Annotated in this window: 101 protein-coding genes, 2 tRNA genes, 1 pseudogene and 1 riboswitch (2 of these 105 running past the window's edge); of the genes and pseudogenes, 33 read left to right on the top strand and 71 right to left on the bottom strand. The window is 61.4% G+C overall.

Translation table 11 applies throughout. From position 1 onward, the window contains the following. Nucleotides 1-113: the end of a TetR family transcriptional regulator gene (locus tag HU773_RS03535; RefSeq protein ID WP_057958175.1), read on the top strand. It extends 520 nt beyond the left edge of the window; 113 of the gene's 633 nt are visible here — the last part of the coding sequence; the start codon falls outside the window, past its left edge; its stop codon occupies nucleotides 111-113. A 5-nt stretch (nucleotides 114-118) separates the two neighbouring features. Here the strand turns inward: HU773_RS03535 and HU773_RS03530 are convergent, their stop codons facing one another. After that, entirely contained in the window at nucleotides 119-637 is a 519-nt protein-coding gene (locus HU773_RS03530) for a C40 family peptidase (protein ID WP_128593132.1), read from the bottom strand. A 342-nt stretch (nucleotides 638-979) separates the two neighbouring features. Between HU773_RS03530 and ureE the strand changes: the two genes are divergently transcribed. The 6 genes from ureE (at nucleotide 980) to HU773_RS03500 (ending at nucleotide 5831) form a co-directional block, all read left to right on the top strand. Then, on the top strand, nucleotides 980-1480 hold the full coding sequence (gene ureE / locus HU773_RS03525) for an urease accessory protein UreE (RefSeq protein ID WP_057437471.1): 501 nt from the start codon (nucleotides 980-982) through the stop codon (nucleotides 1478-1480). After that, the gene (locus HU773_RS03520; RefSeq protein ID WP_186625847.1) at nucleotides 1477-2151 is read left to right on the top strand and encodes an urease accessory protein UreF; all 675 of its coding nucleotides are present in this window, start codon (nucleotides 1477-1479) and stop codon (nucleotides 2149-2151) included. The genes ureE and HU773_RS03520 overlap by 4 nt, the downstream gene beginning before the upstream one ends. 9 nt (nucleotides 2152-2160) lie before the next feature. Beyond that, nucleotides 2161-2775, top strand: a complete 615-nt coding sequence (gene ureG / locus HU773_RS03515; RefSeq protein ID WP_003217431.1) for an urease accessory protein UreG — start codon at nucleotides 2161-2163, stop codon at nucleotides 2773-2775. Nucleotides 2776-2796: 21 nt separating this feature from the next. Further along, entirely contained in the window at nucleotides 2797-3369 is a 573-nt protein-coding gene (locus tag HU773_RS03510) for a HupE/UreJ family protein (protein WP_057437463.1), read from the top strand. A gap of 241 nt (nucleotides 3370-3610) precedes the next feature. Further along, on the top strand, nucleotides 3611-4573 hold the full coding sequence (locus HU773_RS03505; RefSeq protein ID WP_217883916.1) for an IS110 family RNA-guided transposase: 963 nt from the start codon (nucleotides 3611-3613) through the stop codon (nucleotides 4571-4573). 136 nt (nucleotides 4574-4709) lie between these two features. Further along, the gene (locus HU773_RS03500) at nucleotides 4710-5831 is read left to right on the top strand and encodes an AGE family epimerase/isomerase (protein WP_057437461.1); all 1122 of its coding nucleotides are present in this window, start codon (nucleotides 4710-4712) and stop codon (nucleotides 5829-5831) included. Nucleotides 5832-5951: 120 nt separating this feature from the next. Here HU773_RS03500 and HU773_RS03495 read toward each other — a convergent pair whose 3' ends face one another. The 9 genes from HU773_RS03495 to amaB form a co-directional block, all read right to left on the bottom strand. Next, a complete protein-coding gene (locus HU773_RS03495) occupies nucleotides 5952-6857 on the bottom strand; it encodes a cation diffusion facilitator family transporter (RefSeq protein WP_057437459.1) in 906 nt (301 codons plus the stop codon). 196 nt (nucleotides 6858-7053) lie between these two features. Further along, nucleotides 7054-7818 carry an SDR family oxidoreductase gene (locus HU773_RS03490; RefSeq protein ID WP_057437457.1) on the bottom strand — a complete coding sequence of 255 codons (765 nt, stop codon included), beginning with the start codon at nucleotides 7816-7818 and terminating at the stop codon, nucleotides 7054-7056. A gap of 800 nt (nucleotides 7819-8618) precedes the next feature. Continuing rightward, nucleotides 8619-9335: an ABC transporter ATP-binding protein gene (locus tag HU773_RS03485; RefSeq protein WP_057437450.1), complete on the bottom strand. Its 717-nt coding sequence runs from the start codon at nucleotides 9333-9335 to the stop codon at nucleotides 8619-8621. Continuing rightward, complete coding sequence (locus tag HU773_RS03480; protein ID WP_057958172.1) at nucleotides 9332-10207, bottom strand: ABC transporter ATP-binding protein; 876 nt, start codon at nucleotides 10205-10207, stop codon at nucleotides 9332-9334. Before HU773_RS03480 ends, HU773_RS03485 begins: the two co-directional genes overlap by 4 nt. Next, on the bottom strand, nucleotides 10204-11481 hold the full coding sequence (livM, locus tag HU773_RS03475) for a high-affinity branched-chain amino acid ABC transporter permease LivM (protein ID WP_057958171.1): 1278 nt from the start codon (nucleotides 11479-11481) through the stop codon (nucleotides 10204-10206). The genes HU773_RS03480 and livM overlap by 4 nt, the downstream gene beginning before the upstream one ends. A 2-nt stretch (nucleotides 11482-11483) precedes the next feature. Continuing rightward, nucleotides 11484-12398, bottom strand: coding sequence for an ABC transporter permease subunit (locus HU773_RS03470; protein WP_057437447.1), 915 nt, complete (start codon nucleotides 12396-12398; stop codon nucleotides 11484-11486). Between the two features lie 222 nt (nucleotides 12399-12620). Next, nucleotides 12621-13757: a branched-chain amino acid ABC transporter substrate-binding protein gene (locus tag HU773_RS03465; RefSeq protein WP_057437446.1), complete on the bottom strand. Its 1137-nt coding sequence runs from the start codon at nucleotides 13755-13757 to the stop codon at nucleotides 12621-12623. A 389-nt stretch (nucleotides 13758-14146) separates the two neighbouring features. After that, a complete protein-coding gene (amaA, locus tag HU773_RS03460) occupies nucleotides 14147-15430 on the bottom strand; it encodes an L-pipecolate oxidase (RefSeq protein ID WP_057958170.1) in 1284 nt (427 codons plus the stop codon). A gap of 144 nt (nucleotides 15431-15574) precedes the next feature. Continuing rightward, nucleotides 15575-17065 (bottom strand): L-piperidine-6-carboxylate dehydrogenase, encoded by a 1491-nt coding sequence (gene amaB, locus HU773_RS03455; RefSeq protein ID WP_057958169.1) that lies wholly within the window; start codon nucleotides 17063-17065, stop codon nucleotides 15575-15577. A gap of 154 nt (nucleotides 17066-17219) precedes the next feature. Here amaB and HU773_RS03450 point away from each other — a divergent pair, with 154 nt between their 5' ends. The 3 genes from HU773_RS03450 (at nucleotide 17220) to nadE (ending at nucleotide 20325) form a co-directional block, all read left to right on the top strand. Beyond that, nucleotides 17220-18110, top strand: coding sequence for a LysR family transcriptional regulator (locus HU773_RS03450; protein ID WP_057437442.1), 891 nt, complete (start codon nucleotides 17220-17222; stop codon nucleotides 18108-18110). A 169-nt stretch (nucleotides 18111-18279) separates the two neighbouring features. After that, a complete protein-coding gene (gene pncB / locus HU773_RS03445; protein ID WP_057958168.1) occupies nucleotides 18280-19494 on the top strand; it encodes a nicotinate phosphoribosyltransferase in 1215 nt (404 codons plus the stop codon). A gap of 3 nt (nucleotides 19495-19497) precedes the next feature. Beyond that, the gene (gene nadE, locus HU773_RS03440) at nucleotides 19498-20325 is read left to right on the top strand and encodes an NAD(+) synthase (RefSeq protein ID WP_057437440.1); all 828 of its coding nucleotides are present in this window, start codon (nucleotides 19498-19500) and stop codon (nucleotides 20323-20325) included. A gap of 133 nt (nucleotides 20326-20458) precedes the next feature. Here nadE and azu read toward each other — a convergent pair whose 3' ends face one another. Next, nucleotides 20459-20905, bottom strand: coding sequence for an azurin (azu, locus tag HU773_RS03435; protein ID WP_057958167.1), 447 nt, complete (start codon nucleotides 20903-20905; stop codon nucleotides 20459-20461). A gap of 382 nt (nucleotides 20906-21287) precedes the next feature. On the opposite strand from azu, the gene HU773_RS03430 reads away from it, so the two are divergent. Beyond that, entirely contained in the window at nucleotides 21288-21476 is a 189-nt protein-coding gene (locus HU773_RS03430) for a hypothetical protein (RefSeq protein ID WP_057437435.1), read from the top strand. A gap of 193 nt (nucleotides 21477-21669) precedes the next feature. Here HU773_RS03430 and HU773_RS03425 read toward each other — a convergent pair whose 3' ends face one another. The 16 genes and pseudogenes from HU773_RS03425 to rnr all read right to left on the bottom strand — a co-directional run bounded on the left by HU773_RS03425 (nucleotide 21670) and on the right by rnr (nucleotide 41209). Further along, on the bottom strand, nucleotides 21670-22560 hold the full coding sequence (locus HU773_RS03425; RefSeq protein WP_115127263.1) for a transglutaminase family protein: 891 nt from the start codon (nucleotides 22558-22560) through the stop codon (nucleotides 21670-21672). Further along, nucleotides 22560-25046, bottom strand: a complete 2487-nt coding sequence (locus HU773_RS03420) for a circularly permuted type 2 ATP-grasp protein (protein WP_057437433.1) — start codon at nucleotides 25044-25046, stop codon at nucleotides 22560-22562. The genes HU773_RS03425 and HU773_RS03420 overlap by 1 nt, the downstream gene beginning before the upstream one ends. A gap of 194 nt (nucleotides 25047-25240) precedes the next feature. Continuing rightward, nucleotides 25241-28525, bottom strand: a complete 3285-nt coding sequence (locus tag HU773_RS03415; RefSeq protein WP_120731413.1) for a transglutaminase family protein — start codon at nucleotides 28523-28525, stop codon at nucleotides 25241-25243. A 237-nt stretch (nucleotides 28526-28762) separates the two neighbouring features. After that, the gene (locus HU773_RS03410; RefSeq protein ID WP_057437428.1) at nucleotides 28763-29221 is read right to left on the bottom strand and encodes a hypothetical protein; all 459 of its coding nucleotides are present in this window, start codon (nucleotides 29219-29221) and stop codon (nucleotides 28763-28765) included. A gap of 12 nt (nucleotides 29222-29233) precedes the next feature. Further along, nucleotides 29234-29683 carry a hypothetical protein gene (locus HU773_RS03405; RefSeq protein WP_057958161.1) on the bottom strand — a complete coding sequence of 150 codons (450 nt, stop codon included), beginning with the start codon at nucleotides 29681-29683 and terminating at the stop codon, nucleotides 29234-29236. Then, nucleotides 29680-29841: pseudogene (locus HU773_RS27345) on the bottom strand (NAD synthetase); the annotation flags it as partial. The gene HU773_RS03405 and the pseudogene HU773_RS27345, both read right to left, overlap by 4 nt. Before the next feature lie 15 nt (nucleotides 29842-29856). Then, complete coding sequence (locus tag HU773_RS03400) at nucleotides 29857-30300, bottom strand: hypothetical protein (RefSeq protein WP_057958160.1); 444 nt, start codon at nucleotides 30298-30300, stop codon at nucleotides 29857-29859. Then, nucleotides 30300-31217 carry an Ssp4 family T6SS effector gene (ssp4, locus tag HU773_RS03395; RefSeq protein WP_057958159.1) on the bottom strand — a complete coding sequence of 306 codons (918 nt, stop codon included), beginning with the start codon at nucleotides 31215-31217 and terminating at the stop codon, nucleotides 30300-30302. The genes HU773_RS03400 and ssp4 overlap by 1 nt, the downstream gene beginning before the upstream one ends. Nucleotides 31218-31437: 220 nt before the next feature. Next, nucleotides 31438-33741 (bottom strand): YgiQ family radical SAM protein, encoded by a 2304-nt coding sequence (locus tag HU773_RS03390; RefSeq protein WP_057958158.1) that lies wholly within the window; start codon nucleotides 33739-33741, stop codon nucleotides 31438-31440. A gap of 190 nt (nucleotides 33742-33931) precedes the next feature. Continuing rightward, nucleotides 33932-35329, bottom strand: a complete 1398-nt coding sequence (gene dnaB, locus HU773_RS03385) for a replicative DNA helicase (RefSeq protein WP_017138451.1) — start codon at nucleotides 35327-35329, stop codon at nucleotides 33932-33934. A 110-nt stretch (nucleotides 35330-35439) separates the two neighbouring features. After that, on the bottom strand, nucleotides 35440-35886 hold the full coding sequence (rplI, locus tag HU773_RS03380; RefSeq protein WP_003171376.1) for a 50S ribosomal protein L9: 447 nt from the start codon (nucleotides 35884-35886) through the stop codon (nucleotides 35440-35442). An 18-nt stretch (nucleotides 35887-35904) separates the two neighbouring features. Beyond that, nucleotides 35905-36798, bottom strand: coding sequence for a YybS family protein (locus HU773_RS03375; protein ID WP_057437422.1), 894 nt, complete (start codon nucleotides 36796-36798; stop codon nucleotides 35905-35907). Nucleotides 36799-36834: 36 nt separating this feature from the next. Beyond that, a complete protein-coding gene (gene rpsR / locus HU773_RS03370) occupies nucleotides 36835-37065 on the bottom strand; it encodes a 30S ribosomal protein S18 (protein WP_003171373.1) in 231 nt (76 codons plus the stop codon). Between the two features lie 29 nt (nucleotides 37066-37094). Then, complete coding sequence (gene rpsF / locus HU773_RS03365) at nucleotides 37095-37517, bottom strand: 30S ribosomal protein S6 (RefSeq protein ID WP_003217491.1); 423 nt, start codon at nucleotides 37515-37517, stop codon at nucleotides 37095-37097. 306 nt (nucleotides 37518-37823) lie between these two features. Further along, complete coding sequence (gene rlmB, locus HU773_RS03360; protein WP_057444490.1) at nucleotides 37824-38579, bottom strand: 23S rRNA (guanosine(2251)-2'-O)-methyltransferase RlmB; 756 nt, start codon at nucleotides 38577-38579, stop codon at nucleotides 37824-37826. Then, the gene (gene rnr, locus HU773_RS03355) at nucleotides 38576-41209 is read right to left on the bottom strand and encodes a ribonuclease R (protein WP_057958157.1); all 2634 of its coding nucleotides are present in this window, start codon (nucleotides 41207-41209) and stop codon (nucleotides 38576-38578) included. The genes rlmB and rnr overlap by 4 nt, the downstream gene beginning before the upstream one ends. 224 nt (nucleotides 41210-41433) lie before the next feature. On the opposite strand from rnr, the gene HU773_RS03350 reads away from it, so the two are divergent. The 4 genes from HU773_RS03350 (at nucleotide 41434) to HU773_RS03335 (ending at nucleotide 44521) form a co-directional block, all read left to right on the top strand. After that, nucleotides 41434-41520 (top strand) — tRNA-Leu (locus tag HU773_RS03350). A 179-nt stretch (nucleotides 41521-41699) separates the two neighbouring features. Then, nucleotides 41700-41786, top strand: a tRNA-Leu gene (locus HU773_RS03345). A 144-nt stretch (nucleotides 41787-41930) separates the two neighbouring features. After that, nucleotides 41931-42956 (top strand): extracellular solute-binding protein, encoded by a 1026-nt coding sequence (locus HU773_RS03340; protein WP_057958156.1) that lies wholly within the window; start codon nucleotides 41931-41933, stop codon nucleotides 42954-42956. Continuing rightward, nucleotides 42956-44521, top strand: a complete 1566-nt coding sequence (locus HU773_RS03335) for an ABC transporter permease (protein WP_186625913.1) — start codon at nucleotides 42956-42958, stop codon at nucleotides 44519-44521. Before HU773_RS03340 ends, HU773_RS03335 begins: the two co-directional genes overlap by 1 nt. Before the next feature lie 72 nt (nucleotides 44522-44593). On the opposite strand, the gene HU773_RS03330 is transcribed toward HU773_RS03335, so the two are convergent. The 12 genes from HU773_RS03330 to HU773_RS03275 form a co-directional block, all read right to left on the bottom strand. Continuing rightward, nucleotides 44594-46528, bottom strand: a complete 1935-nt coding sequence (locus HU773_RS03330; RefSeq protein ID WP_186625914.1) for a methyl-accepting chemotaxis protein — start codon at nucleotides 46526-46528, stop codon at nucleotides 44594-44596. A 139-nt stretch (nucleotides 46529-46667) separates the two neighbouring features. Continuing rightward, complete coding sequence (locus tag HU773_RS03325) at nucleotides 46668-47957, bottom strand: adenylosuccinate synthase (protein WP_057437412.1); 1290 nt, start codon at nucleotides 47955-47957, stop codon at nucleotides 46668-46670. Nucleotides 47958-48011: 54 nt separating this feature from the next. Further along, nucleotides 48012-49199 carry an ATP phosphoribosyltransferase regulatory subunit gene (locus HU773_RS03320; RefSeq protein ID WP_057958153.1) on the bottom strand — a complete coding sequence of 396 codons (1188 nt, stop codon included), beginning with the start codon at nucleotides 49197-49199 and terminating at the stop codon, nucleotides 48012-48014. Between the two features lie 296 nt (nucleotides 49200-49495). Further along, nucleotides 49496-50362, bottom strand: a complete 867-nt coding sequence (gene hflC, locus HU773_RS03315) for a protease modulator HflC (protein WP_017849753.1) — start codon at nucleotides 50360-50362, stop codon at nucleotides 49496-49498. Continuing rightward, nucleotides 50362-51540, bottom strand: a complete 1179-nt coding sequence (gene hflK, locus HU773_RS03310) for an FtsH protease activity modulator HflK (protein ID WP_057958152.1) — start codon at nucleotides 51538-51540, stop codon at nucleotides 50362-50364. The genes hflC and hflK overlap by 1 nt, the downstream gene beginning before the upstream one ends. Before the next feature lie 96 nt (nucleotides 51541-51636). After that, nucleotides 51637-52938: a ribosome rescue GTPase HflX gene (gene hflX / locus HU773_RS03305; RefSeq protein WP_029299582.1), complete on the bottom strand. Its 1302-nt coding sequence runs from the start codon at nucleotides 52936-52938 to the stop codon at nucleotides 51637-51639. 12 nt (nucleotides 52939-52950) lie between these two features. Next, a complete protein-coding gene (hfq, locus tag HU773_RS03300) occupies nucleotides 52951-53211 on the bottom strand; it encodes an RNA chaperone Hfq (protein WP_010221594.1) in 261 nt (86 codons plus the stop codon). A gap of 95 nt (nucleotides 53212-53306) precedes the next feature. After that, nucleotides 53307-54278, bottom strand: coding sequence for a tRNA (adenosine(37)-N6)-dimethylallyltransferase MiaA (gene miaA / locus HU773_RS03295; RefSeq protein WP_057958151.1), 972 nt, complete (start codon nucleotides 54276-54278; stop codon nucleotides 53307-53309). Beyond that, nucleotides 54278-56176, bottom strand: coding sequence for a DNA mismatch repair endonuclease MutL (gene mutL, locus HU773_RS03290; RefSeq protein ID WP_186625919.1), 1899 nt, complete (start codon nucleotides 56174-56176; stop codon nucleotides 54278-54280). The genes miaA and mutL overlap by 1 nt, the downstream gene beginning before the upstream one ends. A 14-nt stretch (nucleotides 56177-56190) precedes the next feature. Beyond that, the gene (locus HU773_RS03285; protein ID WP_057958187.1) at nucleotides 56191-57612 is read right to left on the bottom strand and encodes an N-acetylmuramoyl-L-alanine amidase; all 1422 of its coding nucleotides are present in this window, start codon (nucleotides 57610-57612) and stop codon (nucleotides 56191-56193) included. A gap of 17 nt (nucleotides 57613-57629) precedes the next feature. Then, on the bottom strand, nucleotides 57630-58097 hold the full coding sequence (tsaE, locus tag HU773_RS03280; protein ID WP_057437400.1) for a tRNA (adenosine(37)-N6)-threonylcarbamoyltransferase complex ATPase subunit type 1 TsaE: 468 nt from the start codon (nucleotides 58095-58097) through the stop codon (nucleotides 57630-57632). Beyond that, nucleotides 58085-58945 carry an NAD(P)H-hydrate dehydratase gene (locus tag HU773_RS03275; RefSeq protein ID WP_057437392.1) on the bottom strand — a complete coding sequence of 287 codons (861 nt, stop codon included), beginning with the start codon at nucleotides 58943-58945 and terminating at the stop codon, nucleotides 58085-58087. Before HU773_RS03275 ends, tsaE begins: the two co-directional genes overlap by 13 nt. Before the next feature lie 63 nt (nucleotides 58946-59008). On the opposite strand from HU773_RS03275, the gene queG reads away from it, so the two are divergent. After that, entirely contained in the window at nucleotides 59009-60088 is a 1080-nt protein-coding gene (queG, locus tag HU773_RS03270) for a tRNA epoxyqueuosine(34) reductase QueG (protein WP_057958149.1), read from the top strand. On the opposite strand, the gene HU773_RS03265 is transcribed toward queG, so the two are convergent. Beyond that, nucleotides 60070-60684, bottom strand: coding sequence for a trimeric intracellular cation channel family protein (locus HU773_RS03265; protein WP_169851492.1), 615 nt, complete (start codon nucleotides 60682-60684; stop codon nucleotides 60070-60072). The two genes, queG and HU773_RS03265, sit on opposite strands and share 19 nt — an antisense overlap. Before the next feature lie 282 nt (nucleotides 60685-60966). Continuing rightward, a complete protein-coding gene (gene orn / locus HU773_RS03260; protein WP_003188046.1) occupies nucleotides 60967-61509 on the bottom strand; it encodes an oligoribonuclease in 543 nt (180 codons plus the stop codon). Between the two features lie 106 nt (nucleotides 61510-61615). Here orn and rsgA point away from each other — a divergent pair, with 106 nt between their 5' ends. Both rsgA and HU773_RS03250 read left to right on the top strand, forming a co-directional pair. Further along, on the top strand, nucleotides 61616-62647 hold the full coding sequence (gene rsgA / locus HU773_RS03255; protein WP_057437388.1) for a small ribosomal subunit biogenesis GTPase RsgA: 1032 nt from the start codon (nucleotides 61616-61618) through the stop codon (nucleotides 62645-62647). Nucleotides 62648-62930: 283 nt separating this feature from the next. Then, nucleotides 62931-63326, top strand: coding sequence for a type II toxin-antitoxin system PemK/MazF family toxin (locus HU773_RS03250; RefSeq protein WP_186625915.1), 396 nt, complete (start codon nucleotides 62931-62933; stop codon nucleotides 63324-63326). Nucleotides 63327-63379: 53 nt separating this feature from the next. On the opposite strand, the gene motB is transcribed toward HU773_RS03250, so the two are convergent. After that, the gene (gene motB / locus HU773_RS03245) at nucleotides 63380-64402 is read right to left on the bottom strand and encodes a flagellar motor protein MotB (RefSeq protein WP_186625916.1); all 1023 of its coding nucleotides are present in this window, start codon (nucleotides 64400-64402) and stop codon (nucleotides 63380-63382) included. Nucleotides 64403-64405: 3 nt separating this feature from the next. Then, entirely contained in the window at nucleotides 64406-65257 is an 852-nt protein-coding gene (motA, locus tag HU773_RS03240) for a flagellar motor stator protein MotA (protein ID WP_120731393.1), read from the bottom strand. A gap of 166 nt (nucleotides 65258-65423) precedes the next feature. Here motA and HU773_RS03235 point away from each other — a divergent pair, with 166 nt between their 5' ends. From HU773_RS03235 to asd, 3 genes are read left to right on the top strand one after another with little or no spacing between them, the layout of a single operon-like run. Then, entirely contained in the window at nucleotides 65424-66959 is a 1536-nt protein-coding gene (locus tag HU773_RS03235) for an HDOD domain-containing protein (protein ID WP_120731391.1), read from the top strand. A 57-nt stretch (nucleotides 66960-67016) separates the two neighbouring features. Further along, nucleotides 67017-67832 carry a rhodanese-like domain-containing protein gene (locus tag HU773_RS03230; RefSeq protein ID WP_057958145.1) on the top strand — a complete coding sequence of 272 codons (816 nt, stop codon included), beginning with the start codon at nucleotides 67017-67019 and terminating at the stop codon, nucleotides 67830-67832. 16 nt (nucleotides 67833-67848) lie between these two features. Beyond that, nucleotides 67849-68709: an archaetidylserine decarboxylase gene (gene asd, locus HU773_RS03225; protein WP_057958144.1), complete on the top strand. Its 861-nt coding sequence runs from the start codon at nucleotides 67849-67851 to the stop codon at nucleotides 68707-68709. A gap of 126 nt (nucleotides 68710-68835) precedes the next feature. Here asd and serB read toward each other — a convergent pair whose 3' ends face one another. Then, a complete protein-coding gene (gene serB / locus HU773_RS03220) occupies nucleotides 68836-70047 on the bottom strand; it encodes a phosphoserine phosphatase SerB (protein WP_115127251.1) in 1212 nt (403 codons plus the stop codon). A gap of 133 nt (nucleotides 70048-70180) precedes the next feature. On the opposite strand from serB, the gene HU773_RS03215 reads away from it, so the two are divergent. Continuing rightward, nucleotides 70181-71710: an AhpA/YtjB family protein gene (locus tag HU773_RS03215; protein ID WP_186625917.1), complete on the top strand. Its 1530-nt coding sequence runs from the start codon at nucleotides 70181-70183 to the stop codon at nucleotides 71708-71710. A gap of 163 nt (nucleotides 71711-71873) precedes the next feature. Here HU773_RS03215 and HU773_RS03210 read toward each other — a convergent pair whose 3' ends face one another. From HU773_RS03210 to HU773_RS03185, 6 genes are all read right to left on the bottom strand, one after another. Continuing rightward, nucleotides 71874-72581, bottom strand: coding sequence for a PqiC family protein (locus HU773_RS03210; protein ID WP_057444497.1), 708 nt, complete (start codon nucleotides 72579-72581; stop codon nucleotides 71874-71876). Nucleotides 72582-72757: 176 nt separating this feature from the next. Then, complete coding sequence (gene parC / locus HU773_RS03205) at nucleotides 72758-75022, bottom strand: DNA topoisomerase IV subunit A (protein WP_057437367.1); 2265 nt, start codon at nucleotides 75020-75022, stop codon at nucleotides 72758-72760. Between the two features lie 10 nt (nucleotides 75023-75032). Continuing rightward, a complete protein-coding gene (locus HU773_RS03200; RefSeq protein WP_057437365.1) occupies nucleotides 75033-75554 on the bottom strand; it encodes a retropepsin-like aspartic protease family protein in 522 nt (173 codons plus the stop codon). After that, the gene (locus HU773_RS03195) at nucleotides 75551-76546 is read right to left on the bottom strand and encodes an esterase-like activity of phytase family protein (RefSeq protein ID WP_057958140.1); all 996 of its coding nucleotides are present in this window, start codon (nucleotides 76544-76546) and stop codon (nucleotides 75551-75553) included. Before HU773_RS03195 ends, HU773_RS03200 begins: the two co-directional genes overlap by 4 nt. Continuing rightward, nucleotides 76546-78450 carry a DNA topoisomerase IV subunit B gene (gene parE, locus HU773_RS03190; RefSeq protein ID WP_057437361.1) on the bottom strand — a complete coding sequence of 635 codons (1905 nt, stop codon included), beginning with the start codon at nucleotides 78448-78450 and terminating at the stop codon, nucleotides 76546-76548. Before parE ends, HU773_RS03195 begins: the two co-directional genes overlap by 1 nt. 44 nt (nucleotides 78451-78494) lie before the next feature. Beyond that, a complete protein-coding gene (locus HU773_RS03185; RefSeq protein ID WP_115127248.1) occupies nucleotides 78495-79103 on the bottom strand; it encodes a YqiA/YcfP family alpha/beta fold hydrolase in 609 nt (202 codons plus the stop codon). A 133-nt stretch (nucleotides 79104-79236) separates the two neighbouring features. Between HU773_RS03185 and HU773_RS03180 the strand changes: the two genes are divergently transcribed. The 3 genes from HU773_RS03180 to HU773_RS03170 all read left to right on the top strand — a co-directional run bounded on the left by HU773_RS03180 (nucleotide 79237) and on the right by HU773_RS03170 (nucleotide 82758). Further along, the gene (locus HU773_RS03180; RefSeq protein WP_057437349.1) at nucleotides 79237-80127 is read left to right on the top strand and encodes a LysR family transcriptional regulator; all 891 of its coding nucleotides are present in this window, start codon (nucleotides 79237-79239) and stop codon (nucleotides 80125-80127) included. Between the two features lie 226 nt (nucleotides 80128-80353). Further along, nucleotides 80354-81703 carry an MFS transporter gene (locus HU773_RS03175; protein WP_325166529.1) on the top strand — a complete coding sequence of 450 codons (1350 nt, stop codon included), beginning with the start codon at nucleotides 80354-80356 and terminating at the stop codon, nucleotides 81701-81703. Nucleotides 81704-81774: 71 nt separating this feature from the next. Beyond that, a complete protein-coding gene (locus HU773_RS03170) occupies nucleotides 81775-82758 on the top strand; it encodes a M14 family metallopeptidase (RefSeq protein WP_120731380.1) in 984 nt (327 codons plus the stop codon). 1 nt (nucleotide 82759) lies between these two features. On the opposite strand, the gene cpdA is transcribed toward HU773_RS03170, so the two are convergent. From cpdA to HU773_RS03155, 3 genes are all read right to left on the bottom strand, one after another. Further along, nucleotides 82760-83575, bottom strand: coding sequence for a 3',5'-cyclic-AMP phosphodiesterase (gene cpdA / locus HU773_RS03165; RefSeq protein WP_057958135.1), 816 nt, complete (start codon nucleotides 83573-83575; stop codon nucleotides 82760-82762). Nucleotides 83576-83673: 98 nt separating this feature from the next. After that, a complete protein-coding gene (locus HU773_RS03160; RefSeq protein ID WP_057437343.1) occupies nucleotides 83674-84123 on the bottom strand; it encodes a DUF1249 domain-containing protein in 450 nt (149 codons plus the stop codon). Beyond that, entirely contained in the window at nucleotides 84114-84731 is a 618-nt protein-coding gene (locus tag HU773_RS03155; RefSeq protein ID WP_057437341.1) for an NUDIX domain-containing protein, read from the bottom strand. Before HU773_RS03155 ends, HU773_RS03160 begins: the two co-directional genes overlap by 10 nt. A 202-nt stretch (nucleotides 84732-84933) precedes the next feature. Between HU773_RS03155 and HU773_RS03150 the strand changes: the two genes are divergently transcribed. Then, nucleotides 84934-85680, top strand: coding sequence for an RsiV family protein (locus HU773_RS03150; protein WP_057437337.1), 747 nt, complete (start codon nucleotides 84934-84936; stop codon nucleotides 85678-85680). On the opposite strand, the gene cytX is transcribed toward HU773_RS03150, so the two are convergent. Together cytX and thiC are read right to left on the bottom strand one after the other, a co-directional pair. Next, nucleotides 85649-86938 (bottom strand): putative hydroxymethylpyrimidine transporter CytX, encoded by a 1290-nt coding sequence (gene cytX / locus HU773_RS03145; RefSeq protein ID WP_186625918.1) that lies wholly within the window; start codon nucleotides 86936-86938, stop codon nucleotides 85649-85651. The genes HU773_RS03150 and cytX overlap by 32 nt on opposite strands. A 135-nt stretch (nucleotides 86939-87073) precedes the next feature. Then, entirely contained in the window at nucleotides 87074-88963 is a 1890-nt protein-coding gene (gene thiC, locus HU773_RS03140; protein ID WP_057437335.1) for a phosphomethylpyrimidine synthase ThiC, read from the bottom strand. A gap of 150 nt (nucleotides 88964-89113) precedes the next feature. Further along, nucleotides 89114-89219, bottom strand: a riboswitch (TPP riboswitch). 196 nt (nucleotides 89220-89415) lie between these two features. Between thiC and HU773_RS03135 the strand changes: the two genes are divergently transcribed. Then, a complete protein-coding gene (locus HU773_RS03135; RefSeq protein WP_120731374.1) occupies nucleotides 89416-90855 on the top strand; it encodes a TolC family outer membrane protein in 1440 nt (479 codons plus the stop codon). A gap of 332 nt (nucleotides 90856-91187) precedes the next feature. Here HU773_RS03135 and waaA read toward each other — a convergent pair whose 3' ends face one another. Together waaA and HU773_RS03125 are read right to left on the bottom strand one after the other, a co-directional pair. Continuing rightward, complete coding sequence (gene waaA / locus HU773_RS03130; protein WP_120731372.1) at nucleotides 91188-92465, bottom strand: lipid IV(A) 3-deoxy-D-manno-octulosonic acid transferase; 1278 nt, start codon at nucleotides 92463-92465, stop codon at nucleotides 91188-91190. A 23-nt stretch (nucleotides 92466-92488) separates the two neighbouring features. Further along, on the bottom strand, nucleotides 92489-93379 hold the full coding sequence (locus tag HU773_RS03125) for a LysR family transcriptional regulator (RefSeq protein ID WP_057958130.1): 891 nt from the start codon (nucleotides 93377-93379) through the stop codon (nucleotides 92489-92491). Between the two features lie 103 nt (nucleotides 93380-93482). Between HU773_RS03125 and HU773_RS03120 the strand changes: the two genes are divergently transcribed. From HU773_RS03120 to HU773_RS03105, 4 genes are all read left to right on the top strand, one after another. Beyond that, the gene (locus HU773_RS03120; RefSeq protein WP_057437331.1) at nucleotides 93483-93818 is read left to right on the top strand and encodes a DMT family transporter; all 336 of its coding nucleotides are present in this window, start codon (nucleotides 93483-93485) and stop codon (nucleotides 93816-93818) included. A gap of 85 nt (nucleotides 93819-93903) precedes the next feature. After that, the gene (locus HU773_RS03115) at nucleotides 93904-95079 is read left to right on the top strand and encodes an NAD(P)/FAD-dependent oxidoreductase (protein WP_057958129.1); all 1176 of its coding nucleotides are present in this window, start codon (nucleotides 93904-93906) and stop codon (nucleotides 95077-95079) included. Beyond that, nucleotides 95076-95888, top strand: a complete 813-nt coding sequence (locus tag HU773_RS03110) for an aldo/keto reductase (protein ID WP_057958128.1) — start codon at nucleotides 95076-95078, stop codon at nucleotides 95886-95888. Before HU773_RS03115 ends, HU773_RS03110 begins: the two co-directional genes overlap by 4 nt. Nucleotides 95889-95929: 41 nt before the next feature. Continuing rightward, nucleotides 95930-96895: a hypothetical protein gene (locus HU773_RS03105; protein ID WP_057437325.1), complete on the top strand. Its 966-nt coding sequence runs from the start codon at nucleotides 95930-95932 to the stop codon at nucleotides 96893-96895. A 27-nt stretch (nucleotides 96896-96922) separates the two neighbouring features. Here HU773_RS03105 and HU773_RS03100 read toward each other — a convergent pair whose 3' ends face one another. From HU773_RS03100 to msbA, 3 genes are all read right to left on the bottom strand, one after another. Continuing rightward, the gene (locus tag HU773_RS03100) at nucleotides 96923-97852 is read right to left on the bottom strand and encodes an NAD-dependent epimerase/dehydratase family protein (protein ID WP_057958127.1); all 930 of its coding nucleotides are present in this window, start codon (nucleotides 97850-97852) and stop codon (nucleotides 96923-96925) included. Between the two features lie 10 nt (nucleotides 97853-97862). Continuing rightward, nucleotides 97863-99299, bottom strand: coding sequence for a bifunctional D-glycero-beta-D-manno-heptose-7-phosphate kinase/D-glycero-beta-D-manno-heptose 1-phosphate adenylyltransferase HldE (gene hldE, locus HU773_RS03095; RefSeq protein ID WP_057958126.1), 1437 nt, complete (start codon nucleotides 99297-99299; stop codon nucleotides 97863-97865). A 105-nt stretch (nucleotides 99300-99404) separates the two neighbouring features. Next, the gene (msbA, locus tag HU773_RS03090) at nucleotides 99405-101225 is read right to left on the bottom strand and encodes a lipid A export permease/ATP-binding protein MsbA (RefSeq protein ID WP_120731370.1); all 1821 of its coding nucleotides are present in this window, start codon (nucleotides 101223-101225) and stop codon (nucleotides 99405-99407) included. A 124-nt stretch (nucleotides 101226-101349) separates the two neighbouring features. Here msbA and HU773_RS03085 point away from each other — a divergent pair, with 124 nt between their 5' ends. After that, entirely contained in the window at nucleotides 101350-102006 is a 657-nt protein-coding gene (locus HU773_RS03085; protein WP_186625801.1) for a phosphotransferase, read from the top strand. A gap of 2 nt (nucleotides 102007-102008) precedes the next feature. On the opposite strand, the gene HU773_RS03080 is transcribed toward HU773_RS03085, so the two are convergent. The 4 genes from HU773_RS03080 to HU773_RS03065 form a co-directional block, all read right to left on the bottom strand. Continuing rightward, on the bottom strand, nucleotides 102009-103373 hold the full coding sequence (locus tag HU773_RS03080) for a hypothetical protein (RefSeq protein WP_225923835.1): 1365 nt from the start codon (nucleotides 103371-103373) through the stop codon (nucleotides 102009-102011). A gap of 268 nt (nucleotides 103374-103641) precedes the next feature. Then, complete coding sequence (locus HU773_RS03075) at nucleotides 103642-104547, bottom strand: glycosyltransferase family 2 protein (RefSeq protein WP_225923834.1); 906 nt, start codon at nucleotides 104545-104547, stop codon at nucleotides 103642-103644. Further along, nucleotides 104540-106294 carry a carbamoyltransferase family protein gene (locus HU773_RS03070; RefSeq protein ID WP_057437314.1) on the bottom strand — a complete coding sequence of 585 codons (1755 nt, stop codon included), beginning with the start codon at nucleotides 106292-106294 and terminating at the stop codon, nucleotides 104540-104542. The genes HU773_RS03075 and HU773_RS03070 overlap by 8 nt, the downstream gene beginning before the upstream one ends. A 150-nt stretch (nucleotides 106295-106444) precedes the next feature. Further along, nucleotides 106445-106786 carry a YceK/YidQ family lipoprotein gene (locus HU773_RS03065; RefSeq protein WP_057437310.1) on the bottom strand — a complete coding sequence of 114 codons (342 nt, stop codon included), beginning with the start codon at nucleotides 106784-106786 and terminating at the stop codon, nucleotides 106445-106447. A gap of 163 nt (nucleotides 106787-106949) precedes the next feature. Between HU773_RS03065 and HU773_RS03060 the strand changes: the two genes are divergently transcribed. After that, nucleotides 106950-109043, top strand: a complete 2094-nt coding sequence (locus tag HU773_RS03060) for a TonB-dependent receptor family protein (protein WP_186625798.1) — start codon at nucleotides 106950-106952, stop codon at nucleotides 109041-109043. Nucleotides 109044-109193: 150 nt separating this feature from the next. Here the strand turns inward: HU773_RS03060 and HU773_RS03055 are convergent, their stop codons facing one another. From HU773_RS03055 to waaC, 7 genes are all read right to left on the bottom strand, one after another. Further along, entirely contained in the window at nucleotides 109194-109505 is a 312-nt protein-coding gene (locus HU773_RS03055; protein ID WP_128593001.1) for a hypothetical protein, read from the bottom strand. A gap of 209 nt (nucleotides 109506-109714) precedes the next feature. Further along, nucleotides 109715-111166 (bottom strand): lipopolysaccharide kinase InaA family protein, encoded by a 1452-nt coding sequence (locus HU773_RS03050; RefSeq protein WP_170059411.1) that lies wholly within the window; start codon nucleotides 111164-111166, stop codon nucleotides 109715-109717. Next, complete coding sequence (locus tag HU773_RS03045) at nucleotides 111166-111918, bottom strand: lipopolysaccharide kinase InaA family protein (RefSeq protein ID WP_057958120.1); 753 nt, start codon at nucleotides 111916-111918, stop codon at nucleotides 111166-111168. The genes HU773_RS03050 and HU773_RS03045 overlap by 1 nt, the downstream gene beginning before the upstream one ends. Beyond that, nucleotides 111915-112649, bottom strand: a complete 735-nt coding sequence (locus tag HU773_RS03040; RefSeq protein ID WP_057958119.1) for a lipopolysaccharide kinase InaA family protein — start codon at nucleotides 112647-112649, stop codon at nucleotides 111915-111917. Before HU773_RS03040 ends, HU773_RS03045 begins: the two co-directional genes overlap by 4 nt. After that, on the bottom strand, nucleotides 112649-113455 hold the full coding sequence (gene rfaP, locus HU773_RS03035) for a lipopolysaccharide core heptose(I) kinase RfaP (protein ID WP_186625797.1): 807 nt from the start codon (nucleotides 113453-113455) through the stop codon (nucleotides 112649-112651). The genes HU773_RS03040 and rfaP overlap by 1 nt, the downstream gene beginning before the upstream one ends. Next, nucleotides 113455-114576 (bottom strand): glycosyltransferase family 4 protein, encoded by a 1122-nt coding sequence (locus HU773_RS03030; RefSeq protein WP_115127231.1) that lies wholly within the window; start codon nucleotides 114574-114576, stop codon nucleotides 113455-113457. Before HU773_RS03030 ends, rfaP begins: the two co-directional genes overlap by 1 nt. Next, nucleotides 114576-115343 carry the 3' portion of a lipopolysaccharide heptosyltransferase I gene (gene waaC / locus HU773_RS03025; protein ID WP_057437702.1) on the bottom strand. Its footprint extends 294 nt past the window's final position, so the window shows 768 of its 1062 coding nt (coding positions 295-1062); its start codon lies beyond the right edge, outside the window — the gene reads right to left on this strand; its stop codon occupies nucleotides 114576-114578. The genes HU773_RS03030 and waaC overlap by 1 nt, the downstream gene beginning before the upstream one ends.

The raw sequence follows: 115343 nt of genomic DNA, 5'->3' as shown, positions 1-115343 counted from the left end.
CGCCCGCCGCCGCCCTGCCTCCGCATCTCACGCCCCAGGCCAAGATCACCCAGCAACTGCGCTTTATCTTTATCGGCCTCAAGCACTGGCAAGGCCTGGGCAGCACCGAGTAGCGCGGTCAACGCACCGTGTGAAAACGCTTGGCGGTGGTGTAGTTCTTCTTCCAGTAGTTGTTGGCCAGGGAGTCGATGCGGATGCTCTTGCCCTTGCGCGGCGAATGAATGAACTTGCCCTCACCCACATAAAGGCCGACATGGCCGACCTGGCTGCTGCCATTGGCCTTGAAAAACACCGCATCGCCGGGCTGCAGCGCATCACGCTTGATCGTCGCCGCCGTTGACCGGTGCATCGCCGCCGTGGTGCGCGGGATGACAATATTGGCCTCGGTCTTGAACAGATAGACCAGCAACCCGCTGCAATCGAACCCCTGCTCCTGGGAGCTGCCGCCCCACTTGTACGCGGTGCCCAGCAACTCATGGGCGCGGTCGACCACACTCTCGATGGTGGGTTGCGGCACGGCCTGCAACGATGAACTGAAAGGGGCCAGGGAAGTGGTGCGCTTATTGAAGTTGGCCGAAGCCGATGAGGTGATGCCAAACAGACCGACCATGACTACACATAAAAATGACTTAAACATGAGGAACGTCGCAATGGATTAAACACGGGGGCGAAATCCTAGTGAAACGACGCGTAGAAATATGAGCGAGGAATCCCCTATGCGCGTAGGAGCAATCCCAAATCAACCCTGGGACAAGTAGCTGAAGGAAACGCCCTGCAAAACAGCTGGCGGGGCCCGCCAAAACCGCCCAATTCGGGTGCTTGCGCAGCCCATGACGCACCACAATGAATCACTCCCTCACCACCCCCTCGCCCCGTTTAGTGGCGCAACGCCCCAGACCTACGGCGTTTTCCTACGTCCAGCAGGGTTGGCAAGCCCCTTGCTCTAGCCTGTTTATCGCTCATAGCTGGAAGCTTCCTGATGCTGGTGATCCACCGCCGAATCGCCCCCCAACCCACCTGGGCCGCAGAGTTGCTGCTGAACTTCGAAGCCCGCAGCAAAAGCCGCCTGCGCTGTTTCAGTGCCGAGGGAGAAGACGTCGGCCTGTTTCTGGAGCGCGGTCAGCCGCCGCTGCACGATGGGGAATTCCTACAGGCTGAAGACGGACGTGTCGTACGTGTCTGCGCGCGCCCTGAACAACTGCTGCACGTAACCTGCAGCAGCGCCTTCGAGCTGACCCGCGCGGCCTATCACTTGGGCAACCGCCATGTGGCCCTGCAAGTGGGTGACGGCTGGCTGCGCCTGCTTGATGACTACGTGCTCAAGGCCATGCTCGAGCAATTGGGGGCCCATGCCGAAACCCTCGAAGCACCGTTCCAGCCCGAGCACGGCGCCTACGGTGGCGGTCATCATCACTCACGCCACGGTGACGAAGACTTCAACTACCCGCCCAAACTGCATCAGTTCGGCGTGCGCCTGTGAACCCGGCCTGGGCGCTGTTGCGTCTGGCCAGTCCGCAATTGCCGATTGGCGGCTACAGCTATTCCCAGGGCCTGGAAATGGCCGTGGACAATGCCCGTGTCAGCGATGCCGACAGCGCCCGACGCTGGATCAGCGACCAACTGCTACTCAACCTCGCACGCTTCGAAGCGCCGCTGTTGCTTGCCCAGTGCCAGGCCGCCGCCGACCAGGACTGGGCGCGCCTGCGCCAGCTCTGCGAAGAGCATCGTGCCAGCCGCGAAACCCGCGAGCTGTTCCAGGAGAGCCGGCAAATGGGCTACTCCCTGCAACAACTGCTCAACGGTCTGCCGGAACTGGATGACGCAGCGCGCCGCTTTCTCGACGCCACCCCCGAACCCCACCTGGCCCTGGGCTGGGCACTTGCCGCGCGCGCCTGGGCGATCAGCCCCGAGGATGCCCTGGCCGCCTGGCTGTGGAGCTGGCTGGAAAACCAGTTGGCGGTGCTGATGAAGACCCTGCCCCTGGGCCAGCAGGCCGCCCAACGCCTGACCAGCGAGCTGCTGCCGTTGCTGCAACAAGCCCAGCAGGACGCCCGCCAGTGCGATCCCCATCACGTTGGCAGCGCCGCGTTCGGCCTGTCCCTGGCATGCATGGCCCACGAGCGCCAGTACAGCCGCCTGTTCCGTTCCTAGGAGAAACCCATGAACACACAACCTCTGCGCGTCGGTATCGGCGGCCCCGTTGGCTCCGGCAAGACCGCCCTGACCCTGGCGCTGTGCCTGGCCCTGCGTGATCGCTACAACCTGGCGGTGGTCACCAACGACATCTATACCCGCGAAGACGCCGACTTCCTGGTGCGCAACCAGGCCCTGGCACCCGAGCGCATCATCGGCGTAGAAACCGGCGGCTGCCCGCACACGGCGATTCGCGAAGACGCGTCGATCAACCTCGAAGCCGTGGATCAACTGAACCGGCGCTTCCCAGGCCTGGACCTGATCCTGGTGGAGTCGGGCGGCGACAACCTGTCGGCCACCTTCAGCCCCGAGCTGTCGGACCTGACCATCTATGTGATCGATGTGTCGGCCGGCGACAAGCTGCCACGCAAGGGCGGGCCGGGGATCTGCAAGTCGGACCTGTTGGTGATCAACAAGATCGACCTGGCGCCGCTGGTCGGCGCCTCGCTGGAACTGATGAACAGCGACACCCAGCGCATGCGCGGCGGCAAGCCGTTTGTGTTCAGCAACCAGAAAACCGGCGTCGGCCTGGAAGAAATCGTCGCCTTTATCGAACGCCAGGGCCTGCTGACCGCAGCCTGATCCCTTACCAAGGAGCTGTTTATGAGCCTCAACAAACTGTTTGCCGCCGCCACCCTGCTACTGGTCCCAGCCCTGGCCTTTGCCCATCCGGGCCACGGCGACAATGGCCTGGTGGCCGGCATCAGCCATCCCCTCGGCGGGCTGGACCATTTGCTGGCGATGCTGGCCGTCGGCCTATGGGCAGCGCAGCAACAAGGGGCGGCGCGTTGGGCGCTACCGTGTACGTTTGTCGGCACCATGCTGCTCGGCGGCGTGCTGGGGTTTGAAGGGTTGGCCTTGCCGGCCCTGGAAAGCGGGATTGCCGCGTCGGTACTGGCCCTGGGCCTGGCGGTGGCCTTGGCGATTCGCCCGCCGGTGGCGCTGGCCGTGGCCGCAACAGCGGTGTTTGCCCTGTTCCATGGCGTGGCCCATGGCCTGGAGCTGCCGGACATGACCAGCCCTTGGGCGTATGCAGCCGGGTTTGTCGGGGCGACGGCGGTGCTGCACGCGGCCGGGTATGCGCTGGTGCGCTTCTTGCCGGCTGCGGCGGCGCCGCTGGTGCGGCTGGCGGGCGCGGCTTCGGCGGCGACCGGGGTCTGGTTGCTGGCGGGCTGAGCCTTGCGGTGCCTGTAAGGGATCCATCGCAGGCAAGCCAGCTTGTATGGTTAGACTTGTAGGGGTGGTGGGACTAAAAGCCAGCATCTGACTCTAGCCAGTACAGACCGTGGGAGACTTCGTCCCACCCCTTCACCAAAGCGCCGATAAGGAATGCATCGGCCATGACCGACGATAGAAGCAAGCCAGCGCAACGGTGAAGCCCCGACAAGCCCGTAAACCCTAACCCGGAGCTTTTCTCATGGCAATGACTGTCTCGCAATCAATCATTGGAGTGGATGTCGCTAAAGCCGAAGTAGTTGTTTATCAAAGTGAAACTGCTGAAACAAAGATCGTATCGAACAAGAAAAGCGAGCTGAAGGCATGGCTGAAGTCTTTGCCTGCGGGCAGCGCCATCGCAATTGAAGCCACCAATATCTATCACGTGGATACCGTCAACTTGGCTCATTCGATGGGCCATATCGTTTACGTGATTGATGGATATCGCCTTAGCCATTACCGCAAAGGCACAGGTGGTCGCGCTAAAACAGACTTCAGTGATGCGCAGTTGCTGGCTCGCTACTTGAAGAATGAACAGGCTGATTTACGCGCCTGGAATCCGCCGCCGAAGATTTATACCAAGCTTCAAAGCTTGCTGCGTCGACGCGCAGCGCTGGTGAAAATGCGTGTTGCACTGAATCAGAGCTGGGCGGGCGAGCCATCACTCAAGGCCTCGTCCAAGAGCATTTCAGCGTGTCTTGATAGGCATGAGGGGCTCATTGAGAAAAGGATATTAGATGCTGTTACTGAGGCGGGGCTTTTGCATCAGGTCAAGCGCTGCCAAGCCGTCGAGGGCATTGGGTTTCTGACAGCAGTTGCCCTGGTAATGGCGTTTCAGCGAGGAGAATTTGAAAGTGCTGACGCTTACATCGCGTTCTTGGGAATGGACTTGAGAGTATCCGATTCTGGGCAAATGAGCGGACGCCGCTCATTGAGCAAGAAGGGAGATTCAGAGATACGCAGATTGCTGCATAACGCGGCGTCAGCAGGTATCAGGTCAGAAGCCTGGAAACCTTTATACGAGGGTTATCTGGCCAGGGGCCTGAAAACGACTCAAGCCCTGGTCATCATTGGCCGCAAGCTGGCGCGCATCGCCTTTTCGCTCATGAAAAACCTGAGCGAATACCAGTCAAAAGCGGTTTGGGGGGCTTCCCCAAAACCATAGAATCTCCCACATTTGAAGGGGTTCACAACTCAAAAATGGGGAGCGGGCTTGCCCGCGATAACGCTCGCACAGACACCACTGTTCTCAAGCCTGCTACCATGCGCGGCAAACACCCCTGCCGTGACGACGCCAGCCGATGCCCATCGCTCCAAGCTCCGCCCACAAGCCTCAATTGAACGCCGTGCTCACGCACTTCAACGACCTGATCGTGCCGCTCTGGCAGGGTCCGGGCTGGAATGCCGAGCTGGCGTTGCCCTATGAGGCGCTGGACGCCGACCATCGCCCCTTGCCCCCGCAACGCTACCGCGCCATGGCCTGTGCCCGGCAGTTGTATGTGTTTGCCAGCCTGATCGGCGAGCCAGGCAAAGCGTTTGCGCAAGAGCGCGCTGCGGCGTTGTTTCGCTCGCTGCAACGGCACTTCCATGACGCCGAGCACGGCGGCTGGTTCTACAGCATCGACCCCCACGGCAATCCGCTGGACCAGCGCAAAGACCTCTACACCCACGCGTTTATCATCTTCGCCTGCGCCCATTACTGGGCCAAGGTCCGCGAGCCGTTGGTGGAGTCGGTGCTCAATGCCGCCCTGGAAGTAGTCGCCGAGCGCTTTGCCACGGGCGACGGCCTGTATGAGGCGGTCCTGGAGCGTAACTGGTCGTCCCTCAAGTCCGGCCCGCTACAGAACCCGCTGATGCACCTGGCTGAAGGCTTCCTCGCCACCCTCGCGGTGCGTGAAGACGCGGCGGTGCAACAGGCCCTGCTGGCACTGGCGACGGCCATGCAGCAGCGCTTTATCGAGCGCCAGCATGGCGTGATGATGGAAAAACCCCTGGGCGCTGTGGATAACTGGTTCGAGCCGGGGCATCAGTTTGAATGGTTCTTCCTGCTGGAGTCCTCGCCCCTGCTGCGCGGCACTGCGCTGCATGCCTCGTTGAGCCGGGCATTTGCCTATGCCGAGCAAACCGGTGTGGATAACCTCACTGGCGCCGTCAGCGGCATGTTGGCGCTGGACGGCAGCGTGCGTGACGCCACCCAGCGCATCTGGGCCCAGGCCGAGTACCTGCGGGCACTGACCTTGCGCCCGGGCAGCGCGGCGGTGCTGGAGCGCCAGTTGCTGGCGTTGCAGCAGCATTTCCTGCATGCCAGGGGCTGGAATGAGTGCCTGGATGCCAAGGGTGAGGTGAGCCGGCGGGATATGCCGTCGACTACGCCTTACCATTTGGCTACCTGCTATCAGGGGTTGAGCGAGTTTCTCGGCTGATTTTCCCGGCCCCATCGCAGGCAAGCCAGCTCCCACACTTGAACGGTTTCCATCGTTGGAACGCAGTCGAATGTGGGAGCTGGCTTGCCTGCCAGAGCCTCACCTCGGTCTAACGGCCGATCACGCAATCCACTTGCGATCCCCAGTAAAACTGATCGTCAGCCACCGCGCCTTGTCCGGCGCGCCCAGCCCTGTGGATATCTCTTCACGTAGCCCGTCGAGCGTCGCAACCTTATCCACCGGGTAATCGGCCGGCAACACCACATGGATCTCGATAAACCGCGCCCGCCCGTGTTTCTGCACGTAGGACACGTAATCCTCGAAACCATGCCGGGCCTGAGCCGCATCCATCACTTCCCGCACCTTGTCGTCCAACTGGTCCGGGGCAATCCCCAGCACGTCGCGCAAGGCCGGGCGCAGGATCTTCAAGGCCGGCGCCAGCATGCTCAGGGCCAGCAGGATCAGGATCAAGGGGTCGACATACACCGCCCACTCGCCGTAGCCCTGGGACTTGAGCAACAACGCGGCCAGGAAGCTCACCAGCAGGCCCACGGAGAGCATCGCGTCCACCAGCCAACTGATATTGTCGAACTGGATCAGCGACGACTGCAGCTTGCGGTTGCGGTGGCGCACATAGAAGAAGTAGGCGAACTCGACCACGGTAAACACCGCGGCGTAGATGATCACCAGCCCCAACTCGATCTCGCGCCCGCCATTGATAATGCCGAACACCCCGTTGAGAAACGCGTAGATGGCGATCAACAGCAGGAAACTGCCCTCGATCAGCAGCACCATGGGTTCCAGGTGCCAGTAGCCGAACTGGAAGCGGTCATTGCTTTTCTTGGCGATCAGCTTGGCCGTGATCAGCATCAGCACCTTGATAAAGGTCGCGATCAGCGAGAAAAAGCCATCGAATAAAATGGATTGGGCGCCTGATATCACACCCGTGACAATCCCGGCGATCGCCACGGCGAACATCAGGATGGTCGATTGTTTGAGCAGTGCCTGCTCACCTCGGTTACTCACATATCCTCCTGTCAAAACCTTTAAACCGCTGGTTGCGGTGGGGTTTTCAGGAGTGGAGTGTACCTTATGTCGCCTTTTGGCCGATTTGCCGCCTTCGCCGGCAACCCCGGCTCCCCCATTTGATTGCATTTCAGAAGAGGGAGCCGCGCTGCGACGATTCGACTTGCCCGCGCTGCAGGCGGCGCGGTGCTAAGCCTTATTTAGCCCCACGCTCAATCGCAAACCCAGCCCAGGTCTGGCTGACCGGCATCAGCTCCAGGCGGTTGATGTTCACATGCGCCGGGGTGTTCATCACCCAGAAGATGGTGTCGGCAATATCTTGCGGCTGGATCGGCTCGGCGCCCGCATAGGTGGCGTCGTAACGCGCCTGGTCACCGCCGAAGCGCACCAGGGAGAACTCGCTCTCGCACAGGCCCGGCTCGATGTTGGTCACGCGTACGCCGGTGCCTTGCAGGTCGCAGCGCAGGTTCAGGGAGAACTGTTTGACGAACGCCTTGGAGCCGCCATACACGTGGCTGCCCGGGTACGGGTAGTTACCGGCGATGGAGCCCAGGTTGATGATCCCGGCGCCACGACCATGGGCGATCAGGCGCGGCAGCAGCAGGCTGGTAGTGGTCAGCAGGCCCTTGATGTTGGTGTCGACCATGGTTTCCCAATCGTCGAGGCTGCACTTGGGCGCCGGGTCGGTGCCCACGGCCAGGCCGGCATTGTTGATCAGCCCACGCAGTTTGCTGAACGATGGCGGCAGGTTGGCAATTGCCTCCTCCATGCCCTTGCGATCACGCACGTCCACCACCAGGCCATGCACCTCGGTCTGCTTGGAAAGCTCTTCGACCAGGGCATTCAAGCGCTCGGCGCGCCGACCGGTGAGCACCAGTTTCCAGCCAGCCTCGGCAAAGCGACGGGCACAGGCTTCGCCGAAACCTGAAGTTGCGCCAGTAATAAACAGCGTGTTGGACATGGTGTTCTCCTTGCGGGCATCGGGAAAAAATCAGCCAGCAGAATGCCCTTACGCCGCCGTTGCGGCAACCGCTATGCACATAACTTCATGCACACCTGATCACTTTTTAACCACCCCAGGTAAAGCCTTGTAAACCGTGGCCTGCAGCCATATGCGCGCAGGTTATCCACAGCTGCGCCCACAGTCTTTGGGGGCAAGTACAAAACCCTCCAGGCCCCTATGTACAAGGCTTTCAGGGCGATTCAAAAAGTTTTTTGCTTGACCTTGGGCGGGCCATATGTAGGCCCCTGCGGGAGGATGAGTCGGGATGCATGGCTCCAGGCCAGTAAATCCGGCCTCTACACCAGTCTTTCCAGAGTTTAACCACAGACTTATCCACAGGCTTGAAGGTCATGTTTCGGTCATATACCTGTGTCTATGAACAGGTTGACAAAACCTGCGACACTCCACAAAAAAGCCCCTGATCAAAAAACAACCATAGCGCTACAGGCCGCGTAGATAAAGGCTTGTAGCCAGCTACTCCCATGTTACCCACAGCCGGTTCCACAGTGGATGGGGACAAGTCATTTGTGTGACAAAACAGGGATTTGCGGCGGCTATATGTCGCGCTTGAGGAGGTGTGTGGATTTGTTTTCCACAATTTGCCGGAGGGCCTGTGGACGAACGAAAAATGCAGGCACCCGCTGATCGTTCCCACACTTCGCGTGGGAATGCCGCCAAGGACGCTCTGCGTCCCAAAGCGTGACGCGGAGCGTCACAGGATGCGCTCCCACGCGGAGCGTGGGAGCGATCAGGCCGGGTTAGTGCCCGCCGAGGTAGGCGTTGCGCACTTCCTCGTTCACCAGCAACTCCTTGCCGGTGCCGGTCAAACGGATTTCGCCGTTGACCATCACATACGCCCGGTCAGACAGGCGCAACGCATGGTTGGCGTTCTGCTCCACCAGGAAGATGGTCATCCCCGTGGCGGCCAGCTCGCGCAAGGTGGCGAAGATCTGCTTCACCACAATCGGCGCCAGCCCCAGGCTCGGCTCATCGAGCAGCAACAGCTTCGGCCGGCTCATCAATGCCCGGGCAATGGCGAGCATTTGCTGTTCGCCACCGGACATGGTCATCGCCCGCTGGTTACGCCGCTCCTTGAGCCGTGGAAACAGCTCGAACATGCGCTGCATATCTTCGCTGGCGTGCTTGTCGCCAATGGGGATGGTGCCCATCAGCAGGTTTTCCTCGACGGTCATGTCCGGGAACACACGCCGCCCTTCCGGGGACTGGGCGATGCCGTTGGAGGCGATGTAGTGGGACGACTTGTGGGTGATGTCCACGCCCTGGTAGAGGATCTGCCCGGACTCGGCGCGCGGCTGGCCGAAGATCGACATCAGCAGCGTGGACTTGCCCGCGCCGTTGGAGCCGATCAGGCTCACCGTTTCACCTTCGTCGATGTGCAGCGAGACTTTTTTCAGGGCCTGGATCGGGCCGTAAAACACGTCCAGGTCCTTCATTTCGAGGATAGGCGTACTCATACCAACTCCTCTTCATCGGCGCCCAGGTAGGCCGCAATCACTTTCGGGTCGTTACGGATCGCTTCCGGCCCGCCCTCGGCGATGACGTTGCCGTGGTCCAGCACCACGATGTGGTCGGAAATACTCATCACCATGCCCATGTCGTGTTCAATCAGCACCACTGTGAGGTCGTGTTCGTCGCGCAGCAGGCGAATCATCGCGCTGAGGGCTTCGGTTTCCTGGGGGTTGAGGCCCGCTGCCGGTTCGTCCAGGCAGATGATCTGCGGCCGGGTGCACATGGCACGGGCGATTTCCAGGCGGCGCTGCTGGCCGTAGGAAAGCTCGCCGGCCAGGCGGTTGGCACAGTCCACCAGGTCCACCACTTCCAGCCAGTAGAAGGCGTGGTCCAGTGCATCGCTTTCTGCCTTGCGGTAGCCCTTGGTGTTGAGAATGCCCGCCAGCATGTTGCGGTTGACCCACATGTGCTGGGCCACCAGCAGGTTTTCCACCACCGACATTTCCTTGAACAGGCGAATGTTCTGGAACGTACGCGCCAGGCCGGCACGGTTCACCAGGTGGGTGCCGCCGAACATCTTGTAGTACACCCGGCTGAAAAAACTCTTGGGCGACACGAAGTCGGTGGGCTTGAAGCGTTCGCCGAGCAACTGGATCACGTTGGTCTGCTTGCCACGGATATTGAGTTCGATCTTGCCGCCGCTGGCCGTATAGAAGCCGGTCAGGCAGTTGAACACCGTGGTCTTGCCAGCGCCGTTGGGGCCGATCAGGGAGAAGATCGAGTTGCGTTCGACCTTGAGGCTCACATCGCTCAAGGCCTTGATGCCACCGAAGTGCATCATCAGGTGTTCCACGTTGAGGACCACTTCCTTGCTCATGGCGCTACCCCCTTGCGTGGTGTCACGCCGCTACGGCTGATCCGGATCAGGCCACGCGGTCGCCAGATCATCATCACCACCATCAACACGCCAAACAGCAGCACACGGTACTCGGAGAAGCTACGCAGCAGTTCAGGCGCCACGGTCAGCACGAACGCGGCAATCACCACGCCCACCGTCGAGCCCATGCCGCCCAGTACCACGATGGCGAGGATCAATGCCGACTCGAAGAAGGTGAACGAAGACGGGTTGACGAAGCCCTGGTAGCTGGCAAAGAACACCCCGGCCAGACCGGCCGTGGAGGCGCCGATGGTGAAGGCCGAGAGTTTGACCAGCACATGGTTCAGGCCCATGGAGCGGCAAGCGATCTCATCTTCACGCAGGGCTTCCCAGGCGCGACCCACTGGCATGCGGGTCAGGCGGTGCTTGATGTACAGCACGGCCAGCACCACCAGGAACAGCACGATGTAAATGAACAGAAATTTCACGTTGGGGTTGTAGGCGATGCCAAAGAACTCATGGAACGGCACCCCGCCTTCCTTGGCGCGCCGGCCGAACTCCAGGCCGAGGAAGGTCGGCGATGGCACCGGCATACCGTTCGGCCCGCCGGTAAACGACAGCCAGTTGTTGAGCACCAGGCGGATGATTTCACCGAAGCCCAGGGTCACGATGGCCAGGTAGTCACCGTGCATTCGTAACACCGGGAAGCCGAGTATGCACCCCGCCAACGCGGCCGCAATGGCCGCCAGCGGCAACACCGTCCAAAACCCCAGCCCGAGGTATTGGTACCCCAGGGCCAGGCCATAGGCGCCGATGGCGTAGAACGCCACGTAACCCAGGTCGAGCAACCCGGCCAGGCCCACCACGATGTTCAGGCCCAGGCCCAGCAACACGTAGATCAGCCCGAGGATCACCACGGTCAGCAGGTATTTGTTGGCAAAAAACGGAAAGACAATGGCGATCACGATCAGCGCCGGGATGATCCAGCGCAGCCGCGATTTGTAGTCCGGCGCCAGCACATGCACCCCGGAGCCCGAGCTTTCAAAACCCTGGAGGATCTTCAAGCCCTTGGGCGTTTGCAGGAACAGGCTCATGACCAGCCGCCCGGCCATGACGATGGCGACCAGCAAGCCCACGCGGGCTGGCTCCAGGTTGAAGCTGTAGCCGTCCAGGACCACGCCGACGATAGGGCCGAACACGATCAGGGAAATCAGCCCGGCGAGGACCGCATCAACCACACTTTTCTTGATATCAATAGATTTGGCAGCAGACATGTTTACACCTTCGCCACGAGAGGGCGACCAAGCAGGCCCTGGGGACGGAAAATCAGAATCACCACCAGCAGGGAGAAACTGAACACGTCTTTGTAGTCAGAGTTGATCAACCCCGAGAACAGCGACTCGGAAATCCCCAGGATGATCCCGCCCAGCATCGCCCCAGGCAGGGAGCCGATGCCGCCGAGTACCGCTGCGGTAAATGCCTTGATGCCGATGATAAAGCCGGCATAGAAGTCGAACGTGCCGTAGTTCAGGGTAATCAGCACACCGGCCAGGGCCGCCATGGCGGCACCGATGACAAACACGTAGGAAATCACGCGGTCAGTGTTGATCCCCAGGATCGAGGCCATCTTGCGGTCTTGCTGGGTCGCACGGCACATGCGGCCGAGCTTGGTGTACTTGATGATGTAGGTCAGCAGCGCCATACCGGCAAAGGCTGCGACCAGGATAAACACCTTGGTGTAGGTCAACTGGACGAACCCGGTGCCGATATCGACGCGCCAGGCGCCGGCCAGCAGGGTGGGAATGCCTTGTTGCTTGGCGCCCTGGGCGATCTGCGCGTAGTTCTGCAGGATCAGCGAAATCCCGATGGCGCTGATCAGCGGGGCCAGGCGCGTGGAGTTACGCAACGGTTTGTAGGCGACACGCTCGATGACCCAACCGTAGACGCCCGTGACGACAACGGTGAACACCAGGGTGCCAAGAATGAGCAGCGGGAAGGATTCGAGGCCGAAGTAAGCCAGCAGTGCCAGACTGATCGCCGCGAGGTAAGCGGAAATCATATAAACCTCGCCGTGGGCGAAGTTGATCATGCCAATGATGCCATAGACCATTGTGTAGCCGATGGCGATCAGGCCATAGACCGACCCGAGGGTCAGACCGTTGACCAGTTGCTGCAGGAAAATACCATCCATAACGCAATCTCACGCGGTGAGAACCTGCACACCGTGGGGTGTGCGGTCCTTCTGGAGGAAAAGACAGATCTGGTGCCGGACGCAATGGCCCGGGCAACCGCGATCCAGTGTGGGAGCTGGCTTGCCGGCGATAGCGGTCTCACATTCAACACAGGTGCTGGCTGTCAGTCCGTCATCGCGGGCAAGCCCGATTCCCACAAGGGGTCGGTGGTGGCTGGTTGATTACTTCTGCTTTTCCAACTGGTGGTATTTGCCGTCCTTATCCCACTGGTACACCACGTAGTCGGAGACTTTCAGGTCACCCTTGGTATCCCATTCTTTCTTGCCCATCACGGTTTGCACCGGGTTGGCCTTGAGCCACTTGGCTGCATCTTCGCCCTTGTTGGACTTGGCGCCGTTGAAGCCGGCGGCCAGGGCCTGGATCGAGGCGTAGGCGTACAGGGTGTAGCCTTCAGGCTCGGTGCCATTTTTGCGGAACTCTTCCACCACGGCCTTGCTGTCTGGCAGCAGGCGCGGGTCGGCGCCGAAGGTCATGTAGACGCCATTGACGTACTGCGCACCACCGGCGGTCGCCACCAGTTCGTCGGTCACGACACCGTCGTCGGACATGAACTTGACGTCGTTGAGGCCGGCTTCACGGATCTGGCGTACCAGTGGACCGGCTTCCGGGTGCAGGCCGCCGAAGTACACAACGTCGGCACCCAGCGAGCGGATCTTGGTGACCAGGGCGCTGAAGTCTTTTTCGCCACGGGTCAGGCCTTCTTCCAGCACCGGCTTGACGCCGCGCTTGGTCAACTGGGCGGCGGTGGCATCGGCCAGGCCTTTGCCGTAGGTGTCCTTGTCGTTGATGACCGCGACTTTCTTGCCCTTGAGCACGTCGACGATGTAGTCGCCGGCCACGATGCCTTGCTGGTCGTCACGCCCGCACATACGGAACATGGCCGCCAGGCCACGCTCGGTCACTTGTGGGTTGGTGGAGCCTGGAGTGATAGCGATGATGCCCGCTTCGTCGTACACCTCGGAGGCTGGAATGGTGTTGGACGAGCAGAAGTGGCCGACCACGCCGATCACTTTGTCCTGGTCGGCCAGGCGGTTGGCCACGGCCACGGCCTGCTTGGGTTCGCACGCATCGTCACCGGCCACCAGCTTGATCTGTTCGCCGTTGATCCCGCCCGCCTTGTTGATCACATCGGCTGCCGCCTGGGCACCTTTCATGTACTGCTCACCGAAGGCTGCGTTGGCGCCCGTCATCGGCCCCGCCACGCCAATCTTCACATCAGCTTGAACAAACGTAGAAACACCCAGCGCGGCAGCTACCGCGAGGGCCAGGAAACCTTTCTTGTAAAACGTCTGGGACATGAGTGGTGCTCCGAGTTTTTTGTTGAATGGGCACTGCAATTTCACTTCAAACTTTCACTTGAAACCTTCACCGGAAAGCTGAGAGCAAGCGGCGTGCCATTGCGTTTTTATATTTCAAAAAGACACGGTGTCATTGTTATTACAGGCGTTTCGGTGCCTTTTTGCCGGGACGTGCAACCCTCTGGAACGCAGAGGTGCAACCAAAGGCCCGAAAGAGTGAAACCCGCCGATTGGACTGATGTCAGCCAGCCATCAAGCGCCCCTTCGGACATCTGTAACCACGCGCGTAACGGAAGTGCACATTTACAGTGCGTCACTGCTACGACTCGCACCAATACAGATTAGTAGCCGGCTAAGAAAACGCCGGCTTTTGGGCGGTATTTCGCTGATCAGATGACAATTCGCAGGCATTGGCCGGCGTGATACAACGAAAACCCGGCTTCATACAGGCAACTGCGCAGGCCCACCCCGGCCAGAGGCTGCATCGGTGCAAACGGAATCGGCAGAGCCTGGGGATCCTGGTGACACAGGTAGTCGGCAAATGCCTTACCCACCACCGTCCCGGTGGTCACGCCACGCCCGTTGTAGCCAGTGACGGCCACCAACCCGGGCGCGGGCTCGAACAGCCGCATCAGATGGTCCGGGGTAAAGGCGATACAGCCGGTCCAGGTGTATTCCCAGTCCACCGCCTTGAGGTACGGGAAATAGTGCTGCTGCACACGGTCGGCCCAGGCCTTGAGGAACCAGGCGGGCTTCTGGTTACCGTTGCCCAGGCTGCCCAGCAACAGACGCCCGTCGGCATCACGCCGGATACTGCTCAGCACCTGACGGGTATCCCAGGAACCCTGGCCGCCCGGCAGGATTTGTTGCGCGGCGGCATCGGTCAACGGCGCGGAGGCTACCTGATAGTAATAACCGGGGAAAAAGTTGCGCCGCAGCTCGGTCCATTCACCTTCGGTGTAGGCGTTGGAGGCGATCACCACTTGTGCAGCCTGCACCGCGCCCTGGGCAGTTTGCACAGACCAGTGCTGCCCCTGGCGCTCCAGTTGGGTCACCGAGGAATGATCGAACAATTGCCCACCCAGGCCCACGGCTGTATGGGCCAGGCCGCTGGTGTAGGCCATCGGGTTCAAGGTACCGGCACGCCGGTCGAGCAAGGCGGCGGCGATCTTTCGGGTGCCGGTGGCCTCCTCGCACGCGGCCCCCGTCAACAGTTCGACCGGTGCACCACGGCGCTTCCACTGCTCCTCGCGGCTACGCAGGTCCGCTTCGCCACGGGCGTTGTGCGCCATGTGCAACGTGCCCTCGCGGCGCAGCTGGCAATCAATGTTGTATTTGTCGATCAGGCTGAACACCAGGGACGGTGCCGCACCGAGCATGCGGTTGAGCTGGCTGCCCACCGCCGTGCCGAAACCGGCCTCGATCTCGTCCGGAGGAATCCACATCCCGGCGTTGACCAGCCCCACGTTGCGCCCCGAACCGCCATGGCCGGTGCGATGGGCCTCCAGCACGCAGACACTTTTGCCTTGCTCCAGCAGGTGAATGGCCGCCGACAAACCGGTGATACCGGCGCCGATCACGCACACATCCACCTTGACCTCACCCTTGAGGGCGGCGCGATCCGGCCGGCCAGGGGTCAGTTGTTCCCACAAACACGCTTCGCGTAATGGCATTGCCAGACTCCGGGATCTAACCAACAACGCTTATTCTGAATTGCGAACCCAATCGGCTGTGGGAGCTGGCTTGCCGGCGATGACGATGGTGAATCCAATACCGCTATCGCCGGCAAACCAGCTCCCACATTGACCGCACCTGATTCAGTCGAAGGTAATGCCCTGGGCCAACGGCAGTTCCAGCGAATAGTTCACGGTGTTGGTCTGCCGGCGCATATACCCGCGCCACGCGTCCGAACCCGACTCACGCCCGCCACCGGTCTCTTTCTCGCCGCCAAACGCGCCGCCGATCTCCGCGCCACTCGGGCCGATATTGACGTTGGCGATCCCACAATCACTGCCCACTGCCGACATGAACTGCTCGGCCTCGCGCACATCGGTGGTGAAGATGCACGACGACAAGCCCTGCGGCACCGCGTTATTCAGGCGCAATGCCTCGCTGAAGTCCTTGTAGCCGACCACATACAGAATCGGCGCGAAGGTTTCACTGCACACCACATCGCTCTGCTCGGGCATTTCGACGATGGCCGGCGACACGTAGTAAGCGTTGGGGAACTGGTCCTGCAACTGACGCTTGCCGCCAAACACCTTGCCGCCTTCGCTCAAGGCCTGCTCCAGGGCGTCCTGCATGTTTTCAAAGCTGTGTTTGTCGATCAGCGGGCCGACCAGGTTGCCTTGCAGCGGGTGACCGATGCGCACCTTGGAATAGGCGGCCTTGAGGCGCGTGACGATTTCGTCCTTCACCGACTCGTGGGCGATCAGCCGGCGCAGGCTGGTGCAGCGCTGGCCTGCGGTACCGACCGCACTGAACAGGATGGCACGCACGGCCATGTCCAGGTCGGCGCTGGGACCGAGGATCATCGCGTTGTTGCCGCCCAGTTCCAGAATGCTGCGAGCAAACCGTGCGGCGACTTTCGGCGCCACTTCGCGGCCCATGCGCGTGCTGCCGGTGGCGCTGATCAGCGCCACACGCGGGTCGTCCACCAGGGCGGCGCCGGCATCGCGCCCGCCGATGACCACCTGGCAGAGATACGGCGGCGCGTCGCTGAAGTTTTTCGCGACACGTTCAAACAGTGCCTGACAGGCCAGGGCGGTGAGTGGGGTCTTTTCCGAGGGTTTCCAGATCACCGCGTTGCCGCACACCAGCGCCAGCGCCGTGTTCCACGCCCACACCGCCACCGGGAAGTTGAAGGCGCTGATCACACCCACCACGCCCAACGGGTGCCAGGTTTCACGCATATGGTGGCCAGGGCGCTCGGAGGCGATGGTCAAGCCGTACAGCTGACGCGACAGGCCCACGGCGAAGTCGCAGATGTCGATCATTTCCTGCACTTCACCCAGGCCTTCCTGGGTGATCTTGCCGGCTTCCCAGGACACCAGTTCGCCCAGGTCGGCCTTGTACTCACGCAGCAGGTCGCCGAACTGGCGCACCAGCTCACCGCGACGAGGCGCCGGCACCTTGCGCCAGGCGTCGAATGCATGCTCGGCGCGACTGACCTGCTGCTCGACCTCGGCCGCCCCTTCCCAGTGCACACTGGCGATGCGGCTGCCATCTATAGGTGAATGCACAGGCTGCTTCCCCGCCTGGTACAACGCCGGGTCTACACCGAGACGATCAAGCAATGCGGCAACCATGGGTCACTCCTTCAATCCACCAACAGAAAAATTGCGCCGTGGCCCGCACGACGATCCAGGCCTTATTTGTAGCTGGCCCAGGACTTGCCAACAAACGACGATTAGGCGAGATATCATTCCGTTTATTCATGCAAAACAAAAAAAGAGGCGTGCCGTGCTCAATAAAAGACATTTGCCCTCGATCACCGCCCTGCAGTGCTTCGAGGCCGTGACCCGCCACCTGAGCTTCACCCGCGCCGCCGAGGAACTGAACCTCACCCAGAGCGCCGTCAGCAAGCAGGTCGCACAATTGGAGGAGTTGCTGCAGCACCTGTTGTTTCGCCGGGTCCGCCGACGCTTGCAGATGACGCCGGCGGGCGACCTGTACCTGGTGGAAGTGCGCAAGATCTTGAGCCAGGTGGAGATGTCGACCCACTACCTGCGCTCCTACGGCGGCGAAACCGAAGTGCTGCGCGTATCGACGCCCTATACCTTTGGCGCGCGCTGGCTGGTGCCACGGCTCAAGGGCTGGCGCCTGCGCCACCCGCAGATCCACCTGGACCTGTGCAACGAGCAGACGCCGGACGAGTTGCTGCAAGGCAAGGCCGACCTGGCCTTCTACTTCGGCACAGGCGCAAGGCCTGGCACCGAAAGCCTCAAGCTGTTCAGCGAGGAACTGGTGCCGGTGTGCGCCCCCGACAGCCTGCCGGCCCAGCCCTTCAGCGACCCCACGCAACTGAGCGAGTTGGTGCTGCTGCAAAATGCCTCGCGCCCCCAGGGCTGGCATGACTGGTTCGCCAGCCTCGGCTACCAGACCGAGCACAGCTACCACGGGCCGCGCTTTGACACCTTCTATATGTGCATCCGCGCCGCGCAGGTAGGTTGTGGCGTGGCGCTTCTACCGCGTTTTTTGGTGGAAGAAGAGTTGGCAGACGGCAAGTTGGTGATCCCCTGGCAGCACGCAATGCCCAGCCAGGATGCGTACTACCTGGCGTATCCGGAGCATTCGGCAGAGGTGCCCAAGGTGCGGGATTTTGTGAAGTGGATGATGGAGCAGGTTGTTTAGCCCCTGGAATACCGCCATCGCAGGCAAGCCAGCGCCCACATTTGGAATGCATTCTCCTGTGGGAGCTGGCTTGCCTGCGATGACGCCAGAGGCCACGACAAAAAAACCTCTGGCAAAACAACACAGGTCTATGCGCCACTAGCGCCATTCTTGTCTGGAGATTCCCGTTATGAGCGAGAGTGTGTTTGCCGATCGCATCGTGCAGAACCTGCTCGACACCGACTTCTACAAGCTGACCATGATGCAGGCGGTGCTGCACAACTACCCCAACGTGGAAGTTGAATGGGAATTCCGTTGCCGTAACAGCGAGGACCTGCGCCCCTATCTGGCAGAAATCCGCTACCAGATCGAGCGCCTCGCCGAGTTGAGCCTGAGCCCGGACCAGTTGGGTTTCCTGGAACGCATCAGCTTTATGAAGCCGGACTTCCTGCGCTTCCTGGGTTTGTTCCGCTTCAACCTGCGCTATGTGCAGACCGGCATCGAGAATGGCGAGCTGTTTATCCGCCTGCGCGGCCCCTGGCTGCATGTGATCCTGTTTGAAGTGCCGCTACTGGCGATTGTCAGCGAAGTGCGCAACCGCTATCGCTACCCGACCATCATCCTGGAGCAGGCCCGCGAGCAGCTGTATCGCAAGTTCGACTGGTTGACCGCCAATGCCAGCAGCGACGAGCTGGCCGAGTTGCAGGTCGCGGACTTCGGTACCCGCCGGCGCTTCTCCTACCGCGTGCAGGAGGAAGTGGTGAATGTGCTCAAGCACGACTTCCCCGGCCGTTTCGTCGGCACCAGTAACGTGCACCTGGCCCGCGAACTGGACATGAAGCCCCTGGGCACCATGGCCCACGAATGGATCATGGCCCACCAGCAACTGGGCCCGCGCCTGATCGACAGCCAGATCGCCGCCCTCGATTGCTGGGTCCGCGAGTACCGTGGCCTGCTGGGGATCGCCCTGACCGATTGCATCACCACCGATGCCTTCCTCAGCGATTTCGATCTGTACTTCGCCAAGCTGTTCGACGGCCTGCGCCATGACTCCGGCGACCCGGTGCAGTGGGCCGAAAAAGCCATCGCCCATTACCACAAGCTGGGCATCGAGCCGATGAGCAAGACCCTGGTGTTCTCCGACAGCCTGACGCTGCCCAAGGCCCTGGAGATTTTCCGCGCGCTGCGCGGTCGGATCAATGTCAGCTTTGGCATCGGTACCAACCTGACCTGTGACATTCCAGGTGTGGAACCGATGAGCATCGTGCTTAAAATGACCGCCTGCAATGGCCAGCCCGTGGCGAAGATCTCCGATGAAGCGGGCAAGACCCACTGCACGGATCCGAACTTCGTCGCCTACTTGCGCCACGTTTTCAAAGTACCTGCCATCTCTAGCGAGGAGTGAATCATGCAAGCCGTACAGCGTGAGATTGCTGAACAGCTCAAGGTCCAACCACCGTTCCAGGACCACGCCGCCCTCGAAGCGGAAGTGGCCCGGCGGATTACCTTTATCCAGGACTGCCTGCTCAATTCGGGGCTCAAGACCCTGGTGCTGGGCATCAGCGGCGGCGTCGACTCCCTGACCGCCGGCCTGCTGGCCCAGCGGGCGATGAAAGAGCTGCGCGCGCTCAAAGGCGATGACGCTTACCGCTTTATCGCGGTGCGTCTGCCTTACGAGACCCAGTTCGACGAACACGATGCCCAGGCCAGCGTTGACTTCATCAACCCCGACGAACGCCACACGGTCAACATCGGCCCGGCGGTCAAGGCCCTGGCCAATGAAGTGGCGGCCTTCGAGGGCAAGGCGGCGGTGTCCCGCGATTTTGTACTGGGCAATACCAAGGCGCGGATGCGCATGGTCGCGCAATACACTATCGCCGGCGCGGCAAGTGGCCTGGTGATCGGCACCGACCATGCGGCGGAAGCGGTGATGGGTTTTTTTACCAAGTTTGGTGATGGCGCCTGCGACCTGGCGCCGTTGAGCGGGCTGGTGAAAAACCAGGTACGGGCGATTGCCCGGTACTTTGGTGCGCCCGAGTCGCTGGTGGAGAAGATCCCGACAGCCGACCTGGAAGACCTCTCACCGGGCAAGCCGGATGAAGCGTCCCATGGCGTGACCTATACCGAAATCGATGCGTTCCTGCACGGCCAGCCGGTGCGTGAGGAAGCGTTCAGGATTATCTGCGAGACCTATCGCAAGACTGAGCACAAGCGGGTGATGCCGTTTGCGCCTTGAGGTGAGGCGGGTGGTTGTGTATTGATTGTCAGGCCGCTATCGCGGGCAAGCCCGCCCCCACAGTTGAATGTATTCATACATCAAAATGTGGGGGCGGGCTTGCCGGTGAGGAACGATAACGCGGTCTGTGGCCTTACTTCAGGGTCACAGTGCCTTTCATCATCGCGACGTGGCCAGGGAACGAGCAGAAGAACATGTACTTGCCGTCAGCCTTGAGCTTGGACACATCGAAGGTCACCGAGTCGGTCTCGCCAGCGCCGATGATCTTGGTGTGGGCGATGATGCGGGTGTCGTCTTTTTTCAGGTAGTTGTTGTCGATACCGGCGGCCATGCCCTCGGTTGCAACCGGCTGCATATCAGCCTCAGTGGTCAGCACCCAGTTATGGCCCATGACGTTCTTCGGCAGGTTGCCCGAGTGCTTCAGCTCAACGGTGAACGTCTTGCAGCTCTTGTCGATTTCAATGGCCTTGGTATCGAAGGACATTTGGTCGGTGGAGTCGACAGTGACCTTGCACTCTGCAGCGAGCAACTGACCGCTGGCCAGAGTCAGCAGGGAAACAGCAACGATTTTGGCGAACATGTGAATCTCCAAGGCAGGGTTTAAAAAACGCATATGCGACAAGGGTGCCTGAGGCAGGCAGATGTTCCAATGATCTGAATCAACAGATTGTATACAACTTTAGGCTATCAGACTGATCGACAGAATCAACCAGCCAAAGTGCCGCACGCTGCCTATGATCGGCTCATCTTTCCTTCCTGGAGTCCGAGCCATGCACCTCAATAGCCTGTTATGCAGCCTGCTTGCCGCTTACGCCTGTGGCGCCAGCGGTACTTACGAAACGGTTAATGTCGACTAACGTTTAGTCAGCAGAGACGATTCTGAAACCCGATTACCCCTTGGAGCCCGTTTAAAGGCAGAATACCCGCCGCTCAACCTCACCTTCGACCCCAGAGGATCGCCCATGGCAAAACCTAATTACTCCTTCGCCAAACGTCAGAGAGACTTGGCCAAGGAACAGAAGAAAGAGGAAAAGCTGCAACGTAAGAAAGCTGCGGCCGACGAAGAAGCAGGCGCACTGAACCCGGATGCTGAAGGGGAAGTGATTGCTGACGAAACTGAAACCCCGAAAGACCCGGCACCCGAGGCCTGAACCCCCGCCTCAATGAATGCCTGACCTGTGGCGAGCAGGCTTTATGTGGCGAGCGGGCTTGCCCGCGTTGGGGCGCGAAGTGGTCCCAGAACTGGGACGGCTACGCAGTCCAGCGGGAGCAAGCGCCCTCGCCACAGCACACGCTCGCCACAGCGGCCTGCTCTCCACGGGAGCATTGGCCACACCGCATCGGTTATTCCAGCGGCATCACCGTCACCCGTACTTCCGGGTCATGGCTGCCCCCTCCCAGAATCACCCCGCGCAACGGCGAGACATCGGAAAAATCCCGGCCCCAGGCCAGGGTGATGTGCTCCAGTGCCGGCTGCACATTGTTCGTCGGATCAAAATCCACCCAGCCCGACAACGGGCAAAACACCGACACCCACGCGTGCGACGCATCAGCGCCGATCAGCCGTGGCTGGCCGGGCGGGGGCTGGGTCAGCAGGTAGCCACTGATGTAACGCGCCGCCAGGCCCCGTGAGCGCAGGCAGGCAAGCATCAGGTGGGCAAAGTCCTGGCACACCCCCCGTCGACGCTCCAGCACCTCCACCAGCGGCGTGGCGACCTGGGTGGCTTCGGCATCGAAGGTAAACTCGCTGAAAATCTTCTCCATCAACGCCTGCACGCCCAGCAACAGCGGCCGGCCAGCCGGAAAGCAGCTCTCGGAAAAATCGACGAAGTTTTTCTTCAAATGCACGTAGGGCGATTCGAAACGATAGCGGCACGCCTCGATCGCCTCTGCCGACAACGGCTGGCCACTGTAGGTCAGGCGGTTGCGGGTCTGGTCCCAGGGCGGTGACTGGTTGAAATCCAGCACAGGCCGGGCCAAAACCTCCACGGTCAGGCCGGCGTTGACCAGCAATTCGTCATGGGGCCGCTCGAACGCCAGCCGGGTGATCGGATTGCCAAACACATCCAGCTCATCACGGCGCGCCGTCGGCTCGGGGCTGATCTCCAGTTGCCGCGAAGTGCAGCGCTGCCACGCACACGGGCGCGGCCATAAGTGCGCCAGTTGCTGGGCCAGGGACACCGGGCTGTCGTAGTGATAATGGGTATCGTGGAAAATCTGATAGCGCGCGCTCATTACACAGACACCGTTTGCTGGCTGACATCATCCACATGGGCAAAATGGCGCAGGGCCAGGCGATCAGAGACTTGCCCGCTTTCATCGGCGACCGCCTGCAACAGGTCCGCCAGGCCGTCGAGGGCCGCGCGCACGCTGGCGTCACCAAACAACGGGTTCTCCAGGCAACCCAGGTCAAAGCGCGACAGGCGCTCCACCAGCGGCGCCAGCCCAGTCTCCCGAGGCACGCCGAAGTCATCGTTGAGGCGACGCAGGGTGCGACTCACCAGCTTGAGCTGGAACACCACCGCGTGGGGGTTCTGTTCATCCAGCAGCAACAGGTCCAGCACCGGAATCAATTGCGGCACTGCCAGGTAACGCGAGCGGTAGGTGATGCTGCTGTTGCCCAACTCCAGCAACCACTCCAGCCCGGCCTGGTCGAACACCGCCACGCCACGCAGGAAGGCCGCGAGGCTGCTGCTGAGAAACTGCAGGCGCTCGATGCGCCGGCCCATCATCAAAAAGCGCCAGCCTTCGTCGCGGGTCATGTCGTCGAGGGCAAAGCCGGACAAGGCCGCCAGCGACATCACCAGGCGATTGAGAAAATCCAGCAGCTCGCCAAAATCCGGCGTCTCGCGCTCCAGCTCCAGGGCTTCGCGCTGCAACTCCACCAGAGCCTGCCAGTTCTCCCGGGACAGCTTGCCGCGCACCTGGGATGCCGCCCACTGCAAGCGCTGCAAGTTGGCGCGCAGGCTCGACGGCCAGTCATCACCGAGCAGGGCCTGCAGCAGGCGCTCGGGCAACTCGCCCTCCTCCGGCAGCAGGCGCAGGCTCTCACCGAGTTCTACGGCGGCCTGCAGGGCCAGCGGGTCGTCACCATCGACATAGCGCGCGAGCACCACACGCAGCCAGCGCGCACTGTTATCGCAGCGCTCGCAGTAACGGCCGAACCAGAACAGGTTTTCCACCACCCGCGAAGGCAGGTAGGGGTCGCGACGCACCAGGTCATGGGTGCCGATCACCCGCTGCGCACGCCATTGCTCGCCACCGGGGGCCCGCTCGCCCAGCACCCAGGTGTCCTTGCTCGCCCCGCCACGTTGCATAGACACCACTTCGGCGTCCGCGTGGGCTGCCACGCGGGTCAGGCCGCCCGGCAGCACCCGGTAACCATCCTCACCGGCCACCGCGTACACGCGCATGCCAATGGCGCGATGTTGCAGATGATCATCCACGGTGTGCCAGACCGGCGCCTGGGACAGCTGCGCCAGCTCCTGGGCCACGTAGGCGTATGGGCGCGCCTGCATGCGTTCGGCCAGGGCCTGGCGTTGTTCGTTGTTCAAGTCGCGGCCAAACACCGGGGCAAAACTTTGCGAAGGAAACGCCGGCTTGATCAGCAACTCCGGCAGTTTTTCCAGGGCTTCGGCCAGTACCGGGGCCTCGCCGCACCACCAGGTGGCGATGGACGGCAGGATCAGTTCTTCGCCAAACAGAAATTGATTGATCTTCGGCAGGAAACCCAACAGTCCAGGGGACTCCAGCACGCCGGCGCCCAGGGCATTGGCCACCAGCACATTGCCCTGGCGTACCGCATCCAGCAGGCCGGGCACGCCCAGGGCCGAGTCGGTGCGCAGTTCCAGGGGGTCGCAGAAATCATCGTCCAGGCGGCGCATGATCGCGTGCACGCGGCGCAGGCCGCTGAGGGTCTTGAGGTACACCGTGCTGTCGCGCACGGTCAGGTCGCCGCCTTCTACCAAGGGGTAGCCAAGCTGGCGGGCCAGGTACAGGTGTTCGAAATAGCTTTCATTGAAGCGCCCCGGGGTCAGCAGCACGATCAGCGGCGGCTGGTCATCACCGGGCGCCTGGCGGGCCAGGGTTTCCTGCAGGGTGCGGAAGAACCCGGTGAGGTGCTGCACCTGCAAGTCGCGATACAAATCCGGGAAGGCACGGGAGACGATGGTGCGGTTTTCCAGGGCATAACCGGCGCCGGAGGGCGCCTGGGTGCGGTCTGCCGTGACCCACCAGCGGCCATCCGGGGTGCGCGCCAGGTCCACCGCGTACAGGTGCAGGAACACTCCATCGGGCGGCTGGATGCCCTGGCACGGCCAGAGGAAGTTGTTATGCCCAAACACCAGTTCTGCCGGCAGCAAGCCTTCGGCAATCAGGCGTTGCGGGCCATACAGGTCGGCCAGCACCGCATTGAGCAAGCGCGCACGCTGGGCAATGCCTGCCGACAAGTGCGCCCACTCATCCGCCGCCAATACGTGGGGCAGCAGGTCCAGCTCCCATGGGCGGTCGGCGCCCTTGGGGTCGGCATAGACGTTGTAGGTCACGCCGTTTTCCTGGATCTGCCGCGTCAGCAACGCCTGGCGCTGGGCCAGTTGCGCCGGGGTGCTGCGCTGCAGGTGGTCGAGCAGGCGCTGCCAATGGGCGCGCACCGCGCCGCTGCCATCCAGCAGTTCGTGATAGGTGCCCGCAGTCAGCGGGTAACGGTCGAGCAAGTCGGACATGGAACGCTCGGCAGGGGCAAGGGAAGCCAGATTAACCTAACAAACACTGCAAATCCTCTGTGGAAACTGGCCGTGCGGGGAAGCGGGCTTGCTCGCGATAGCAGTGCGTCAGCCAATGCATGTCCTGGCTGATACTCGGTCATCGCGGGCAAGCCCGCTCCCACATAAGCCCGCGCCTACAGGTGGGGTTGTGTTTAGTCATTTTTATTGGGGAACCGCCGCAGATCCAGGGTCATGGGCAGTTCATCGTTGATCACCATCGCCGGCACCGGCAATTTGCCCGGGCTGTGACCCAGGCGGAAAAACCGCGCCATGCGCCGGCTTTCCGCTTCGTTGGCATTCACCGGCAAGCTGTCGTAATTGCGCCCACCCGGATGGGCCACGTGGTATTGGCAGCCGCCCAGGGAGCGTTGCATCCAGGTATCCAGCAAATCGAACACCAGCGGTGCATGCACTGCGATGGTCGGCTGCAGGCAATTGGCCGGTTGCCAGGCGCGATAACGCACGCCCGCGACGAACTCCCCCACCCGGCCGGTGGCGTGCAGTGGCACCGCCACCCCGTTGCAGGTCAGCACATAGCGCTGCGGCGCCAGGCCGCTGAGTTTTACCTGCAAGCGCTCCAGGGATGAATCCACGTAGCGCACCGTACCGCCCGCCGCGCCCTCTTCGCCCAGCACATGCCAGGGCTCCAGGGCCTGGCGCAGTTCCAACTCGATACCGCTGACGGCATAGTCGCCGACTTTGGGAAAACGGAATTCCAGGTGTGCCGCGAACCACTCGGCGCGCAGTGGATAACCGGCGGCGTTGAGCTCGACGATCACGTCGGCAAAGTCCTGCTCGATAAAGTGCGGCAGCAGGAAGCGGTCGTGTAGCTCCGTGCCCCAGCGCGCCAGCTTCGGCGGCGCGTAGGGCTCACGCCAGAAGCGCGCCACCAGGGCGCGCAGCAGCAGCTGTTGGGTCAGGCTCATGCGTGCATGGGGCGGCATCTCAAAGGCGCGCAGCTCCAGCAGGCCCAGGCGCCCGGTAGCACCGTCCGGCGAGTAGAGCTTGTCGATGCAGAATTCGGCGCGGTGGGTATTGCCGGTGACGTCGATCAGCAAGTTGCGCAGCAAGCGGTCCACCCGCCACGGCGGGCATTCCTCGCCTGGCGCGGGCATCTGCGCAAAGGCGATTTCCAATTCGTACAACGCGTCATTGCGCGCCTCATCCACCCGTGGCGCCTGGGAGGTCGGGCCGATAAACAGCCCGGAAAACAGGTACGACAACGACGGATGGTTATGCCAGTAACTGATCAGGCTGCGCAGCAGGTCCGGGCGGCGCAGGAACGGCGAATCCTTGGGCGTGGCCCCACCCAGCACAAAGTGGTTGCCTCCGCCGGTGCCGGTGTGGCGCCCGTCGATCATGAACTTTTCGGTGGTCAGGCGGGTTTGCCGGGCCTCTTCATAGAGGAACTCGGTGCGCTCCACCAGTTCGTCCCAGGTGGCGGACGGCTGCACGTTGACCTCGATCACGCCAGGGTCTGGCGTCACGCGGAAGTTGCTCAGACGCGGGTCGCTCGGCGGCTCGTAGCCTTCCAGCAATACCGGGCAATGCAGTTCCTGGGCGGTGGCCTCGATGGCGGTCACCAACTCCAGGTAATCCTCGACCCGCTCCAGGGGCGGCATAAACAGGTAGAGCCGCCCTCCCCGCGCTTCGGCGCACAAGGCGGTGCGGGTCAGCCAGTCGGCAGACTCGTCGACCTTGGGTACACGCTCGTCGCTGGGGGCCGGCTCGCCCGGGGCTGACGCGCTGATGGCCAGCGCCGGCAGATCTTGATTGGGATCGGTGGGGTGCACAAAGGGGTAATCTGCCGCCGTCACCCAGGGCTGCGAGGCCAGGGGCAAGCGATAGCCCAGCGGCGAATCCCCCGGCACTAGCCGGCAATGGGTGTCGCGCAGGTACCAGCGGCCGCTCTGCCAGCGATCATTGGCTGCGGTGCGCGCCAGGGGCAGCACATGACCGATGACTTTATCCAGGCCCTGGCTGAACACCTTGCGCAGGCGTTCGCGCTCCAGCTCATCCTCCAGGCGTGAATCCTGAGCGCTGACGTTCTGTGGCAAGGCACCTTCGCGCCACAGGTAGTAAAAATTGTCCTCGAAGGCCGGGAATACAAAGCGCGCAGGGAGCTTCAGGCGCTCGGCAATGCTCGCCAGGAAGCGCCCGGCCATGACCTCATCCGCGCCGTAGTCTTGCTGCTCGTCGGCGATCAGCGCGTCGTTGTGCCAGACCGGCACGCCGTCCCGACGCCAATGACAATTGAGCGACCAACGCGGCAGTTGCTCGCCGGGGTACCACTTGCCCTGGCCGAAGTGCACCAGACCCTTGGGCGCGTAGTGCTTGCGCATGCGCTGGAACAGCTCGGCGGACAGTCGGCGCTTGTCCGGGCCCAGGGCAGCGGTGTTCCACTCGGCACCGTCGGGGTCGTCGATGGACACAAAGGTCGGTTCGCCGCCCATGGTCAGGCGCACATCGTCCTTGAGCAGGTCGCTATCAATCTGCCGGCCCAGGGCCTGGATCGCCAGCCATTGTTCTTCGGTGTAGGGCTTGGTCACCCGAGGGGCTTCCCAAATGCGCTCCACCGACATTTCGTGGGTGAACTCACACTCGCACGGCTCCACCAGCCCACTGATCGGGGCGGCAGACGATGGATCGGGACTACAGGCCAATGGGATATGCCCTTCACCGGCGAATAGACCGGAGGTAGCATCCAGGCCGATCCAGCCGGCGCCGGGCAAATACACCTCGCACCAGGCGTGCAAGTCGGTGAAGTCCACCTCGGTGCCGGAGGGCCCGTCGAGGGCTTTGACGTCGGCGGTCAACTGGATCAGGTAACCGGAGACAAACCGCGCCGCCAAACCCAGGTTGCGCAGCAGCTGCACCAGCAGCCAGGCCGAGTCGCGGCACGAGCCGGAGGCGTTTTCCAGGGTGAATTCCGGGGTTTGCACGCCCGGTTCCATGCGGATCAGGTAGCCGATATCCGCCGCCAGGCGCTGGTTGAGGCCGACCAGGAAATCCACGGCCGGCAGCGGCGTGCGGTCAATACCGGCCAGGTACGCAGCAAACTTCGGCGTCAGCGGCAGAGTTTCCAGATACGGCGCCAGCTCTCGCTGCTCGTCGGCGGCGTAGCTGAAGGGAATTTTTTCGGCGTAGGGCTCAAGGAAAAAGTCGAACGGATTGAACACCGCCATCTCGGCGACCAAGTCGACCTCGATACGCAGCTCATCGGTCTTTTCCGGGAACACCAGGCGCGCCAGGTAATTGCCCTGGGGGTCTTGCTGCCAATTGATGAAATGCTGCTCGGGCAGCACCTTCAGCGCGTAGGACAGGATCCGCGTACGGCTATGGGCCGCCGGTCGCAGACGCACAATCTGCGGGCCAAGCTCCACAGCGCGGTCGTAACGGTAATGCGTAACATGGTGCAACGCGACATGAATCGACACGGCGGCCTCCTGCGAGCCAGAGCATGAACACAAAGCGCGCAAGACTTATGCCAGAGCGGCGGTCATTGCGCTTTATCGAGGGAGCCGGTGCAGTACAGCACCAAAACGGCGCGAGAGCGGCCGTCGTGGTGCGAGGGTTGCACATATTTGTGGCGCAAGTGCGGGGCGCAGTGGTGAATCTACCCAATCAGCGCTTTTTGCGCGTTGCGTTGAAACCGGTTATCGAAGGCAACGCCTTCACATGCGACTACTCGATCTAGCGGTTGATTTGACAGACTGCCGAATGCGACGGATTCCAACGAGTTTTGTACGCATCTCTCGTTGAACCTTGCTGTTAAGTGTCAACAATCCAAGGAATGGGAATAACAGCGCCAACCCATAGAGAACTTTATGAGGCTGGTACTGAACCATTGGAACTACAAACACTAGACAGGCGAGGTAGATACCGACCATCACCCACACCCAGGAGGGTCGGCCCCGCAAAATCATAAAGTTGCTATGGACCGTCAACAGAATGAGCAGCGCCCCGACCAACATGATCTTGAGCCCCACTTGAGCCAGCGGCACATCACGAAAATAAGTGACGAACGCCAGCGCAACAGCCAATGCCAACGAAAAATACGCAGCGAATACACCACCCAGAAACGTCAGAAAGTATTGCCTGAAAAAGTCGCGTAGCGTCATTAACTCGTTCATTCGCTTACCCCATCAACGCTTTTTGCGCGTTGCGATTACGGCTTGGCGCAGGTGGCGTATTTCGAGCAGCCGCTGGCGCATTTCGCGATGGCGCTGACTATTGAGCAACAGCAAGCCCAGCAGTGGGAACAATAAGCTCAAGCTATAGATCAACGGATGCTGCTGATCACGGATGGCGGGCAACACACCTAGGAAGCACAACCCCAGGAGCACCGCCAGCGGCCGCACCCATTGCGGACGCCCGCGAGCAATCATGAAATTGCAGTGCACCACCACCAAAGTGAGCGCGATGCCACCCAGGAACGAATACTTTGCATTGTCCTCCATGGGAAGGTCCTGAAAATAGCTGTCGAAAAACAACGGAACTGCAAATACCAACGTAAAAATGGACGCGAATATCCCCCCCATAAAGACCGGAAAATACTGCGACAGAAAACTACGAATGCTGGGAATCTCATTCATTGCTCAATCTCTTCGTACAGGCCTACAGCAACAGTCCGAACATTCCCCGAAATCGCACTGCCGGTAAAACCGACCGCAGCACCCAAGGCATCCTTAATTTGCGTGACTGTTGCATGCTTGACTTCGGTAGGCGCGAAACGCTTGGGGAGTTCACGGCTAGTGAATCTGCACAATCACCGTTTTTTGTACTTTGCGGTCGCAGCCTGGCGCAGATGGCGCAGCTCGACGAGTTTCTGTCGCATTTCCCGATGACGCTGACTATTGAGCAACAGCAACCCCGCCAACGGAAACAGCAGCCCCATTACATACGCTGCCATATGTGGCCGATAGCTATAGGTTGGCAACACGACCAGCAAACATACAACGTAGAAGGCTGCGATAGCCCAAGCCCCCCATTCTCGCCCTCTGATCATGACGAAATGGCTGAACGCCAAGAGCAAGCCCAAGAAAACTGCCGCCAGAAAAGAGTAACGCGCCCGCTCTGGGTCACTGCGAAAAAATGTACTTGATGCCAATGAAATAGCGGCAGAGAGAGAGAAGCAGGCAAGGAAGAACGCGCATATAAACGCTGGAAAATATTGCGCCAAAAAAGCTCTTAATGAACCAGGACGATCCATCACTCAACCTCCTCATAGAGGCCAACTGCAATCGTTCGAATGTTGCCTGATATAGCGCTCCCGGTAAGACCAACGGCAGCCCCGAGGGAGTCTCTGATCTGCGTCACAGTAGCGTGATTGATCTCGCTAGCTGAATAGCGCTTGGCCAGCAGACCGGAGCGCTGGCGCAGTTTCAAGAGTTTATTGCTCAGTCTTGGATCTTTCAGGCTCAGCAACTCTTTGGTGAGCGCCTTGCGTTGCTGGCGGGTCAACCCCTTGGACAACTCGTACCAACTTCTGCCAGTGGTCACCTTTCGAGCCTGCAGCAGCCGAAGAGTGGTCAGAGTAGAGGCGCCGGCACCCAGCAGTGAAGCGGCGTCCAATACCGGCATTGCATAGCGATACCAGTCCTCGCTATCCATATCGTCGTTGGCTGCCGGGTCATTGAGTTCGTTGATAGTTCTCACCCCCCCGACGACACATTGCGCAGTACTGGCCGCTGCAGCCGTCGCACCGATGCCCGCCACCACCAGGCTCGCGCCACCCGTGAAAGGCACGGCGACTGTACCGCTGAACACAACAATCCAACCGAGGATTGCGCCCGCACAAGACAGGGTCGTATTGACTGCTTCGCCCACCAACCGGGACTCACGCGGGTTGTTAGCCACCTGATTGGCAAACTGCGCCGGCGAAATGTACCTCTGCGCCTCACGCAAAATGATGCGCTTGGGCTTGATGCTGCAGATCGGCTTGAACTCGCGCAGGGTAATGACATTGAAGTCAGCGTCGATATACACCACCCCTGCGCCGACGATGCCGGGGTCGGCGTCGATGGCCGCGAACAGCCGTGGCAGGTTGATCTGGCTTTCGATGCGCTGGCGCGCCATGAACTGGGAGCGGTTGGAGTCCATGCCGATGTTGAGCAAGGGGTTGCTCATGGGGTGTTCTTCCTTGAAATAGGTGGTGTCTGAACTGGCGCCTTCGCGAGCAAGCCCGCTCCCACAGTTGACCGAGTTCCAGCATGAGAATGCGGTCGAATGTGGGAGCGGGCTTGCTCGCGAAGGCGATTCAATGGGCGCCACCTTAACAAACAGGTTTCCCACCCGCTAGAAAGCAAAACGCCAGCACGAGGCTGGCGTTTTGCATTTCAGGCTGCGATCAACGCGGTACGACCGGCTTACGCGCAGGCTTCTTGCCTTTGCCCTTGGCCGCGTCGGTGCGCTCTTTAGCCGCCTGCTTGTTGCGGGCCATGGCCGCGGCCTTGGCTTGTTCGCGCTTGTCCCACGGGTTGCTGCCGTCGCTGCCACGAGGCGGCAGGCCGGTGTGCTGGGTGAGGATCCTGGTGGTGGTTTCCTTGGCGACCTTATGGCTGCCCACCGGCGTCGAGTTCTTGCGACGGGCGCTCTGGTAGCTGTCGGTGGACGGCTGATGCAGCGGAATCAACTGATCCTTGCCCGGCCCGATCAGGTCGGCGCGGCCCATGCGGGTCAGCGCTTCACGCAGCATCGGCCAGCCTTTGGGGTCGTGGTAGCGCAGGAACGCCTTGTGCAGACGGCGCTGTTCTTCGCTCTTGACGATGGTCACCGCGTCGCTCTTATAGGTGACCTTGCGCAGCGGGTTCTTGCCCGAGTGGTACATCGCGGTGGCGGTGGCCATTGGCGACGGGTAGAACGCCTGCACCTGGTCGGCGCGGAAGCCATTGCCCTTGAGCCACAGGGCCAGGTTCATCATGTCTTCATCGGTGGTGCCGGGGTGGGCGGCGATGAAGTACGGGATCAGGTACTGCTCCTTGCCCGCTTCCTTGGTGTACTTCTCGAACATGCGCTTGAACTTGTCATAGCTGCCAATGCCCGGTTTCATCATCTGGTTGAGCGGACCTTCCTCGGTGTGTTCCGGGGCGATCTTCAGGTAGCCACCGACGTGGTGGGTCACCAGCTCTTTGACATATTCCGGCGACTCCACGGCCAGGTCGTAACGCAGGCCGGAAGCGATCAAAATCTTCTTCACACCCGGCAAGGCACGGGCGCTGCGGTACAGCTGGATCAGCGACGAGTGGTCGGTGTTCAGGTTCGGGCAGATGCCCGGGAACACGCAGGACGGCTTGCGGCACGCGGATTCGATTTCCGGGCTCTTGCAGGCGATGCGGTACATGTTCGCGGTCGGCCCGCCAAGGTCGGAAATCACCCCGGTGAAGCCTGGGACCTTGTCGCGGATCTCTTCGATCTCGCGGATGATCGACTCTTCGGAACGGTTCTGGATGATCCGGCCTTCGTGCTCGGTGATCGAGCAGAAGGTGCAGCCGCCGAAGCAGCCACGCATGATGTTCACCGAGAAGCGGATCATGTCGTAGGCCGGGATTTTTTCCTTGCCGTACACAGGATGCGGGACACGGGCGTAAGGCATGCCAAACACGTAGTCCATTTCTTCGGTGGTCATGGGAATGGGCGGTGGGTTGAACCACACGTCCACTTCGCCGTGCTTCTGCACCAGGGCGCGGGCGTTGCCTGGGTTGGTTTCCAGGTGCAACACGCGGTTGGCGTGGGCATACAGCACTGCGTCGCCACGGACCTTTTCCACCGATGGCAGGCGGATCACGGTCTTGTCGCGGGTCATGCGCGGGCTGGCGAGGATCTGTACGACCTTGGCTTCTTCCGGGTCTTCAACCGGGCCCTTTTCCTGCTCGATGGCGCAGGCCTGGGTGTCCTGGGTATTCACGTACGGGTTGATGATCTTGTCGACCTTGCCCGGGCGGTCGATACGGGTGGAGTCCACTTCGTACCAGCCCGCTGGCGTGTCACGGCGAATGAACGCGGTGCCACGCACGTCGGTGATGTCTTCGATCTTGTGGCCCCACGACAGGCGCTGGGCAACTTCGACAATCGCCCGCTCGGCGTTGCCGTACAACAGGATGTCGGCGGTGGCGTCGATCAGGATCGAGTTGCGCACCCGGTCCTGCCAGTAGTCGTAGTGGGCGATGCGGCGCAGGGAAGCTTCGATGCCACCGAGCACGATCGGCACGTTCTTGTAGGCTTCCTTGCAACGCTGGCTGTACACCAGGCTCGCACGGTCCGGACGTTTACCGGCCATGCCGCCAGGGGTGTAGGCGTCGTCGGAGCGGATTTTCTTGTCGGCGGTGTAGCGGTTGATCATCGAGTCCATGTTGCCGGCCGCGACGCCGAAGAACAGGTTCGGCTCGCCGAGCTTCATGAAGTCGTCTTTGGACTGCCAGTTGGGCTGGGCAATGATCCCGACGCGGAAGCCCTGGGACTCCAGCAGCCGGCCAATGATCGCCATGCCGAACGAAGGATGGTCCACGTAGGCATCACCGGTGACGATGATGATGTCGCATGAATCCCAGCCAAGCTGATCCATCTCCTCCCTGCTCATGGGCAGGAATGGCGCTGGACCGAAACATTCGGCCCAGTACTTGGGATAGTCAAATAACGGCTTGGCTGTTTGCATGACGGTGACCGGTGTTGAGATGAAAAATCGCGGGCGCGGAATATAGCACAAAATTTGACCAATTCCGACGGTAATGGTCGGAATTGTGCTGACTCCATCGCGGGCTAGCCCGCCCCCACACTTGAATGGTGAATGCTTTCAAATGTGCGGGCGGGCTTGCCTGCGACAGGGCCCTTATAGACGCTGGAAACTATTCGTCGTCGTCGAAGTTATAACTGCCCGGCGCCAGGTTCTCGAAGCGCGTGTACTTACCGATGAACGCCAGGCGGATAAAGCCGATCGGCCCGTTCCGCTGCTTTCCGATGATGATTTCGGCAATGCCCTTGTGCTCGGTTTCCGGGTGATACACCTCGTCGCGGTACACGAACATGATCACGTCGGCGTCCTGCTCGATCGCTCCGGATTCACGCAAGTCGGAGTTCACCGGGCGCTTGTTGGGACGCTGCTCCAGGGAACGGTTGAGCTGGGACAGCGCCACCACCGGGCAGTTGAATTCCTTGGCCAGGGCTTTGAGGGACCGGGAAATTTCGGAAATCTCGTTGGTCCGGTTGTCGCCGCTGGAGCCGGGGATCTGCATCAACTGCAGGTAGTCGATCATGATCAGGGCGATATCGCCGTGCTCACGCACCAGGCGCCGGGTACGCGCACGCATCTCGGACGGGCTGATACCGGCGGTGTCGTCGATAAACAGCTTGCGGTCGTTGAGCAGGTTGACCGCCGAGGTCAGGCGCGGCCAGTCGTCGTCTTCCAGGCGACCGGCACGCACTTTGGTCTGGTCGATCCGGCCCAGGGACGAGAGCATACGCATGATCAGCGATTCGCCTGGCATCTCCAGGGAGTACACCAGCACGGCCTTGTCGCTGCGCAGCACGGCGTTTTCCACCAGGTTCATCGCAAAGGTCGTCTTACCCATGGATGGACGGCCGGCGACGATGATCAGGTCGGACGGCTGCAGGCCGCTGGTCTTCTCGTCGAGGTCGGTGTAGCCGGTGGAAATACCAGTGATGGCGTTGTCAGTGTTGAACAAGGTGTCGATACGGTCGATGGCCTTGGTCAACAGGTCGTTGACGCTGACCGGGCCGCCGGTTTTCGGGCGGGCCTCGGCGATCTGGAAGATCTGCCGTTCGGCTTCGTCGAGGATCTCGGCGGCGGTGCGGCCTTCAGGGTTAAAGGCACTGTCGGCGATTTCGGTGCTGATGCCGATCAACTGGCGCAGGGTCGCCCGCTCGCGCACGATCTGGGCATAGGCCTTGATGTTGGCGACGGACGGGGTGTTTTTTGCCAGCTCACCGAGGTAGCCGAGGCCACCGACTTGCGAGGTCTGGCCTTCCTTGTCCAGTTGCTCGGCCAGGGTCACCACGTCAATCGGTGAGTTCTGGTCGGCCAGCTTGGCAATGGCGCGGAAGATCAGGCGGTGGTCATGCCGATAGAAATCACCGTCCGAGACTTGATCGAGCACACGTTCCCAGGCGTTGTTATCCAGCATCAAGCCACCGAGCACGGCCTGTTCGGCCTCGATGGAATGCGGCGGCACCTTCAGGGCAGCGGTTTGCAGATCGTATTGCTCAGGAGCTGAAATATCGTTCATGGCCACTTGGAATTAGGGGGTGTGAAAAAAACAAAAGGCACGACCTGTAAACAGGATCGTGCCCGATGTTAACCGCCTGGCACGCGAGGTGCCAGTCAGTTAGGTGCTACTTAAGCTGCTACCACGACAACGCGTACGGTGGCTTCAACTTCAGCGTGCAGGTGCACGGCTACGTCGAATTCGCCTACGTTGCGGATGGTGCCGTTCGGCAGACGAACTTCGCTCTTCTGCACTTCAACGCCGGAGGCGGTCAGTGCATCAGCGATGTCGTGGGTGCCGATCGAACCGAACAGCTTGCCTTCGTCACCGGCGGTGGCAGTGATAGTCACTTCCAGCTCGGCCAGTTGGGCAGCACGGGTTTCAGCCGAAGCTTTCTTGTCTGCTGCGGCTTTTTCCAGCTCAGCGCGACGCTCTTCAAACGCGGCCAGGTTGGCAGCGGTTGCAGCGGTGGCTTTGCCGTATGGCAGCAGGTAGTTACGACCGTAGCCGGCCTTAACGTTTACTTTGTCGCCCAGGTTGCCCAGGTTGGCGACTTTTTCCAGAAGGATCAGTTGCATGTGAAAATCCTCTAACTTTTAACCTTCACCGTTCGCGTTATCGGCGTCTTTCGGCGCCAGACGACCGCGAAAATCAATCAGGCCGTCGACAATGGCCAAGACCACGAGTAACGGATAGATCAGTTGCATAAACAGCAACAGCGTCACGTACAACCCCACCAGCCAGAACTTGGCCAGGCGCTTTTGCGCCACCAGCCCGTGCATCAGGGCCAGCCCGGCAATCACCAGCGGTACGCTGCACAACGGCGTCAACATGGCCATTTGCGGACCAAAGTTCGGCCCTACAAGCATGCACGCCAGCAGCAACATCGCTGGTCCTGCGGGGATTCTGATACTGCGAAACTCGCGACCAAAACCACCCGGGTTATACAACAACGCCTGCCAGTAGCGCCCAAGAATCAGGCTCAGCACACTGACGATCTGCAACAGTGCCGCTATCAGGCCGGTAAGGACCGGAGCAATCAGTGTGGCCATGCGCGCTCGCTCATCTACCGACAATTGCTGGTAGAGATCCCCGAGGGCCAGTGGCAGGATTTTTACCAACTCCTGCGACAGCGCCTCGATTTGCGGGCGGAAAGCCGCGCCAAGCACCACTGAATACACCACTCCCAATGCCACGCTGACCAGCAGCGTACGGACCCAGGACTCACTTGCGCGTAAAACCAACGCAAGGCTCGAAGACCCCAGCAGTACCAGAAGTACCCGTGGGTCGTCGAATTGCAGCCACCAGATCAAGGCCGGCAGCAACCCCAGGGCAAGAACGCCCAGGGCGTCCTTCAAACCGCGCCGCAGCAGCACAAGGCTTCCTGCGGCAGCACCCAACCAATACAACAACGGCAATGCAGCACATCCAGCCACTACCAGAGTGGCCTGCACACGACCGCGCATGATGAACTCAGCTAAGGCGCGCATGCATTCAATCCCCTACTACTTGTCGACTGCCCGGTCTCAGCGGCCGTGGCTGTCGGTGTAGGCCAGCAGGGCCAGGAAGCGGGCGCGCTTGATAGCGGTGGCCAGCTGACGCTGATAACGAGCTTTGGTACCGGTGATACGGCTTGGAACAATTTTGCCGGTCTCGGATACGTAGGCTTTCAGAGTGTTGAGATCTTTGTAGTCGATCTCCTTCACTTCTTCAGCGGTGAAGCGGCAAAACTTACGACGACGGAAGAAACGTGCCATTTGATAGGCTCCTTAATAAGGTCCGTGGATTACTCGTCAGCGTTATCGCTGTTGTCGCTGTCATCACTATCAGCGCTTTCAGCGCCTTCGTGCTCAGGACGGTCGCGACGCTCACGGCGCTCACTGCGGTTTTCTTCAGCCTTGAGCATCTCGGATTGGCCGGTAACGGCTTCTTCGCGACGGATGACCAGGTTACGGATCACTGCATCGTTGTAGCGGAAGTTGTCTTCCAGCTCGGCCAGGGCCTTGCCAGTGCACTCAACGTTCAGCATCACGTAGTGAGCCTTGTGAACATTGTTGATTGCGTAGGCCAGTTGACGACGGCCCCAATCTTCCAGACGGTGGATTTTGCCGCCGTCTTCTTCGATCAGCTTGGTGTAACGCTCTACCATGCCGCCGACTTGCTCGCTTTGATCCGGGTGGACCAAAAAGATGATTTCGTAATGACGCATGAATGCTCCTTACGGGTTGTAGCCTGCCGCTCAAAAACGGTCAGACAAGGAGTGAATGACACTTAGGAATCTTGCCACTGGGAGGCACATGCGTGCCCGCCGGGAAGGCAAGGGGCGCAATTGTAGAGAAGGGGGAGAAAGGGCGCAAGGCAATTGGTGATTATTTGTACAACCTTCCAAACCCTGCAAACCAGTGTGGGAGCGGGCTTGCTCGCGAATACGTTAGGCCAGCCAACATCTATGGCGACTGACACTGCGCATTCGCGAGCAAGCCCGCTCCCACATTTGGACCTGCGCCAGACCTGATTACTTCTTGGACTTGGCCTTGGCGCCACGCTGACGCTGGGCTTCGAACAGGCAGACGCCCGTCGCGACTGAAACGTTGAGGCTGCTGACGCTACCGGCCATCGGCAAGTGCACCAGGTAGTCGCAATGCTCTCGGGTCAGGCGCCGCATGCCCTTGCCTTCAGCACCCATGATCAGGATGGTCGGGCCGGTGAGGTCCTGGTCATAGATGCTGACCTCGGCCTCACCCGCCGTACCCACGACCCACAAGCCGCGCTGCTGGAGTTTTTCCAGGGTGCGCGCCAGGTTGGTCACGGCCACCAACGGAATCACTTCCGCTGCGCCGCAGGCGACTTTACGCACGACCGGGGTCAAGGTAGCCGACTTGTCTTTCGGCACGATCACCGCCAGCGCGCCGGCAGCGTCCGCCGAACGCAGGCAGGCGCCGAGGTTGTGCGGGTCGGTCACGCCGTCCAGCACCAGCAACAGCGGCGCACCTTCGGTGCGGTCGAGCAGCTCGTCGAGCATGGCCTCGCCCCAGACCTGGCTCGGACTCACGTCCGCCACCACGCCCTGGTGTACGCCTTCGACCCAGACGTCCATTTCGCGCCGCTCGGCCTGACCGATGGCAACTTTATTCTGGTTGGCCAGCTCGACCAACGCTTGAACGCGCGGCTCGCTACGACCCTCGGCCAACCACACTTGCTTGACGCGCTTGGGGTGGTGACGCAGCAACGCTTCTACGGCGTGTACGCCGTAGATTTTTTCCAGACTCATGACTTGGCCTTAGGTTTGCGCGACCCGCCGCTCTTGGCAGGGGCCGAACCCGCTTTTGGCGGGCCTTTACGGTGTTTACTCGGTTTGCTCGACGGCTTGTCGGCGGCCTGGGACTTTCCCCCAGACGCCGCTTTACCACCGCTTTTGGCTTCGTTGAGCAACTGCTGCTTCAACTCGCGACTCTTGCGCAACTCGGCGTTTTTCGCCGCCGCATCACTGGGGCGGTACGCGTCGCTGACCTTTTCCTTGGCCGAGGAGCGGCGCGCAGGCTTGGCCGGCGCAGGCTCGGCAGCCGCTGCAGCTTTCGCAGGAGCGCCTTTTTTCGCCGGCGCTGTGGTTTCGGCACCCCGCTTTTTTCGGCCAATCGGCGCTTCGAGGGTTTTTTCAGCCATCTCGAAGTCGATCTTGCGTTCGTCGAGATCGACGCGCATGACCCGTACTTCTACGGTATCGCCCAAACGGAAGCTGCGACCGGTGCGCTCGCCCGCCAGGCGGTGATGCACAGGATCGAAGTGATAGTAGTCACCCGGCAAGGCGGTGACGTGCACCAGGCCTTCGACGTAGATGTCGGTCAGCTCGACGAACAGACCAAAACCGGTCACGGCGGTGATCACGCCTGGGAACGACTCACCTACGCGATCCTTCATGAACTCGCACTTGAGCCAGTTCACTACGTCACGGGTGGCTTCGTCGGCACGGCGCTCGCTCATGGAGCACTGCTCGCCCAACTGTTCCAGGGCCGCTTCGTCGTACGGATAGATCCGTGCCTTCGGAATAGTCATGGCACCGGCGCGCTTGACGTGCGGGGTGTTCTGCTTGGAATGGATCACGCTGCGGATGGCGCGGTGCGTGAGCAAGTCCGGGTAACGGCGGATCGGCGAGGTGAAGTGGGTATACGCCTCGTAATTCAGGCCGAAGTGGCCCTGGTTGTCGGCGCTGTACACCGCCTGGCTGAGGGAGCGCAGCATCACGGTCTGGATCAGGTGGAAGTCCGGACGGTCCTTGATGCTGGCCAACAGAGCCTGGTAATCCTTCGGCGACGGGCCATCCTTGCCTTTGTGCAGGGACAGGCCAAGCTCGCCCAGGAAGGCGCGCAGTTTTTCCAGGCGCTCCGGTGGCGGACCATCGTGCACCCGGTACAGCGCAGGAATCTCGTGCTTCTTCAGGAATTCGGCGGTGGCCACGTTGGCCGCCAGCATGCATTCCTCGATCAGCTTGTGCGCGTCATTGCGGGTGGTCGGCGTGATTTCCGCGATTTTGCGCTCGGAACCGAAGATGATCCGGGTTTCCTGGGTTTCAAAATCTATCGCGCCACGGACATGACGTGCGCCCAGCAACACCTTGTACAGCGAGTAGAGCTGCTTGAGGTGTGGAACTACGTCAGAGTACTGGCTGCGCAAAGCCTTGGCTTCGCTGGTTTTCGGCGTTTCCAGGATGGTGCTGACCTTGTTGTAGGTCAGGCGGGCCTGGGAGTGGATCACCGCTTCGTAGAACTGGTAGTCGGTCATTTCGCCGGTTTTCGAGATGGTCATCTCGCACACCATGGCCAAACGGTCGACTTTCGGGTTCAGGGAGCACAGGCCGTTGGACAGCTGCTCAGGCAGCATCGGGATCACGCGCTCAGGGAAGTACACGGAGTTGCCGCGCACCTGGGCTTCGTTATCCAGGGCCGAACCGATCTTCACGTAGCTGGATACGTCGGCAATCGCGACGAACAACTTCCAGCCGCCGGAGAACAGGCGCAGCTTGCCGGGCTTGGCTTCGCAGTAGACCGCATCGTCGAAGTCGCGGGCATCTTCGCCGTCAATGGTGACGAACGGCAGATGACGCAGATCTATGCGTTTCTCTTTGTCTTTTTCTTCGACTTCCGGCTTGAGCTTGGCGGCTTCTTTGAGCACAGCCTCAGGCCAGACGTGAGGAATATCGTAGGTGCGCAGCGCAACATCGATTTCCATGCCCGGCGCCATGTAGTTGCCGACCACTTCGACGATATCGCCCTGTGGCTGGAAGCGCGGGGTTGGCCAGTGGGTGATTTTCACCTCGACGAACTGACCGACCTTGGCGGCGCCATTGCGGCCCGGGGTCACCAGCACTTCCTGCTGGACCTTCGGGTTGTCCGGAATCACGAAGCCGATGCCGCCTTCCTCGAAGTAGCGACCGACGATGGATTCGTGGGCACGGGACACCACTTCGACGATCACGCCTTCGCGTCGACCGCGACGGTCCAGGCCGGACACGCGCGCCAGGGCGCGGTCGCCATCGAACACCAGGCGCATTTGCGCCGGGCTCATGAACAGGTCGTCACTGCCGTCATCAGGGATCAGGAAGCCGAAGCCATCACGGTGACCGGCAATGCGGCCAAGGATCAGGTCGAGCTTGTCCACCGGCGCGTAAGTGCCGCGACGGGTGTAGATCAACTGTGCATCGCGCTCCATGGCGCGCAGGCGGCGGCGCAGTGCTTCGAGTTGGTCTTCGGTGGTCAGACCGAATTCTTCAACCAGCTGCTCGCGGCTAGCAGGCGAACCCCGATCGGCGAGATGCGCCAGGATCAGTTCGCGGCTAGGAATAGGGTTTTCATATTTTTCCGCTTCACGAGCGGCCTCGGGATCGAGGGACTGCCAATCGGCCATTAGAGAGTTTTCACCTTGTCTATATGTGGGTTAGTTTGGCATACGCGTATTGAAACGGGAAATTTCAAGCAATAACTAGCCCGCAAATGCGTTTTATAGCCGCGCAAAACCACCTTGCGTGACCGCCTGCGAAATTTTCCAGGCTTTTTTGATGACGGGGGTTTACAGCTCAAAAGCCACTCCGTATAGTGCGCGCCATCGACGACGGCAACGTTGAAGATACTGCCCAGATGGTGAAATTGGTAGACACGCCAGCTTCAGGTGCTGGTGACCGCAAGGTCGTGGAAGTTCGAGTCTTCTTCTGGGCACCAATTCAAAACTTGAGGTTTGCGCCTTGAGTCTCACAAAAACCCGCGAAAGCGGGTTTTTGCGTTATAGCCCTTTGATTTTTAACCCAAAAGTTGATTTATAAAATCAAATCAGGGGTTTACAGATCAAAAAGCCCGCCGTATAGTTCGCCCCATCAACAGCGGCAACGTTGCTTGATAATGCCCAGGTGGTGAAATTGGTAGACACGCCAGCTTCAGGTGCTGGTGATCGCAAGGTCGTGGAAGTTCGAGTCTTCTCCTGGGCACCAAATTCAGATCAAACCCGCGAAAGCGGGTTTTTTCGTTTCCGGGGTTTAAAAACTCCACCCGCAATTCCCGCTGCGCCCGCACTTGAGAAGTTTTATCGTTTATCCTTGCAATGATTTGTTGCACTCAAGTGAGGAACACCCCGGATGATGATCCGCGATATCCGTCTCAAGACATCCCTTCTGCGTGGCCTGACCATCACTCTGCTCGGCCTGACCCTGCTCTCTCCCACCGCCTACTCGGCCGACAAGGTTGAACTGACCCTGTACAACGGCCAGCACAAGGAAGTCGGCGATGAACTCGCCAAGGCCTTCGAAGCCAAGACCGGCATTCATGTGAATGTACGCAAGGGCAGCAGCAACCAACTGGCCAGCCAGGTCGTCGAAGAGGGTGAGCGCTCCCCCGCCGACGTGATCTACACCGAAGAATCCCCACCACTGAACAAACTTGGCGAACAAGGCCTGCTGGCCACTATCGACGCCAGTACCCTGGATGTCCTGCCCAAGGAATACGTGGCCGCCAATGGCGCCTGGATGGGCGTCACCGCACGTACCCGGGTAGTGGCCTTCAATCCGAAATTGATCAAGGAAGAAGAGCTACCCAAGTCGGTACTGGATTTCGCCAACCCCGAGTGGCAGGGCAAAGTGGGCTTCGTCCCCACCAGCGGCGCCTTCCAGGAACAGGCCGTGGCCATCATCAAACTGCATGGTCGCGATGCCGCCGAAGAATGGCTGACCGGGCTGCGCGCGTTCGGCAAGGTCTACAGCAATAACATGGTCGCCCTCAAAGCCGTGGAAAACGGCGAAGTAGCGACGGTGCTGGTGAATAACTACTACTGGTTTGCCCTGAAAAAGGAAAAAACCAACCTGGATTCGCAACTGCACTACTTCACCGATGGCGATGCTGGCGGCCTGATCACCGTATCGGCAGCAGCGGCATTGAAATCCAGCAAGCACCCCAAGCAAGCCCAGCAACTGCTGGCGTTCATGGCCAGCGAAGAAGGCCAGCGGGTTATCACCAACACCTCCGCCGAGTACCCGCTGCGCAAGGGCATGCAGTCCAACCGCGGCCTCAAGCCATTCAGCGAACTGCAACCGCCCAAAGTCACTCCCGCCGACCTGGGCAACGCCGAAGAAGCCCTGGAGCTGGAACGTGACGTTGGCTTGAACTGATGACCCCATCGCAATCTGCCCCCGCCTTGCGCGGCGGCTTTAGCCCCCGGCGCAAACGCCCGTCAATCTGGCTGCTGCTGCCGGTCTTTTTACTGGTGGGCTTGAGCCTGCTGCCGTTGGTGTATGTGGGCCTCAAGGCCTGGCAAGCCGGCTGGGCCGAGGCTGTGCATCTGCTGTGGCGCCCGTATGTGTTCGGGCTACTGCGCAACACCTTGGCATTAATGGTCGGCGTGACCGTCGCCTGCGCGGTGATCGGCCTGTCCCTGGCCTGGCTGCTGGAGCGCAGCAACCTGCCGGGCCGGCGGATCTGGGGCGTAATCCTGTGCCTGCCGTTTGCCGTGCCGGCGTTTGTCAGCAGCTTTACCTGGGTATCCCTGAGCGCCCAGTTCGAAGGCCTGGGCGGCGCCATCCTGGTCATGACCCTGTCCAAATACCCCCTGGTGTTCCTGCCGGTGGCGGCCACCCTGCGCAACCTGGACCCGTCCCTGGAAGAGTCGGCCCGCACCCTGGGGCTCAATCGCTGGAGCGTGTTTTTTCGCATCACCCTGCCGTTGCTGTGGCCGTCGCTGCTGGCCGGCGCCCTGTTGATCGCCTTGCATATGCTGGTGGAGTTCGGCGCCCTGTCGATCATCGGCCTGCAGACCTTCACCACGGCGATCTACCAACAGTTCGAATTGGAGTTCAGCAACGCCAATGCGGCGATGCTGTCTGCGGTGCTGCTGGTCATGTGCCTGACCCTGCTGTGGCTGGAACTGCGCGTGCGCGGCAAGGGCCGGCATGTGCGCACCGGACAAGGCGCGGCGCGGCATGCCGAACAGGTTCGACTGGGCAGATGGGCGCCATTGGGCCAGCTGTACTGCCTGATGCTGGCGATCATTGGCAGTGGCATTCCGTTGGGGATGCTCGGCTACTGGCTGGCCGTGGGTTCTTCAGCAGCCTTCCCGATAGCCGAGATCAGCGAGGCGCTGCTGTCCTCCCTGGCGCTGTCCCTGGGCGGCGCGGCACTCTGCCTGGCGCTGGCCTTACCGGTGGGTCTTCTGGTGGTGCGCTACAAAGGCCAACTGGCGCTGTGGGCCGAACGCCTGCCCTACTTGCTGCACGCCCTGCCCGGCCTGGTGATTGCCCTGACCCTGGTGTATTTCGCCCTGCATTACGTGCCGGCGCTGTATCAGACCTCGGCGTTGCTGCTGATCGCCTACGCGCTGCTGTTCCTGCCACTGGCCCAGGCGCCGATCCGTACCGCCCTGAACAAGGCTGCACCGCAACTGGAAGAGGCCGCCCGCACCCTCGGCGCATCGTCGTTCAGCGCGTTTTGTCGGGTGACCCTGCCGATTATCTTTCCGGCATTGGGCGCGGCGTTTGCGCTGGTGTTCCTCGATGCGATGAAGGAGTTGACCGCGACTTTGCTGCTCAGTCCAACCGGGTTGAATACCCTGGCCACGGCGGTGTGGGCGCACACCTCGAATGTGGAGTTTGCGGCGGCGGCGCCTTATGCGGCGCTGTTGATTCTGGTGTCGGGGCTGCCCGTCTACCTGCTCACGACACGGATGTATCTGAGCCGCTGAGAGCGCTATCGCAGGCAAGCCAGCTCCTACATTGGAGTGGGTTTGCCCGCGATAAGGCCCGAGCCGCCAACCTCAGGCCCGGAACTGCCCCAGGCTGGCCTTCAACTGCGCCGCCAAGCCATCCAGCACCTTGCCGCTGGCCGTGGTTTCCACCACCGCCTGCGCTGCGCGCTCGGCCTGAGCATGGATCACCTCGACCCGCCCCCGCACCGCATGCGCGCCCTGGGCCTGATGTTCGGCAGCCCGGGTCGCCAGGCCAATCGCCGCATGCACCTGCTCCACTGAGTCTTGCACCGTTTGCTGCAAGCGCACACTTTCGCGCAGCACCAGCAGACCCTCGCTGGCCTGGCGCCCGGCCTTGCCGATGGTCTCCACCGCCTCGCGCGCGCCTTGCTGCAACGCCACGATATGCGCCTGGATATCACCGGTAGAGCTTTGGGTTTTACTGGCCAACGCCCGCACTTCGTCTGCCACCACCGCAAAACCCCGCCCGGTTTCACCGGCACGCGCCGCCTCAATGGCGGCATTCAGGGCCAGCAGGTTGGTTTGCTCGGCAATGCCGTGGATCACCGTCAACACCACTTCAATCTGCTCGCTTTGCTGGGCCAGGCGCTCGATCACCTTGGAACCGGCCTGCACCTGCCCGGCCAAGGCCTCGATCAAACTGCCGACCTCGGCCGAAGTACGGGAGTTTTCATCCGTGGCCTGACGGATATCCACCACCTGCTGCAACGCGGCCTGCATGGCATGGCTTTCAGCCTGGGCCTCGTCAGCCATTTGCGACAGCGCCCGCAGGCTCTCGGCCACTTCATCACGCTGCAAACCTGCTGCGGCATCGGCGCCGGCATTGCGCAGGGTCATCGCGCCGATTTCCACGCCGGTACGCTGGGCCACATCGCCCGCCTCACGCACGATGGGCTGCAACTTATCCACAAACCGATTGACCGCCGAAGCCATGGCGCCGATTTCATCCTTGCTGTTGATCTGCACACGCTTGGTCAGGTCACCGTCACCGGCCGCCAAATCATCCATGGCCGCGATCAGCAGCTTGAGGCGATTGACCACCCGCCGCCCCAGCACCACGGCAATCAGCAACAGCACACCCAGGCCCACCACCGCCAGACCCAGACCGATACGCCAGCGCAGGGCCTGCGCGGCCTCTTGTACGGCGCTGGAGGTATTGGCGGTCATTTGCGTGGCCGTGGCCTGCGCCGACTGCAGACGGGCACCCATGGCCGCCGCACTGTCCGCCGCCGCGCCTTTGAGGCTGTCGCCCACCAATTGACCGCCATTGGCGATCAGCGCGGCAAAACGCTGGTCCAGCGCCGCCAGGTCCGCCTCGACCGCAGCGGTGGAAACCCCCATCAGCACCTTGCCGATCTCTACACCATTGGGGCTGATGGACGCTTCGACGTAGTACACCGAAGGGTCGCTTTTCGCAGCACTCAACACTTTGTCCAACGCACGGTCGCCCTGGCCTTTTTCCAGGAGCGCCTTGTTGATCGGGTTTGCCCGGTTCAAATAACGAGTCAGGTGCTGGCCTGTGGCGTCGTCATACACCACAAACAGTACATTGGGATTGCGCTGGGCACGCCGAGCGAACTCCGACAACGCAGGAACATCGCTGTCCCACATTGCACGGGGCGCAACCGAGGCCAGCAACTGCGCCATATCATTGGCAGAGTCCCTCAGGTCCTTTTCCAGGGTCGTACGCAGTTGCTGCTGCTCTTGCTTCAATCGCGCAGAAAGCCCGGCCGTGAGGCGGTCGCTGGTGCTGGACGACAAGCTATCCAGGCTGGACGTCACTTCCTTGCCGGCCTGGGTCAATTCGCCCGACAGTTTCTGGCTGTCCACACCCAGGCGTTTGCCCAAATCGGCTTCCAGGGCCGTGACTGTGCTCCGGGTCAGGGCGACCGCCACCAGCACTTGCACCAAAAGAGCGATACCAAGGGTAACGAACACCGGCCGCAACAGCCGGCTTTGTAACAATGAGAGAACGGCAGACATCGGGAATCCCTCCACCACGGGTGCCATTAAATTGATAGCACCGCGAAAGAGAGAAACATAGCAAGGGTCGTGCCGTGCGCACCGCAGAAACGACAAAGGGCCCCCGAAGGGACCCTTTGCTTTTTACATCAACAGCTTATTAAGCGAACGGATGACGCAAAACGATGGTCTCGTTGCGGTCCGGGCCCGTCGAAATAATGTCGATCGGCGCGCCAATCAGCTCTTCAACGCGCTTGATGTAGGCGCGGGCGTTAGCTGGCAGTTCTTCCAGGGTCTTGGCACCCACGGTCGATTCGCTCCAGCCCGGCACTTCTTCGTACACAGGCTGCAGGCCCACGTAGCTGTCAGCGTCGGTCGGGGCAACATCATTACCTTCGGCGTCTTTGTAACCAACGCAGATGTTGATGGTTTCCAGGCCGTCGAGTACGTCCAGCTTGGTCAGGCAGATACCCGAGATGCTGTTCACGTCGATAGCGCGACGCAGGATGACAGCATCGAACCAGCCACAACGACGGGCACGACCGGTCGTCGCGCCGAACTCGTGGCCTTGTTTGGCCAGGTGCGCACCGACGTCGTCGAACAGCTCAGTCGGGAACGGACCCGAACCTACGCGCGTGGTGTAGGCCTTGGTGATGCCCAGGATGTAGTCCAGGAACATCGGACCAACGCCCGAACCCGTCGCAACGCCGCCAGCGGTGGTGTTGGAGCTGGTCACGTACGGGTAGGTACCGTGGTCGATGTCCAGCAACGAGCCCTGGGCACCTTCGAACATGATGTCTTTGCCGGCGCGACGCAGGTCGTGCAGTTCGGCAGTCACGTCCAGCATCAGCGGCTTGAGCAGCTCGGCGTATTCCTTGCACTCGGCCAGGGTCTTGTCGAACTCAATGGCTGGCTCTTTGTAGTAACCGACCAGCATGAAGTTGTGGTAATCCACCAGTTCACGCAGCTTGTCTTCAAAGCGCGGCATGTTGAGCAGGTCGCCCACACGCAGGCCACGACGTGCAACCTTGTCTTCGTAGGCCGGGCCGATACCGCGACCGGTGGTGCCGATCTTCAGCTCGCCACGGGCCTTTTCACGGGCCTGGTCCAGCGCAACGTGGAAGGACAGGATCAGCGGGCAGGACGGGCTGATACGCAGGCGCTCGCGCACCGGTACGCCTTTCTCTTCCAGCTTGGTGATCTCGCGCAGCAGGGCGTCAGGTGCAACCACCACGCCGTTGCCGATCAGGCACTGCACGCCTTCGCGCAGTACGCCCGACGGGATCAGGTGCAAGACGGTTTTTTCGCCATCGATGACCAGGGTGTGGCCAGCGTTGTGGCCACCTTGGTAGCGCACTACGGCGGCAGCATGTTCGGTCAGCAGATCAACGATCTTGCCTTTGCCCTCATCACCCCATTGGGTGCCCAGGACTACGACATTCTTACCCATAACACTTGTCCTCATTCGCGCAAACTTGGTGCCGGCGTTGGCCGGCAGGAAAACTCAAGAAGCCAGTGGCGATACTTGCCAAAGCCCGTTCTGCTGAATCAATTGCCGGTCGCAGTCCGCTTCACGGGCGGCGGCCAATGGCTGCCCAGGCAAGGCCTGGACGACACGCTGACCCTCACTGCGCAACTGGCAGACCTGCTGCCAGAGTGCCGCGTCCGTACTGTCTGGCATCCAGATACCGCCAGACGGTAGCTCGACTTCAGCACGCCCCAGGGTCACCAGGGTTTTCAAATCGGTGGAAAAGCCAGTCGCCGGACGGGCACGACCGAAGTCGGCGCCGATATCGTCATAACGACCGCCCTGGGCGATGGCTTGGCCAACGCCCGGAACAAACACCGCGAACACCACACCGGTGTGGTAGTGGTAGCCGCGCAACTCACCCAGGTCAAAATACAACGGCAGTTGCGGGAAGCGCGCCGACAACTGCTCGGCAATCGCCAGCACGTCGTCCAGGGCCGCCAGCACCGGGGCCGGCGCGTTGGCCAGGCGATCACGGGCAGCGGTCAGCACTTCGCGACCACCACACAGGTCCACCAGCGCACGCAGCATGCCAGCCAGGTCGGCAGGCACGCCTTCGGTCAGGGCGATCACTTCGTCGATGGCCTTGCGCTGCAGGGCATCGAACAACTGCTGCTCCACTTCGCCGGACAAACCGGCCGCACGGGCCAGGCCACGGTAGATACCGACATGCCCCAGGTCCATGTGGACATCCGGCACATCGGCCAGTTGCAGCATCGCCAGCATCAGGCTGATGACTTCAACGTCGCTGCTCGGGCTCGCATCGCCATACAACTCGGCGCCCAACTGGATCGGGCTACGGGACGATGACAAGGCGCGCGGTTGCGCATGCAGCACGCTGCCGGCGTAGCACAGGCGGCTCGGCCCTTCACGACGCAAGGTATGCGCATCAATGCGCGCCACTTGCGGCGTGATGTCGGCGCGAAAGCCCATTTGCCGGCCCGATTGCGGGTCGATGACCTTGAAGGTGCGCAGATCCAGGTCCTGGCCCGCGCCGGTCAGCAGGGATTCCAGGTACTCGATATGGGGAGTCACGACAAACTCGTAACCCCAGCTCTGGAACAGATCCAACACCTGGCGACGCGCGATTTCAATACGCGCAGCCTCTGGTGGCAGTACTTCTTCGATGCCATCTGGCAGCAGCCAGCGGTCTACCGTTGCCATTACGCCATTCCCCTATGACCCGGCCTGCCCTTGGGCGAGCCTTGAGTGAAGCAGAAAATACCCGGCCCCTGCATAAACCACGCGCAAGAGCGACGTGACGAATGGCCTGTAGACGGCCTCGTCGGGCACTTTCCTCGAAAAACCTGTCACGCCTGCAACGCACAACAACAATCAAACATGCAGACGCAAAAAAGCCGGGAATTTCCCGGCTGCCGCATCATACACCCGTTTTCCGAAAGGATCACCCCGCCGAGCGTTTTAGCCGCCCGACGGAGTGGAACCAGCCAGTCAGCGGGTTACTTGGACTTTTCCAGGTAGCGGAAGAAATCGCTACTTGGGTCCAGCACCATGACATCGGTTTTGTTCGCAAAGCTTTCACGGTAGGCACGCAGGCTACGGTAGAACGCGTAGAACTCCTGGTCCTGGCCATAAGCCTTGGCGTAGATCGACGCGGCTTGGGCATCACCATCACCACGAGCCTCTTCGGACTCACGATAGGCCTCTGCCAACAGTACGCGACGCTGACGGTCGGCATCCGCACGGATACCTTCAGCCAGTTCGTTACCCTTGGCACGGTGCTCACGCGCCTCACGCTCACGCTCGGTGCTCATACGCTCGAACACGCTGCGGTTCACTTCCTTGGGCAGGTCAATGGCCTTGACCCGAACATCGACCACTTCGATACCCAGCTCTTTTTCCGCCATGGTGTTCAGCGAACGGGTGATGTCAGCCATCAGCGCATCACGCTCACCGGATACCACCTCGTGCAGGGTGCGCTTACCAAACTGGTCGCGCAGGCCCGATTCCAGACGACGGGACAAACGCTCGTCGGCAATCTGCTTGAGGCCGGAAGTCGCGGTGTAGAAGCGCTCGGCATCCTTGACGCGCCACTTGGCGTAGGCGTCAACCATCACGGCTTTCTTTTCCAGGGTCAGGAAACGCTGTGTCGGTGCATCCAGGGTCATCAGGCGGGCGTCAAACTTGCGCACCTGGTTGACGTAGGGGACTTTCACATGCAGGCCCGGCTGGACATCCGCCTGAACCACACGCCCGAATTGCAGCAACACCGCACGCTCGGTCTGAGCCACGATGTAGAAGCAGTTCCAGGCAGCGATGACCACGACGACGCCCACAATCAGGGCGGTCAGCGATTTATTGCTCATCAACGACTCTCCCGGGAACGTGTTTGCTGTTGCTGCAAGTCAGCGGCCGCACGGGCGCTCGCTTCGTTGGCAGCGGCAGTCGAACTGGCGGAAGACGAAGTACTGCCGGCACTACGACCACCTTCGATCATCTTGTCCAGCGGCAGGTACAGCAGGTTGTTCTGCCCACCCTTGTTGCCGGTCACGAGAACCTTGCTGGTGTTGGTGAAGACTTCCTGCATGGTGTCCAGGTACAGACGCTCGCGGGTGACTTCCGGTGCCTTGCGGTACTCGGCCACCAGCTTGGTGAAGCGGTCAGCCTCACCCTTGGCGCGGGACACGACTTCGTCGCGGTAACCGTTGGCATCTTCAATGATGCGCTGGGCCTGACCACGGGCTTCCGGCACCACGCCGTTGGCGTAGGTTTCAGCCTGGTTGCGCGAACGCTGCTCGTCTTCACGGGCACGGATCACGTCATCGAAGGCTTCCTGCACTTCACGCGGTGCCGCTGCGCTCTGTACGTTGACCTGGGTAACGGTGATACCGGTGCGATAGGTATCGAGGAACCGTTGCAGGCGCTCCTTGATCTCGCTGGCCATCAGTTCACGGCCTTCGGTCAGCACCTGGTCCATCGCAGTGGAACCCACTACGTGGCGCAGGGCGCTTTCGGTCGCGTGCTGCAAGCTGATTTCCGGCTGGTCGACGTTAAGCACGAAGTCCTGCAGATTGCTGATCTTGTACTGCACGGTCAGCGGCACTTCGACGATGTTCTCGTCTTCGGTCAGCATCTGGCCCTGCTTGGTGTAGGCACGCTCACGCGTGACGTTCTCCATGTACTTCTTGTCGATCGGCGGGAAGTAGATATTCAGGCCGGGGCCGACAGTCTCGTAGTACTTGCCGAAGCGCAGCACCACGGCTTGCTCCTGCTCGTCCACCACATAGACCGCGCTGTACAGCCAGACAGCCGCCAGCGCCACGAGGCCCAGGCCAAGCAGGCCGTAGCCGCCGCCCTTGCCTGTGCGACCGCCGTCGTCACCACCACGTTTTTTTCCACCACCGAACAACCCATTCAGGCTTTCCTGCAGCTTTCGGAAGGCCTCGTCGAGATCTGGTGGCCCCTTGCGGTCGCCATTATTGCGGCGTTTACCACCCCAAGGATCCTGATTATTCGAGTTGCCACCCGGCTCATTCCAAGCCATAGCGCTCTCCATCTGATAAAGCAAAGACGCACCCACGGCGCGCCGACCAATGCTACAGAATGCCTGCCACAGCGGCACAACCGCTTTCTCAGGCTTTTATTGCAAAGTGTGTTGTTCGAGGAACTCCGTCGGTACAACGCCCTCACGACTCACCAGCCGATTGAGCTCCGAACGAGGCAAACGAACAGCCAGCAGGCTGACACCCTCTTCGTCGTGTTCTTCTTTCTGTACGGCACCCAGTTCAAAGAACTGAGCACGCAGTCGAGCAAAACGCTGAGGCAAGCGCAAGGTGCCGACGAACAAATCGCCACCGAGCAACTCGGCAATCGCCTGCTCAAGCAATTCCAGACCACTACCGTCCCGCGCCGACAGCCAGACCCGCTGGGGCCTGCCGTTTTCGTCGCGCTGGATTTGCGGCTCCACACCTTCAAGCAAATCGAGTTTGTTATAGACCTCGAGGATCGGCAAGTCCTGGGCGCCAATCTCACCCAGTACTACCATGACCTGCTCGATCTGCAACATCCGGTCAGGCTCGGCCGCATCAATGACGTGCAGCAGCAGGTCGGAGTTGCTCGACTCTTCGAGCGTAGACCGGAATGCCTCGACCAGCTTGTGCGGCAAGTGGCGGATGAAGCCCACAGTGTCGGCCAGCACAATCGGCCCCAGGTCGTCGAGTTCCAGACGGCGCAAGGTCGGGTCAAGGGTGGCGAACAATTGGTCTGCCGCGTACACGTCCGATTTGGTCACGTTGTTGAACAGCGTGGATTTACCGGCGTTGGTGTAGCCCACCAGGGACACGGTAGGGATATCCGCACGGGTACGGCCGCGTCGCGATTGCTCGCGCTGACTGCGCACCTTCTCCAGCCGGCCCTTGATCTGGCGCAGGCGCACCCGCAGCAGACGCCGGTCGGTTTCGAGTTGGGTTTCACCCGGCCCACGCATGCCGATACCGCCACCCTGACGCTCAAGGTGCGTCCAGCCGCGAACCAGGCGGGTGCTCATGTGGTCAAGCTGGGCCAGTTCGACCTGGAGCTTGCCTTCATGGGTACGGGCGCGTTGGGCGAAGATATCGAGAATCAGGCCGGTACGGTCAATCACGCGACACTCGAAAACACGTTCGAGGTTACGTTCCTGACTGGGCGTGAGGATGTGATTGAAGATAACCAGATCGGCTTCTTCGGCATGGACCAGGTCGCGCAGTTCCTCGACCTTGCCGCTGCCAATCAGAAATTTGGCGGTTGGCCGATGACGCGGCACGTTAAAAAACGCGACGGTCTCGGCGCCGGCCGAATTTGCCAGCTCCTGAAACTCCTGCGGATCTTCGCGCGCCTCAGGGTCCTGTCCATCCAAGTGAACGAGGATTACTCGCTCACCACCACCGTGGCGCTCAAAGAACAAAGGAGACTCCTATCAGGCGTTACCTGGCTCAGCGTCACCCTGTTCGGATTCGGTTGCGCTAGGCAGACGAATTGGACGAACCGGCACTACTGTCGAGATAGCGTGTTTGTAGACCATCTGGCTGACGGTGTTTTTCAGCAGGATCACGAACTGGTCGAAAGACTCGATCGTACCTTGCAGCTTGATGCCGTTGACCAGATAGATGGAAACCCCAACTTTCTCTTTACGTAAAGTATTCAAGTAAGGGTCTTGTAGCGAATGCCCTTTTGACATGTGCCGCACTCCTTTAAGGATCAATAATAAAAAATCGGAAAAATAGATAGCTTGTGACCGTCACACCCCCAAGGATAGACGGCAATTGCAAGGACTCAGCTCAATATGGAGACCGTTCCCAAGTATTTCAAGGCGCGTGACAGATTGTCGCAATCCAGACTGTCCAGCCAATGCAGGTCAGTCCAACTGCGCAGCCAAGTGAACTGGCGTTTTGCCAATTGGCGCGTGGCAATAATGCCGCGCTCCTGCATTTCGGCTGACGTCAGCTTGCCATCCAGATGATCCCAGACTTGGCGGTAGCCTACAGCACGTATCGAAGGCAATCCCGGATGCAGATCACCTCTTGAACGCAGTGCTACGACCTCCTCCACGAACCCCTGTTCCAACATAATTGTGAATCTTTGTGCAATTCGTTCATGCAGCACCTGCCGATTCGCCGGAGCGATAGCCAGATTGGCGACAGTATAGGGCAATTGTCCCGGTCCAGAGGTGCCTGCGTCAGTACTTTGCGCAGATTGTCTGAGGCGATGGGCCGTCATTGTCTGGCCACTCACGCGCCAGACTTCCAGAGCCCGGCTCAGGCGCTGGGGGTCGTTGGGGTGAATGCGCGCGGCAGATACCGGGTCAATCGCCGCCAATTGCTCGTGCAGGGCCTGCCAACCAAGGCGTGCAGCCTCTTCTTCGATTTCGGCGCGCACCTGCGGATCGGCGGGCGGCATGTCGGCCAAGCCTTCCTGCAGCGCCTTGTAATAGAGCATCGTGCCGCCCACCAGCAGCGGGATATTGCCCCGCGCGGTGATTTCAGCCATGGCCGCCAGGGCATCGGTACGAAAATCCGCCGCCGAGTAGCTTTGCGATGGATCAATAATGTCGATCAGTCGATGGGGATGGGCGGCCAACAGCTCCTTGGACGGCTTGGCGGTACCAATGTCCATGTCCCGGTAAACCAGGGCTGAATCGACACTGATCAGCTCACAGGGCAAAACCTTGGTCAGCTCGATCGCAAGGTCTGTCTTGCCGGCGGCCGTCGGGCCCATCAGGAAGATGGCAGGAGGTAGAGAGCTCATCAGCGGCCGCGCAGGAATAGTTTGTCCAGATCATCCAGGCCCATTTGGGTCCAGGTCGGTCGGCCATGGTTGCACTGGCCACTGCGCTCGGTGTTTTCCATGTCCCGCAGCAAGCCGTTCATTTCCGGCAGGGCAAGGCGCCGGTTGGCGCGGATCGCGCCGTGGCAGGCCATGGTGCCGAGCAGTTCGTTGATATGCGCCTGGATCCGGTCACTGGTGCCGTATTCCATCAGGTCCGCCAGCACGTCGGCCACCAGCCGATTGGCCTCGGCCTGCTTGAGCAGGGCGGGAATCTGCCGGATGGCCAGGGTTTCCGGGCCCAGGCGCTGCAACTCAAAACCCAGTTTCTGGAACACCGCGTGGTGCTCCTCGGCGCAATCGGCTTCCCGCTGGCTCACCGCCAGGGACTCCGGCACCAGCAATGGCTGGCCGCTCAGGCCTTCACTGGCCATGGCGATCTTCAGGCGCTCGTACATGATCCGTTCGTGGGCCGCGTGCATGTCCACCAGCACCAGGCCGTGGGCGTTTTCCGCGAGGATATAGATACCCTTGAGCTGGGCCAGGGCATAACCCAGGGGCGGGATATCACCGCCGCCTTCCGGCAGGGCCACTGCGCCCGACTCGGCATCGGGCAGCGGCGCGAAGAATTCGCGATAGGCCGCCTGGGCCTCGGCCACCGGCACCGCCGATTGCGGACGCGGGGTGTATTGATACTGATAGCCCGCCCCCGCGCCGGAACCCGGCGCCGGGTAACTTGGCTGGGCTTGCGGCGATTGCAGCAGGTTGGCCGCCAGGCTCATTTCGCCCTGGGGCCCGAATTCACCGGCCTCCGGCCCTGTCGGGCGGACGACGGCGGTGACAATCGGCGCCGCCAGTTGATCGTCCGGGCGCACATCGCCCAAGGCACGGTGCAAGGTGCCATAGAGGAAGTCATGGACCATGCGCCCGTCACGGAAGCGCACCTCGTGCTTGGTCGGGTGCACGTTGACGTCGACCACCGCGGGGTCCACTTCAAAAAACAGCACAAAGGTTGGGTGCCGGCCATTGAACAGCACGTCGCGATAGGCCTGGCGCACCGCATGGGCCACCAGCTTGTCGCGTACGGCACGGCCATTCACAAAGAAATACTGCAAGTCTGCCTGGCTGCGGGAGAACGTCGGCAGGCCGACCCAACCCCACAAATGCAGGCCGTTACGCTCGATCTCAATCGGCAGCGCCTGTTCCAGGAAGCCTGCGCCGCAGATTGCCGACACGCGTCGGGCGCGGGCGGCATCGTCATTGGCCTCATGCAGGCTGAGGATGGTCTTGCCGTTGTGGCGCAGGTGGAAGGCCACATCAAAGCGCGCCAGGGCCAGGCGCTTGATGACTTCTTGCAGGTGATCGAATTCGGTTTTTTCGGCCTTGAGGAATTTGCGCCGCGCCGGGGTATTGAAGAACAGGTCGCGCACTTCCACCGAGGTGCCCACTGGATGGGCTGCCGGCTGGACCCGAGGGGCCATGTCACGGCCTTCGGTTTCCACCTGCCAGGCCTGTTCGGCGCCACGGGTGCGGGAGGTCAAGGTCAGGCGCGCCACGGAGCTGATTGATGCCAGCGCCTCACCACGAAAGCCCAGGCTCATCACCCGCTCAAGGTCTTCCAGGTCACGGATTTTGCTGGTGGCATGGCGTGCCAGTGCCAGCGGCAGGTCGTCCGAGGAAATCCCGCTACCGTCGTCGCGCACCCGCAGCAGCTTGACGCCGCCCTGCTCGACATCCACGTCGATGCGCTTGGCGCCGGAGTCGAGGCTGTTTTCCAGCAGCTCCTTGATCACCGACGCCGGGCGCTCAACCACCTCGCCCGCAGCGATCTGGTTAGCCAGCCGCGGGCTGAGCAGTTCGATGCGCGAAGCGCTGTTCAATACCGATTCGCTCATTACTGTGCTGCCAACTTAGTGCTGGGGATGGTCAACACCTGGCCGACTTTCAGCTCATCGGTTTTCAGGTTATTGGCGCTGCGCAAGGTGGCGGCCGAAACCTGGAAACGCACGGCCAGCATGGCCAAGGTGTCGCCGGGCTGCACCCGGTGATCACGCGGGCCCTGGGCGATTTTCCCGGAGTCCCGTAGCCAGGCGATATAGGTGCCCGGCGGCGGGTTCTGCTGGAAGAACTGACGCACGCCGGAACTGATGGAGCGCGCCAGCGCCTGCTGGTGGCTGGCGCTGGCCAGCTTGTTGGCTTCGTTGGCGTTGGAGATAAAGCCGGTTTCGACCAGGATCGACGGGATATCCGGCGACTTGAGCACCATAAACCCGGCCTGCTCCACCCGCTGCTTGTGCAACGGGGTCACCCGGCCCATGTTGGTCAGGACTTTCTGCCCGACGTTCAGGCTGGAGGTCAGCGAGGCAGTCATCGACAGATCCAGCAATACACCCGCGAGCATGCGGTCCTTGTCATCCAGGGACACGTTGCCGGCACCGCCGATCAAGTCGGAACGGTTTTCGCTGTCGGCCAGCCAGCGTGCGGTCTCGGATGTGGCGCCACGATCCGACAGGGCAAACACCGAGGCGCCAAAGGCGGCCTTCGACGGGGCGGCGTCGGCGTGGATCGACACGAACAGGTCGGCGCCCTTCTTGCGGGCGATTTCGGTACGCCCGCGCAGCGGGATGAAGTAGTCGCCGGTACGGGTCAATTCGGCGCGGTAGCCTTTCATCCCGTTGATCTGGCGCTGCAATTCGCGGGCGATGGCCAGGACCACGTCTTTTTCGTGCTGGCCACGGGAGCCCGAGGCGCCCGGGTCTTCACCGCCGTGGCCGGCGTCGATCACCACGATGACGTCACGTTTGCCGGCCGGGGCTGGCGGCAGCGGTGGCAACTTGACCTGGGGCTGCGCGGGGCTGACCGGCACGGCTGGCGTGGTGGCGACAGAAGGCGCAGGTGCAGGGGCTGGTGCCGCATCGGCAGGGTTATCGAACAGATCGACCACCAGGCGGTTGCCATACTGGGCGTTCGGCGCGAGGGAAAAACTCTTCGGCGTCACGACCTTTTTCAGGTCGATGACCACCCGCAGGTCGGTCGGCGTGCGCTGGGCCGAGCGCATCGCGGTAATCGGCGTGTTCGCAGTGGAGACCTTCAGGGGCGCGGCCAGGGTCGCACCGTTGATGTCAATCACCAGGCGATCAGGCGCCGTCAGGGTAAAGACACTGTGCTGGACCGGGCCAGACAGGTCGAACACCAGTCGCGTGTTATCCGGAGCTCGCCACAGGCGCACACTTTTCACCTGTGAAGCAGCCAGAGCATTGACAGTCATTGCCGCAAGCAACACCCCCACGACAGCAACCAACGCGCGAAAGCGCATACCTAACCCACCCATTATTAGAATTTCAAAGCCAAAGCGGCACACCAGGACTCACTGCGCGCGCTCTGGGACAACAATTTCAACTGACGCCCATGGTTATGCGCAGTAATGGTAATGGTCAGGTCGGGCTTTGGCAAAAAGCCTGTGCCCTTGTCCGGCCACTCGATCAGACACAAGGCGTCGCCATCGAAGTAATCGCGGATGCCCATGTACTCCAATTCCTCGGGATCCACCAGGCGATACAGGTCGAAATGGAACGCCCGCACCTCACCGATCTCGTAAGGTTCTACCAGGGTGAACGTCGGACTTTTCACTGCACCACTATGCCCAAGCCCGCGAATGATGCCGCGCGACAGCGTGGTTTTGCCGGCGCCCAGATCACCTTGCAGAAAAATCAGGCCCACACCCCCGGTGATCTCGGCAATGCTTTTGCCGAGAGCCACCATGGCCTCTTCATCCGCTATAAACAGCGTTACTTCAGACACGGTGACTGCTCCTCCAACAACTGACGAATGGCGGGAATCAGGTCACTGGCCACCAGGCCGCGACCCAAGGTGCCCTGACGATCGCCCGCCGTGGCGTGCAACCACACTGCCAGGCTGGCGGCCTCGAACGCTGGCATGCCTTGGGCCAGCAGCGCGCCGGTCAAGCCGGCGAGCACATCCCCCAGGCCCGCCGATGCCATGGCCGGATGCCCCTGGTCACAGCGCGCCACCCGCCCATCCGGGCTGGCGATCAGGCTGCCCGCGCCCTTGAGCACCGTGACTGCATTGAATTTCTGGCTCAGCGCGCGCGCCACCTTAAGCCGGTCGGCCTGAACCTCGGCTGTCGAGATCCCCATCAGCCGCGCCGCCTCCCCTGGGTGCGGAGTGATCACGCAATCGGCCGGCAAGGTTACATGGCCTGCGGCCAGCAGGTTCAGCGCATCGGCATCCCAGACCTGGGGTTGCCGGGCATTGGCGGCCACCGACAGCAGGCTTTTGCCCCACGCCATGTCGCCCAGGCCAGGGCCGACAACCATCACCGAGACTTTTTCCAGCAAGCCCATCAACTGATTGGCCGAATGCACCCCGCGCACCATGACTTCCGGCAAGCGGGTCAAAGCGGCGGGGACATGTTCACTGCGGGTCGCCAGGGACACCAGGCCAGCGCCGCTGCGCAAAGCGCTTTCGGCACTCAGTAGCGCCGCGCCGCCAAAACCATGGTCGCCACCAATCACCAGGACGTGGCCAAACTGCCCCTTGTGGGCCTCTGGGGAACGCGCAGCCAGTTGCGGCAATTGGCCGGGCAACAGGGGCTGCACGTCGGTTATTTCGTGTTTTGTCTGCGGCATGCGTCTTCAAGCTCCGATGTCTGGCAGAATTATACGCATCTAACCTGCGGTTTCTCTCGTCTCATGCCTGCTATTACCACCGATCTGCCCGCCCTCGCCCAATCGATCAAAGACTGGGGTCGCGAGCTGGGCTTTCAACAAGTCGGCATCAGCGGCCTGGACCTGGCTGAGCATGAACAGCACCTGCAGCGCTGGCTCGACGCGGGCTACCACGGCGAGATGGACTACATGGGCGCCCATGGCAGCAAACGCTCGCACCCGGACGAGTTGGTACCCGGCACCTTGCGCGTGGTGTCCCTGCGCATGGATTACCTGCCCGGCGATACGCAAATGGCGCAGCTGCTGGCCCAACCCGAAAAAGCCTATATCTCCCGCTACGCCCTGGGCCGCGACTACCACAAGCTGATCCGCAAGCGCGTGCAGCAACTGGCCGACCGCATCCAGGCACAGATCGGACCGTTTGGTTTTCGCGCCTTCGTCGACAGCGCCCCAGTGCTGGAAAAAGCCATCGCCGAACAAGCCGGCCTGGGCTGGATCGGCAAAAACACCCTGGTCCTCAACCGCAAGGCCGGTAGCTACTTCTTCCTCAGCGAACTGTTCGTCGACCTGCCACTGCCCGTCGACCCGCCCCACAGCACCGAACACTGCGGCCGCTGCACCGCCTGCCTGGACATCTGCCCCACCAATGCCTTCGTCGGGCCCTATGTGCTGGACGCCCGGCGCTGCATTTCCTACTTGACCATCGAACTCAAGAGCGCAATCCCCGAGGATCTGCGGCCACTGATTGGCAACCGCGTGTTCGGCTGCGATGACTGTCAGATCGTTTGCCCGTGGAATCGTTTCGCCCGACCTTCAGGAGAAAGCGATTTCAAGCCGCGCCACAACCTGGATAACGCCGAACTGGCCGAGTTATTTATGTGGGATGAGGATAAATTCCTCAGCAGTACCGAAGGCTCGCCGCTACGCCGCGCCGGTTATGAGCGTTGGCTGCGTAACCTGGCCGTGGGCCTGGGCAACGCGCCTTCCAGCATTCCGGTGCTGGAAGCCTTGAAGGCGCGCCGGGACTACCCCTCCGAACTGGTCCGCGAACATGTCGAATGGGCGCTGAACCAGCACGCGACGCGTCAATGTTCGTCGTTGTAGACGAACTTGGGCATTTCCCAGTGAAAGCGGATGGCCAGCAGTCGCAGTAGAAAACCGCTGAACAGGGTGAGCAGAATCGCTTGCTCGCTGGGCAGTTCGAGGTAGATGCACAGCATGTAGCACCAGGCGGCGAGGAACGACACGCTGGCATACAACTCGCGGCGGAAGATCAACGGAATATCGTTACAGAAAATATCCCGCAGGATCCCGCCGAAGACTCCGGTGATCACCCCGCTGACCGAGGCCACCAGCATGCCGTGCCCCATTTCCAGGGCCGTCATGCAGCCGATCAGGGTGAAAGCCACCAGCCCTACGGCGTCCAGCGCCAAAAACAGTGAGCGCAAGTGGCGCATCAGCGGGGCGATAAAGATCGTCACCAATGCCGCTACCGAGGTCAGCACCAGGTATTCCGGGTGTTTGACCCAGGTCAGCGGGTAATGGCCGAGCAACACATCGCGCACCGAACCGCCACCCAGCGCCGTCACGCAGGCGATCAACACCACGCCAAACCAGTCCATGCCACGACGGCCGGCGGACAAGGCGCCGGTCATGGCTTCGGCGGTGATGGCGATGAGGTAGAGCATCAGCAGCATGATGGCGATCCTTGCAAAGAGGCGCGCAGTCTAATCATTTGGCGAGGGCACCAAAAGGGGGCGCTCGGCGAAAGACCGAGCATGCCCACACGTGGAATGCGATCAAATGTGTGGCTTGCCTGCGATAGCGGTAGGTCAGTCGATACATCCTTACTTGTCCCACCGCCATCGCGGGCAAGCCCGCTCCCACAGGGGATCTGGGCAGGGCACAGAACTTTGCACACACCACACAGCAACTGTGGGAGCGGGCTTGCCCGCGATGGCGCCAGCCCTGGCGCCACGAACTCAAGCCTTGATGAAATGCTTGCGGTAATGCTGCAACTCGGCAATCGACTCGCGGATATCATCCAGGGCCAGGTGGGTGCTGCCCTTATGGAAGCTGTCCTTGACCTCTGGCGCCCAACGCGCGGCCAGTTCTTTCAAGGTCGACACATCGAGGTTGCGGTAGTGGAAGTAGCTTTCCAGCCCCTTCATATGGGTATAAAGGAAGCGGCGGTCCTGGCAGATGCTGTTGCCACAGATCGGCGACTTGCCCTTGGGCACCCACTTTTCCAGGAAGGCAATCGTCTGGGCCTCAGCCTCGGCCATGCTGATGCGGCTGTCGCGCACGCGCTGGGTCAGGCCCGAGTTGCCGTGGGTGCGGGTGTTCCACTCGTCCATGGTGGCCAGCACTGCGTCGCTGTGGTGGATGGCGATCACCGGACCTTCGGCCAAGGTGTTGAGGTTGCTGTCGGTGACAATGGTCGCCATCTCGATGATGACGTCGGTGTCAGGGTTCAGACCGGTCATTTCCAGATCGATCCAAATCAGGTTCTGTGGGTTTTGCATGTCGTGGTTCCTTGGCACCTTGGCGTAGCTGCGCAGTTTAGCAGGCGGGGCGTGCTAGACTCGCGACCGTTTTATCCAACCTTTGCATTATCGACACGGAACACCAATGGCCAAACGCCAGCTCAACCGTCGCCAAAACTGGCGCATCGAAAAAATCCAGGGTGAACGCGCTGCCCGCGCCGCCAAACGTGAATCTTCCGCCGTGGAAGCGCTGGAGGGTGGCGACCTGGGCCCCGAACAAACGGGCCTGGTGATTGCGCACTTTGGGGTGCAGGTCGAAGTCGAGGCCCTGGAGGGCGAGCTGGCCGGCGAAGTGTTCCGCTGCCACCTGCGCGCCAACCTGCCGGCCCTGGTAACCGGCGACAAAGTGGTGTGGCGTGCCGGCAACCAAGGCATCGGGGTGATCGTCGCGCAACTGCCGCGCAGCACCGAACTGCGCCGCCCGGACAGCCGTGGCCAACTCAAGCCGGTGGCGGCCAACGTCGACATGATTGTCATCGTCTTCGCCCCGCTGCCCGAGCCACACGCCAACCTGATCGACCGCTACCTGGTGGCGGCCGAGCACGCTGGCATCCGCCCGCTGTTGCTGCTGAACAAATTCGACCTGATCGACGACCAGAACGCCCCGGCGCTGAATGCGTTGCTTGCGGTGTATCGGCAGTTGGGCTACCCGGTGCTGGAAGTCTCGGCACACCATGGCAACGGCATGGAACAGCTGCAACAGCAGTTGGACGGGCGCATCAGCGTGTTCGTCGGCCAGTCGGGCGTGGGTAAGTCGTCGCTGGTCAACAGCCTGCTACCGGAAGTCGAGACCCGCGTCGGCCCGCTGTCGGAGCTGTCCGGCCAGGGTACGCACACCACCACCACCGCACGCCTGTTCCACTTCCCGGGCGGCGGCGAGCTGATCGACTCCCCCGGCATCCGTGAATTCGGCCTGGGCCACGTCAGCCGCGCAGATGTAGAAGCGGGTTTCATCGAGTTCAACGACTTGATCGGCACGTGCCGCTTCCGCGACTGCAAGCACGACCGCGAGCCGGGTTGTGCGTTGCTCAAGGCCCTGGAAGACGGGCGCGTGCAGCAACAACGCATGAACAGCTATCGCTCGATCATCGCGAGTTTGCCGGAAAGCAGTTACTGAGTGGCCATGCCTCGATACACTTTAAGTGCAGCCTGCAACCCCCTACTCCATTGATTTAATAGGGGCCGGCATCAAGAATTCAGGACAACTGGGTGGCTCGTTGACACAAGCCAGCTTGAATTCGGAATTCCTGATGCCCATAATCACTCCGTTACCGGCGAAAGTCGGCAGGAGTCTGGATCCTTCCCGGAGTTGATCCAGCGGCGCAGAAGGGGCGAAGCAAGCTCCACTGCGTGTCGAATGAAGCCGCCTTCGGGCGGCTTTGCTTTTGCGGGACATTCGATTGACTCTCTACTATCACCCCAAACAAGGCGATGTTCTTCTCTGCGATTTCACACGAGGCTGTGTCGCCCCTGAAATGCTGAAGATCCGTAAAGTCGTGGTGATATCCCCTACCTCCAGCCACAATCGCAGGCTGTGCACTGTAGTCCCGATCGCCTCTACTGCCCCCGAAGTCCAGCATGCCTGGCACCACCTGTTACACATCAACCCCCTTCAGTCCGATGGCTACAAAGAGCTGTGGGTGAAGTGCGACATGATCTATACCGTGAGTTTCGAGCGCCTCGACAAGCTGCATAGAAAGACCCGCTCCAAAGGTCGGGAGTACTTCGTACCGCGGCTGAATACCGATGATATGCAAGGCGTGATCAGTGGCGTCAAAGCCTACCTCCCACTTTGAGCACAAGTAAAAACGCCCCGACTGATCGGGGCGCTTTCATTTAGACGGTACGCCTACGAGCCTGGCGCAGGCACCGTAGGAGCCTTTACCCCGCCCTCATCAAACAGATTCAGCTTCTGCCGCAACTCATGGGCCGGCAACGGCTGCTGCTCGGGTGGCAGGGCATTCGGGTCTAACGGCACTTCACCCGGTGCGCCCTCGCCCTGGGTCGGTACCGGCGCAGGGGCACCCTGCTCGCCTTCGATGGCACGCTGGGCCTTTTTGGTCAGCACCACAATATCAATGCGCCGGTTGATCGGGTTGAACGGGTCCTGGACATCAAACAGCTGGGATGAAGCAAAGCCCACGACGCGCGCCACCTGGGTATCCGGATAGCTGCCGGCCACCAGGACACGGCGGGCGGCGTTGGCACGGTTGGCCGACAACTCCCAATTACCGAAATCGCCCAGGCCCGAATACGGCTTGGCATCGGTGTGGCCGCTGACGCTGATCTTGTTCGGCACCGCCTTGATGGTGTCGGCCATGGCCAGCAGGATGTCTTCGAAGTAAGACTTCAAGCGCGCACTGCCAGAGTCGAACATCGGTCGATTGGCCGCATCCATGATCTGGATACGCAGGCCGTCCTGGGTGATATCGAAGTGGATCTGATCCTTGAATTTTTGCAGTTGCGGGTTTTCATCGACCTTGTTCTGCAACTCTTGCAGTAACAGCTCCAGGCGTTCCTGCTCGACCTGTTCGGCCATGCTCTCGACGGTCTGGCGCTCGATCGGGATATTTTCCTGGGGCGCTTCGGTCTGCACCTCCGGGTTGATGGTGCGTTCAGGGGCCAATTCGGGCGAGCCGCCCAAGTCGATCACAAACGGCGTGCCGCTCTCGGAAAACCCAATGGGGTCCTTGAAGTAACCGGCGATGGCGATCTTCTGTTCCGGCGTCGCGGTGGACATCAGCCACAACACCAAAAAGAACGCCATCATCGCCGTCGCAAAGTCAGCGAAGGCAATTTTCCAGGCACCACCGTGGTGCCCAGCAGCGAAGCGCTTGACGCGCTTGATGATAATCGGCTGGTTGTTTTCCATGGCTTAGCGACCGCGAACTGCTTGTTCCAGCTCGGCAAAGCTTGGACGGTGCTTCGGATACAGCACCTTGCGCCCGAACTCCACCGCCAGGGATGGCGGCATACCGGAAGCCGAAGCCACCAGGGACGCCTTGATCGCTTCGTAGATATTCAGCTCTTCCTTGGCGTCGTGGGCCAGGGAGGTGGCCAGCGGGCCAAAGAAACCATAGGCTGCGAGAATACCGAAGAAGGTCCCCACCAGCGCCGCGCCGACGTGCATACCGATGGCCGCCTGGTCGCCTTCGCCCAGGGACGCCATGGTCACCACGATCCCCAGTACTGCCGCGACAATACCGAAACCGGGCATGCCGTCGGCGATACCGGTCACGGCGTGGGATGGGTGCTCGAGTTCTTCCTTGAGGCTGAACAGCTCCATGTCGAACAGGCCTTCCAGCTCGTGGGGGGCCATGTTGCCGGAGGACATGATGCGCAGGTAGTCGCAGACATAGGCGGTCATGCGGTCATCCTTGAGCACGGCCGGGTACTTGGCGAAGATCGGGCTCGCTGCGGCGTCCTCGATATCCGCCTCGATGGCCATCATGCCTTCGCGGCGGCTCTTGTTCAGGATCTCGTAGACCAGGCCCAGCACTTCCAGATAGAACGTGTGGGAAAAGCGCGAGCTGAACATGCCCAGCGACTTTTTGATCACGTGCATGGTCATGTAGCTAGGGTTGGCCTGCAGGAAAGCGCCAAACGCCGCACCGCCGATGATCAGCACTTCGAAGGGCTGGATCAGCGCAGCAATTTTACCGTGGGACAGAACGTATCCGCCGAGCACGCTTGCGATGACGACGATGATGCCGATAATTTTAGCCATAGGGGATGAGTACTTGCGCCGTCGGGTTCATGGACATATTCGGAAGATCTAAAAACTCTTCTTCTACTTATCGGCAAAACTGCGCCAGACTATAGCCCGTTAAGGCGAAAAGCCAGTTCGGCCCACTCCGGGCGTGTTGACCGCAAGTGATGATCGCGCCCCAATCATGGCAAACGAAACGACAGTCCCAACTACAAAACCCAACTCTCTGGCTGGCTGGATCAAGCGTCTGGACGAGGTTCTCCTGCCCGTCCCGCAGGCGAGCCACATTGCCGTGTGCAAGGCCATCGGCGACAGTCGCCGTTCGTTGCGAGATATTGCAGAGCTGATGCAAGACAGCCCGGCACTGGTCCTGAGCGTCATGCGTGAAGCCAACAACCAGGCCCACGGCAGCCTGGCAGAGCCCGCAGAAAACCTTGAAGTGGCGATCAACCGCCTCGGCCTCAAGCGCACCGAAGAACTGCTCGCGCGCCTGCCGTCGGTGCCGCTCAATGAAATCCCCGTGGCCCTGCGCCAATTGCAGCTGATCAGCCAGCATGCCTCGCAGCAAGCCAGCGGCCTGTTTGCCAGCCGCCTGGCGCGCCTGTGGCAGGATATTCATTGGGGCAGCCTGCTGTTTCTTTCACCGCTGTGGCCGATGGCCGTTGCCTACCCCAAGCTCCTGGAGGAATGGGAGCTGCGGGTGATCCACAAGGGTCAATCGGCACGCAAGGTCGAACAGGAATTGTTTGGCGTGCCCCTGCTGGCACTGTGCCTGGAGCTGACCGAGGCCTGGCGCTTGCCGATCTGGGTATCCCAGGGCTACCAACTGCTGCTCAAGGAACAACGCTTACTGGTCAAGGCCCTGCACATCGCCCGCGATGAAGTGCCGTTGAGCCAGCAGCAAAAACTCGATGCCGACCCGGCGCTGCGGCGCTGGCTGAACCAACCGGCCAATACCGTGCTACTGGCCAATGGCATGGCACTGGCGGCCCAGGAATCCTGGGCCTGCCCCCATACCCAGCGCTGGCAGTACCTCACCGCGTTGTACCTGCAACAACCACTGGCCGACGTGCAGCAACAGGTGCACCAACAGGCGGTCATCAGCGCGCGCCATACCCTGACCGCCGGTCTCTGGCATCCGGCACTGGCGTTGATCTGGCCCTGGCATGTGCAACGAGTGCATCGCGGCCTGCTGCCCGCACCGCCGCCGACCGCCGAAGCCCTGGCGGTGTGGCGCAAGCGTTGTACTGAGCTGCTGGTGGAGCCCAGCCGCTTCGCCAATGCGATGCACTTGACCACCTGCGCCAAGGAGGCCCTGGTTGCCAGTGGCATGCAGCGCGTGATGTTGCTGATGGCCGACAAGGCCTTGGCCACTTTGCGCGTGCATCAGGTCGACGGCCTGCCCAAGGACGCTGCCAACCTGAGCCTTGAGTCCGCACAAAGCACGCTGCTGCAACGCTTGCTGGAGAAGCCTGCGCAAGTGCGCCTCAACCCGGAAAATCACGCACAATTCGCGGTGCTGCTGCCTGCTTCATTGCGGCGCCTGTTCGTCGGCGAGCATTTGCTGCTGCGCTCCCTGAGCTGTAACGGCCGGGTGGTGATGCTGATGATTGCCGACCAGGGGGGCGGGCCGTTCTCCGAAACCACCGTGCAGGCCTTCGGCAAAACCGCCCAATGCATCGAGAAAGCCCTGCACTGCTTTACCAACCGCACCGCTTGATGCTTGCGTTACAATCGCCCTCTTTTATCACCCAACCTAGCGCCCGGGAGACCTCACATGCCTGACTTTTCTGGCTTGCCGCTGGTGATCGAACCCAGCGACCTGCTTAGTCGCCTCGCCGCCGAGCCGTTGATTCTGGTGGACCTCACGAGCGCCGCCCGTTATGCCCAGGGGCATATCCCCGGCGCGCACTTTGTCGATCCCAAGCGCACCCAGTTGGGCCAGCCACCGGCCCCAGGGCTGCTGCCGGCCAAGGCCGACCTGGAGAAACTGTTCGGCGAACTGGGCCACACCCCGGATGCCACCTACGTGGTGTATGACGACGAAGGCGGCGGCTGGGCCGGGCGGTTTATCTGGTTGCTCGACGTGATCGGCCACAAGAAATATCACTACCTTGATGGCGGCCTGCTGGCATGGCTGGATGAACAGCACCCCGTGTCCACCGAGGCCACCGTTGCCGTCGGCGGCCCGGTCAGCCTGACCCTGCACGACGAGCCCACGGCCACCCGCGAATACCTGCAAAGCCGCCTCGGTGCTGCCGACCTGGGCATCTGGGATGCCCGTGGCCCGCTGGAATACAGCGGCGAAAAAGTCCTCGCGGCCAAGGGCGGGCATATTCCCGGCGCAGTCAACTTCGAATGGACGGCGGGCATGGACAAGGCACGCAACCTGCGGATCCGCCGCGACATGCCGCAGATCCTCGAAGGCCTGGGCCTGACCAAAGACAAAGAAATCATCACCCACTGCCAGACTCACCACCGTTCTGGCTTCACCTACCTGGTGGCCAAGGCGCTCGGTTATCCGCGAGTCAAAGGTTATGCCGGTTCCTGGGGCGAATGGGGCAACCACCCCGACACCCCCGTCGAGATTTAAGGTTTAAGGACAGTTCATGAAAAAGCGTTTGTTTATCCTCAGCCAGTACCTGCTGCCCCACCACCTGCTGTCGCGCCTGGCCGGCTGCATTGCCGAATGCCGTGTGCGCTGGTTCAAAAATGCCTTCACCACCTGGTTCGCCAAGCGCTACCAGGTGGATATGTCCCAGGCCCAGGTAGAAGACGTGACCGCTTACGAGCACTTCAACGCCTTCTTCACCCGCGCCCTGAAAGACGGCGCCCGCCCCCTGGACTCAACCCCGGGCGCGGTGCTGAGCCCGGCAGACGGCGCAGTCAGCCAGCTCGGCCCGATCGAGCACGGCCGCGTGTTCCAGGCCAAGGGCCACAGTTTCAGCGTGCTGGAACTGCTCGGTGGCGACGCCGCCGTTGCCGCACCGTTCATGGGCGGCGACTTTGCCACCATTTACCTGTCGCCGAAGGACTACCACCGCGTGCACATGCCACTGGCCGGCACCCTGCGGGAAATGGTCTACGTGCCTGGGCGGATTTTCTCGGTCAACCAGACCACGGCCGAAAACGTGCCGGAGTTGTTTGCGCGTAACGAGCGTGTGGTTTGCCTGTTCGACACCGAACGCGGCCCGATGGCCGTGGTATTGGTGGGCGCGATGATTGTCGCGTCGATTGAAACCGTATGGGCCGGCCTGGTAACGCCGCCCAAGCGCGAGCTGAAAACCGTGCGCTACGACGAAGCCGCCCGTGCGCCGATCCACCTGGAAAAAGGTGCGGAACTGGGGCGTTTCAAGCTGGGTTCGACCGCTATCGTGCTGTTTGGGCCGGATCAGGTGAAGTGGGCTGAAGAACTGGTGGCGGGAACGCCGGTGCAGATGGGCCAGGGTATCGCGCTGCCAAAAGCCTGATCCGAATACAGCGAAAATCAAATGTGGGAGCGGGCTTGCTCGCGAAAGCGGTGTGACACCTTAGTTGACTGACACACCGCCTTCGCGAGCAAGCCCGCTCACACATTTTTGACCGCGTTCCTGTCGTTATTGACCGTCGCGGTCACGCAGCCCCAACAGATACAACACACCATCCAACCCCAAGGTCGAAATCGCCTGCTTGGCCGATTGCTTGACCAGCGGCTTGGCCCGGAACGCCACGCCCAACCCCGCAATAGCCAGCATCGGCAGGTCGTTGGCGCCGTCGCCGACCGCAATGGTCTGCTCCAGACGCAAACCTTCCTTGTGTGCCAGCTCCTTGAGCAAGTCAGCCTTGCGTTGCGCATCGACAATCGGTTCGACCGCCACGCCCGTCACCTTGCCATCCACCACTTCCAGCTCGTTGGCGAACACGTAGTCGATGCCCAGCTTGGCCTGCAATTGCTTGGCGAAGTAGGTAAAGCCACCCGAGAGGATCGCGGTCTTGTAGCCCAGGCGCTTGAGTTCGGCGAACAGGGTTTCGGCACCTTCGGTCAAGCGCAGGGAGGCGCCGATGGAATCGAGGACGCTGACGTCCAGGCCCTTGAGCAATGCCAGACGCTCCTTGAAGCTGGCGCGAAAATCCAGCTCGCCGGCCATGGCGCGCTCGGTGATCGCCGAGACTTGCTCGCCCACACCTGCGGCCTTGGCCAACTCGTCGATAACTTCGGCTTCGATCAGAGTCGAGTCCATGTCGAACACCGCCAGGCGCCGGTTACGACGGAACAGCGAATCTTCCTGGAAGGCGATATCCACGTTCAGTTCCTGGGCCACGCTGAGGAACTCGGCGCGCAAGGCTTGCGGGTCAGCCGGCTCACCGCGTACGGAGAACTCGATGCAGCCCTTGCCCTGGTCCGCCGGGGTGTCCAGGGGCATGCGACCCGACAGACGGTCGATATGGTCGATATTCAAGCCATATTGCGCAGTGATCGAGCTGACCCGCTGCAATTGTTCAGCGGTGACCTTGCGCGTCAGCAGGGTGACGATGTGGCGTTTCTTGCCTTGGCCGGCCACCCAGTGCTGGTAATCCGCTTCGGATACCGGGGTGAAACGCACCTGCTGGTCCAGCTTATAGGCGGTAAACAGGATGTCCTTGAGCACAGACGACGCCTGTTCGGTATCTGGAATCTCCACCAGGATGCCGAACGACAGGGTGTCGTGGATCACGGCCTGGCCGATGTCGAGAATGGTCACGCCACCCTGGGCCAGAACACCGGTAATGGCTGCGGTAAGACCCGGACGGTCAACACCGGTGATGTTAATCAGGACAATTTCGCGCAAAGCGCACCCCCGAGCTGGAAAAAAACCGCATTCTACCCACTTTCAGTGACCATCGGGCACAGCCAGCGCTTTGCCGGTCTTGGGCCTGTCGCTATACTGCGCGTCAACTTCACGGACCAAGAGCCGAGCGCAAGTGAACCGGCCCACGCCAGTAAAAACCGATAACTTCTTCCTGCTGATCTTCCGGGCACTGCGCCACCGCCGTGTACCGATCGCATTACGCATCGCCAGCCATAACGTGATCCTGGTCGCCCTGGCCCTGGTGATCTACGCCTGCGTGATGGGTTTGCAGTTCAAACAGGCCATGCACGAGCAAGCCGACGCCCTGGGCGAGAGCTTGACGACCCAGACCGCCACCTCGGCGACCGAGCTGTTGGTGTCCAACGACATCCTCAGCCTCAACGTGCTGCTCAACAACCTGACCAAGAACCCGCTGGTGGCCCACGCGGCCATCTACAGCGTGGACAACCGGATCATGGCCGAAGCCGGGCAACGCCCGAAAAACGGCCTGCTGGGTGAGGCCGAAGGCCTGTACCAGAGCAATATCACGTTTCAGGATGTGAAAGCCGGCCAATTGCGCATCAGCCTGGACATGCAACAGTTCCAGCAGCCGATGACCATCAGCCTGCAAAGCATGGGCATCCTCAGCGCGATCCTGCTGGCCTTGGCCCTGGCCTTGAGCCTGCGCCTGGGCCGGCATATCTCCACGCCGCTGATGCAATTGCGCATCTGGCTGCGCGACATCGACGAACACACCCCGGCCACCGACCGCCAGGATGAGATCGGCGACCTTGCCCGCCAGTTGCACACCAGCTTTGCCCCGGAGCCGGTCATACCTGAAGCCAAGCCCGAGCCGGAGTTCGACGACACCGACTATGACGACGAACCCGAGTTCGAAGTGCGCAACCTGCGCGATCCGAGCTTCGACGAGTCGACGCCGATGGCTGGCCTCAAGCCGGCACCGCGTACGGCCATCAAGGCCGAAGAAGACCGCCTGGACGATGACGATCCGTTTGCCGACCTGCGTGACGAGTCGGCGCCAAGCCCGGTGGTCGCGCCTCGGCCTGCGAGCAGCCAGCCCCAGCACAGCGCGGTATTGGCCGTGCAACTGGGCGCCCAGGAGCAATTGCGCCGCCTGCCACGGGCACGCCTGACCGAGTTGCTGGAACGCTACCGCGATTGCCTGGACCAGGCAGCCTCGCTGTACCAGAGCGAACTGCACACCTTGAACGACGGCAGCACGTTGATGCTGTTCCACAGCGAAGACAGCGGCGAAGACTACCTGACCAATGCCATCTGCTGCGGTGAACTGCTGCGCGCCCTGGGCCATGCCTTGCAGATCGAAGTCGCCGACAGCGGCATCACCCTGCAACTGCAACTGGGCCTGACATTGGGCGATGATCTGTATGGCATGAGCCAGATTGATCTGCTGCTGACCGAAAACGCCCAGGACGCCCTGGCCTTGTCGCAACACAGCCGCAACCTGCTGCTGGTGGAGCGCAAGATCAGCGACGACGCCTTGATCCGCCAACGCGCACGTATCCGGCCGATTGCCAGCCCTGAAGGCGCGTGCTGTGTAGAGCGCTTGATGGAGCCTTACCCGTCGATGCTGGAACGTCAGCTGGCACGGATGCATGAGACCCGCAACAAGCCAGCAATGTGACACAGGCTTGTGTGGGAGCGGGCTTGCCCGCGATAGCGCTGGATCAGTCATCAAGTGTCGACTGACACTGCGCTATCGCGGGCAAGCCCGCTCCCACATTTGATCTGCGCCAAACAAAAAGGCCCGCTTACTCAGCGGGCCTTTTATTTGGCTGCGATTCAGGTCAGAACCTGAACACTTCCATATCCGTACGAATCGGCGATGCCATCGGGATCTTCGGCTTTTCCGGGGCTGCCGGCTTGGCCGGCGCCGGGGCCTGCTTGCGCGGGGCCTCGGCAATCGGTGGCTGGTTGGCCAATGGCTTGAGGGCAACCGACAACTGCTCAGCCAAACGCTGCAACAACACGCCCTGGGCCTGGACCTGGGAAGCGGTGCTGCCGGCATGCTGCTCCTGCAGATGCACAATGCGGTTGTCCCGCACCTGGCCACGGCGGTCGATCAGGCGCCATTGCGCGTCAAGGATGGCCGGCTGCGAAGCCCCGGAGTCCAGGCGCGTGATAGTCAGCAACACCTGCACATCCGGCGTGAAGCTGGTGGGCGCCGGCGACAGCACCACACGCTGGCTGTCCAGATGGCCGGCCACCTGGCGCAGCATCAACTGGTTGATATCCGAAGACAGGCTACCGGCCCAACGGCCGTCGATGGAGCCTTGCAGGCTGCCATCGTCCTGGCGTTGCAGCAGGGTTTCACGTTGCAGGTAATCGGCAACCACGACCGGCCCGAGCAAGACCGCCATGCCAGCACTTTGCGCAGGTTGCGCCGGATTTCCGCTATCCAGCTGGTACAGCGACACCGGTTGGTGCGTAGTGCAACCCGCCAACCCCAAAAGGCCAGCGAGCATCAAAAATAAAGGAAGGCGTGGAGCAGTCATCATCCCATCCAGGTGGCTGCCACAAGGCAAACCACAATGTAATACTAAAAATAACCTATACGCGCTCAGCCACGCCGGCGCTGGAAAGGCCATATCATCCGTGAATATGCGCCATGACTCCAGCGCGAAAGCGCCGATCTACGCGTTAAATCGTAGATCGGGTGCTCTATATCGCTTTAAGCAGGTGTTTCTACCAGCAAAGCATCCACCCGCTGGAAGCCACGGGGCAATTTGTTCCCGCGGCGTCCACGTTCACCCTTGTAATGCTCAAGGTCATCAGGGCGCAGGGACAGCGTACGTTTACCGGCCTGCAGCACCAGGGTAGAGCCTTCCGGGATCACCGCGATGTCGGTCACGTACTCTTCGCGACTGGCCACCCGCTCCCCTGGGATACCAATGATCTTGTTGCCCTTGCCCTTGCCCAACTGCGGCAGGTCGCTGATCTTGAACACCAGCAAACGCCCCTCGGTGGTCACCGAGGCCAGCCAATTGCCTTCACGGTCCTCGACCGGACGCGGCAGGATCACCTTGGCGTTGTTCGGCAGGCTCAACAGCGCCTTGCCCGCCTTGTTCTTGGCCTGCAAATCCTCGCCCTTGACCACGAAACCGTAGCCGGCGTCAGAGGCGATGACGTACAGCGAGTCATCATCGGGCAGCAATACACATTCAAAACTTGCCCCTGGCGGCGGCGCCAGGCGGCCGGTCAACGGCTCGCCCTGGCCCCGTGCAGATGGCAGGGTATGGGCCGGCACCGAATAACTGCGCCCGGTGGAGTCGATAAACACCGCGAACTGGTTGGAACGCCCGGCTGCGGCGGTCTTGAACCCATCGCCGGCTTTGTACGACAAACCGGTGGCATCAATATCATGCCCCTTGGCGGAACGAACCCAACCCTTTTCCGACAGAACGACGGTAATTTTCTCGTTGGGCAACAGCTCGGTTTCGGTCAGGGCCTTGGCTTCGGCACGCTCGACAATCGGCGAGCGGCGGTCGTCGCCATAGGTTTCGGCATCTTTGATCAATTCGCTGCGCACCAGCTTCTTGAGCTTGGCTTCGCTGCCCAGCAGGGCTTGCAGCTTGGCTTGTTCCTTGAGCAGCGCGTCCTGTTCGTCGCGCAGCTTCATCTCTTCCAGGCGCGCCAACTGACGCAGGCGGGTGTCGAGGATGTAGTCGGCCTGGATCTCGCTCAGCTCGAAACGCGCGATCAGCTCGGCTTTCGGGTGCTCGGCGGTGCGGATAATGTGGATCACTTCATCCAGGTTGAGATAGGCGATCAGCAAGCCGTCCAACAGGTGCAGGCGACGCTCGACCTTGTCCAGGCGGAACTGCAGGCGGCGGCGCACGGTATTGACCCGGAACTCCAGCCACTCCACCAGCAGGTTGCGCAGGTTTTTCAGCTGCGGCTTGCCGTCCAGGCCAATGATGTTGACGTTGACCCGGTAGCTGGATTCCAGCTCGGTGCTGGCAAACAGATGCTGCATCAGCACTTCGTGATCGACCCGGCTATTGGTCGGGATGATCACGATGCGGCAAGGGTTCTCGTGGTCGGACTCGTCACGCAGGTCCGCCACTTGCGGCAGCTTCGACGGCTTGGCCTGCATCAGCGCGGCAATCTGTTCCAGCACCTTGGCGCCGGAGACCTGGTGCGGCAAGGCGGTGACGATGATGTCGCCATCTTCGATGTGGTACACCGCACGCATGCGCACCGAGCCCTTGCCGGTCTCGTACATTTTCAGCAGGTCGGCACGCGGCGTGATGATTTCCGCTTCGGTCGGGTAATCCGGGCCCTGGATATGCTCACACAGTTGCTCAACCGTGGCCTTGGGCTCATCGAGCAGGCGCACGCAGGCCGTGGCGACTTCACGCAGGTTGTGCGGTGGCACATCAGTGGCCATGCCCACGGCGATGCCGGTGGTGCCGTTGAGCAGGATATTGGGCAGGCGCGCCGGCAATACCAATGGCTCGTCGAGGGTGCCGTCGAAGTTCGGGCCCCAGTCTGCCGTGCCTTGGCCCAGCTCGCTGAGCAGCACTTCGGAGTAGCGCGACAGGCGCGCCTCGGTATAACGCATGGCAGCGAACGACTTGGGATCATCCGGCGCCCCCCAGTTGCCCTGGCCATCGACCAGGGTGTAGCGGTAGCTGAACGGCTGGGCCATCAGCACCATGGCTTCGTAGCACGCCGAGTCGCCGTGGGGGTGGAACTTGCCGAGCACGTCACCGACGGTACGCGCCGACTTCTTGTGCTTGGAGTCCGCGTCCAGGCCCAACTCACTCATGGCGTAGATAATGCGCCGCTGTACCGGTTTCAGGCCGTCGCCGATGTGCGGCAAGGCACGGTCCATGATCACGTACATGGAGTAGTTGAGGTAGGCATTTTCGGTGAAGTCAGCCAGCGACCGGCGTTCTACGCCGTCTAAGCTGTCTGCAAGGATGTCACTCATGCGGGCCTCATCATTGTCTGGTCTGGCGTAGCAGCAAGGTGCCGCCACGCTGGGTAAATTCAAGTTGTTTCAATGCGCTCATGCCCAACAGCACTTGCTCGCCACCCAGCCCCGGCGCCACCAGGGCGCGCACGTCCTGCAGGACGATATCGCCCAACTGCAGGCGGTCGAGGTGGGTGCGATAGCCCTGGCTGCGGCCGTTGGCGGTGCTCAAGGTCACCGGCAAACCGCGCTTGAGCCCCAGGCGTTCGGCCAACTCGGCCGGCACCGCCACATCGGTGGCGCCGGTATCGAGCATGAAATCCACCGGCTGGCCGTTGATCTGGCCAGTGGCGACGAAATGCCCTTGGCCGTTACCGACCAGTTTCACTTCGATATAACCCTCGTGTTGCTGTGAGGTGACCACGGCATTGGGGTTTTCCTGCCGCGCCTCCCATTGCCCGAAAAACCGCGTGGCCAGAAACAGTCCGGCACCCCAGGCCACGAACATCAACACCCGCCCGGCACGCTTGCCCGGTGGTTGCGCACTCAAGGCTGGGCGCTCCAGCCACCGGCCGGGGCGGCAAAACGATAGACCATCGGGCGTTTTTCAGCATCGGCCCGAGCGCCGAAATTATTGTCGATGCCAATCCAGGCGCCGTCGGCGTCAATCAACAGGGCTTCCGCCAGGCCGTAGTTCTGGGGGTAACGTCGATTTGGCACCAGGGCCTCATCGGCATACGACCAGCACAACTCGACCTTGGCCGTCACGCTGTCGCGCCGGCAGATCTGGAACGCGTTGCGCTCCAGGGTAAACAGCTTGCCGTTGAACAACGCCAGGTCAGCAAAGTCCTTGGACACCGCCCTGGCCCCCGGAAACTGCGCCGGTTGCATTTCCTGGCCGGCTTCGCTCAACAGTACGCACGGGCCATCACAATCCCAAACGCTTTGCCCGCGCTTGATCGAGATCAGCCCGCGCCGCTCACGCTCGGCTGCCAGCCAGATCTGGTTGCCCTCGGGGTTGACCGCCAAGCCCTCAAACAGGGCATTGAAGTGCAACAACAGGCCACTGGCCCGCGCCTCGCGGACCATGCCAGGGGCAATCTTCAGCCACTCGGGATCACCGCTTGCCGGCACCTGCAGCACGGCCGCATGGGCTTCGCTGACGATATAGCGATTACCCGCGGCGTCACAGCTGATGCCTTCAAAATCCAGGTCGCCGCCGCGAATTACCGACGCCGCCGTGGTGCGTGCGCGCAAGCCCCAGGGCAGGCCAGACTCGGGCACCGGCGGCACGTTGATCGTTACCGTCTCGGCCTGCCAGGTGTCGGCGCGGGTATCGAGGCGGTAGATCTGGTCGTCGTCGCGGTCAGAGACCGTCCACAAGTCCTTGCCACACAAGGCCAGGCCCGACAGGTTGCCGCCGCGCATGCCGTCTACAGGGTGTTCGGACAACAACTTGAGCTCGGCCGCAGGCTGGGCAACCACTGGGGTAGCAGCCAACCCGCTCAACAACAGTATCGCCAGGGCGAAACCGCTGCGCATCAGCCCAATACCTCGGCCAGGTTGCCTTTGGACTCCAGCCAGGCCTTGCGGTCGCCGGCGCGCTTCTTGGCCAGCAACATGTCCATCATTTCCGAAGTGGCGGCATAGTCTTCGAGGGTCAACTGCACCAGGCGCCGGGTGTTCGGGTCCATGGTGGTTTCGCGCAGTTGCGGCGGGTTCATTTCACCCAGGCCCTTGAATCGGGTGACTTGTGGCTTGCCGCGCTTCTTCTCGGCCACCAGGCGGTCGAGGATGCCGTCGCGTTCGGCCTCGTCCAGGGCGTAGAAGATTTCTTTGCCCAGGTCGATGCGGTACAGCGGCGGCATGGCCACGTAGACGTGACCGGCATCCACCAGCGGGCGGAAATGCTGGACGAACAGTGCGCAGAGCAACGTGGCAATGTGCAGACCATCGGAGTCGGCGTCGGCCAGGATGCAGATCTTGCCGTAGCGCAACTGGCTCATGTCCTCGGCGCCTGGATCGACGCCAATGGCCACGGCGATGTTGTGCACTTCCTGGCTGGCCAGGACTTCGCTGCCATCGACTTCCCAGGTGTTGAGGATCTTGCCGCGCAGCGGCAGGATCGCCTGGAATTCCTTGTCCCGCGCCTGTTTGGCCGAACCACCGGCGGAATCACCTTCGACCAGGAACAGTTCGGAGCGCATCGGGTCCTGGCCGGCGCAGTCCGCCAGCTTGCCGGGCAACGCCGGGCCCTGGGTAATGCGCTTGCGCTCGACCTTTTTGCTGGCCTTGAGGCGACGGCCGGCGTTGTTGATCGCCAGCTCCGCCAGGGCCAGGCCCAGTTCCGGGTGCTCGTTGAGCCACAGGCTGAACGCATCCTTGACCACGCCCGAGACAAACGCCGCGGCCTCGCGGGACGACAGGCGTTCCTTGGTCTGGCCGGAGAATTGCGGCTCCTGCATTTTCATCGACAGCACAAAGGCGATGCGTTCCCAGACGTCTTCCGGCGCCAGCTTCACGCCGCGCGGCAACAGGCTGCGGTATTCGCAGAATTCGCGCATGGCATCCAGCAAGCCCTGGCGCAGACCGTTGACGTGGGTACCGCCCTGGGCGGTGGGGATCAGGTTGACGTAGCTTTCCTGGACGCTGTCGCCCCCTTCGGGCAGCCACAGCAAGGCCCAGTCCACGGCCTCCTTGTTACCTGCCAGGCTGCCGCAGAACGGCTCGTTGGGCAGGCGTTCGAACTCGCTGACCGAGTCTTCGAGGTAGGAGCGCAAGCCGTCTTCGTAGTGCCACTCGACCTTTTCGCCGGTGCCTTTGTCTTCAAAACTGACCAGCAAGCCCGGGCACAGCACGGCCTTGGCCTTGAGTACGTGCTTGAGGCGGCTGATGGAGAATTTCGGGGAATCGAAGTACTTCGGGTCCGGCGCGAAGTACACGCTGGTCCCGGTATTGCGCTTGCCGACCGTGCCGACCACTTCCAGCTCGGTGGCCTTGTAGCCATCGGCGAAGGTCATCTGGTATTCGTTGCCGTCGCGCTTGACCTTGACCCGCACCTGCGTGGACAAGGCGTTGACCACGGAAATACCCACACCGTGCAAGCCGCCGGAAAACTGGTAGTTCTTGTTGGAGAACTTGCCGCCCGCGTGCAGCTTGGTGAGGATCAGCTCGACACCCGACACGCCCTCTTCCGGGTGGATGTCCACCGGCATGCCGCGCCCGTCGTCGGACACTTCCAGGGAATGGTCGGCGTGCAGGATGACCTGGACCGACTTGGCATGCCCGGCCAAGGCTTCGTCGACGCTGTTGTCGATGACTTCCTGGGCAAGGTGGTTCGGCCGACTGGTGTCGGTGTACATGCCGGGGCGTTTGCGCACCGGGTCGAGGCCCGAGAGGACTTCGATGGCGTCGGCGTTATAAGAGCTAGCGCTGGGAGTGGCCATGGGGTCTCGTCGTGAGTCGTTCGATTAAAAAGTAACCTGCGGTTTCACAATGCGGTGAAATCGAAGGATTGGTACTGATCTGCGCCAATGCCGGCAAAACTCAACAACGCCGGCAACTGTCGGCCAAAGCCCTGGTAACCGTGGTCGCCGCCAGCCTGGATACGCAAGGCACAGGCCCGGTAATACTGCTCGGCGAGGCGATAATCCAGTGTTTCGTCCCCGGTCTGCAACCACACCTGATAGCGCTGGGCATCCTGGGGCGCTGCAACCTCAAGCTCAGCCAGGGCCGCGACGTGATCGTGGGTCAGTTCCCAGGTTTCATCGGTGTAGAGGTTCTTCTGGGTGCCCAGGTAACCGTCGAACATGCGATGGGGGCTGACCGCCGGGTTGACCAACAGCGCCTTGAGGCCATGGCGTTCGGCAAGATGGGTTGCATAGTAGCCGCCGAGTGAGCTGCCGACCAGCAGCGGCCGCCCCAGCTCGCCGATCGCCTGCTCCAGCTGGGCCATCGCCTGGCGTGGGTGGTGATGCAAGGCCGGCACCCGCAGTTGGTCGGCCAGACCGAGACTGTCCATCACGCCCATCAGCAAGCTGGCCTTGGTCGAGGCCGGCGCACTGTTGAAACCGTGGATATACAAGATCGAAGCGGACATGCCGGGCTCTCCGTGCGTTTACAGCCAAAGGGGCGCAGTTTACAGGGAACGCGGGGGTTGTGGGTGCAGCCCATCGCCGCTGGCGGTACTATCGCTGACGCCGCGTTGATGAGCCGCCAGGCAGGAAAACCGCATGCAACTAGAATGGCTTGAGGATTTTATCGAACTGGCCCGCACCCGCAGCCTGTCGCGGGCCGCCGAAAATCGCTGTGTCACGCACCCGGCGTTCGGCCGACGTATCCGCGCCCTGGAAGAATGGGTCGGTACACCCTTGATCGAGCGCAAACAGCCCCTGTCACTGACGCCTTGCGGCGTGCTGTTCCTGGACGCCGCGACACAATCATTGCAACTGCTGACCACTGTCAGGGCGCAATTCAAAGGCACCACCCTGAGCCGCGACGAACCCGTGCGCATCGCCACCGGCCGGACCCTGGCCAGCGATTTTTTCCCGGACTGGTACGAGTCATTGCACCAGCGCCTGGGCAATTTTGCGGTGTCATTGGTCACCAGCGGGGCGCAAGAAGCGATCAGCAAGTTATCCGCCGGTGAGGTCGACCTGCTGTTGAGCTTTTCCAGCCCATTGACCCAGACACTGCTGGGCGCGGAGCGTTGCGACTCCCGGGTACTGGCCAATGAGGAACTGTTGCCGGTCAGTGCGCCGGACGCCAATGGCCTGCCGCGCCAGCAGATCTGCACCGCGCCCTGCGCCATGAGCATCCCCTGGCTGGCCTTTTCTCCGTCCCTGGCACTGCGCGGCGTGCTGGCCCAGCACCTTGAGCGGCTGCCACAGCACCTGGCGCTGCGCATGGTCTACCAGGCGGACTCTTATGACGCCATCCTGGAAATGGCCAAGCGTGGCAGAGGCCTGGCATGGCTGCCGCGCATGGTGGTCAAGGATGCGCTGGCCTCGGGCGAGTTGCTGATTGCAGGCGGCCCCGAGTTTCACGTCGCCTTCGACGTCTCGCTGCATCGCCTGCACGCCAACCAGAGCGAAATGGTCATGAAGATCTGGGAAGGTCTGTGAACCTGTCGTTGCGCCAACAGCGTTTGCGCTCATAGCTTCTGGCATTGCATCAACTCCAAGATGCGTAAAACCCAATGCCTGTCGGCCCCGTGCCAAAACAGCTCAAACCTGTGCCGAAACGGCAATTGCTGTTCGTGCGCACTTGATTCAATTTCACCCGGGCTTTCACCCATAACAATTAATGCCTTCGATCTCGTCAGGCCGCGCTGCGGTTCGGCGAATCCGAATGCCAACTGTGAAACAGACCCGGTGCACACCCATGACAGTCCCATCATCCGTCTTATCATCGGCACAGGCTCCAACCCAGCGAGGTCCATGGAAGGAGATCGTCGCTGCCAGTGTCGGTAACGCCTTGGAGTTTTATGATTTGCTGATCTACGGCTATTTCGCGGTAGTGATCAGCAAACAGTTTTTCCCATCCGATAACGAAACCACCTCACTGCTGCTGGCCGTAGGCTCGTTTGGCATTTCCTTCCTGATGCGCCCCCTGGGCGCCATCGTGCTCGGTTCCTACACCGACAGGGCCGGGCGAAAGGCATCGTTAACGATGTCGATCATGATCATGCTGATCGGCACCGCAATGATTACCTTCGCCCCGACCTATGAGCAGATCGGCTTGGCAGCGCCGCTGTTGATCATCGTTGCGCGCATGCTCCAGGGCTTTTCTACGGGCGGTGAGTTTGGTGCGGCGACCGCATTCATGGTCGAGCACGCCGATGCCAAACGCCGTGGCTTCTTTGCCAGTTGGCAATTGTCGACCCAGGGCCTGGCGACCATACTGGCCGCGGGGGTCAGTGCAATCCTCAGCTATGTGCTGTCGGATGTGCAGTTGAACGACTGGGGTTGGCGTGTGGCCTTCGGCTTCGGCCTGCTGATCGGGCCGGTGGGTTTCTATATTCGCACGCAAATCGATGAAACCCCGGACTTCAAGAAAACCGCCGCCAGCACAAAGTTGAAGACGCCGCTGCGCGATGTGTTGGTCAAAGGGCACGTCAGCCTGTTGCTGGCTATCGGCGTGGTGGCCGGGGCCACAGCATTCAACTATGTGCACAAGCTGTACATGCCCATTTATGCCCTTAAACAACTGAACATCACCGCCACCTCTTCGTATCTCGGGGCGCTGATGACTGGCGTGACCCTGATGTTGATGGCCCCGGTATTTGGCGGCTTATCCGATCGCTACGGACGCTTTCGGGTACTGACAATCGCCTTGCTGCTTACCGGGTTTTCGTCCTATCCGATGTTCGCCCTGCTCAACGCCTTCCCCAGCTTTTCTACGCTGCTGACCGTGCAGGCGATTGTCGGGTTGTTGATCGCTGCCTGCCTGGGGCCCATCCCGGCGATGCTTGCCGATATTTTCCCAACCAGCATTCGCGGGACCGGCCTGGCGCTGAGCTACAACTTTTCCGTCACCCTGTTTGGTGGTTTTGCGCCCTTGATCGTGACGTGGATGATCGACGCCAGCGGCAGCAAGCTGGCCCCCAGCTTTTATGTCATGGCGACCATTCTGATCAGCGTACTGGCGATTATCTGCCTGGGCCGACGCATGCGCGGCACCCACCCCGCTGCCCATTAAACAAACCCTTCTTGCTTGTCGCGCGCCAAGCCCGCGCGGCAAGTGCACACCTCGGTCAGTCGGAGACTGAAATGAAAACCCTTGAGCAGGTTCGTGCAGCACTCAAACCCTACCCCGTGGAGGTCCAGTTCCCTGATCTGAGCCAATGGAAAACCGGTAACTGCGGGATCGACTACATACACAGCTTCGACAGCGGCACGCCAGGGCCCCATGTGCTGATCATGGCACTGACCCATGGCAATGAAGTCAGCGGCGCAATCGCGGTGGACGCCCTGTTGCGTAGCGGGGTGCGCCCGCGCCAGGGGCGATTGTCACTGGGCTTTGCCAACATACAGGCCTATCAACGCTTCGACCCACAGGACATTGATGCGACCCGCTTTATTGACGAGGACATGAACCGCGTCTGGCTGCCATCAACCCTCGACGGCCCGCGCGACTCCGCCGAATTGCGCCGCGCCCGGGAGCTGCGCCCGCTGATCGACAGTGTGGATTTGCTGCTCGATATCCACTCAATGCACGAAGAATCACCGCCGCTGATGATGTGCGGTGCATGCGCCAAAGGCCTGGCGTTCGCCCAATCATTAGGCGTACCGGCAACCATCGTCGCAGACGCCGGCCACGCCAACGGCCGGCGCATGCGTGACTACGGCGGATTCGGCGATGCCGCCAGCCCCAAGAATGCGCTGCTGATCGAGACCGGCCAGCACTTTTCGAAAACCAGTGAACGGGTCGCCCTCGACGTCGCGGCCCGCTTCCTGATTGCGACTCAGGCAGTCGTCGAGGCGGATGTATCGACGTTTCTCAGCCAGGAAAAACCTGCAGCCCAGCAATGTTTGCAAGTCACCGACCCAGTGATCGCCCACAGCATGGACTTCAGTTTCACCGATGACTTTCGTGGCCTGGAGCGGATCAGCCACGCTGGCACGGTGATCGCCCGGGATGCCCAGCGCGAAATCGTCACGCCGTATGACAACTGCGTGTTGATCCAGCCTTCACTGCGGCATCTGGGGCAAGGCGTTACGGTGGTGCGGTTAGCGCGGGACTACCGTCAATAGATCAGTAGCCATTGCTACCGTAATCGACGGTGAAGGCAAACCCCTGGACCCGCTCTACGCCTGTTTCCAAGCGTCCATCGGCATGCAAACGCAGCCAGCGATAGCCAGGGGCCTGTTCGCTGACGTTGAAATCCTCACTGCCCGGGGCGAACTGGATACAGGTCGACGGCGACGCCAGCAGGCGCACGCCATGGCGTTCGCGGTCGATTTCCTGGTGCACATGCCCCCACAGCACCGCCCGTACCTGGGGAAACCGGTCGAGGACGGCGAACAGCGCCTCAGGGTTACGCAGGCCAATCGGCTCCATCCAGGCACAGCCGATAGGCACGGGGTGATGATGGAAGCACACCAGGTGATGGCGGCCCGGTGCTTCGCTCAACGCCTGGGCCAAGAGCTGCAGTTGCACATCCGCCAGATAACCCGGCACAGAGCCCGGCACGGCGGAGTCCAGCATAATGACCCGCCAGTTGCCCACATCCACCACCGGCTCCAGCAACGCACTGCCCATGGTGGCCTCGGCCATGACCTGCGGCTCATCGTGGTTGCCCGGGATCCAGCGCGCCGGGGCGCCGACCTGCTGGCTCAGTTCACGAAACAGCTGGTAGGACGCAAGCGTGCCGTCCTGGGACAGGTCGCCGGTGGCCAGCAGCAAATCAATCTGCGGCTGCTGGGCGCGGACCAGGTCAATCACCCGCTGCAGGCTGTCACGGGTGTTCATGCCCAGCAGCGTGCCGTCGGCCTCGGCAAACAGGTGGCTGTCAGACAGTTGCACCAGCAACGCCGGCGCATCAGGGTTCACGATGGATACGCTCGGCAAGGCGTTCTCCCAGGGCGATCACGAAAAATGGACAATGGGCGCAATTATGCTGGGGCAGGATACAAAGAGGAAACCCGTGAAGCAGACGCAGTTCACATCTACCGCACGACTTCAAACTCATGGCCCAACGCCAGGCAATGGCTCAACCACTCGCCGAGGAACACATTGAGCTGGGCTTTCTCATCGGGCTGGTGCATGAACACATTGGGGTAAGGATAGATGCTGCGAAAGCGCCGTGCATGTTCGGCGCTGACTACTTCGGCCATCTGTGCATCGTGATACACCTGCACTTCCAACTGCGGCACCGGCAGCCACGGCAGGCTGTGCTCCTGGCGCACCCGCAGGGTGCTGGTGTAGGGGCAGGTGAGGATCACTTCCAGGTTCAACACGCCGAGCATCTGGTCGCCGTGGGTCACGGCGATCCGGCGCGCTTCGGGCGCGTGGCGCATGTCCGGCAACAGGCGCATCAGCCGCGCGTAGTTAGCCTCGCAAGCGGCTTGCAAGCCGATCAGATCAACCCGGTAGCGTTCCCGTACCTTTACTGCCATAGCCCCCTCACTTCCGCGCGATTAAGCGCAAGCCATTGCAGGGCGATAATGCTGGCTGCGTTGGAAATTTTACCGTCGCGTACCGCTTGCAGGGCATCTTCAAAAGCCCAGACGGTGACACGGATATCTTCTGCCTCCTCGGCCAGGCCATGGATACCGCCGGCACCGGCACTGTCGCAACGCCCCAAAAACAGGTGGACGAATTCGGTGCTGCCACCCGGCGAGGGGAAATATTTGGTGATCGGCCACAGCGCGGAGAAGGTCAGCCCAGCTTCCTCTTCGGCTTCGCGGTGTGCAACCTCCTCCGGTTGCTCGTCCTTGTCGATCAGGCCGGCCACCATTTCCACCAGCCAGGGGTTGTCGGTGCGACCCATGGCGCCCACACGAAATTGCTCGATCAACACCACTTCATCGCGCTGCGGGTCGTAGGGCAGTACACACACGGCATCGTGGCGTACAAAAATCTCACGGTTGATAACCGGGCTCATGCCGCCATCGAACAACTCGTGACGCAGTTGCACGCGATCGAGCTTGTAGAAGCCGCTGTAGGCATTGTCGCGCTGAACCTCTTCGAATCTGGTCGGCGTCGATTTCGCACTGTCGGTCATATCAACCCTCGTTTAATCCGGTGTGTGTCTTAGCATCGCGCCATCCTACAGCGCTCGCGCGCCTCGGTGCAGCCCCTTTGCGGTTGCCGGGACGGGCGGCGGCGGTCACACTCACTGTAATCAGCTTAGTGGCGAACTGACTGGGATGCCGATAGTCGAAGCCCCATATCTTTCGCTCTTCTCCGCTTTATGAAGGACGCCCATGTCGCTGTTAAAAGTCGCCTCCGTGGCCTGTATTGCCCTGACGCTCGGTGCTTGCCAGAGCCTGTTCCAACCCAGCTACCGTGCGCCGCTGGAAGCCACTCGCGATGCCTCCGAGGTGGTGCAACCCGGCTGCACCACTGCCGATTGCCCGCTGGTGAACATCGATACGGTGCATTTCGCCAGCGAGCCCAAGCTCGATGCGTTGATCGAGCAACGCCTGCTGGAAATGACCCGCACCACCCCCGGCGCCCCGGTGCCGGCGACCTTGAATGCCTATCGGGAAAAATTCCTGCGTGAGTCCGGCCCGCGCAACAGCATGTATTTGCAGGCCAAGGTACGGGAGCAGCATGACGGCTTGGTGATCATCGAGCTGTCCAGCTACCTGGACACCGGCGGTGCCCACGGCGAACCCGGCCGTGGCTTCATCAACTACTCGCGCCAACAGCAAAAAAACCTGACCCTGGCGGACATGCTGCGCCCGGGCAAGGAAGACGCGTTCTGGAAAGCCGCCCAAGTGGCCCACAACAGCTGGCTGATCAGCACTCGCCTGAGCCTGGAGCCGGAGTACGTGAAAAGCTGGCCCTTCCAGAAAACCCCGAACGTGGCGCTGACCTACGGTGCCGTGGTGCTCAAGTACCCTACGACCACCATTGCGCCTTACGCCATGGGCCACGTCGAGTTGCAGATTCCTTACGCTCGCCTCGACGGCATCATCAAGCCTGAGCTGGTGCCCGTGCGCCGCTGAAAGCGCGCCCAAGGATAAATTGCAACAGCCCTGCCAGCGTCAGTGCCGGCAGGGTCGCGCCAATATCCGGGTACAGATTGGCCAGCAGATGATAGGTACTGACTCCTCCCAGCCAGGCCAGCAATGCCGGCCAGCGCAGGCTTGTAGCCAGGGCCTGGCCACGCCGGCGCAGAATGAAGTGGTCCACCAGCACCACGCCAAACAGCGGCGCGAATACCGAGCCGATCAACAGCAGGAAGTTCTGATACTGGGCCAAGGGCGCAAAGCAGGCGATCAGCGTGCACACAAGCCCAATCGCCAGCGCCAGGTGCTCGACTTTCAGGCGCAATAGCATGCCGCTGGACACCGCCGCCGAGTGAATATCAGCGAAGGCGTTTTCTGATTCATCCAACAGAATCAGCAACAGCGGAATCCCCAGGCCAGCCCCGGCCAACGCCAGCAACAGCGCATTGACTTCGCCACTGGGCGCAAACGCCAGGGTGTAGGCCACGCCCAGGCTCATCAGCCAGAAACTACCGATAAAAAAGCCCAGGGCGGTGCCGCCGAACACACGGGTGGCGCGCTGGCCGAAGCGTGAGTAATCGGCAATCAGCGGCAGCCAGGACAACGGCATGGCAATGGCGATGTCAAACCCGACGGCAAACGGCAGCGAACCATCGCCGGCCTGGGCCCACAGCGCGGCCAGGTCGGCCTTGGCGAACAGGTTCCAGGTCAGCCACAGGCACGCCGCCAGCAACAGCCAGATCCCCCACTTGCGCAGGATCTGCCGCACGAAGGTCAACGGGCCGCTGACCGCGAGCAACGTGGCGAGGCCGCCGAAGAACACGGTCCAGAGCAACGGGCTGGCCCACAGGCTGCCGGCGCTGAAAGCCCGGGTACCCAGCAGGCTGGCGGCATCGCGCATGACAATAATCTCGAACGAGCCCCAGCCGATCAGTTGCAACAGGTTCAACAGCGCCGGCAGGCTCGCCCCCTTGGCGCCGAGGCTGAGCTTGAGGGCGGCCATGGACGACAGGCCGGTGTCACTGCCGATCACCCCGACGGCAGCCAGCAACAGCACGCCCACCAGGGTACCGAGCAAGATCGCCAGCAACGACCCCGACAGGCCCAGCCCCGGCGCCAACAGTGCACCGGTTTGCAGGACCATCAGGCCGATGCCGAGGGAGAACCATAGGGAAAACAGATCGCGGGCGCCGAAGACTCTTTTATCGGCAGGCACCGCGATGTCAGGGGAATAGGTGCTGGGTTGAATGCTCAAGGGGGTTATCTCAGAGGGACATGATCGTTCCCACGCTCTGCGTGGGAATGCCGCTTTGGACGCTCCGCGTCCGCTTTGTGACGCGCAGCGTCACGGGATGCATTCCCACGCGGAGCGTGGGAACGATCATTGGGGTCAGACCTTTTTGTAGAGCTGACTGCCTTCCTGCTTGAACCGCTCCGCCTGCTCGGCCAAGCCCTTGGCCACATCCACGTCCACCGCCTCGATGCGCTGGTTGGCCGCGTACTCGCGCACTTCCTGGGTGATTTTCATCGAGCAGAATTTCGGCCCGCACATCGAGCAGAAATGCGCGACCTTGGCCGAGTCCTTGGGCAGGGTTTCATCGTGATAGGAACGTGCGGTGTCCGGGTCCAGGCCGAGGTTGAACTGATCTTCCCAGCGGAACTCGAACCGCGCCTTGCTCAAGGCGTTGTCGCGGATCTGCGCGCCCGGATGACCTTTTGCCAAGTCGGCCGCGTGGGCCGCAATCTTGTAGGTGATGATCCCGGTCTTCACGTCATCCTTGTTCGGCAGGCCCAGGTGTTCCTTGGGCGTGACGTAGCAGAGCATGGCGCAACCGAACCAGCCGATCATCGCCGCGCCGATGCCCGAGGTGATGTGGTCGTAGCCCGGTGCAATATCGGTGGTCAGCGGGCCCAAGGTGTAGAACGGCGCTTCGTCACAGCACTCCAGCTGCTTGTCCATGTTCTCCTTGATCAACTGCATCGGCACATGGCCAGGGCCTTCGATCATGGTTTGCACATCGTGTTTCCAGGCGATCTTCGTCAACTCGCCGAGGGTTTCCAGCTCACCGAACTGCGCCGCATCGTTGGCGTCGGCAATCGAGCCTGGGCGCAGGCCATCGCCGAGGGAGAAACTGACATCGTAGGCCTTCATGATTTCGCAGATTTCGTCGAAATGCGTGTAGGTGAAGTTCTCTTTATGGTGCGCCAGGCACCACTTGGCCATGATCGAGCCGCCCCGGGACACAATGCCGGTGACGCGCTTGGCGGTCAGCGGTACATAGCGCAGCAACACGCCGGCGTGGATGGTGAAGTAGTCGACGCCCTGCTCGGCCTGTTCGATCAAGGTGTCGCGGAACAGCTCCCAGGTCAGGTCTTCGGCGGCGCCGCCGACTTTTTCCAGGGCCTGGTAGATCGGCACGGTACCGATCGGCACCGGCGAGTTGCGGATGATCCACTCGCGGGTTTCGTGGATGTGCTTGCCGGTGGACAGGTCCATCACCGTGTCCGAGCCCCAGCGAATACCCCAGGTGAGTTTCGCCACTTCTTCTTCGATGGACGAACCCAGGGCGCTGTTGCCGATATTGCCGTTGACCTTCACCAGGAAGTTACGGCCGATGATCATCGGCTCCAGTTCGGTGTGGTTGATGTTGGCCGGAATGATGGCGCGGCCACGGGCGATTTCTTCGCGCACAAACTCCGGGGTGATGATTTTCGGCACGCTGGCCCCGAAGCTGTGCCCGGCGTGTTGCTGGTCGAGCAGGCCAGTGGCGCGAGCCTCTTCGAGCTTCATGTTTTCGCGGATGGCGACGTATTCCATCTCGGCGGTGATGATGCCTTTGCGCGCGTAATGCATCTGGGTCACGTTGGCCCCGGCCTTGGCGCGGCGCGGGTTTTTCACGTGGGCAAAACGCAGGGCGGTCAGCTCGGCGTCGCTCAGGCGCTGCTGGCCGAAGTGCGAACTGAGGCCCGCCAGGCGCTCGGTGTCGCCACGGGATTCGATCCACGGCGAGCGCACATCGCCCAGGCCTTTGCGCACGTCGATGATGATATTCGGGTCGGTATACGGCCCGGAGGTGTCGTAGACCACCACTGGCGCATTGATTTCGCCGCCGAAGTCGGTGGGGGTCACGTCCAGGCTGACTTCACGCATCGGCACGCGGATATCCGGGCGAGTGCCCTGCACATAGACTTTTTGCGAGCGGGTAAACGGCTGCACGGATCCGGAATCGACCTTGGCCGACTCACTCAAATGCACGGTGTTTTTTAGTTTTGTACTCATCACGGGCTCTCCAGACACATCCAGGCAGTGGATTTTTGTCGGAGTGAACCTGTGGCGGACGGACGCACTGGAACCAGTGCTGTGCTTGGCGCACGAGGGCTGTTCGATTGTCGAACAACATCCCGGACGAAGCACAAGAGGACTCGCCGGGTGACGAGAAATCTTGTTCCCTACGCAGGCGCTAACCTGATCAGGTTCAACGGGATCCGGTATTTACCGATCTCAGCCTCATAGCAAGGCACCCCGACAAGAACGAGGCCAGTCTAGACCATGGAGCAGGCAAATTGCCAATAGCGGTGCATTCAGCGTGATGAATGGCGCAATTACAGGATTGTTGTGCCGGGGTACGGCCACTACACTCGGCTCCTGCCTCAGCGGCTTGACGCTATGGATTGCTCGTCGTAGCCTTGAACGCTAAATTATTGTCGTAATATTTATCTAGGGATCGCCTCATGCTGCGCAAACTTTCACTGGCTCTTGCCGTGTCTTGTGCGACCAATGGAATGGTCTGGGCAGCAGAAGCGCCCTTGTCGACCAAAACCGATCTGGTCAGCGTCTACCAGGAAGCGGTGGACAACAACGCCGACCTGGCCGCCGCCCGCGCCCAATATGGCGCGCAAAAAGAAGTGGTGCCCCAGGCCCGTGCCGGCTTGCTGCCCAACCTTTCGGCCGGCGCCGACGTGAACAACGTACGCACCCAGATCGACACCCCGTCAGCCACCGCCAATCGCGATGCCCACACCTGGCGTGCGACCCTGAGCCAGCCACTGTTCCGTGCCGACCGCTGGTTCCAGTTGCAGGCGGCCGAAGCGGTCAATGAACAGGCCGCACTGCAGCTGTCGGCCACCGAGCAGGAACTGATCCTGCAAAGCGCGGAAAACTACTTTGCGGTGCTGCGCGCCCAGGACAACCTGGCCTCGACCAAGGCCGAAGAAGCCGCTTTCAAGCGCCAGCTGGACCAGTCCAACGAGCGTTTCGACGTGGGCCTGTCGGACAAGACCGACGTGCTGCAATCCCAGGCCAGCTACGACACCGCGCGGGCCAACCGGATCCTCGCCCAGCGCCAGGTGGATGACGCGTTTGAAGCGCTGATCACTCTGACCAACCGCCAGTACAACGCGATCCAGGGCATTGTCCACACCCTGCCCGTTTTGCCGCCAGCGCCGAATGACGCCAAGGCCTGGGTCGACACCGCCGGACGGCAGAACCTGAACCTGCTGGCCAGCAACTATGCGGTCACCGCTGCCGAAGAAACCCTCAAGCAACGCAAGGCCGGCCACGCGCCGACCCTGGACGCGGTGGCGCAATACGAAAAAGGCGACAACGACGCCCTCGGTTTCAGCAACCCCAACGCGTTCGGCCAGCCCTATCGTGGTGATGTCGAGCAACGCACCATCGGCCTGCGCCTGAATATCCCGCTGTACAGCGGCGGCCTCACCAGCTCCCAGGTACGTGAATCCTATTCGCGCCTGGGCCAGACCGAACAGCAACGCGAAGGCCTGCGCCGCCAGGTGGTGGAAAACACCCGCAACCTGCACCGCGCGGTGAACACCGATGTGGAACAGGTACAGGCACGCCGCCAGTCGATCATCTCCAACCAGAGCGCAGTGGAAGCCACGGAAATCGGTTACCAGGTGGGCACACGCAATATCGTCGACGTGCTCGACGCCCAGCGCCAGCTGTACACCTCGGTGCGCAACTACAACAACAGCCGTTATGACTACATCCTCGACAACCTGCGCTTGAAGCAGGCGGCAGGGACGTTGAACCCAGGGGATCTGCAGGATCTGGCGCGGTACCTGAAGGCTGACTACAACCCGGACAAGGATTTCCTGCCGCCGGATCTGGCCAAGGCCGCGTCCGAACAACTGAAGGCCCGCCCCAACAATTGAGCCACACCACAACAGCCGTGTGAGAGTTGGCTGGTGTGGGAGCCGGGCTTGCCCGCGATACAGGCACCTCGGTTTATCTACACGTCTCTTTAGTGATTCTTAGGTTTGTGTACATATCCGTTGCTGCGGTCATGGCCACTTAGGGTTCCGCCCTTACGGCGGCTCACTTTGGGGCTTTCCAAAGTGAGCCGCCGTAAGGGCGGAACCAATAGCCGCCGTAACCGCAGCAACGGAAATGTACACAACCCCAATAAGCACTAGATAAAAGAGTTATGTAGATACCTATGGCTATCGCAAGCAAGCCAGCTCCCACATTTTTGACCGAGCGGGGGTCAGGGTTTGATTAGTCTGTCCAAGCCATCGAGCAAACGCTTCAACGCGCCCTGATTAGCCTGCATCACCTTAAGCCCCGCCAGCGCCCGCTTGCGCGCATCCTGCGGTAGCTCGAACAGCTGCCGCACCACCTCGGCCAACCCCTCGGCCTCATCCACTTCCTGCAACGCTCCGGCCTCGCGCATCATCGCGGCGATTTCGAGGAAGTTGAACAGGTGCGGGCCACTGATCACCGGTTTGGCCAGCGCCGCCGGCTCCAGCAGGTTGTGCCCGCCATTGGGCACCAGGCTGCCGCCGACAAAGGCGCTATCGGCCAAGGCGTAGAGAAACAGCAGCTCGCCCATGGTGTCGCCGAGCAATACCGAGGTGTCGGCACCGACCGGCGCGCCGCTGGAGCGCTGCACCGTAGCAAAACCCTGCTGTTGGCAAAGCTCCAGCACTGCGTTGAACCGCTCCGGGTGACGGGGCACCAGGATCAGCAGCGCGTTGGGGTAACTGGCCAGTAGTTGTCGATGGGCAGCCAGCACCACTTCATCTTCGCCCTCGTGGGTACTGGCGGCGATCCATACCGGGCGCTCGCTGGCCTGCCATTGCTCGCGCAACGCAGCGGCGCGCGCCAGCAGTTCGGGGTTGATGGTCAGGTCAAACTTGATCGAGCCGGTGACTTCGACTGTTTCCGGGCGCGCGCCCAGGCTGCGGAAGCGCTCGGCCTCGGTGGCGGTCTGCACGGCAAACAGGCTCATTTCTGCCAGCATTGGCGCAGTCAGCTTGGCGAAACGCCCGTAACCCTTGGCCGAACGTGCCGACAGCCGCGCATTGGCCAAGGCCACGGGGATCCCGCGCTTGGCACATTGATGAATATGGTTGGGCCACAATTCGGTTTCCATGATGACCGCAAGCCTGGGCTGCACCCGGTCCAGAAAACGCTTGGCGGCACACGGTAAATCGTAAGGCAGGTAGCAATGCTGGATGCGCGGTTCATCGGCGAACAGCGCCTGGATCCGCTCCGAACCGGTGGGCGTCATGCAGGTAACGGTGATCGGCAACTGTGGATGCCGCTCCAGCAAACCGCGGATCATCGGCGCGGCGGCGATGCTCTCGCCCACCGACACCGCGTGCACCCAGATCCCGCCGGGCTTGAGTACCGGCAAGCCGTAGGAAAAGCGCTCGCTGACGCGCTTGGCGTAGGCCGGCGCCTTGCGGGCCCGCAGCCATAGACGTAAGGCCACCAACGGCAGCGCCAGGTAAAACAGACAGCTATAGAGAGTTCTATTCATGGCGGCGGAGTTTATCGGCTTTTTCAGCCGATCGCCTGCAAACACGCGGTAAAACGTTCGGCCAGAAAGCGCGCCGCCGGGCCCAGGGGCTCATCGCGCCGCCACACCAATTCCACCACCAGGGCCGGCGGCGTCCACTCGCTGTCCAACTCGACCATCTGCCCCTGATACGTCGGGTACTGCACCACATGCCGGGGCAACCAGGCCCAGCCCAGGCCGCGCACCAACCATTCGGCCAGCACGTAGAAACTGTCGGCGCGCCATACCTGGGGGCTGGCCGCCTCGCTGCCGGGGTAAACGCTGGTCTGGGTCGACATCAGCAATTGGCGAAACTGCGCCAGACGCTGGCAATCGACAAACCCACCCCTGGCCAGCGGGTGCCCGACGCCACACACCGTGACCATTTCCACACTGCCGACCACCCGCCGTTCAAGGGCCTCAGGGATCTGATCGTGGTAGAACAGCAACCCCAGGTCGGCCTTGCGCTCCACCAACTTGCGAGCGACATCGCCCTGGGCCGTGCTGGACAACTGCACCTCCAGGCTGGGAAATTTCCCGGCCAGCGCCTCAAGACTGTCGAGTACCGGCTGATACAGCATGGCTTCGTCCTGGGCCAGACGCAGCCGCGCTTCTTCGCCGCGCATCAGGGACAGGGCGCGGCCGTTGAGGCGCTCACACTGGCGCAGCACTTCCCGGGCTTCCTCCAGCAATACCGTGCCGGCCTCGGTCAGGCGTGGCTGACGACCGCTGCTGCGATCAAACAGGCTCACGCCCAGGTCGGCCTCGAGCAGAGCAATGCCATTGCTCACCGCCGATTGCGCCTTGCGCTGGTCCCGTGCCACCGCCGAGAACGAACGCTGCTCGGCGACGCTGACAAACAGGCGCATCTGCTCCAGATTCCACTGCACGCTCATCGGCTCAACCCATCTTGAATTCGGATAGGTAATGACTTTACCCCATCTGCGGATTCTCTAGAATGCCGGCCTTATTACACGCCCCAATTCCGAGGAACACCCCATGAACGCCGCCTACTACTACCTGGCCATTGCCATCTGCTCGGAAGTGATCGCCACCGTTTCCATGAAAGCGATCAAGGGCTGGAGCACGCCAATCCCCCTGCTGCTGGTGATCGTCGGCTATGGCGTCGCATTCTGGATGCTGACCCTGGTGGTGCGCACCGTGCCCGTGGGCGTGGCCTACGCAGTGTGGGCGGGGCTGGGGATCGTCATGGTCAGCATCGCGGCGCTGTTTATCTACGGGCAAAAACTCGATCTGCCGGCGATGCTGGGGATGGGCATGATTGTGCTGGGGGTGGTGGTGATTCAGTTGTTTTCGAAAACCGCGGGCCACTGACCTTCTACAGTTGTTGATCCTGGGCAAAGATCCCGCTGTCGAGTCTGTATACTTGGCCTCTTGTTCCGAACACTGAGGTCGCCCCATGCCATCCGTTATTTCCACCGACGTCCTGATTGTCGGCGCCGGGGTTGCCGGCCTCTGGCTCAATGCGCGCCTGCGCAGCCAGGGGTTCTCCACGATTGTGGTGGAGAACGCGACCTTGGGTGGCGGGCAGAGCGTGAAGTCCCAGGGGATCATTCACGGCGGTGCGAAGTACGCCCTGCATGGCGCCCTGACCGGCGCCTCCGAAGCCATTGCCGATATGCCGCGACGCTGGCGGGAAGCGCTGGCGGGCAGTGGCGAGCTGGACCTGACGGGCGTGCGCCTGTTGTCCCAGGCTCATTACCTGTGGTCGCCGGGCACCCTGGCCGGCAACCTCACCAGCTTCTTCGCCAGCAAGGCGGTGCGTGGCCGCGTCGATCAGGTCAAGGGTGACGATTTGCCGCCGGCCCTGCAAGACCGCCGCTTCAAGGGCAAGGTCTATCGCCTGGCCGAACTGGTGGTGGACGTGCCGAGCCTGATCGAGCGCCTGGCACAACTGGCCGGCGACGGCCTGCTCGCCGGGCAACAGATCGAACCGCTGCTGGAAGATGACATCCTCGTCGGCCTGAAAGTCGACGGCCGGGCGATCCGCGCCCAGCGCATCGTGCTGAGTGCCGGCGGCGGCACCGCCGAGCTGCTGACGGCCCTGGGCCTGAGCCAGCCGGCCATGCAAAAACGCCCGCTGCATATGATCATCGCCAAGGGCCCCGGCCTCAAACCTCTGTACGCGCACTGCCTGGGTGGCGGCACCAAGCCTCGGATCACCATCACCACGCACCCGGCCGCCGATGGCCGTTGGGTGTGGTACATGGGCGGTGATATTGCCGAGACCGAAGGCGTGCACCGCACGCCCGCCGAGCAGATCGCCACGGCGCAAAAGGAACTGGCGCACCTGCTGCCATGGATCGACATGAGCCAGACCCAATGGGCGACCCTGCGAGTAGACCGCGCCGAACCCCTGCAAACGGGCCTGACCCGGCCGGACAACGCGTTCCTCGCCGAACAGGGCCGCTTGCTGGTGGGTTGGCCGACCAAGCTGGCCCTGGCGCCGGACTTCGCCGACCGGGTGCTCAGCGCCCTACAACGTGACGGCATCCAGCCAACGCCAAGCACACCGCTGCCCGAACTGCCGCGCCCGGCCATCGCCCAACCTGCCTGGGAGCAATTGTTGCCATGAGCCTACCGACCCTGCATGACCTCCATCGCCCCCTGGGCAGCACCGGCCTGCTGGTGTCGCCACTGGGCCTGGGCACCGTGAAGCTGGGGCGCGACCAGGGGGTGAAGTACCCCAATGGTTTCCAGATCCCCAATGATGAAGAAGCGCGCATGTTGCTGCGCCAGGCCCGCGAGCTGGGGATCAACCTGATCGACACCGCCCCCGCCTACGGCCATAGCGAAGAGCGCCTGGGGCCGTTGCTGCGAGGCCAGCGCCAGGACTGGGTGATCGTCAGCAAGGTCGGCGAAGAGTTTGCCGACGGTGTGTCCCATCACGATTTCAGTGCCGCCCACACCCGGTTGTCCGTGGAGCGCAGCTTGAAACGCCTGGAAACGGATTTTATCGACCTGGTGCTGGTGCATTCCGACGGTAATGACTTGCATATCCTCAACAACTGCGAGGTGTACCAGACTCTGGCGGAGCTTAAGCGCGAGGGCAAGATTCGCGGTTTCGGCTTCTCCGGCAAAACCGTCGAAGGCGGGGTGAAGGCTCTGGAACAAGGCGATTGCGCCATGGTCACCTACAATCTGAGCGAGCAAAACGAAAAAGCCGTGATTGATTACGCTGCCGCCCATGGCAAAGGCATCCTGGTGAAAAAGGCCCTGGCCAGTGGCCATGCCTGCCTTGAACCGGGAGTGGATCCAATTCACGCCAGTTTCACCTTGTTGTTTGCGCAAACGGGCGTGGCCAGTGCTATTGTCGGGACCATCAACCCGCTGCACCTTGCCCATAATGTGGCAACCGCTGCCAAGATCATTCGCCAATCCTGATGCCGCCGACGCGGCCGACCCCGACGCAAGAAGGAGCCGACATGCCGCGAACGCTCATAAGAAAAAACCCCAGTAATTTCAAAACACTGCCGCTGTACGTCGAAGCCACCCCCGAAGGCCTGAGCTACCAGAGCGTGGGCATGCCGCTCAACTTTGCCCAGACCCTGCAGCGGCGCAAGCCAGTGGACGTAGCAGACGCCGAACGCTTTGCCCTGGAACTGGCCAACCTCGGGGTGTCGGTGCGCCTGACGCTGCACTGGCAAAACCGCGATTACTGGGTGTTGGTGCGCCAGCGCCGGCAGGACCGTGGCGATGTGGTGCTCAAGCTGATTTCCGGCTACGTGCCAGCCCATGAACTGAACCTGCCGCTGCACACCGCTATTCAGGAAATCGCCGAGGAATGCCTGCTGGAAACCCCGGAGGGCTGGCTCGGCGGACGTTTCAATGACACTTGGCTGCCGGCGCCCTACTCCAGCGCCCTGCACTACCGCGAGGCCTTGCCGTTTCGCCTGTCGCCGCTGTCCGGCGCTGCCCGCCCGGTGCGCTGCGCCAGCATGCAGTTGATCGAACGCCCGCGGGCCTATGTGCACCTGCCCACGGCCTCACTGCAATTGATCTATGACCTGCGCCTGGAAGTGCCCAAGGAAGCCAAGTCCCTGAGCCTGTTCCATGTGGACGAACGCCTGGAGGGCGACCAACTGGTGGCCCGCCTGGACCGCCAGCGCCCGGATTTGTACCTGATGCCCCTGAAGGACGGCCAGCCGTGCGCCGAGCTGTATACCCTGAAGAAGGATCAACTGATCCCGGCGAGCACCCGTGGGTTGTACCTGGCGGAGAGTTTTGCCCAGCAGGAGGGCTGGTTGGTGCGTGATGAGCGGATCCGCTGGAAGGACTGGCTCAGGCAACAGGGCCTGAGCGCGCCGGAGAAGGAATCGAAGTTGAAGCAATTGACCGGGCGGGCCAGGCAGATCTTGCGCAAGATGGTGCCGAAGAAGGCGGGTCGCTGAAGCAGCCCCGCCTGTGGCGAGCGGTACCTACTGGTTGAGTAGTCGCTCCAGACCAACCTTCAGCGGCGTCGGCTCAGGCAATGTGAAGCTTGCCGCCAAGCGCTGGTTGTTGGCTCTGGAGTGCCGGATATCCCCCGAGCGCGGCGCTGTGTAGCTGACAGCCGGCAACGAGCCGATGATTTCCGACAGCGCCTGCAGCAACTGCTTGAGGGTGGTGGTGTGGTTCCAGCCGACATTGATCGCGCCCAGGGGGGCATCCGCCATTTCCACGGCTTGCACCAGTACCGCTACCAGATCCCCTACGTACATGAAGTCACGGGTTTGCTCACCGTCGCCGAATACGGCAATCGGCAGGCCTTTTTGCGCGCGCTCGCTGAAGATGCTGATCACCCCGGAATACGGCGATGACGGATCCTGGCGCGGGCCAAAAATATTGAAAAAGCGGAAAATCACCGGCTCCAGGCCATGCTGGCGGCGATAGAAGTCAAAGTAGTGCTCGCTGGCCAGCTTGTCCGAGGCATATGGCGTCAACGGCGCCTTGGCGGTTTGCTCGTCGATCGAGTCGCCCTCGCCGTTATTGCCATACACCGCCGCACTGGAGGCAAACACCACGCGCTTGACCCCAGCCTGGCGCATGGCCTCGCAGACATTCAGGCTGCCCACGAAGTTGCTCTGGTGCGTACTGACCGGGTCATCCACCGACGCCTGCACCGAAGCAACCGCCGCCAGATGCACCACCGCCGTCGCCCCCACCGCTGCGCGGGCGACCAGTGCGGCATCGGCCACATCGCCTTCGAGCAGTTGCAGGCGCGGGTTATCCAATGGCAGGTTACTGCGCTTGCCGGTGGACAGGTTATCCAGCACGCGCACCGCATAGCCCTTGGCTAGCAGTGCATCGACCAGATTGGAGCCGATGAAACCAGCGCCGCCGGTAATCAGTACGAGAGCATCAGACATAGCGGTAAACCTATTGGGCGGCATCGTTGGTTTGACGAATTTTATCGACAATCGCGGTGGTCGAGCTGTTCTCCACCAACCCCAGGACTTTGACCTTGCCGCCATAGGCATTGACGATATCGGCGCCGACCACCTGGTCGACCGAGTAATCCCCGCCCTTGACCAATACATCTGGCTTGACCTGGGCCAGCAGGTTTTCCGGGGTGCCCTCGGAGAAGCTGATCACCCAGTCCACCGCGCCTAACCCAGCCAGCACCGCCATGCGCCGATCCACGCTGTTGATCGGCCGGCCAGGGCCTTTGAGGCGGCTGACCGAAGCATCGTCGTTGATCGCCACGATCAGGCGATCACCCTGGGCACGAGCCTGCTCCAGGTAAGTCACATGGCCGGCATGCAGGATGTCGAAACAACCATTGGTGAAGACAATGCTTTCGTTATGGGCGCGGGCATCGTCAATCGCCAGCAGCAACTGCTCAAGGCTCAACACGCCACGCTCCGAACCTTCCTCACGCTGGATCGCGCGACGCAGTTCCGGGGCGCTGATGGACGCCGTACCCAGCTTGCCGACCACGATGCTCGCCGCCAGGTTGGCCAGGGCCACCGCGTGGGGCAACTCCTCGCCGGCGGCGATCGCCGCCGCCAGGGTGGAAATAACGGTGTCGCCGGCGCCGGTGACGTCGAACACTTCCCGCGCTCGCGCAGGCAGGTGCATGGCCGGGTGACCGGGGCGCAACAGGGTCATGCCGTGTTCGCCACGGGTCACCAGCAACGCGCCGAGGTCGAGATCGGCCATCAGGCTTGCGCCTTTGCTCACCAAATCGTGCTCATCGACGCAGCCGCCGACGATGGTTTCAAATTCGCTGAGATTCGGCGTGATCAGGCTGGCGCCCCGGTAGACCGAGAAGTCCTTGCCCTTGGGGTCGGCCAGCACCGGGATACCCCGGGCCTTGGCGGCCTGGATCAGCACCTGGTGGTTTTTCAGTGCGCCTTTGCCGTAGTCCGACAGCACCAGCACCTTGATGCCTTCGAGCAACGCGTCGACCTGGTCACTGAGGGCCAGGGCGTCGGTGGCAAAGGGTTCTTCAAAGTCGATACGCAGCAATTGCTGGTGACGGCTCATGACCCGCAACTTGACGATGGTCGGCTGGTGGGCAATGCGCTGGAACAGCGCACGCACGCCAGCGCCGCGCAGGCTGTTGGTCAGGCTGTCGGCGGCTTCGTCGTCGCCGGTCACGCCGACCAGGGAGGCCGGGGCGCCGAGCGCGGCGATGTTAAGGGCAACGTTGGCAGCGCCCCCTGGACGGTCTTCGATTTGCTCGACCTTGACTACCGGTACCGGTGCCTCAGGGGAAATCCGTGAGGTACCGCCATGCCAGTAACGGTCGAGCATGACATCGCCGACCACCAAGACAGGGGCTTGATCGAATCGCGGCATGGACAACTTCATGGAGCAACCCACATACAAAATGAACAGGGGCGCGATATTAGCACAGGGAAAAGCATCGACCGATTCAATCCTGGCGGTCAATGCCAGCCTGGCTGCAATGGCGCCTCAATAGGCATCTGTCACGTGGGAGGGCGCCACCGGGTCACCTTCTTCGAACTCCTTGGCGTGCAACCGCGCGTAGTAGCCATTCTTCGCCAGCAACTCGACGTGGGTGCCGCGCTCGACAATCTGGCCGTCATCCATCACCAGGATCAGGTCGGCTTTCTCGATGGTGCTCAGGCGGTGGGCAATCACCAGGGTCGTGCGGTTCTTCACCACATGGTCCAGGGCAGCCTGGATATGGCGCTCGGACTCGGTATCCAGGGCCGAGGTGGCCTCGTCGAGAATCAACAGCGGCGCATCCTTGAGCAGGGCCCGGGCAATCGCGATGCGTTGGCGCTGGCCACCGGACAGCAACACGCCGTTCTCGCCCACCAGGGTTTCATAGCCCTGGGGCATCTTCACGATGAACTCATCGGCATAGGCTTCGCGAGCGGCATGATGCACCGCGTCGGTGGGCGCGCCGGCCAGGTCGCCATAGGCGATGTTGTTGGTCACGGTGTCGTTGAACAAGGTGACCTGCTGGGTCACCAGGGCGATTTGCCGGCGCAGGTTACGCAGGGTGAAATCCTGCACGCGTACGCCATCGAGCAGAATCTGCCCCTGTTCGTGCTGATAGAAGCGTGGGATCAAGCCGGCCAGGGTGGATTTGCCGCTGCCCGAACGCCCTACCAGTGCGACCATTTGCCCAGGCTCGACGATAAAGCTGATGTCGTTGAGCACCTTCTTGTCGCTATCCGGGTATTGGAAGCTGAGGTTGCGCACTTCAATGCGCCCCGCCAGACGCTCATGTTCAATCACGCCCTGGTCAACTTCTACCGGCTCATCCAACTGCTCGAAAATACTTTCGGCGCCCGCCACACCCTTCTGGATGGTCGAGCTGACTTCGGAAAGCTGGCGAATCGGCTTGGGCAACAGGCCAGCCATGGTGATGTAGGCCACCAGATCACCCGGCGAGGCATCGCCACGCAAATACAGGACCAGGAACATGACCACGGCCATCGCACTGTAGGTCACCAACTGCAGCATCGGCGTGTACACCGCGCCGGTCTTGGTCATCGCCAGCTGCTTCTCGGTGTTGCTCAGGCTCGCCTGCTTGAAGCGCACCTTTTCATACTGCTCACCGCCAAAGCTGCGGACCACGCGGTAGCCGTGGATCGTCTCGGATGCCACATGGGTCACGTCGCCCATGGACACCTGGATTTTCTTGCTTTGCTTGCGGAATTTACGACTGGTGCTGTTCACCATCATGCCGATCACCGGCAGGATCGCCAGCATCACCAGGGTCAGTTTCCAGTTCATCCACACCAGGGTGCAGAACAGGAAAATCACGGTCATGCCTTCACGGATAACCACCTTGATCGCATCGGTGGCAGCACCGGTGACCATGGTCACGTTAAAGGTAATGCGCGAGATCAGATGGCCGGAGTTGTTCTTGTCAAAGAAGCGGTTGGGCAACTCCAACAGCTTGTTGAACAGCACTACACGCAGGTCGTGGACCAACCCCAGGGAAACCCGGGCCAGGAAGAAGTTGCCGAGGAACGAACCTACGCCCTGCCAGGCCGCGATCAGCACGATCATCAGCGGCACGGTTTCCAGCAACTGCAACTTGCCCAGATAGGGGTTGCCGGGGAACAGACTGGCCTCGGGGTTCGCCAAGCCATCGACAAAATACTTGAGGATATAAGCGAGCATCGGCTGGGTCGATGCGAAGATCAGGAACCCGACGATACTCAGGATGAACAGACCCACATAAGGCCGTACGTAAGTCAGGAGGCGAAAGTAAATCGCCAGCGTCGACTGGGTTTTCGGTTCAGGACTGCTCATGGGAATCCGCGCAAATCAGTAAGGCGCGGATCATATCACAGGCCTCTTCAGCCCAAAAAACATGAGCAGGGGCCAGCCTTGCACCAAGTCGGTTAAGATAACCGGCTATTGATGGGAGTCAGGCATGCAAGTAATCGATCACAACACCTATGAGGCACTGCGCGCCGGCGCGCAGGTGCTGGAAGCCGATGGTTCTGGCGACAAGGTGCTCCGGTTGACCGATGGTTGCATGCTCAAACTGTTCCGGCGCAAGCGCCTGCTCAGTTCGGCGCTGTTCTACCCGTATGCACAACGTTTCGCCAATAACACCCGCGCCCTGCAGCAACGGGATATCCCCTGCCCGCGCATCATTGCGGTGTATCGCATCCCCAGCATTGCGCGGGATGCGGTGTACTACAGCCCGCTGGCCGGGGAAACCATCCGCCAGTTACAGCTTGCCACAGCCGAGGCCGACGCCCTGCGTGTGCGTCTTGGCAGCTTCATTGCGCAATTGCATGAGAAGGGCGTGTACTTTCGCTCGCTGCACTTTGGCAACGTGGTCCTGACACCGGAAAACACCCTGGGGCTGATCGACATTGCCGACCTGAGTTGCCAGACCGCCCCCCTGAGCCAGAGCAAGCGCCTGCGTAACTTCAGCCACCTGCGACGCTACCCTGAGGACCGCCAGTGGCTGCTGGGCGATGATGCCGGGCAAGCCTTTTTCGATGGCTATCGCCAGGGCTTGCCGGCAGGCAGTCAACAGGCGCCGTTGATTGAGCGCCTGCGGCAACTACTGGACTGATCTTACTGGGTGATGACCAGTACCGTGGCGCCTCGACGATTGGCGAAGCGCTCGACGATGCGCAGGTTGCGCTCGGCCAGCCAACTGGTGAGCCAGGGCTCGTTGCCGCGGGCTTCGATCAGGAAGTAGCGGAATTTACCTGCGTGCGCCGGAGACATCGCAGCTTCACGGGTCAGTTTCTTGAGCAGATAACCCCGTCCAGCGTAATAGCCGATACGGCCATCATCGAAGTAAGCAGGCACATCCGGCTCGACATTCGCCGCCATCCAGCGCCCCGCCTCGACGTACTGGACCTTGCCCGGCCCGGTGGACACCACATTGGACAGCATCACCAATAGGCATATCGCCACCAGCGCCTTGCCCAGGCGCGGGAACTGCTGGGCAAACATCTGCAGCGCCATCGCCAACGCTGGCACCAACAGCAGGTTCAAGAAGCTCATGTAGCGCATGTTCATGAACTGCTGCTGGATAAAGAACAACAACAATACCAGCAGGTACAACACCGCCGCCCAGGCAAAAGGCCGGTATTCATGCCAGTAGCGCTTGATCGCCTGCCAATTGCGGCCCCGTAAAAACGGCACGGCAAACGGACCGCAAATATTCACAAAGCTGATGGCCATGGTCGCCAGGATGCCAAAGAAGATGATGCGCCCTGCTTCATCCCGGGAGTACTTGTTGATCAGCGAGTTGGCGAACTGCTCGCGCAGCAAATCGAATGACGCCAGGACACTGCTCGGGTTGATCATGTCCATATAGTAGGCAACGCGCGCCGACGAAAAACCACCCGTTGCCGTGACCAACACCATCCCCGCAACCACGCCGAGCAGCGGTAGCGCAATAAACTGCAGGAGTGCCAGGCGCCACTCACGCACCCACAGGCCAGGCAACTGCCATAAGCCCAGCGCAGGCAACAGCAACAACGCTTCCAGCCGGAAGGCTGCCGCCGCGACAATTGCCAGGTGGATGGTTGCCGCACGCAGCCACCCCCCTCGGGCCTGCCAACGCATGGCCAGCCAAAGCGTCAGGGTGCAGAAAAACCAGAAGCCGAACTCACGCAGGATCTCACCGCGAAACTCGTTGAACGCCGGCATCGCCAGCACCACCAGGCAGGCCCAGGGCGCAACCTGCACCGAGCGCTGGCGAACGCAGTCAACCAGCAGGGCACAGGTCCCGGCGGCAAACAGCGAACACCATAAGTGGGCACTCAGTTCTATGGGCAGGGCTGTAACCGAATGGGTGCCGGCCAGGAGCAGCGAGAACCAGGGCCAGTTGAACAGGGCAAAGGCGGCTTTCGGGCCGTGGACGTAAGCGGTCTGGGCAATGGTCAGGTAGAAAGCCGCATCACGCCCGACCGTCGCTGCGCCCAATATGGCGATCAGGGATAGCAGCAGACTCCCGAAAAATGCCACTCGAACGGGATGTTCGACGACAACACTCAACACCCGGGCCCAAAATTTACTGCCTATTCCAACCACACCCCCCCCTTAAAACCTGGCGTCACATCGTGCGCACAAGATTTGGAAACATATATTCCAGAAAAACCACCACGCCACAAAAAACCAACGCCCGGTCATTGCAATCAACTCAGGCGCTTCATAGGTCATTCCAGGCGTAGCGTAACAGGCTACAAAACGCTTACTTGAACATCAGCTGAAGCGCCTTGCGTGTGTACGACCAACGCGTCAGGGCGCGCCAGTCTGTACGCACCGCCTGGCAGTAAAACTGCCTGGCAAGCGTGTACTCCCCAGCACTGAAGCAATTGCGAAACAAAGACAGGCAGCGCTGCGCGAGAAACGCACGGCGCAAGCCTTGCAACTCTGCCGGCATACGCACTGGCGAAAACACCTCGTCAACCAGACTCACGCCTGCCGCCACACTGTGCTTGATGTCATGCCGCAAGCTGTCCGCATGTTTGTAGACCAACGCCAGCGGCTGGTCGATAACCGTGCAGGGCACGCGCGCCAGGGCCTGGGCAAACACCGGGATATCCTCGGCGTTGCGCATGCGCTCCGGGTAGTTGCCTACCGCAAAAATCTCCCGGTGCATGGCGCAGGCGCCATTGGAGATGGCGATGGTCTTGTCCAGCAAATACCCGCGCACCCGCAGATAAGGCGTCGCAGGCAACGGCTTGACGGCATGCAGGCGGCGCTTGCCATCTTCAAATACCGACCAGTGGCCACCGATGATCAGGCGGCTATCCGGGTGAGCAGCAATATGCTGCGCAACCAGGGCCAGGGCGCCCGGGGCCATTTCATCATCGGCGTCCAGGAACATCAGGTACTGGCCCGCAGACTCCTCAATGCCACGATTGCGCACTGAGGCCAGGCCGCCATTGGGCTTGCGCAGCACCTGGAAGCGTCCGGGGTGCTTGGCCAGCAGAGCGTCCAGCACCTGCGGCGTGTCGTCGGTAGAGCCGTCATCAATCACCAACAACTGCGCATCGGCTTCGTCGAGTTGCGCCAGCACCGACTCAACCGCGCGCCCCAGGGTGCGCGCGTAGTTGTAGGCAGGGATGACGACGCCAATCAGTGCTTCAGTCAACGGCTTGCCCTTCCACACCATCTTTGACGACCAGGATGTCTTCCATGATCAGGTACTGCAGGTCGGAGCCGAAGAACATGTTCAATGCGTCGGTCGGCGAGCAGATCATTGCTTCGCCACGGCGGTTGAGCGAGGTGTTCAGGGACACACCGTTGCCGGTCAGCACTTCCAGCTCTTTCATCATGTCGTAGTAGCGCGGGTTGTACTCGCGCTTGAGCACCTGGGCGCGGGAGGTGCCATCTTCATGGACCACTTCCGGCACGCGGGTTTTCCACTCTTCGGCGACTTCAAAGGTGAAGGTCATGAACGGGGCCGGGTGATCGACCTTGATCATCTGCGGGGCCACGGTGTCGAGCATCGACGGGCAGAAGGGCCTCCAGCGCTCGCGGAACTTGATCTGGTGGTTGATCCGGTCAGCCACGCCCACGGCGCTCGGGCAACCGATGATCGAACGACCGCCCAAGGCGCGCGGACCGAACTCCATGCGTCCCTGGAACCAGGCTACCGGGTTGCCGTCGACCATGATCTGGGCGATGCGCTTGGGCATATCGTCGATCTGGCGCCACTTCGGCTTGCTCGGGTGCTTGGCACACGCGGCAATCACTTCTTCGTTGCTGTAGGACGGGCCGAGATAGACGTGCTCCATCTTCTCTACCGGTACCCCACGGGCATGGGACACATAGGCCGCCGCGCCCACGGCGGTGCCGGCATCGCCGGACGCCGGCTGCACGAACAGCTCCTTGACGTCATCGCGGGCAATGATCTTCTGGTTCAACTTGACGTTCAACGCGCAGCCGCCGGCGAAGGCCAGCTTGCCGGTTTCCTTGAGGATATCGCCCAGGTAATGGTCGATCATCTGCAACGACAGCTTCTCGAACAGAGCCTGCATGCTGGCCGCGTAGTGGATGTACGGCTCGTCGGCGATATCGCCTTCGCGCTTGGGGCCCAGCCACTCGATCAGTTTTGGCGAGAAGTAGAAGCCCTTGCCCTTCTCTTTATAGCGGCGCAGGCCGATGACGTTGGCATAGTCGGTGTTGATCACCAACTCGCCATTTTCAAAAGAGGCCAGGCGCGAGAAATCGTACTTGCTGGCATCGCCATAGGGTGCCATGCCCATGACCTTGAACTCGCCGTCGAGCATCTCGAAACCGAGGAACTCGGTGATCGCGCCGTACAGGCCGCCCAGGGAGTCCGGGTCGTAGAATTCTTTGATCTTGTGGATCTTGCCGTTCTCGCCATAACCGAAGAAGGTCGTGGCGTACTCGCCTTTACCGTCGATCCCGAGGATCGCGGTCTTCTCCTGGAAGCCCGAGCAGTGATAGGCGCTGGAGGCGTGGGCCAGGTGGTGTTCAACCGGTTCGATCTTGATCTTCTTCGGATCGAAGCCCAGTTGCTCCAGGCACCAGACAATCTTGTTGCGATAGCGCTTGTAGCGCCGGTTGCCCATCAGGATCGCGTCAAGGGCGCGGTCCGGGGCGTACCAGTAACGCTTGGCATAGTGCCAGCGAGCCTCGCCGAACAAGCTGATCGGGGCAAACGGGATCGCCACCACATCAACGTCGGAGGGTTTGATGCCAGCCTGTTCCAGGCAGAACTTCGCCGATTCGTAGGGCATGCGGTTCTTTGCATGTTTATCACGTACGAAGCGCTCTTCTTCGGCCGCCGCGATCAGCTTGCCGTCGATATACAGGGCTGCGGAAGGATCATGGCTAAGGGCGCCGGACAGGCCAAGAATCGTCAATGCCACTGGGGTCTAGCCTCTTTTAGTCTGCATGCAGGCGCTGGCGCCTGAAAAATATGTGCCCCTCGCCTCGGCGAGAAAAGCTAAAGGGCGGGATTATAGCTTAAAAGCGGCAAAACGCCTCTAGCCGCAAATGGCAGGGAGAAACAAGAGGCATCATCGGAAAATCTCGATACTGCCATCGCGGTTCTGTCGGTAGACGGTGTAGGGCAGTACCAAAGTATCGAGGACACCCGACAGGGCAAAATCAATGGCAATCCAGGGTACCGAGGCAATCTGCTGGTCTTCCAGGCTTTTCTTGCCGTTGGGTTCGCCATTCAGGGAGCAGAAGTCATACACCACCCCGCTGTAGATACGGGGCACGCTCTCGCAGTGGCTGCGCAGGTCCTTGAGTTTCTGGCTGGCTACTGCGTCTTCGCGAAACACCGTGTCGAGGGTGCCGCAGGCGGTGGTCGAAAGGACAATGGCGGCAAGCAGCAGAATATTTGTAGGATTCACGGGCAACCCTCTTTGGCATGGGGCGGACAGCCTAACCCAAGATGGCGTAAGACGAATATGCCGGCATTTTGCGGGAATATTCGTCGGAAACGCCACGCAGAATCGTTAAACTCGCGCCCTTTTTTCCGCGCCCGCGCTGCGCGTCATAGAAGTTGGTTCGCTCATGAAAGTTGTTGCTCCCACCTGTTTTGCGATGTTGCTCCCCAGCCTGCTGGGCCTGCAGCAAACGGCCCTGGCCGAAGAGGCCCCACTGATTCTCGACCCCAGTGTGGTGACGGGCTCGCGTAGTGCCAGCCGCAGTTTCGACCTGCCCTACTCGGTGGACAGCATCAGCCGTGAGCAGATCAGCGACGGCCAGCTGGGCATCAATGCCTCGGAAGCCCTGTCCCGCGTGCCGGGGCTAGTGGTGCAGAACCGCCAGAACTATGCCCAGGACCTGCAGATTTCCTCCCGTGGCTTTGGCGCGCGCTCGGCGTTTGGCGTACGCGGGATCAAACTGATTGCCGATGGCATCCCCGCCAGCACCCCGGACGGCCAGGGCCAGGCCGCCACCTTCAACCTCGACACCGCCGACCGCATCGAAGTCCTGCGCGGCCCGGCCGCCACCCTGTATGGCAGCAACGCCGGCGGGGTGATCCAGATGTTCTCGCGCAACGGCGAAGGCCCACCCCGTATCGGCGCCGAAACCCTGGTCGGCAGCGATGGCCTGAACAAGCATCACCTCAGCGCCGAGGGCGCGGTGCAGGGCGCCGGTTTTGTCCTCGATGCCTCACGCATGGACACCGACGGCTACCGCGACCACAGCAGCGCCCGCCGCGACCAGACCTTCGCCAAGCTCAACCTCGAGCCCGATGACGACAGCAAGCTGGCCCTGATCTACAGCAGCCTGGAGCAGAACGGCACCAAGGACCCGCTGGGGCAGACCTGGGCAGGCTACAAGGCCGACCCGCGCTCGGTGAGCAGCAATGCCCTGGCGTACAACACACGCAAGAGCATTGATCACCAACAGGTAGGGATGAATTACGAGCGGTACATTGGCGATGCGACATTGCAGGTGAATGCCTACACCGGGCGCAGGAGTGTGATTCAGTATTTGTCGATTCCCAAGGGTGTTCCGAGCAACGAACGCGGCGGCGGCGTCGTGCAATTCGACCGCAAGTTCTACGGCGGCGGCGTGCGCTGGATGCAGCCCATCGACAGCGTGCCGGGCGAATTGATGATCATCACCGGCCTGGACTTCGACCAGAGCGAAGATAGCCGTCACGGCTACCAGAACTACAGCGGCAACACCCTCGGCGTGAAAGGCGAATTGCGCCGCAATGAAATCGACACCGCCCGCAGCCTCGACCCGTACATCCAGGCCAACTGGGCCATCGACCGCTGGACCCTGCAAGCCGGGCTGCGCCACAGCACCATGGAAATGGACGTCGATGACCAGTTCCTGAGCAATGGCGATGCCAGTGGCAACAAGACCTACCAGAAGAACACGCCGTCGATGAGCGTGATGTACGCGTTTACCCCTGAGCTGCACGGCTATGTCAGCGCTGGCAAGGGCTTCGAAACGCCGACCCAGGCCGAAATGGCCTACGCCCCGGGCGCCATCGAAGGTTTCAACTTTGGCCTGAAGCCGTCAGAAAGCACTCAATATGAAGTGGGTTTGAAGGCGCAGGTGAACAACAGCACGCGGGTCAATGCCGCTGTGTTCCAGATCACCACCGAGGATGAGCTGGTAGTCGCACAGTCCAATGGCGGACGCACCAGCTACCAAAACGCCGGCCGCACCCTGCGCCGTGGCTTTGAGCTGGGTATCGAAAGCCAACTGAGCGAACAGTGGAGCGCCAACCTCGCCTACACCCGCCTGCAAGCCACCTACGACAGCAACTTCAGCAACAGCGGCAAAACCGTGGAGAAGGGCAACTACCTACCCGGCGTCCCACAGACCACGCTCTTTGCCGAACTGAACTGGAAACCACGGGACTGGGTCAGCACCGCCGTCGAAGGCATGTACCGCAGCAAGATCTATGTCGAAGACACCAACCAGAAGCATGCTGCTCCGGCTTACAGCGTTTTCAACTGGCGTGCACGCTTTGAACAGAAAGTCGAACACTGGACCTTTCACCAGACCCTGCGCCTGGACAACCTGCTGGATCGCCAGTACATCGGTTCGGTGATTGTCGGCGATGGCAACGATCGTTATTACGAAGCCGCGCCCGGCAGGTCGTGGTATGCGGGCGCAGGAGCCCAGTACAGCTTTTGAGTGATAAAAACCAATGGGCAAATAACATTGCCCATTTGGCTCCCACATTAATAACAGAAACTTCCTATAACCCGCCCCCTACACTTTGAAAAGTACCCACCAAAATTACAAAGAACCACAAACAAAAATACCCACTCAACTTTTAAGCAATCATCCATCAGCTTTTAATTGCCACTCCCCATTGGTTCCGTAAACCAGCTCATGATCTATGGGCTCTCGATAGGGATCACCGAAGTTCACATAACCGCCATCACCTTTGCCATTAGAGGCGGTTGGCTGCCATTCCTGGGTATCGGCGTTAAAAAATTCGGCATCATCACCAGCGGTTGTGTCCTTTGGATTGCGCACACCCGACTGCACTTTATCTATTGGGCTTGTTGGATTCACCGGATCTATCGGCTTATTTTTACCGGCCAGATCACTGTAAAAAGAAAACGGATGAAAGCCTGTTATCGAAGTCATTTGCACACCCCCGGAATTAACATTTCGACCACTCAATAAACATCTATGTAAGATATTCCTATCAAGCGTCGATACAACCTATTAACCCCAACAAACAATGTCCAGAGCACTACTTAATCAAAATATTAAGTAATGCCCCTTGCCTTCGAAAACACTGTGATTTCCCAGACCTGAAGAAATCGCTACGACTTATGACGGCCTAACGCGGATCACCCAACTAACTCGCTCACCTTGGGCAAGCGCTGATCAATCACACGATACAAAGCACTATCAGCCGGCCAGTTGCGCATAAACCGCGCACGGTCCTTGGCAAACGCCGGTGCGAAGCTGCTCAGCGAGCCATGCTGACACATCGAATCCAGATCAATCAGCACCCAACGCCCTCCTTGCCAGAACAGGTTGCGCCCCTTGAAGTCACCATGGCTGATCCGCTCGCGAATCAGCTCGCCAAACAGGCGATCCAGGGCCAGCAGCTCAGGCTCGGGCACCTCGCCGCTGTCCACGTAAGGGGCCAGGTGCTCGATCAGGTCGGGCCCGGAAAGGTGCTCGGTGACCAGATAAGCCCGGCTGCGCAGCCAGAAAAAGCGTCGCTCCAGAAGCGCCAGGGGCTTGGGCGTGGCAATCCCCAGGAATGTCAGGCGGTTGCCTTCGCTCCAGGCGTGCCAGGCGCGGCTGGGCCTCCAGAAGCGCCTGAGCCAGTGTGTAAAACCCTTGATGTTGTAACGCTTGATCACCAGCGGCCGCCCCGCAGCATCAACCCCGGCCACCGTGGCCGAGGCGCCGGCCTTGTACATTTGGCCCTGGTCGACAAGCCTATCGACGTTTGCCAGTACCGGCAGCAGGGTAGCTTCTTCTTCACGCCGGATGGCGCGCAGCCCAAAGGCCCCGCGCACTACGCTGAACAAGGTGCACTCACGGCCGATCTTGCCCATGAAGTCTTTCAGGCGCCAGGCGCGCACTTTGCGCACCTGTTTTTGCAAGGCTTCCAGGGGCAACGCGTGCTCGCCGTTGCTTAACAGGTAGTGCACCAGTAATTCTTCGGTAAACGGTTCGAGGTCGCTCGGTAACTGGGCAAAAAACACCCCGAGGTTTTCCAGCACCCGGTTACGTGACAGAGGTTTACCCGCCTGTTCGACGCAGATGCCCCCCCCGTCGATCAAATACAGCTTGTCCGCCTGACGCATCAGGTTATCCAGGTGCAGATCTTCCTGCCACAAACCCTTGGCGTGCATCTGGGCAATCGCACCCAGCGCTTCGGCCAGTACCGCCTGTTGCTCATCGGCCAAGGGCGGCAAGGCTTCGACTGCCGCCCAGGCGTCGGCCAGGCTTTGGGCCCCTTCCAGAAACTCGAACAGCAGCCAGCCGCCCTCACCGTCTTGCAGGCCGTCGGCGAGCAACAGTGGGGTAGTGAGGCCTTGCTCGGCGAGCAGGCGCACGCCCTGGAGTTCGCGCTGGAAATGTCGGGCGGCGTTGCTACCCACCAGCAACTTGGCCAGCACCGGCCGGCCACGCCAGATGGCCGCGCCCACATAACGCTGGCCGGGCAACACCCGCAACAGGCTCAGCAGTTGCAACTGCCCAGGGCCCGCTGCATCCGCCAACTCAATACTCAAGGGCAACGTGGGCGTACGCCCGGCGTTTTTGAGCTCAGACAACCGCATCAGCGGGCCTCCTTGTGACTGCGCCGCCCCGCCAGGTACTGCGCCCAGGTATCCACCAGCGAACTGTCCTCCGGCTGGTCGAGGTAGGCCGCCAGGAATTGCCGCACCTGCGCAGATGTCCATGCGCCGGCACGGCGCAGCAATGGCTCAAGGTCTTTGACCCGATCACGCCGGCCCAGCAACAGCGGCCGGGTTTTTTCCAGGTCGATCAACTGCGCCGCGTAACCGTCGCCGGTGGCCTGCAGGAAGATATGTTTAGGGTAAAAACAGCCATGCACCTGGCCGACGCCATGGAGCTTGCGCGCCAATTGGCCGCAAGCCACGAGGATCGCGTGGTGCTGGGCGGCACTCAGGGCCGGCCACTGCTCAAGCAATGAGTCCAGGTCATTCCAGCCATCCAACGCGCGGGTCAGCAGCAAGGCGCGGTATTCGCCGGCAACCTTGCGCTCGCCATAAAAGGCGGCCTGCAAGGCCGGGATCGCCTTCTGCCGATAGCGGCTGATATTGCGAAACTCACGGGCAAAGGTCGGCTCGCCAAAGGGCCGATGCAGGGTGCGCGTCAGGTAGTTGCTCTGGCGCTTGAGGTAAAAGCCACGGCCTTCCAGTTCCAGGCGGAACACACTGCTCCAGCCGCCGCGACTGGTGTTGGGCTCATCCACTGCGTCCAGTTGCCTGGCCCACAGGGCGTCGAAGTCAGCCAGGCCATTGCGCTCCAGCAAGGCCCGGTCTTCAGTTGCCAGGAAGTCATTCATTCGCGTCCCTCGAAAAACTTCAGCACATGGCGAATCCGCTGTTTATCCGACGTATTCAGGTGCTTGCGCCGACAATATTGCATGTAGAAGCGTAGGCGCTGGGTGGCCGACAAGTGGTATTTGGCAACCTTGTCCAGGCACGCCAGGTCCTTGGTGATCCGGTACTTGAGCCAGAACCCGCGCCAGAAGTCGCCGTTGGGGCAGTCGATCAGGTACAGGGTCTGCTGGTCGTCGATCAACAGGTTGCGCCACTTCAAATCGTTGTGGGTAAACCGGTGGTCGTGCATGGTCCGGGTGTATTCGGCGAGCTGGCGGCTGACCTTGTCGACCCATACCGGGTCGGACAATTGCGGATCCTTGCGTTCGGCCAGGGCCGCCAGGTCTTCGGTGCGGGGCAACTCGCGGGTGATCATCGCCCCACGATCATAGGCCAGGCCCTTGCGCTCCAGGCCCCAGGCCACGACTTCGGCCGTGGGAATGCCCCACTTGGCGAAGCGCTTGAGGTTCTGCCATTCGGACTTGACCCGTGGCTTGCCCAGGTAACGCCGCAACCCCTTGCCGGCGCCGGTGTAGCGCTTGACGTAATAGTTGACCCCGCCGCGCTGCACACGAATGACTTCGGACAGCGGATCACGGGTCAGCCGCTCGCCTTGCAGGGCAAACACCGCATCGAGGCTACCAAAATCGTCCACAAGCTCCGAGTAAGCAGGTTCCAGGTTCCAACCCGCCATCAGAGCGCACCTCCGTACCGGACTTTACGGTCATAGAGCTTGCTGGCCTTGCGCTCCAGCCACTGCAGCAGCGCGCCTTCCTCGGCCAGGATCTGGCGCAGGGGTTGCTGGAAGTAGCCTTTGAGGAAACGCAACTTGTCGCGGCGGGTCAGGCCGATATCCAGGATCGAGAAATACAGGGCCGCCAAATCCTTGTTGCGCCAGCGCTGACTGATGCGCGGGCGCACTTGGGCACGGTGCAGGTCGATCACCGACAGTTTGAAGTCATCGGCCGTCAGCGGTTTGTCGGTGTGCAGCAGGAAGTGGCAGATGTAGCAGTCACGATGGTTGACGCCAGCGCGATGCATCATCCCGGTCATGCGGGCCACCTCGGCAATCAGCGCGCGCTTGAGACGCGGCTCGGGTGGCTGCTTGAGCCAGTCCATGCTCAAGTCTTCCAGGCTGATGGTCGGTGCCAGCTCTTGGGTGACAATAAAGGAATGCTGGTCGGCCGGGTTGGCGCCGCGCTCGCCGTAGGCCACGGCGGTCATGGTCGGTACGCCCACTTCGTGCAGGCGCTGAATTGCCTGCCACTCCTGCCCGGCACCCAGCACCGGCAGTTTGGCGGTGAACAGGTTCTTGAAAATTTCACCCCAGCCGATGCCACGGTGGATTTTCACAAAGTAGCCGCGTCCATCCACCTCGGTGCGCAAGGTGCGACGGGCTTCCAGTTCACGGTAAACCTCACCCTCCAACAGCTCGACTTCGGCGAACGCATCGCGCCCGGCCCAAAGGCTCTTGAACGGTTCGGCAAGAATCAACTTCATCAGTGTTGCTCCGCCAGAATTACATCCGCAGCGTGCTGCGGCATGCTATAGAGGTCGGCCGTCTCGGCGAAGGCCAGACCATTGCGGCTCCAGGCCGCACGTTGCTGCTGATCACTGAGCATCCCGGCCAGGTACTGGTTGAGCTGGGCCTGTTCGAAAGGCTCGTCCAGCACACGCCCGCAATCAGCTTCGCTGATGTAATGGGCATAACCACACACCGCTGTGACCAGTACCGGCAACCCGGCCACCAGGGCTTCGAGCAGCACAGTCCCGGTGTTTTCGTTGTACGCCGGGTGAATCAACAGGTCGGCGCCCAGCAGGAAACGCGGGATATCACTGCGCCCCTTGAGGAACTGCACATTGTCGCCCAGGCCCAGGGTAGCACTCTGCAATTGGAATACTTTGGGGTCGTCCTGGCCAATTACAAACAGGCGGGTGCGCTTCTTCAGGTCTGGCGGCAGTGCGGCCAGCGCCTTGAGGCTGCGGTCCACGCCCTTGGTCTTGAAGCCCGAACCGATCTGCACCAGCAGCAGATCGTCGTCCGCGAGGTTGAATTCGGCACGGAAGCCGGCGCGGATCTCGGCCGCATTCGGCGGCGCCCGACGGTCCTGGGCGATGCCCGGTGGCAGCAGGTGGAAGCGCGCCAGCGGTGTGTCGTAGTGTTTGATAAACAGCGGCTGCTGGACCTCGGAGATCATCAGCACTTGGGTCTTGGCCTCCTTGGCAAACACCGCGCGCTCGTACTCGGCAAAGTGCCGGTAGCGGCCAAAGCTGCGATACAGCGAATGCCGCAGGTTCTGCGCCTTGTCCTCAAAACAGCCGTCTGCCGCGTAGTACACATCCAGGCCGGGCATTTTGTTGAAGCCGATCAAGCGGTCCACCGGGCGCTTGGCCAGGTCGGCCTGCATCCAGGCGGTCAACTTCTCGTTGCGCCGATGGTTGAAGAACGCCTTGACCGGCGCCACCAGCACTTCAAAACCGGGTGGCACGTCGCCTTCCCAGATCAAGGTGTACACACGAATCTGGTGACCGCGCTGCTGACACTCCAGGGCGATGCGCATGAAGTCGCGCTGCAAGCCACCAAAGGGGAAATATTTGTACAGTACAAATGCCAGTTGCATCAGTGCAGCTCCTCAGCCAATAACAACGTGCTCAGTCGGCTGGCCACACGCTCAGGGTTCAGGCGAGTAAAGCACAGTGGCCACTCGCGCTTGAGATCAAACCGGCGCTGGTCTTCAGCGCTCGGTTGGTAGGTGCATTTCTTTTGCAGGCAGGGCGCGCAGGGGAAATCGCTGCCCAGATGAATCTGCGCCTTGCCATAGGCACCGGTCAGGCCCGGGTTGGTCGGGCCGAACAGGGAGATCGTCGGCACATCCAGCGCAGCGGCCAGGTGCCCGAGGCCGGTATCCACCGCCACACAGGCCCTGGCGCCGGCCAATACCCGCGCCACACCGGCCAGGTTCAGCTTGGGCAAGACTTCGGCATTGGCCAGGCCCTGGGCCAGGCGTTCGGCGCGGGCTTTTTCCGCGGCATTGCCCCACGGCAGTTTCACATCCACTCCCAGGCTGCCCATGCGCTCGGCCAACTCGCGCCAGTAGGCTTCGGGCCAGTGCTTGGTGTCCCAGGTGGTGCCGTGCAGCAGCAGCACAAAAGGCTTCTTCGGCGGCAGGCCGAGCAGTTTCTCAGTGCTCAGGCCGTAATCCCCAAGGCCTTTGGGCAGGTCATAGCCCAGGGCCACGGCGAACAGCTGGCGCAGGCGCTCCACCGCATGCTGGCCACGAGCAACCGCCAGGCGCCGGGAATAGAAGCGCGCAGCAATGGGTTCGCGAGCTGAATCTCTGTCAAAGCCCGCCACCGGCGCCCGCACATAGCGGGTCAGCCAGGCGCT

It is taken from the genome of Pseudomonas shahriarae (assembly GCF_014268455.2).
GTDB classification, from domain to species: domain Bacteria; phylum Pseudomonadota; class Gammaproteobacteria; order Pseudomonadales; family Pseudomonadaceae; genus Aquipseudomonas; species Aquipseudomonas shahriarae.
This window is presented reverse-complemented; position numbering and strand designations above follow the sequence as displayed.

Coding starts and splice junctions, on each gene's coding strand:
- azu (WP_057958167.1), bottom strand. CDS start 20,905: ATGTTCGCCAAAATCGTTGCTGTTTCCCTGCTGACTCTGGCCAGCGGT.
- HU773_RS03275 (WP_057437392.1), bottom strand. CDS start 58,945: ATGCCGCAGACAAAACACGAAATAACCGACGTGCAGCCCCTGTTGCCC.
- HU773_RS03170 (WP_120731380.1), top strand. CDS start 81,775: ATGAAAACCCTTGAGCAGGTTCGTGCAGCACTCAAACCCTACCCCGTG.
- HU773_RS03120 (WP_057437331.1), top strand. CDS start 93,483: ATGAACGCCGCCTACTACTACCTGGCCATTGCCATCTGCTCGGAAGTG.
- HU773_RS03480 (WP_057958172.1), bottom strand. CDS start 10,207: ATGAGCAAGGAAGTGGTCCTCAACGTGGAACACCTGATGATGCACTTC.
- miaA (WP_057958151.1), bottom strand. CDS start 54,278: ATGAGCTCTCTACCTCCTGCCATCTTCCTGATGGGCCCGACGGCCGCC.
- HU773_RS03050 (WP_170059411.1), bottom strand. CDS start 111,166: ATGCGGTTGTCTGAGCTCAAAAACGCCGGGCGTACGCCCACGTTGCCC.
- rplI (WP_003171376.1), bottom strand. CDS start 35,886: ATGCAACTGATCCTTCTGGAAAAAGTCGCCAACCTGGGCAACCTGGGC.
- HU773_RS03125 (WP_057958130.1), bottom strand. CDS start 93,379: ATGAGCGTGCAGTGGAATCTGGAGCAGATGCGCCTGTTTGTCAGCGTC.
- nadE (WP_057437440.1), top strand. CDS start 19,498: ATGCAAGCCGTACAGCGTGAGATTGCTGAACAGCTCAAGGTCCAACCA.
- rsgA (WP_057437388.1), top strand. CDS start 61,616: ATGGCCAAACGCCAGCTCAACCGTCGCCAAAACTGGCGCATCGAAAAA.
- ureE (WP_057437471.1), top strand. CDS start 980: ATGCTGGTGATCCACCGCCGAATCGCCCCCCAACCCACCTGGGCCGCA.
- HU773_RS03320 (WP_057958153.1), bottom strand. CDS start 49,199: ATGGCAACGGTAGACCGCTGGCTGCTGCCAGATGGCATCGAAGAAGTA.
- hflC (WP_017849753.1), bottom strand. CDS start 50,362: ATGAGCAATAAATCGCTGACCGCCCTGATTGTGGGCGTCGTCGTGGTC.
- HU773_RS03185 (WP_115127248.1), bottom strand. CDS start 79,103: ATGTCCGCTTCGATCTTGTATATCCACGGTTTCAACAGTGCGCCGGCC.
- HU773_RS03195 (WP_057958140.1), bottom strand. CDS start 76,546: ATGCGCAGCGGTTTCGCCCTGGCGATACTGTTGTTGAGCGGGTTGGCT.
- rpsR (WP_003171373.1), bottom strand. CDS start 37,065: ATGGCACGTTTCTTCCGTCGTCGTAAGTTTTGCCGCTTCACCGCTGAA.
- HU773_RS03485 (WP_057437450.1), bottom strand. CDS start 9,335: ATGAGTACGCCTATCCTCGAAATGAAGGACCTGGACGTGTTTTACGGC.
- HU773_RS03115 (WP_057958129.1), top strand. CDS start 93,904: ATGCCATCCGTTATTTCCACCGACGTCCTGATTGTCGGCGCCGGGGTT.
- HU773_RS03425 (WP_115127263.1), bottom strand. CDS start 22,560: ATGAGCGCGCGCTATCAGATTTTCCACGATACCCATTATCACTACGAC.
- HU773_RS03400 (WP_057958160.1), bottom strand. CDS start 30,300: ATGGATCGTCCTGGTTCATTAAGAGCTTTTTTGGCGCAATATTTTCCA.
- ureG (WP_003217431.1), top strand. CDS start 2,161: ATGAACACACAACCTCTGCGCGTCGGTATCGGCGGCCCCGTTGGCTCC.
- rlmB (WP_057444490.1), bottom strand. CDS start 38,579: ATGAGTCTGGAAAAAATCTACGGCGTACACGCCGTAGAAGCGTTGCTG.
- HU773_RS03175 (WP_325166529.1), top strand. CDS start 80,354: ATGCCAACTGTGAAACAGACCCGGTGCACACCCATGACAGTCCCATCA.
- HU773_RS03040 (WP_057958119.1), bottom strand. CDS start 112,649: ATGGCGGGTTGGAACCTGGAACCTGCTTACTCGGAGCTTGTGGACGAT.
- livM (WP_057958171.1), bottom strand. CDS start 11,481: ATGTCTGCTGCCAAATCTATTGATATCAAGAAAAGTGTGGTTGATGCG.
- thiC (WP_057437335.1), bottom strand. CDS start 88,963: ATGAGTACAAAACTAAAAAACACCGTGCATTTGAGTGAGTCGGCCAAG.
- rpsF (WP_003217491.1), bottom strand. CDS start 37,517: ATGCGTCATTACGAAATCATCTTTTTGGTCCACCCGGATCAAAGCGAG.
- HU773_RS03410 (WP_057437428.1), bottom strand. CDS start 29,221: ATGAACGAGTTAATGACGCTACGCGACTTTTTCAGGCAATACTTTCTG.
- HU773_RS03235 (WP_120731391.1), top strand. CDS start 65,424: ATGGCAAACGAAACGACAGTCCCAACTACAAAACCCAACTCTCTGGCT.
- orn (WP_003188046.1), bottom strand. CDS start 61,509: ATGCAAAACCCACAGAACCTGATTTGGATCGATCTGGAAATGACCGGT.
- HU773_RS03420 (WP_057437433.1), bottom strand. CDS start 25,046: ATGTCCGACTTGCTCGACCGTTACCCGCTGACTGCGGGCACCTATCAC.
- waaA (WP_120731372.1), bottom strand. CDS start 92,465: ATGAATAGAACTCTCTATAGCTGTCTGTTTTACCTGGCGCTGCCGTTG.
- HU773_RS03155 (WP_057437341.1), bottom strand. CDS start 84,731: ATGACCGACAGTGCGAAATCGACGCCGACCAGATTCGAAGAGGTTCAG.
- hflK (WP_057958152.1), bottom strand. CDS start 51,540: ATGGCTTGGAATGAGCCGGGTGGCAACTCGAATAATCAGGATCCTTGG.
- HU773_RS03470 (WP_057437447.1), bottom strand. CDS start 12,398: ATGGATGGTATTTTCCTGCAGCAACTGGTCAACGGTCTGACCCTCGGG.
- HU773_RS03340 (WP_057958156.1), top strand. CDS start 41,931: ATGATGATCCGCGATATCCGTCTCAAGACATCCCTTCTGCGTGGCCTG.
- amaB (WP_057958169.1), bottom strand. CDS start 17,065: ATGGTTGCCGCATTGCTTGATCGTCTCGGTGTAGACCCGGCGTTGTAC.
- HU773_RS03085 (WP_186625801.1), top strand. CDS start 101,350: ATGCAAGTAATCGATCACAACACCTATGAGGCACTGCGCGCCGGCGCG.
- parC (WP_057437367.1), bottom strand. CDS start 75,022: ATGAGTGACATCCTTGCAGACAGCTTAGACGGCGTAGAACGCCGGTCG.
- HU773_RS03060 (WP_186625798.1), top strand. CDS start 106,950: ATGAAAGTTGTTGCTCCCACCTGTTTTGCGATGTTGCTCCCCAGCCTG.
- HU773_RS03230 (WP_057958145.1), top strand. CDS start 67,017: ATGCCTGACTTTTCTGGCTTGCCGCTGGTGATCGAACCCAGCGACCTG.
- HU773_RS03335 (WP_186625913.1), top strand. CDS start 42,956: ATGACCCCATCGCAATCTGCCCCCGCCTTGCGCGGCGGCTTTAGCCCC.
- HU773_RS03030 (WP_115127231.1), bottom strand. CDS start 114,576: ATGCAACTGGCATTTGTACTGTACAAATATTTCCCCTTTGGTGGCTTG.
- motA (WP_120731393.1), bottom strand. CDS start 65,257: ATGGCTAAAATTATCGGCATCATCGTCGTCATCGCAAGCGTGCTCGGC.
- HU773_RS03210 (WP_057444497.1), bottom strand. CDS start 72,581: ATGACTGCTCCACGCCTTCCTTTATTTTTGATGCTCGCTGGCCTTTTG.
- HU773_RS03405 (WP_057958161.1), bottom strand. CDS start 29,683: ATGAATGAGATTCCCAGCATTCGTAGTTTTCTGTCGCAGTATTTTCCG.
- rfaP (WP_186625797.1), bottom strand. CDS start 113,455: ATGAAGTTGATTCTTGCCGAACCGTTCAAGAGCCTTTGGGCCGGGCGC.
- HU773_RS03105 (WP_057437325.1), top strand. CDS start 95,930: ATGCCGCGAACGCTCATAAGAAAAAACCCCAGTAATTTCAAAACACTG.
- asd (WP_057958144.1), top strand. CDS start 67,849: ATGAAAAAGCGTTTGTTTATCCTCAGCCAGTACCTGCTGCCCCACCAC.
- pncB (WP_057958168.1), top strand. CDS start 18,280: ATGAGCGAGAGTGTGTTTGCCGATCGCATCGTGCAGAACCTGCTCGAC.
- HU773_RS03055 (WP_128593001.1), bottom strand. CDS start 109,505: ATGACTTCGATAACAGGCTTTCATCCGTTTTCTTTTTACAGTGATCTG.
- dnaB (WP_017138451.1), bottom strand. CDS start 35,329: ATGAACGATATTTCAGCTCCTGAGCAATACGATCTGCAAACCGCTGCC.
- HU773_RS03150 (WP_057437337.1), top strand. CDS start 84,934: ATGTCGCTGTTAAAAGTCGCCTCCGTGGCCTGTATTGCCCTGACGCTC.
- msbA (WP_120731370.1), bottom strand. CDS start 101,225: ATGAGCAGTCCTGAACCGAAAACCCAGTCGACGCTGGCGATTTACTTT.
- HU773_RS03375 (WP_057437422.1), bottom strand. CDS start 36,798: ATGCGCGCCTTAGCTGAGTTCATCATGCGCGGTCGTGTGCAGGCCACT.
- HU773_RS03390 (WP_057958158.1), bottom strand. CDS start 33,741: ATGCAAACAGCCAAGCCGTTATTTGACTATCCCAAGTACTGGGCCGAA.
- hfq (WP_010221594.1), bottom strand. CDS start 53,211: ATGTCAAAAGGGCATTCGCTACAAGACCCTTACTTGAATACTTTACGT.
- HU773_RS03330 (WP_186625914.1), bottom strand. CDS start 46,528: ATGTCTGCCGTTCTCTCATTGTTACAAAGCCGGCTGTTGCGGCCGGTG.
- queG (WP_057958149.1), top strand. CDS start 59,009: ATGCCTGCTATTACCACCGATCTGCCCGCCCTCGCCCAATCGATCAAA.
- HU773_RS03465 (WP_057437446.1), bottom strand. CDS start 13,757: ATGTCCCAGACGTTTTACAAGAAAGGTTTCCTGGCCCTCGCGGTAGCT.
- HU773_RS03045 (WP_057958120.1), bottom strand. CDS start 111,918: ATGAATGACTTCCTGGCAACTGAAGACCGGGCCTTGCTGGAGCGCAAT.
- HU773_RS03135 (WP_120731374.1), top strand. CDS start 89,416: ATGCTGCGCAAACTTTCACTGGCTCTTGCCGTGTCTTGTGCGACCAAT.
- ssp4 (WP_057958159.1), bottom strand. CDS start 31,217: ATGAGCAACCCCTTGCTCAACATCGGCATGGACTCCAACCGCTCCCAG.
- parE (WP_057437361.1), bottom strand. CDS start 78,450: ATGGCCACTCCCAGCGCTAGCTCTTATAACGCCGACGCCATCGAAGTC.
- HU773_RS03530 (WP_128593132.1), bottom strand. CDS start 637: ATGTTTAAGTCATTTTTATGTGTAGTCATGGTCGGTCTGTTTGGCATC.
- HU773_RS03100 (WP_057958127.1), bottom strand. CDS start 97,852: ATGTCTGATGCTCTCGTACTGATTACCGGCGGCGCTGGTTTCATCGGC.
- HU773_RS03180 (WP_057437349.1), top strand. CDS start 79,237: ATGCAACTAGAATGGCTTGAGGATTTTATCGAACTGGCCCGCACCCGC.
- HU773_RS03110 (WP_057958128.1), top strand. CDS start 95,076: ATGAGCCTACCGACCCTGCATGACCTCCATCGCCCCCTGGGCAGCACC.
- HU773_RS03325 (WP_057437412.1), bottom strand. CDS start 47,957: ATGGGTAAGAATGTCGTAGTCCTGGGCACCCAATGGGGTGATGAGGGC.
- HU773_RS03160 (WP_057437343.1), bottom strand. CDS start 84,123: ATGGCAGTAAAGGTACGGGAACGCTACCGGGTTGATCTGATCGGCTTG.
- HU773_RS03285 (WP_057958187.1), bottom strand. CDS start 57,612: ATGCGCTTTCGCGCGTTGGTTGCTGTCGTGGGGGTGTTGCTTGCGGCA.
- motB (WP_186625916.1), bottom strand. CDS start 64,402: ATGGAAAACAACCAGCCGATTATCATCAAGCGCGTCAAGCGCTTCGCT.
- rnr (WP_057958157.1), bottom strand. CDS start 41,209: ATGGCCGATTGGCAGTCCCTCGATCCCGAGGCCGCTCGTGAAGCGGAA.
- hldE (WP_057958126.1), bottom strand. CDS start 99,299: ATGAAGTTGTCCATGCCGCGATTCGATCAAGCCCCTGTCTTGGTGGTC.
- HU773_RS03490 (WP_057437457.1), bottom strand. CDS start 7,818: ATGTCCAACACGCTGTTTATTACTGGCGCAACTTCAGGTTTCGGCGAA.
- amaA (WP_057958170.1), bottom strand. CDS start 15,430: ATGCCATTACGCGAAGCGTGTTTGTGGGAACAACTGACCCCTGGCCGG.
- HU773_RS03500 (WP_057437461.1), top strand. CDS start 4,710: ATGCCCATCGCTCCAAGCTCCGCCCACAAGCCTCAATTGAACGCCGTG.
- HU773_RS03430 (WP_057437435.1), top strand. CDS start 21,288: ATGGCAAAACCTAATTACTCCTTCGCCAAACGTCAGAGAGACTTGGCC.
- HU773_RS03510 (WP_057437463.1), top strand. CDS start 2,797: ATGAGCCTCAACAAACTGTTTGCCGCCGCCACCCTGCTACTGGTCCCA.
- HU773_RS03505 (WP_217883916.1), top strand. CDS start 3,611: ATGGCAATGACTGTCTCGCAATCAATCATTGGAGTGGATGTCGCTAAA.